The following is a 111,164-nucleotide window of genomic DNA, read 5'->3' as shown; positions in this document are numbered from 1 at the left end:
ACCAACTCGTGGCTACATGCACAGACCCGCAACGGCCCGTACCGGTATGAGAAAGATAAGGGTTATGTCTGCACCCTGAGCGCCCTGGTCGTGAAGGCCTCCACCGCGTATCTGTTTCACGTCGGTGACACCCGGATTTACCGGCTGCGGGAAAACGCCCTGGAACAGCTCACCAATGATCACCGGCTGTGGGTCTCCCAGCAAGAAAACTACCTGAGCCGGGCATTGGGGGTGGATTCACTGCTGGAAATTGATCACCAGTCATTGCCGCTGCAGGAAGAGGATATTTTTATCCTCGCCACCGATGGCGTTTACGAACACACCAGTGCGCAGCAGTTTATAAACATCATCACCCGATACTCATCAGACCTGGACACTGCCGCCAAAGCGGTGGTCGAAGGTGCCTATGACAGCGGAAGTGACGACAACCTCAGCGTGCAGATTATTCGCGTGGACCAACTGCCGGATCGGAAAACCGCAGAAATTTCCCGGCAGGTGGAATCCTTACCCTTTCCACCCATACTGGAAGCACGGCAAGCCTTTGACGGCTACACCATACTTCGGGAACTACACGCTACCAGCCGCAGCCATGTGTATCTGGCGCTGGATACTGAAACGGACACACAGATAATCCTGAAAACCCCGTCCATCGACCTGAGAGGCGACCCGGGATACCTTGAGCGGTTCCTGATGGAAGAGTGGATCGCACGGCGGGTGAACAGCGCCCACGTTCTCAAAGCTGGCATGCAGGACCGACAGCGCAATTACCTTTACACGGTGACCGAATACATCGAGGGCCAGACCCTCAAACAATGGCTGATCGACAACCCCAAACCAGACCTGGAAACCGTGCGAGGTATCGTGGCGCAGGTAGCCCGCGGGCTCTATGCGCTGCACCGCATGGAGATCCTGCATCAGGATATCCGGCCCGATAACATCATGATCGACACCAACGGCACGGTAAAAATCATCGATTTCGGGTCCGCCCGGGTGGCCGGTATCGTGGAAGCCACCACTCTGGAGCCCAACGAGATACCTGGCACCGCAATCTACATGGCACCGGAATACTTCATGGGTGAAACCGGCACCACCCGCTCAGATCTCTACTCACTGGGCGTACTCTGCTATCACATGCTGTCTGGTCGGTTCCCCTACGGCACCCAGGTGGCCAAATCCCGCACCGCCTCTGCCATGCGCAGGCTCAACTACACCTCCGTTCTTGACGATGACCGGGAAATTCCCGCCTGGATCGATGAGACCATCAAAAGGGCCGTGCACCCGACCCCGGACAAACGGTACCAGGAACTCTCGGAGTTCACATTCGACCTGAGACACCCCAACCAGACTTACCTCAACAAAAGCCGACCGCCACTGCTGGAACGCAATCCCGTAGCGTTCTGGCAATGCGTCTCGGCCCTGCTTGCCGGTGCTGTGATCTACTTGCTCAGTCGTTGAGACACAACGTGTTGCCAACACTGGCAGAACTCTAATACTGTTCAGATATGGACAAGAACACATCAACTCCCCACATCGCCTTTCTTTACCCTGGATACGCTGCCGAGGATGACTACCCTCGTCTGGCCGGAATGATCTCGACACCGGCAGAGGTGAGCGTCATACATACGGCGTTCGATGAAGATGCACATACCATTAAAGCACTGACCGAAATGGGAAGCCCGGAGCGGCTTCAAGAAGGGGCCGAGCAACTGAAAGATGCGAGTATGGAAGCCGTTCTATGGACGTCCACCAGTGCCAGTTTCGTTCGTGGCATCGACGGTATAGGGGAACAGATCGAGACGCTCGAAAGCCTGCTTCACATCCCGGCCTCCACCACGGCCATGGCGTTCGCCAGGGCCGTTACCGCCATCAACGCCAGGCGGGTCGCCATCGCGGCTACCTACCCGCGTGACATAGCCCTGCTGTTCAAAACGTTTCTGGAGCACTTTGATATCGAGGTAGTGCACATAACCTGTCGTGACATTATTACGGCGGCTGAGGTCGGCACGCTGGAGAAAGAGGCCGTGCTACAGTTCGCGACGGACAATGATCACCCGGACGCAGATGCGGTATTGATTCCCGATACCGCATTGCATTCCGCAGCCTGGCTGGAAGACCTGGAGGCAGCGGCGGGCAAACCGGTACTGACCGCCAACCAGGTCAGCTTCTGGGAGGGCCTGAGGCTGTGTGGCAAACTCACCCCGCAATCCGGCTTGGGCACCCTGTTCCGGGTGAACCCCTGGAACTAGGCCGTCTGTTTTCGCTGCTGCGTTACCACCAGCGCAACCCCGGTGATGGAGATAACACCCCCAATCATCGCAAGTACGCCCAGCCTTTCATCAAAGAGCCAGTATGCTTCCAGCGCTGTTACGGGCGGTACCAGATAGAAAAGACTGGCCACCTGCGAGGCCGCGCCGCGTCGAATCAGCCACATCAGTAGCAGTATCGCCCCGATGGAAACACCGAACACCAGCCAGACCATCGACCAGATCAACGGCTGAGCCCACACCACCTCGCGGGTTTCAAACGCAAAAGCACCAACGGCAAAAAACGTTGCCGCAGCACTGTACTGAATGAACGTACCTGCGACGAGATCCGACTGAGTGCCGTTACGTTTCTGGTACACAGTGCCCAGAGATATCCCGCCCAGGGACAGTGCAGCCCAGAGCAGGGTCCAAAGCGGGAAATCAGAGGCGGAAGCCCCACCGCCGAACTTTTCCAGCAACACCAGTGTTACACCGACCAGGCCCAGCGCCAGGCCCAGCCATTGCCGACTCGAGACACTTTCCTTCAGCACCAGAATAGCCACGGCCGACGTTACCAGCGGCTGCAGGCCGACAATAAGCGACACGATTCCCGATGGCATGCCCCCCTGGATCGCGTAGTAAACCCCGCCCAGATAACAGCCATGCACCAGCAGACCAGTGACCGCCAGGTGACCGGCACCACGCCAACCGGGCCAGCGGGTTTTCATTATCCAGGCGAGTACGCTGAGTAGTACCAGCGTAAACAGCATGCGTATCAGCAGGAGGGTAAACGGCTCAGCAAAGGGTAAGCCATACTTGGCGCCAATGAAGCCCGTGCTCCACAGCCAAACAAAGAGCGCCGGCACAAAAAATGAGTAGAAAATCGGGGGCATACGGTTAACCGAGAGGCAGACGAATGTGAGTCTGCCCACTGTAACCCGTGACAGGCAAACAAAACAGATACAGTAAATGAAATTAACAACCGGTACAGATGATCAGAGTGACCCTGTATGACCGGTGCAATTCCTGAAAGCCGGCTAAATGCTGTCTTTCTTCTTGTCCGAGTCGTCCGTCAGTTTTCGCTCGGTTTCATTCCACTGTTCCGACAGTGCCTCATAGGCATTGGAGAAACCCTGCTTGGCGCGTTCCCAGGCGGAGGATGAACTGGCCTGTAGCTCGTCATACCATTGCTGGACGCGTTGCCGCTGCTCCTGCAAGGACTCAAGACTTTTCCTGGACCGTTCCCGGGCCTTGTCACTCATGTCGTCCCAGTTCTGATCCAGTTCACGCTGTAGCGTTTCTATGCGCTTGTCGAGAGCCGAGAGCGTGTTTTCAATGGCGGTTTCCGCCTCTGCTTTCTGGTCCGCACCGAACTCTTTCAGCGCCTGGCCAAGCTCGCGGGTTTCTTTTTTCAACGACTCAACCGATGAATCCCCGGACGATTCCGCCTGCAGGGAACCCGACACGCCAAATGCTAGAACGAAGGCCAGAGAATAGCCAAGTTGTTTGAAGAGCATTGAAATTCTCCCGATATCATTTGGTAGACAGTAACAATCTGTGGTGCCATACCGCACCTTAGCAAAGCTTAATCAACCGACAACAAAGGTATTTAGACCTCCAAAACAATCGTTTGCAGCACAAATCATTCTATTGCGAAGCATTTTCGGACTTCCACTATTTGTGGCTTTCACGTCCATGTGCCACTTTGAAGGTGACGCTACACAACAGGAGAAATACTATGCTGTATTGGGCTATTGTATGCCTGATCGTCGCGGTTATCGCCGGTGTACTTGGTTTTGGTGGTATCGCGGGGACAGCCGCAGGGTTTGCGAAAATTTTGTTCTTTATCTTTCTGGTTCTGCTGGTCATTTCATTGGTGGCCAACGCGCTTCGAGGCAAGGGGCCAAAACCTTAGTAACCTTCACGTCAGTTCCGGCGGCACACTTATCTATCGTGTCGTCGGCGACTGCATTATCATCATCGATATGTCGTCGCAAATGTCTTCCTGACTCTTGCCAGTACAATTTACCGCCACGTCTGCAGCCCACGAGTAAAGCTCAAAACGTTCCCAAAACAGCTGCTCCAGCGACTGATCTGGTCGCCGGGAGATGCCCCGGGCACTGTAGTCCCCTATCCGCGCAACGACCGTCTCTAGCGGAATATCAAGAAACACCACGAGACCATCAGCCTTCAGGTGATTCATCGCAGGTTCGCTGTAGACAGCACTGCCGCCCGTGGATATCACCTGACGCTGCACATCCAGCCTCAGCAATACCTGCTCCTCGATTCGCCTTAGCGCCTGATAGCCATCGCCGTCGACTATGTCCTGCAAGGTACGGCCGGCTTCCTCCTGAATCAGCAGGTCCGTATCGATAAACCCTAAGCCAAGCTGTTTTGCCAGCAGCACCCCAACCGTGCTTTTACCGCTGCCGGGCATTCCGATGAGTACAACGTTGCTGCGGGACGTATTTAAGGGCACAGGGTCTCCGGGATTTCGCTAACAATGAGAATTGACCGGCTATATTGAGAAAAGTAACACTTTTCCGACAAACATTGCGGTTTCTTCAGCCAATTAACGCCGTATAATCCGCCGTATGATTGTTGTTCACGAACGCAGGCGGCGTTTCCGATCATGCACTCCAAGAGTAGACGATGATAAGCGGCAAAACCCTTTTCACTTCCTCGCTGGCATTTCTTCTACTGGCCTTCGCTGCGCCTGTATTGGCGGACAGTATCAAACGCATTGTGCACGCCGACGGTACGGTGGAGTACACCAACGTCAAGGGCAGTGGCGACAAGCGTGCTTCGACAAAAGACGAGGTGGTTTACCGTTATACTGACGACAATGGCGTGGTCGCCTATAGCGGTATTCAACCTGCCAGCTCGAATTTCGATGTCATCCGGTTCCACTGCTACGCCTGCGATCCGGATTCCAACGTGAATTGGCGCACCACCCCGCTGTTCCTGTCGCCCTACCGGGATGAAATCAAGACGGCCGCCAGGGAGTTCAACGTTGACCCCGCTCTGGTTCGGGCAGTCATCCATGCGGAATCGGCGTTTAATGACAAGGCTCTGTCGCCCAAGGGAGCCCAGGGGCTGATGCAGTTAATGCCTGCCACCGCAGAGGAGCTGGGTGTTCGCAATGCCATGGTTGCCCCGGAGAACATTCGCGGTGGAGTCAATTACCTGGCCCGCATGCTCAAGCGCTTCGACGGTGACATCAAGCTGGCAACGGCCGCCTACAATGCCGGCCCGGGGGCCGTAGGGCGTCATGGCGGCATACCGCCCTACGCAGAAACCCGCGCCTATGTGGAACGGGTTGGAATCCTTCACCAGCGCTACGCCAGCAACTGACCGGCCTAACCGAACGCCAACCAGGCGCCCACCAGAACCATCAGACTGCCCGCCACACGGTTAACCGTGCGAACACCACCACCTTGCTTTAGCGCTTTGCGCAAAGTCTTTCCGCCATGGGCATAGAGCTGAAGGCAGAGGAATTCCAAGGCCAGTATGATCAGGATGAGGGCCGTGAGTTGTGGCGCCAACGGCAGTTTACTGTCGATAAACGGCGGCAATAGCGCGATGAAAAACGCCCAGCCCTTGGGGTTGGCAATAGCGGTCACAAACCCCTGGAGCGCCAGTTGCAATCTTGAGCTCTCCACCGGTTGAGAATCCTTTTCCGGCATGGCCATTTTGCCCCGGGACCGCCACATCTGGATACCTAACCAGGCAAGATAGGCGCCGCCTGCATACTTGAATACAGCGAACGCCGTTGGGTATTTCAACATGAAGGTAGCCACACCCACCGCCGCCGCAGTCGCCACTACAGCCACACCAACCAATTCCCCGGCCATCATCCACAGTGCCCGCTTCACGCCAATAGTGATGCCAAGGGACAGCGCCAGGGTCATACACATGCCCGGCGTAATGGACACCACAAAGAACGTTGGAATAAACGCGGACAGCAGGGCCAGGTTCAGTGACATCACAGACAGACTCTTACGTTGAGGGAAACCAAACTCTTAATTATACAGTCCACGCAGATAATGCAACCCGGACAGCTGAGCCATCTGCCCACGGATCCAGGCCACCCTTTCCCATACGTAGGACGAGGGGCTGGCGGCACTGAGCACTTTCGGATTGGGAAGAACCGCGGCAAGCCGTGCTGCCTGGGTTTGCGACAGCTGGCTGGCGGGAATGCCGAAAAAGGCCCGACTGGCAGCCTCAACACCGTAAATCCCATGACCAAATTCGGCGATATTCAGATACACCTCCATGATCCGCCGCTTCGGCCAGATGGCGTCGATACCCAGTGCCAGCCCGGCCTCCAACGCCTTACGCACGAAACTGCGTCCGTTCCACAGGAACAGGTTCTTCGCCGTCTGCTGCGTAATGGTGCTGGCACCCCGCAACCCCTGGCCTGCACGATACTCCGCAAGCGCCTTGCGAATGGCGCTGAAGTCCACTCCCTGATGGTACGGAAAGCGTTGATCTTCACTGGCCACCACTGCCAACGGTACCCAGGGTGAAATCTCGTCCAGGCTAACCCACTCCTGCCTGAGCTCGTAGCTGGAACCGGAAAACAGGTGCCCCAGCATGAAGGTCGACGTCGGCGGATTCACGAACCTTAGCAGGCCAATCAATGCGATTATCAGCAGCAAAAGGCCCACCAGCGACCAGGCAAGCGCACGCAGGAATTTTCGGGTCACGGATCGTTGAGCCACGGTGTTATCATCACCCAGGTTTGGGAACTACGGAGAAAGTCGGAAAAGACTATAACATTGCCACCATGAAGCTTTCCCGAATTCTCAGTAATCAAAACGGTGTCAGCCGCAAGCAGGCGAACGCCCTGATCGCCGCCGGAACCGTTACAGTGGGCGGTTGTATCTGCAGGGAGACAGCCTGGGAAGTCGACCGTTTCAGCACTGTAGCCTGCAACGGCAGGGTTATCCAGCACGGGGACCAGGCCCGCTACCTGATGCTGCACAAACCGGCCGGATATCTCAGCGCCACGGCGGACAAGGTTCACAAAACCGTAATGGAGCTGATTGACCCTGGACTGCGAAAAAGCCTCCACATTGCCGGCAGGCTCGACCGCGCCAGTACCGGTTTGTTGATACTGACCAATGACGGCACCTGGTCACGAAGGCTTACGGAGCCCAGGATAAAGCTCCCCAAGGTCTATCGGGTCACCACCGTCGAACCGGTTTCAACGAATGCCATTGAGCGCTTCGCACAGGGAATCTGGTTCGAATACGAACAGCTGACCACCTCTCCTGCGCAGCTGGAGCCACTGTCTGCCAACGAATCCAGGGTGACGATCTACGAGGGTCGCTATCACCAGATCAAACGCATGTTCCACGCAACGGGCAACCGTGTGACCAGCCTGCATCGGGAACAAATGGGCACAATCACGCTGGACCCAATGCTGGAACCCGGCGAATTCCGGCCACTGACCGCTTGCGAGATTATTCTGGAATAACAACGAAACAGGGGGCGGTTTCCCGCCCCCTGTTATAACCTGCCTTTGATGGTGATCAGTTACACTGGCCGGCTTCGAAGATGCCGCTGTCGGTCTCCTTCACCCAACTGTAGGTGCCAGACACCGCGCCCAGATAGTCGTTACCACCGGTGGTGTAGTAACCACCCGAATAGTAAGCCCGACCAGCCGTGTCATGATTCAGGTGGGTGTCGTTCCAGTCCTGGCAGGTGCCGTCACCGCCAGAGCCGCCATCATCACCTCCACCTGTTCCGCTGCAGGCGCTTGGTTCAGATGTGTACCAGAGGCCTGGATCCCCCTCATAGAGGGTGACATTGCTCCAGGTGTCGAAGGAACCTCCGATATCGATATCGTCGCCACTGGCGTAGGCTCGCAGGTTGGAGTTGCCCCCCGCATAGGCGCGGTTTGCCGAAATGTGGGCACTGGGCGACGCTGTAGCCTGCTCGCAAGTCTCGGTAGGCGCGTTGGGATCATACACCTCGACCTGACGGCTTTTCGTCGTGGTATTGCTGTCGCTGTCGGTCGCACTGTAGTCGCAGGTGTAGGCTCCAACCATTGACGTATCCACCCCACTGCAGTCAGCCGTCACTGTCAGAGAACCGTCCTCGGCATCCTGCCCGGTGGCCCCCGGATCGGTAAACGTGGTGTTAATCGCCACTGTCATCGGGTTATCGCCGATCAACGTGATAACTGGAAAACCCTCGGGCTCGGTTCCATCGCGGCTGTGGCGATTAAAGAAATCCCAGATGATATCCGGATAACTGGGCCCCACCCTCACGGACCATTTGCCATTATTGCCATTCTCTCCGCCAACCCAGTAATGACCATGATTGGTGTCCTGGGTATTGGGGGTCGACAAGGGGCCGTCCAGGTAGACGGTTTCAACCACCGAACGAGCTCCATTGGTGCCATCCTGGGTATAACGGATGTGCTCACAGCTGTGGTTGTTCTGGTAGTACGGTGAACAGGCGACTGACGAGGCGTAGGCCTGGCCCGTGGTCTGGAACCCGGACTCGCCGAATACCTGCAGGTGCGCATCCCGGGTGTTATCAGCCGCCTCTTTCACAACGGTACAGTCGTTCTCGTTCTGCAACACCATGAGCGGGATCGGATACTGGTCGTCCACCTCCGACTGCATGTCGGATGATACCTGCGATACGCTGTGGAACGTCGCGCTGCCGGGGCATTGTCCGGACAACGAGACAGAGGCCGAATCCTCACCGTAGGGCAGGCCCGAGGCAGGCGCAGCCGCCGCCCAGTATTCGTTATGGGTCACCGAGGCTACGGTTGCCATGGCACCGCCGGAAGACAGGCCGGTGATATAGCGGCGATTGGCATCAATGGTGTAATTGGACTCAACGGCCAGTGCAATCTGGTGCAGGTCCTCCACTTCGCCTGCGCCTTCGTGGCGGTGGTGCTCAAACCAGAAACCCCAGCAGTTTTCATTACGCAGCCCGTCGTAGCTGGTAATGAAGGGGGCCACCAGAATAAATCCATACTCATCGGCGGCTGCTTTCAGCCCCCAATCATTGAGCACGTCGTTGTTGGTCTGTTTGCAACCATGCAAAGCCATCACCATGGGCGCTGGCGATTGCACGTTCGATGGCACGTACACCTTGTAGTTACGGGCTCTGGACTGGTTGTAGGATTGCTGTGGCAAGGTATAGGAGTCTGTCTGCCCTGCGAATGCAGGAAGAGCAGGAATCATCAGGGCGACGGAGGCCAGCAATGCCGATAGCGTGCCACCGCGCGCATGACGTGCGATAAGTTGGAACATCTTGAGCTCCTTTTATTGGATTTATTGTTCGGCAGTGTTGGAACTGAAAGATACGTGCCAGGATTGCAGGTTGCTGATTTCCCTCATTTCAGGGGCGGGGCACAGTAAAGATATGCCCGGAACCCAGGACACGGTGTCCTTCATACCGGACGACCAACAACCCGAACGGGCAGTCATTCGCTCAACTTTCAGGTACCCTGCCCTTATCCGCCCTTACAGACAGGAGCCACCATGACCCAAATAGCCATCGACATTGTCTCCGATATTGCCTGCCCCTGGTGCGCCATCGGTTATGCACGCCTGGAAAAGGCCATGGACGCCCTGAAAGACGACATGGACTTCACCGTTGCATGGCATGCCTTTGAGTTGAACCCGGACCCATCTGGCGACGGTGAACCCATCCTGCCCGCACTGAGCCGGAAATATGGCCGCAGTGAGGACGAGATGAGAGCCAATCAGGCGCAGATGATGGATATTGCCAAGGGGCTGGGACTGAACTTCGAGAAGCTTCAGGAACGCTACACTCGCAACACCTTTGATGCCCACCGTCTGGTGAAGTGGGCCGGTGAACAGGGCAAGCAGACCGATATGAAGCTGGCGTTTTTCGAGGCCTATTTCGGACGCGGTGAGAATATCTCCAATCCGGATACGCTGATCCACTGCGTGGAAACGATTGGCCTGGACGGCTCGCAAGCGCGCGAGGTACTGGCGTCTGACCAGTATGCAGAAGCTGTGCGGGAGGAAGAGGCGCAGTATCAGCAGGCGGGAGTGTCGGCAGTTCCTGCGTACATCATTAACCAGAAATACCTGATATCCGGTGCGCAGGAACCAGAAACCCTGGTCAACGCGTTCCGGGAAATCGCGGAGTCTGCCTGAACAACCCCCTTGCAATGCCCTTCCCTGGGCGTTGCAAGGCGGCGGATCGTTACTCGGAGGCCGCGATCAGGCTGGCGTTACCACCTGCGGCCGTGGTGTCCACACACAGGTGACGCTCAATCACAAACCGCTGGTCGAGCTTGTGCTCAGTAATCAGCGGTAGCAGTGCTCCTTCACGCGTCGCCAGAGCCTGTCGGTACTCCTTCAACAACGACGGTTCCGCACAGCTTACGGCTGCCTGAAAGCCACGCGCCTGGGCCAAAGCATCTGGCTCCAACAGGCCATCGACACCCACGATCGGCAGACCTGCCTTGGCGGCACGCTCAACCACGTCCTGGGTGCCCGGCGCAACCACGACCACCTTGTTGCCCTGGGACAGTGCCGTTGCGGCCTGCTCCAATGCGGTCTCCTTGTCCGGGCCGAGGCAGAGCACCACACCTCGAGCATGATTGCTCAAGCGGTTCAGCTCACCCGTTGGCCCGGGTAGTTCTTCAGCATGAGCGTCCAGCGGGACAGGCACATCACCGAAAATAGGCTTCATGGCTTCAATTCTTGGCTCCGGCGCGGGCGCTTTCACATCCGCCACCTTGCCAATCAGCCCTTCAAGCTTCTTGATATCCACCATTTTGGCACTGGCATCCGCCGGGCGTTCAACCGTTTCGCTTTTCAGGAAACGACGCACGTACTGCGGGCCGCCGGCCTTGGGGCCAGTACCGGAAAGCCCTTCACCACCGAACGGCTGGGAGCCGACAATGGCGCCGATCTGATTGCGGTTAACATAGGTGTTCCCCACTTTGATACGGCTGGCAATGCGATCCACGCGACGATCCACGCGACTGTGAACTCCGAAGGTGAGCCCGTAGCCCTTGGCGTTAACATCATCAACCACCTTGTCCAGATCCTTCGCCGCAAACGTGGCCACATGCAGCACCGGGCCGAATATCTCCTCTTCCAGCTCTTCAATGCCACTGACACTGATCACGGCAGGGGAGACAAAGTTGCCTTTCTCCGGCACGGCCATTTTCTTCGTCAGCCGACCCTTGGCTTCATACTTGTCACAATGGTCGACGATCTTCTTTCTCGCCGTTTCATCAATGACGGGGCCAACATCGGTGGACAACAACCAGGGATCACCAATGCCCAGCTCGTCCATCGCGCCGTACAACATTTCCAGCAGATGGTCGGCAATGTCTTTCTGCACATACAGCATGCGCAGTGCCGAGCAGCGCTGGCCCGCACTCTGGAAAGACGACGCGAGAACATCGCGCACCACCTGTTCGGGCAGTGCAGTGGAATCCACGATCATGGCGTTCAGACCGCCGGTTTCCGCCACCAGGGTGGCATCGGGGGCCATGTTTTCGCTCATTTTCTTGTCGATGCGCTGGGCCGTTGCGGTGGAGCCGGTGAAGCAAACGCCGGCGACCCGAGGATCGGACGTCAACGCTCCACCCACAGTGGCACCGGTGCCCGGCAGCAACTGAATCGCGTCTTCCGGAATTCCAGCCTGGTGCATCAGTTCCACGGCCCGCACGGCCAGCAATGAGGTCTGCTCGGCCGGTTTGGCCAAAACGGCGTTACCCGCGACCAGGTTGGCAAGAATCTGACCGGTGAAGATCGCCAGCGGGAAGTTCCAGGGCGAAATACACACCACGACTCCGCGCGACTCACCGCTGTCCTTGTAGCGAATACCTTCATTGGCATAGAACTGGGCGAAGTCCACCGCCTCCCGAATCTCAGCGACGCCATCCAGCAGTGACTTACCGGCTTCCCGGGTGGCCAGCGCAAACAGTTCGTAAGCATTTTCCTCGTACAGGTCCGCGACTTTTCGAAGACACTCGGCCCGCTCTTCCGCCGACCGGGCCGACCAGCCCTTGAAACCTTCCTGGGCTGCCGTAATCGCAGTGTTCACGTCCTCTTCGGACGCCTGGGTAATATGGCCGACAGTATCTTCCGGATCAGCCGGGTTACGGACCATCTGCACTTCCGCACCAGATACCTCGCCAGCAATGATCGGCCCGCCTTTCCAGCGATGGTCACGATAGGCGTCCCGGCCTTCGTTGATTTCCGCAACCGTCACCGGATCGGTGATGTCCCAACCCTTGGAATTTCTGCGCTGTTCGCCGAAGAGCTTGAATGGGTGAACAATGGCCTTGCTTGAGATATTGCTGCCCATCTCTTTAACGGAGTCTATCGGGTCTTTGGCGATTTCTTCCGGCGTAATGCTCTTGTCCACGATCTGGTTCACGAAGGAACTGTTGGCGCCATTTTCCAACAGGCGACGTACCAGATACGCCAGCAGGTCTTTGTGGGGGCCAACCGGGGCATAAATCCGGCAAGGCACACCACTGGTTTTCAGCACTTCGTTATGGAGTGATTCACCCATACCGTGCAGTCGCTGAAACTCATAGTTATCCACGCCTTTGGCTTTGGCCAGTTCGAGCACCGCCGATACCGAATGGGCATTGTGGGTGGCGAACTGCGGATAGATCCGGTCGGTCATGTTCAGCAGCTGGGTTGCGCAGGAGAGGAACGAGACGTCACTGCAGGCCTTGCGGGTGAACACCGGGAAACCGCTCAGCCCCATTACCTGGGCGCGTTTGATCTCCGCGTCCCAGTAAGCGCCTTTAACCAGGCGCACCATAAAGCGACGGTCGTACTTCTCTGCCAGCCCGTACAGCCAATCCAGTGCGAAGGCCGAACGCTTGCCATAAGCCTGAACCACAACACCAAAACCGTCCCAACCGGCCAGTTCCGGGTCTGCGACCAGGGCTTCAATGACGTCAAGGGACAGATCAAGCCGATCCTGTTCCTCGGCATCAATGTTGAACCCCATATTGGCCGCTGCGGCCTTCTTTACCAGCTCCTTGGCACGGGGTAGCAGTTCGTTCATCACCCGCTCTTTATTGCCATATTCGTATCGGGCCAGTAGTGCGGACAGTTTGACGGAAATACCCGGATTTTTGCGCACATCACCTTTGCAGGCCTTGGCAATGCTATCAATGGCATTGGAGTAGGAATCGAAATAGCGCTTGGCGTCCTCATCGGTGCGGGCAGCCTCACCGAGCATGTCATAGGAGTAGGTATACCCCTTTTCCATATAGTCTTTTGCTTCGTCCTGGGCTTCGTCGATATCACGGCCCAACACGAACTGACGGCCCATTTCCTTCATGGCCTGACCGGCAACCGTGCGAATGACCGGCTCGCCGAAACGCTTCAACAGCTTACGCAACGTGTCACCCACGCTGTGTCGCTCAGAATCCTTCAATAGATTGCTGGTCATCAACAGCGCCACGGTCGCCGTGTTGATCAGTGCTGAGGACGCCTTGCCAACGTGAGTGCCCCAGGCCCCCGAGGTGATCTTGTCTTCGATCAGCTCATGGATTGTCATATTGTCCGGCACACGCAGCAACGCCTCTGCCAGACACATCAGGGCAACGCCTTCCTTGGTAGTGAGGCCGTACTCCGCCAGGAATTTTTCCATGATGGTGGACTTGGCGTTCTTACGGACACTGCGTACCAGTTCGGCGGCGCGCTCCGAGATTCCATCGCGCTCGGCCCGGGTCAACTGGGCGCCAGCAATCATCTCACTAATCACCTTGTGTTCGTCCGCGAGGTAATAATTGCGGATGGCCTGCCGGCTATCGACAAGTGTGGGAGTCTCTGATTGCTGCGGTCTCATGGTTGAACCCTCTCAGTTGTTTGTCTTTCCCGCATTCTACCGGGAACGACAAAGACTATTTGACTGTAAAAACCAGACAAGCGCGACGTTCAGGCTTTTTTGGTTAATTAAAATTTACATTTTTCCTTTGAAATGGTTAATTTTCAGACGAAAACACCCTGACCAATGGCTAAGCTGCCTTTACCGCCAGCTCCCGAAGCACGCCGTGGGCCACCGAGAACACCGCGCAATCCACGTCACTCGCGGCCTGCATATCACCCAGCATCTTTTGCCAGCGGCCCAGTAAAGCCTGTTTGTCGTCTCGCCAATGTTCAAGCAACTGCTCGGGGGACATCGATCCGCCTCCATCGGAAGCGAAGGACAGTACACTCGCGGTCAGGTTCCGCAACTGATGGTCCAGCTCGTCCCTGTAATGAAGCGTCGCCAGTACCTGCCAGTGTCCCCGGGCCTTGAAGGCGCGCATCTGTCGGTCAAGCCAGGTCAGTTTGAGACCTTCACCCAAGCTGAAGTACACCCAGGCCACCGACTCAAGACTCCGATCCAACTGACGGCCGATTTCGATGATATCCATCAGCCAATAGCGGCTTTCTGCAGAGGCGGCGTAGGCTGCCAGTTTTTCCGGAACACTGTGTTTACAGTATTTATCATAGCGTTCCTGCCACCGACTTGCAGGAATTACCGCCTCCAGACTCTCTTTGGACGCCAGCACCTCCGCCAGCGGCTGCTGATAGTGGGCAACACAGGCTTCCGGGTCCAGGTCGGCCCGGCGGTTGTGTAACAACCAGCTGGTGCTGCGGGTAACCAGGCGAATCACATCACTGAACAACTCCGCCTGCACACTGGCACTGATTTTCCCATCAAGCGCTTCAATCGCTTTCCATTGGGTCTCTACGTCATGGATCTGGAGCGAGATCAGGTATCCGGCAGCAATCCGGCCACAGTCGGCACCGGTGGCATTGCGCAGCTTGTCCGCCCAGCTGATGCCCATGCGATTCACCATGTCGTTGGCTATCTGCGTCGCCGCTATTTCCCCGCGCAGGGGATGGGCATCAATCGCAGCTGGAAAACGCTTGAGCAACGAGCTCGGAAAGGCGGAGTAAAGGGCTGCGGAGAAACGATCGTCGTGAACAATGGGAGCAGCCAGCAACGCCTGCTTCAGTTCAATCTTGGCGTAGGAAATCAGCACCGAAAGCTCAGGGCGAGTCAGCCCCGAAGCGCGCTCGCGCCGCGAACGGAGCTCCTCGTCATCGGGCAGGAATTCGAGTGGCCGGTCAAGTTTGCCTTCTGCTTCCAACCGCCGCATCAGGCGCTCGTACTCGTCCGTGGTGGCAACCGCACCCGTGGCGGCCAGGCTCAGAGCCATAGCCTGACGGTAATTGTTCCGCAGCACCAGCTTCGACACTTCCGGGGTCATCGCCCGGAGCATCTGGTTGCGTTGCCTGAGCGTCATTTGTCCGCTTCGCACCTGCTCGTTGAGCAGGATCTTGATGTTCACCTCATGGTCCGAACAGTCCACCCCGCCGGCGTTGTCTATAAAATCGGTATTGGCGGCACCACCGGTTCTGGCAAAACCGATGCGAGCAAGCTGGGTAAAACCGAGGTTTCCACCCTCACCAAGAACCCCGCACCGTAGCTGGTGGCTGTCGATCCTTACGGTATCGTTGGCCTTATCGCCGACGTCGTCATGGGTTTCGCCAGCCGCTTTTACATAGGTGCCAATCCCACCGTTCCAGAGCATGTCCACCGGGGCCTGCAACAGCGCGCTGATCAACTCATTGGGCGGCAGACGGGTGTCACGGATGCCCAGGCGTGCCTGCATTTGCGGCGACACGGGAATCCACTTGGCAGCCCGTGAGAACACGCCACCACCTTCACTGATCAGTTGTGCGTTGTAGTCCTCCCAGCTCGATCCCGGCGTTTCAAACAAGCGCCTGCGTTCGGCAAACGACGCCGCTGCATCCGGCTCCGGATCCACGAAGATGTGCAGGTGATTGAACGCTGCCACAAGGCGAATGCGATCCGACAACAGCATGCCATTGCCAAACACATCCCCGCCCATGTCACCAATACCCACAACGGTGAATTCGTCCGTTTGGGTATCGATGCCTTTCTCAAGGAAATGGCGTTTGACCGACTCCCAGGCGCCCTTCGCGGTAATACCCATTTTTTTATGGTCATACCCCTCACTGCCTCCGGAGGCAAAAGCGTCTCCAAGCCAGAAGCCGTATTCCCCGGCAAGCCGGTTCGCAATGTCAGAGAAGGTCGCAGTGCCTTTGTCGGCGGCCACCACTAGGTAGGTGTCGTCACCGTCGTGACGGACCACGTCAACCGGGGGCACGACGCTGCCTTCATCCAGGTTGTCAGTCAGGTCCAGCAAACCACGGATGAATGTCTGGTAGCAGGCAATACCCTCTTCTCTCAGCGCCTGGCGTGAGGCACCTTCCGAAGGCTGTTTGACGATAAAGCCCCCTTTGGCACCCACGGGTACAATGACCGAATTCTTGACCTGCTGGGCCTTCACCAGCCCGAGTATCTCGGTGCGATAGTCTTCGCTACGATCGGACCAGCGCAAACCGCCACGGGCCACGGCGCCGCCCCTGAGATGAACGCCTTCCACCCGGGGCGAACACACGAACACCTCGAAACGCGGGCATGGCTTGGGAATGTCCGGGATGCCGGAAGGATCGAGTTTAAGCGAGATATACCCTTTGAACTCGCCGGTGTCCTGGCGTTGGAAATAGTTGGTTCTGAGGGTGGCCTTGATCAGCACATAAAACCGCCGGAGGATACGGTCGTCATCAAGGCTTGTTACGGCTTCGAGAGCCTCAAGAATCCGGTTCTCGATCTGCTCGGATTCTGACTCCCGATGGTCCCGGGCCGGATCGAAACGAGCACTGAAGAAGGCGACCAGCAACGCCGTGATCTCCAGGTGCCGGGCCAGAGTGTCAGCAATAAAGGGCTGGCTGAATCCGAAGCGCAGCTGTTTGATGTAACGAGAGTAAGCACGAAGCAGGCTGACTTCACGCCAGTTCAGGCCTGCCGCCATCATCAACTGATTGAAGTCGTCGTTTTCCGCGAAACCGTTCCAGATTTCGCGGAATCCTTCCTGAAGCCTCGGTTTGGCCGCTTCGACATCGGCGCCACGACAACGGGAATGACATTCCACGGTAAAATCACTGACCCCGAACTGCTCGCCATCACGCCGCCGAATACGGTACGGATGTTCCCCCAACACCCGCATACCAAGGTTTTCAAGGATTGGGATCACGTCTGACAGGATCACCGGTTTACCCTGACTGTAGAGCTTGAAATTCAGCTCCTGCTCTCCTTGCTCCGATGAGGTGTAGAACCTCATCGGCACATCAGAACTCAGGGCAATGGACTGGATTTGCTGAATATCGCCAGCAGCCTCCGCGACGGAGAATCTCGATCGGTAACTCGAAGGGAACCCGCCACTGAACATCGCTGCCCAACGCTTTCCTTCCGCCCGGCCCAACACCTCGGTCAAACGGCGGTACAGTGCGTCGTCCCAGGACTGGGACTCCTCCAGCATCGTCGCCACAACGTCCCGTAGATGGCCGGAATCGTCCGGATCGTAGTCCTCACCCTCCAACGCCTCGGAAAGCTGCTCCAGGAGGGTTTGTTTCTGGGGGGAATCGGAATGGGTCATCGGAGATCTCCGGGGATATCAACTGGGGCATGTATGACGGAACACCCTCAGTATAGACAACTCACGGAAGACTCTTTGCCCATATAGTTTTAATATGCAGTCAATTTGATTATATTCTTGGCTTTATATAGCCGTATATCTGTATCGGGAAATGAATTATGGTCGAATTGGACAGGATCGATCACTCCATCATCCGCGAACTGCAAAAACACGCACGGGTGACCGTCACCGAACTGGCGTCACGGGTTGGCTTGTCAAAAACCCCTTGCCAGGTCCGCATGAGGCGCCTCGAAGAACAGGGCTATATCACAGGCTACACCGCCCTGATTAATCAAACCAAACTCGGGCAGAGTCATATTGCCTTCGCTCAGGTCACCCTGAACGACACCAGCAGCAATGCCCTTGCGGCCTTTAACCATTCGGTGAAGCAGATTTCAGCGGTAGAGCAATGCCACATGATTGCCGGCAACTTCGACTACCTGCTGAAAGTACGCACGCGGAACATGGCGGAATACCGGCAAGTGCTGGGGGAGCAGATATCGGCGCTGCCCCATGTGTTGCAGACCAGCACGTTTGTGGTCATGGAGAATGTGAAAGACGCGGGGCTATGAGCCACAACGGCACCGAAAGCCCCGCTATCGGATAAGCCGAAGATCAAACCCGCCCCAGAAACCGCCGCTCATCGACATTGACCTTAATGCGGTCGCCGGTGGAAATATGCTCGGGCACCTGCACCACCAGGCCGGTGGTGAGTCTGGCCGGCTTGGTGCGGGCAGTGGCCGAGCCACCCTTTACCGACGGGTCGGTTTCTTCGATCAACAGGTCCACCGTTGGGGGCAAATCCAGCGCCACTGGCGCATCGCTCACCAGAACCACCATCAAGCCCTGAGTCTCTTCGTTGATGAACAGCAACTCATCGGCAATGGCCTCGCCATTCAGGCTGTACTGCGTATAGTCCTCGCTATCCATGAAGACGTACTCCTCGCCATCCGAATAGGAGAACGTTGCTGGCCGACGGACCAGATCCGCCAGGTTCAGCATATCGGAGTCCTTGAAGGTCTGGTCGATCTTGTAGCCGGTTACCACGTCGTAAAGGCGCATGCGATACAGGCTGCCACCGGCACGCCCCTGCGGGACTGAACGCTCAATATCTTTTACGAAGTAGACACCACCTTCGTACTCGATCGCCGAATTCTTTTTGATTTCACCTGCTTTTGGCATTGCTACGGATTCCGAAATTTGAAGTGGGACAAACAGGGTGCTGATATATCATGAAGCGACGACGCTGGCGAGAGGCCCGGCACCAAAATCAGGACACCAGCGCCCGCAAGTCCGCCAGAAAGCGATCAACCTGCTCCTCGGTGGTCGACCAGGAGCACATCAGACGGGCACTTCCGCCGATAAAATTGTAGAACTTCCACCCTTTGTCGCGCAGCGCCGCCTGCACCGCGTCAGGCATTTCTACAAATACGCCGTTCACTTGCCTGGGGTAACGGAGCCTGATACCCGGCAAGCCTTCCAGGCCCCTCGCCAGCCGCTCTGCGCAGGCATTCGCGTGCCGGGCATTCTCCAGCCAAACATTGCCTTCAAGCAGCCCGCACCAGGGCGCGGAAATGTAGCGCATCTTTGACGCCAATTGCCCCGCCTGCTTGCAGCGCCATTCGAAATCCTCTGCCAACGCACGATTGAAGAACACAACGGCCTCACCAAGAGCCAGACCGTTCTTGGTGCCCGAGAAACACAATACGTCCACACCAGCTTTCCAGGTAATCTCGGACGGATGCACATCCAGAGCCGCTACGGCATTGGCGAAACGAGCTCCGTCCATATGGATATTCAGTTTGAAACGATCAGCCGTTTGCCGGATAGCGCGTAGCTCGTCCGGGGAATAGACGGTACCCACCTCGGTCGCCTGGGTCAGGCTCAGGGCCTTGGGTTTGGGATAGTGGATATCAGTGCGTTTGGTGACCAGGTGCTCAATGCTCTCTGGCGTCAACTTGCCGTTCGGCCCCTGCCCCAAAAGCAGTTTTGCACCGTTAGAAGCGTACTCCGGCCCGCCACACTCGTCGGTCTCGATATGCGCCAGTTCGTGGCAGATCACACTGTGAAACGATTGACCCATAGAGGCCAGCGCCAGTGAGTTTGCGGCAGTGCCATTGAACACGAAAAAGACATCGCAGTCGGTATCGAACAGAGCACGAAGCCCATCCGCCGCCCTCTGTGTCCAGCGGTCTTCGCCGTAGGCCGGCTCATCGGAGCCATTTGCCTCAGCCATTGCTTTCCAGGCTTGTGGGCAAATGCCGCTGTAGTTATCGCTGGCGAACTGTTCTGACTCGGACACGGGAATACTCCTGGAAGGCTGTACCGAAAATGCTGATAAGACCTTAACTCTATTTGCAAATATTCGAATTTGCTACTCAAAAAGCGCTTTCTTCAGCTCGACACGCCATGACGCCGGACACAGAGCTACGAGCAGTTACGCCATCTGAAATCTATAATCTTAATGAGATTGATTTGCATTAGTTAATGCGACTGGTATGATTAGCGCCATCCTACATGAACATTCGTTCATTTCTATCCCCGTGTTTTCCGGAGGTTTTCGATGGCCCTGTCTCCCACCCCGCACCAGCTCGCACTGGCGATCAGGCGCACACTAACTCTTTTGGCAACCTGCTCGGCAATCTGTGTTCCAGCTATCGCGGCTGCAAAGGACGATACCAGTGAACCAACAAGCCTGGAAGCGCTGGTTGTGTCCGCAACCGCTTTGAAAGTAGAAGCCCCTTTGATGGAAACCCCCCGGCCCGGCTCGGTGGTGGAGCAGGAAGAACTGGAAGAGCGCAACGTACAGGCTCTTGATGAAACCTTCCGCTATCGCGCCGGAGTCCTCTCGGGACAGTATGGTGAGGACAACGATACCGACTGGTTGAAGATACGTGGTTTCGACCAGTCCACTTATCAGGACGGCCTGCGAATCTATCGACAAGGATTCTATCAATGGCTGCCGGAGCCCTTTGGCCTGGATCGCATAGAACTGCTCAAAGGCCCTGCTTCCATTCTGTACGGCGAAGCCCCTCCGGGTGGTGTCATCAATGCAATCAGCAAGCGACCTACCGATATTGTTCAGGGCCAGATCAATCTGCAGGCAGGAACCGATGAGCATCGCCAGCTTGGGGTCGATACGGCCGGGCCTGTCGGCGATAGAAGCGATCTCAGCTACCGCCTGGTTGGCTTGTACCGCTATAACGAAGGCGATCTGGATTTCACTGAAAACGAGCGCTATTACCTGGCACCAAGCCTGACCTGGGATATGTCTGACAGCACGGAACTCACCTTATTGGCGAGTATCCAGAAGGATGATGCCATTCCGACCAATCCGTTCAAACTGCCATTTGGCACCATAGACGACACTCCTTTTGGCAAAGTGGACCCTTCCACCAACTACAGCGAGCCAGGCTACGATACCAACGAGCGCACCCAGTCAGCCATCGGCTATTCACTGAGTCATCGCCTCAACGACACCTGGACCTTTGAACAGGACTTCCGCTACAGCCAGGTAGACCTGCTGTTGCGCAGTAGCTTTATCTTCTTCCAGACTGGTCCGCGGGAAGGTCAGCGCTATCTCGTCTACCGCGACGGCGAGATCAACAGCTGGACAGTCGACAACCGCCTGGTGGGCAAGTGGTTTACCGACCGCACCGAGCACACATTGCTGTTCGGGGTGGACTATCAGGATCTCGAAAACGAGGGCAAACAGAACAGCGCCGGGGGCTCTACTCCGTTTGGCGGTCCTATCGACCTGTTCGACCCGCAGTACGGAAACTTCACGCCAATTACTGCCGCGGATCTGATCGTACAGGACATCAACAAGCAGCAGACAGGCTACTACCTGCAACATCAACTGCGCCTGGATGATCGCTGGGTGTTCCTGGCTGGTGGTCGCTTTGACCAAGCCGAAGTCGACAGTATCAATCGTACAGCTGGCACGCGCCAGGAAGCCGATGCTGATGAATTCTCCCTCTCCGGCGGGGTTATGTACCTGGCCGAGAACGGGTTTTCCCCCTACCTGTCTTATTCCGAGTCCTTCCAGCCTATTGCTGGCACCGACGGCACCGGCGATCTCTATGACCCCAGAAAGGGCAGGCAACTGGAAGCTGGCGTGAAGATCGCACCGGACAATCTGGACGGCTATGTCACCGCAGCAGTGTTCCGGATCGAAGAGGAAAATTCACTCGGCACCAGCCAAAGCGGTTTCCAGATCCAGGACCGGGAGCGCACTACCGCTGGCTTCGAACTTGAGAGTGTCAGCTACCTGACTGAACAGCTGGAACTTACCGCTGCGTACACATACAGCGATGCCACGATCAAGGAAACCGAAACCGACAACAGCGAACGCGCGGCCCCGCTGATACCCAGGCACATGGCGTCAGCCTGGCTGGACTACAGCTTCGTTGACCATGTGCCAGGCCTGAAGATCGGCGGTGGCGCCCGCTACGTGGGCTCAACCCGAGACGGTACGACCAACGTTCCCTCCTACACGGTTCTGGACCTGATGGCCCAATACGATGTAACCCGCAACTGGCAGGCACAGGTTAACATCACCAACGTAGCGGACAGGGAATACGTCGCGAGTTGCGATTACTGGTGCTACTACGGCGAAGCCCGTAGCGTGGTTGCCAGCGTTAGCTACCGTTGGTAAGGGGGGCAGTCGCGCAAACTTGCTTGACGTAATAAACCCGAACACGGCAATCTGCGTATAACGAAGCACCTTCTCACACACCCGTTGGCGACTCCTGCATGTCTGAACCGTTCAGTTCATCCACCACTGGCCGCGCCCCATCAGGCTCGGAGTCGCCATCCCAGCCAGTGTCCCCCGATCAAATCAGCGAGCTGCTTAAGGGCGTTGCCGCAAAAGACCGCTCCGCGTTTGCGACACTGTATGAAGCAACGGCGCCGAAACTTCTTGGCACCATCATCCGTATCTTGAATAACCGGGGTTGGGCCGAGGAAGTCGTGCACGATACGTATATCAAGATCTGGCGAAAAGCGGATCAATTCGACGCAACCAAGGCCTCTGCGATTACCTGGATGGTCACCATTGCCCGCAACGGTGCTATCGACGAACTGCGAAAGCAGCCGGCAAGTCGCAAGGCACCGGAAGATGAGCTGAATCAGCTCGCCAGCAAAGAACCCAATGCCCAATCACAAGTGGAAAATCAGCAGACCGTTAACCGACTGAACCTTTGCCTGGAGGAACTGGAAAAAGACCGCCGCGACATGGTGCGGCTGGCCTATCTGAACGGCTGGTCCAGAGCAGACCTGGCCACGCATTTCGATCAGCCGGTGAATACCGTCAAAACCTGGCTGCATCGGGCGCTGAAACAACTGAAGGGGTGTCTCACACCATGACCGACCGCGACGATCTGGACATGCTCGCAGCAGAGTTCGTCCTGGGCACACTGGATGCCCGGGAGCGGGCCGCTGTGGCCGTGCGTCGGCAAAGTGAACCGGATCTCGACGAGATGATCACTGCCTGGGAGCGGCGCTTGTCTGCACTGGCTGATGAAGTAACGCCGGTCACGCCAGACCCCGAGTTGTATCAACAGATTGAACAACACATCGATGCCCTTGAGACGCGCCTAGCAGGTGCTGATACTGACAGCCACGATAAATCCAACGTGGTTTCCCTGCACAAGCGCCTTCGGCGTTGGCAGTGGAGTACGGCCCTGGCGTCAGCCGCTGCCATGGTGCTGGTTGCCGTTCTTATATTCCAGCCTGCGCCAGAGCAGCGCCCACAGTCGTTTGTGGCCGTGTTCCAGCAGAATGACCAGCAGCCGGCCTTCATGCTCTCGGTAGACCTCAACAACCGTCAAATGCAGATTCGTCCGGTAACGGCCGAACCTATGCAGGGAAAATCCTACCAGATGTGGATAAAAGCCGATTCACTCGGGCCGAATCCGCGTTCCCTGGGCGTACTCAGCGACAACTTTGAGCTGGAACGCGCAGCCCTTCATGACTACGATCCTGAACTACTGAAGGAAGCCACCTTCGGTATCAGTGTAGAGCCCGAAGGCGGTTCACCCACTGGCCAGCCCACCGGGCCCGCCATACATGGCTACCTTTATCCCGTTGCTGATGAGGCTCCTGGCCCCTCTCACTGATTCTTTTTCTTACTTGCTGAAACTTTTGGGAACCACCCCCGTAACTGCGGTTACACCCATCGAACACGATATCAAGATGGGATTAACCCGAAAGCAAGGAGAACACAATGAAGAAGCATTTGATGACAAGCGCATTTCTAGCCGCAGCTCTGGCTTCTGGTTCCGCATTGGCAATGGACAACATGAAAGTCGGGGTCTGGGGAGACAATCAGTCAGTTGCGGACGGCACCGTGACTGCCAAAAAAGTGGTTGCCGAGAAAAATGGCTGGCTCGTGGTGCATCGCACGGATGAGAGTGGCAAGCCCGGCCCGGTCGTGGCACATGCCCCCCTTCGCAAGGGTGAAAATACAGACGTGGCCGCTATTCTGACCGAAGACGTCAAATCGGGCGACATGCTGATGTTGATGCTTCATAGCGAAGACGGCGGCATGAAAACCGGCATGTTCGAATACACCCTGGGCGCCAAGGAAGATGGCCCCATCAAGAAAGACGGCAAGCTTGTGATGAAAACCATCACAGCGAAGTAATTGACCGGCCATCAACAGGGTGGGGCCGCTCACGGCCCCACCTAATCAGACGGTGGGGCCACAATGCCCTGCGCTTTCCGATACATCCACGCCAATCCCAATAACGCCAGCCCAAGCCCCATAAAGGCCGCCACTCGCCAAAGCCCCTGCAACCCAGCCATATCGACGAGAAAGATCTTGGCAATCACCAGGCCCAACAGAGCCATGCCTGCCTTGTAGAGCACCGCATTGTCACGCTTGGCAGAATAGGCAATAGCGCCGATGGCGTACAAAAGGCTGACAACCGAATAGCTGTAAAGCTCACCCTCTGACATACCAAACGACAACCCCATATCACTTCCCTGCCAGAGTTGCCGGATCTCCAACGCGGTAAACAGCAGAAAACCGGCAGACGCCACGCACAACGACCAGAACCGGGGCGCAAGCGATGGAAACCGACTGACTGCAAGCGCCAGCAGAATGGGACCACCGTAGGCGGGCAGCAGCATGTTGATGATCGGTGTGTCACCTATATTCCCGCCGCCCCACCAGGGATTGTGGAGCGTCACCAGAGCAAGGTAACTCAACATCGACAGCGCGAGCAGTATCCGCGAGAACAACCGGTACAGCCAGGCCAGTGACTCGCTCGCCCCGGCACGCACCGTATAGGTCACGCCCAGTGCACCCCAGAGTAGTGTGTTGATTGCTGCCTCAGTAAAGCTGTACTGCTGGGAAAAAATATCGCCATCGTAAAGCCAGTAGCGCATCTCAGCACCCAGGAACAGCACCAGTAGATGCAGGGTCGCCCCCTCCAGCCAGGCGCGAATGGCACGATCCTTCCCCGCCAGCCAGGTGGCAATGCCGGCAAACAGCGTAGCCCCACCATAGCTCCAGAGTGACCAATGGAGATCGGTAGCGTAATCCTGCAACCACGGATTGAACGTCAGCCGCGTCACCACCAGGGCCAGGGCCACCTTCAACAACACGTGAAGCTCGGGCATCTGATAACGTCGTGCCAGCCAGGTTAGACTGACAAACTGAGCAGACAGGGCCAGGGTGAGTGACGCCTCGCGGGCAATCATCACCGCCGCCAGGGAATAGCTGACGTGTGCCGCCAGCACCGCCCAGACAACACCCATCCGATAGCGCTGCACGCTTTCCAGCTTCCACGCGAGCACGCCGTAAGCGCCGCCAACCAGCAACATCGCAACTGACCAGACGGGTGATGTTTGATGGCCGTGTATCAACAGCCAACCCAAGACCGCCCAAACCAGTGGCGACAACAGGGTGAAGGAGGCCCACCGGCGACGATCATTCTGGCGAACCCAGTGCCACAATCCGAGCCCGATGGACAGCATGGCGCCCCCTATCAGGTAGGACAGCAAACCACCCTGATGCTCCAGCGCTATCTGAGTAACATAGGTGACCTCAGTGCCATTGCGCCCGACGTATCCGAGCCACCCCAACGCACTGGCCACCACCGCGCCCCAGGGCAGGAACCAGAGCGCTCCACGACTCTGCGGCACCAGCGCTGCGGCCGGCAGTATGAGAAGCCAGCTCCAGAAAAACGGGCGGTCGCCCTGCCCGACCATCGATAGCGCCCAGAGAACCAGCAGCGATACCAAGACTTCCCGCAAATACGGCAACGCCTGATTTGAGCGAACCGGAACCAAGGCAAACACCACAAACAGAGCGGCGATGTACCAGGCTGTTGATGCGCCAATGGCGGCTCCGCTGGATGTGGCCAACCACCACAGCAACGCGCCGGATAACGTGGCATACCAGAGCCAGTCCCGATAGACATAACGCATCAACATCAACGAACTGACGGTGATCACGAAACTGTATGACAACACAAAAGCCACGCTGCCATCATCGCCACCGATCAATAACGGCACCAGATAGGCGCCACTCAACCCCATGACGGCGAGCAACGGACCATGAACCAGAGCCAGTACCATGGTGCCCAGAGACACAATGGCCAGCCCGAAAAGGCCCACGGTTGGGCCGACCAGACCGTAATGGTGAACGCCCGCCAGCAGCGCCGCATAGAGAGTGATACTGCCTCCACCCTCCAGCGCCGCGAATACTTCGTTCGCACCCCGGTTGCGGCGACGCAGATATTCCGCTCCCCCATGCAATGCAAGGCCGCTGAGTAGCGCCAACATCAATTGCTGCGACGGACCTATCATTCCCGCTTTGATGGAGTGACTGACCATAAAGATACCGGCCAACCCAACGCTCAGGCCGCCAAGCCAGACCATCCAGTTTTCTTCAGGGCCTGGACAAAGCGGGATTTATCGCGTGACGTTGCATCTGCACTCGGGGAGCTTGAGTCGGGCAAGGGGGTTAAATCAGAAGGGGCTGACGTGTCCTCGACAACGGTTTCGTCGAGTTCAAGCTCCAGCTCCGGGGCTGGTTGGTCTTGGCCGTTTCCGCCCAAATGTTGCCTTAGATAGGTCACTTCTTCGCGCAAACGGGACACTTCCCGGTTCAGGGACTCAAGGCGTTCCGACTGCTCACGACGTCGGGAAAACGCAAGAATACCCAGCACGGAACCCACCGGCAGGAGTATGGCAATACCAATTGCCAGAATAATCAATAGTGCTTCCATGCAGCCCCTCGTGTGTCAGGCGCCCGACATAAGGGCCCGCCTATCCAAAATAATCCAGCATCCAGTCCACCAACGTTTGGGCACTGACCTCCGACAACGCCATGCCCTGAAACTCATCACCCACCTCATCGTCGATGGTCACGAACTGGTACAACAGCACGCCTGGCTGGTTGTCGTGCAGGATCAAAGTAATGCGGCGACGGGTGCGCAGACAGTCAATGGTCATGACATCCGCGGGAATACCCGAATCACGCATGCCCCGGCGCACTTCCAATACCGGGTTGATGTGCTTATGGGCAGCCTGGATGCGGGTGTGGGCATCACTGGCAATATCGGACAAGGCTTTCAGTGGATCAACATCGGACATGCATTGCTGCCTGCATTATCTGGCAAGTAAGTGAAACGATTGTGAACACAGTTTACCTTGAATGCCCCCCGATCATAACCTGCCAAGTAACGATTGGGGCATCAACGCCCAGACCCACTTAGGCTGGCAGCACACCGTGCCACACTGGCAGCGCCATATCCTCCGGCTCCTCTCCAGGGCCACCAGTCCGGCTCTTGAACGCGCCTTCCTCGATTGGAACCCTAAACAATGCCGTCGCCTTCCGCTCCTTCGTATTAGGAGCACGCACCTGCTCCCAACGGCCCGGTTCAATCTGGTCGATGATGGCCTGGAACGCGGCGTCGAATTCGCTCTCCTCCGTCACTGGCTCTGCCCTGCCGAACAGTACCAGGGATTCATAGTTGGCACTGTGATGGAAAGCCGATTTTGTCATCACCCATTGGTTGGTCACGGCGAATGAAATGCACAACAGTTGTCCCGATGCCAGAGTCTGCGCCAACCTGCCACCGCTGAGTGTATGCAGGTAAAGGTCGTCAGCAAGACGCCAGGCTGTAATCGGGATAATGCGTGGCTCGCCATCTTCAACAAAGCCCACATGCGCTGTTTTTAACCGATCGATCAGGGCGTAAGCCGGCGCCCGGTCGTAGCTGGCTCTCCTGGCCGCGCGCTTCACCCGGCTGCGAGGACAGCAAGACAGCGGTGATGACGGCGGTGATAACGGTAGTGATAAAGGGGTATTCGTGATTTCCTTCCGGGACATCGTATGCTCCTTTTGCAAAGTACGCCTCTATAAAAAGTGCGCCTCTATTAGAAGAAACATCTGATACCATGGAAAGATCCAGATTATAGATTTTAATAGGACCAGTTAAGGTGATTGACGATATACGGTTCGAGCACACTACACCGCTGCAAACACAGCTTTATCAACACCTGTCCCAACGCATTATCCATCGACGTTACCTGCCGGGAAGCCAATTGCCCTCCAGCCGTCAGCTGGCGGCAGACCTGGGTATCAGCCGCAACACCGTCAACGCTGTTTACGACCAATTGAAAGCCGAAGGTTTTCTGCAAAGCCGGGCTGGTCGAGGCGTATTCGTGCACCAAGACCTCAACCTGGCGATCAACCACCCCACCGGCGGAGCCATCCAAACCACACAGGCCATGACCTTGCCGCCATTGCCGCCGACTCCCGCCAGTCGTTTGAGGCTAGGGGAAGACGCCAACCTGCCCTTCCAGCCCGGGCTGCCCGATATCGACGCCTTTCCCATTCGCAGTTGGAACCGAATACTGCACCATCAGGAGAGCCGAAGAAGCCTTCGCGGCTATGACACTACCCAGGGTTACCAGCCATTGCGCCGAGCCATTGCAGACTATCTGCGAGCCTCCCGCGGGGTGCGTTGCCTTGAACAGCAAGTGATCGTAACCAATGGAGCGCAACAGGCGCTGTCGTTGATTGCAGACGTGTTGTTAAAACCCGGTGACCGGGTCTTTGTTGAGAATCCGGGCTACCGGGGCGCCCGATACGCCCTTGGCCGTCACGGCAACCCGCTGCTGCCCGTGCCACTCAAACAACAGGTTCTGGATGTTGGCATCCTGAACAGCCTTGGCGCCGCCAAACTGCTGTTCTGCACACCAACCCATCAATACCCCATGGGGGGCATTCTCGATGTTTCACAGCGCATGGCATTGCTACAGTGGGCACGCCAAAACCAGACGTGGATCGTGGAAGACGATTACGACAGCGAATTCCATTTCTATAACAAACCGTTTGCAGCCATTCAGGGCATGTTCGATACCGCCCCCGTTCTCTATGTGGGCAGCTTCAGTAAGACATTGCTGCCAGCCCTGCGAGTCGGCTACCTGATCGTACCGGAGCCACTTGTCGACCATTTCCTCTGGGCCAAGCGTGTCAGCGGCGGAGAGACACCGTTACTGACACAGGCAACCATCGCCGAATTCATCGACAGCGGCCAGTTCACACGGCATCTGCGCCGTATGCGCCAACTCTATCGTGATAAATGGCATCATTTTCAGGCGCGGGTTACCGAAAGGCTTGGCGGCAAGCTGGCTCCTATAGCGGAAAGTGCCGGGATGCATTTGGTTCTGAAAGGAAACGTGGATGACCTTGCCCTGAGCCGGCAACTAGGCAACCTCGGATTCGGCAGCACAGCCCTCAGCGAACACTATATTGGAGGGGCCGCGAAGACCGGGCTGGTGATGGGATTCGCGAGTGCGAGCGAGTCACAGATCGAAGAGTGCGTGGATGCACTGTGCAGACTTACAGACTACGATGAAAGATAGAAAAAACACACCCCAACCTACTCGACAGGGATATTGTTCTTATGACACTTCACCTTGAACTGGCACCATTAATCAGCCTGGGCGCGGGCATTGGCATACTCGTATTTCCGAAGCTGCTTAACTACATCGTCGCGGGTTATCTTATCATTCTCGGAGTCCTGGGGTTGTTGGGGCATACATTGTAAGCTGACGCCCCAGCGAGACAAAGCCATCTGTTGGCGCGATTTGTGGAGAGCACCGGCAGCCATGCGAAGCAAAGGACAGCAACCCAATCTTCAGCGGAAACTGACCGCGCTGGTAGCAGGGCTATGCCTCACGATCATCCTGACCGTGTGTTTCATGGTCGCCGTGGTGCAAGTGCAGTCGGCAATCACCGCCTATACATGGGGTGAAAGTGTCTGGTCAAACGCTCAAATAGAAACTGTCCAACACCTTGACCATTTTGCCGAAACGGGCAACTTTTCAGAGCTGGCACAGGCCCGGGACTCGCTGGGCATCCCTATTGGCGATCTGCATGCGCGCATAGCCATAACGTCTGAGAACCTCGACTGGCAATGCGCCAGAAATGGCCTTCTGCAGGGTGGCAACCATGCCGAGGACCTGACCCGCATGATACTGCTGATCCGCCTTTTCTCATGGCTCGACCAGTTGGAACGTGCCATTGCCGCCTGGGCGGAAACCGATGAACAGCTACTTGAGCTGGACCAGATCGGCAACGCGATGGAACGTGAATGGCTGGAGACCTCTCCGAGTCGCGACAAACTCGAAGCCCTGCGGGAAAGGCTTGCCGTTCTGAACGTGAGCTTGCAAAAAAGCGCCCGCAAATTCCGTCTGGCCATGGGCGATGCATCCCGCTGGTCTGCCAGTTTCCTCTCCGTCGTCAGCGCCGGATTTCTGATTCTCGTGGCATTGTTATCCTGGTACCTGGGCTTCCGGCTGGTGAGACTGCTCAAACGCACCGAACAGAATTTTCGTTCCATTTTCGAGCAGTCCGCCATCGGCATTATCCGAATTGATACCGAAGGCCGGATTGTCAACGCCAACCGGGCCACCTATGACATTCTCGGTTACCAGCCCGATGAACTCGTACCCAGGCCCTACCGGGAACTGGTTCATCCGGAAGACTGGGACGTTGCCCGGGAAGAACGGCGGGCCATCAATTCGGGGGCCATCGACAGTTACACCACCGAACATCGGCTCGTTCGCAAAGACAACACGTTGCTATGGGCCAGACTCACCGCGTCCCGTGTGTGGGATGCTCCCAGTGCTTCAGCCTATTTCACAACGGTGCTGGAAGACATTTCCGAATCCCATCGACTGTCGACTGAACTCAGCTACATGGCAACCCATGACAGCCTGACAGGCCTGATCAATCGACGGGAATTCGAACACCAGCTTGCCAGTCATCTCGGGCGTGCCCGCAATGAGAATACGCAGCATGCACTTTGTTATGTCGACCTTGATCAATTCAAAGTGGCGAACGACACGTCCGGCCACGATGCAGGCGACCAGCTCCTGCGCCAGGTAGCGAACATCATCTCCAACAATCTGCGTGAAGCCGACACCCTGGCGCGGCTGGGCGGCGATGAGTTTGGCATCATTCTGCAGAACTGCGATCTCAAGACGGCCGGTCAGGTGGCTGAAAAGGTACGCGCCGCACTCGATCATCTGGTGTTTACCTGGCAGGAAACCAGCCACACCATCAGCTGCAGCATTGGTGTCGTGCCGATTAACAATGAGAGTTCGGGCATCAGCGCCCTTATGAAGGCGGCAGACATCGCCTGTTATACCGCCAAAGACAGTGGCCGGAACCGTGTATCCGTCATGTCGCTGGACGATGAACATATGGCATCCCAGCAAGGACAGATGGAGTGGCACAACCGTATCCAGACGGCTCTTCAGGAAAACCTGCTCTTCCTGGAGTGCCAGTTGATCACTCCCACCAACCGGCAAAGCAACGGATTGCGATATGAGGTTCTGGTCCGCATGCGATCAGCCGGCGGCTCGGTGGTGCCACCCAGCGCCTTTCTGCCTCCGGCAGAGCGGTATGGCATGGCTGCCAGAATCGACCGTTGGGTTATCGAGAATGTCCTCGAGAACCTGTCTCAGGTACCGGAACACCTGGCGGCACTGGAGGCATGCCATATCAACCTGTCGGGACGGTCGTTTGACCAGGCGGATTTTGCAGACTTCGTAGTGGACCTATTCGACCACTACCAGGTTCCGCCGAACAAGATCTGTTTTGAAATCACCGAAACGGCCGCAGTTCATAACCTATTGGAAATACAGTCCTTCATGAAACGACTGAGCCTGATGGGCTGCAGCTTTGCGCTGGATGATTTCGGTTCGGGCCTGTCATCCTTTGGCTACCTGCGTCGGTTACCAGTGAACTGCCTGAAAATCGATGGCATGTTCGTGCGCGACATCGAGACCGATAAAACGGACTTTGCAATGGTCAGAGCGATTCACGATATCGGCCGCACCATGAATATGATCACTGTGGCGGAATACGTGGAGTCAGAGCAGGCAAGGGTGCTGCTCGGCCAGATCGGCGTCGATCTTGTCCAAGGCTTTGGGATACACAAACCCTGCCCGCTACAGGACATCCTGGCCATGGACCCCAGCCGGCTCTCGAAACAGGTCGCGCGCCCTAAGGGGCATACAGAATAAGCGCTTCCGATACCACCCGAGAGATCAACTGGCTCGACGAAACAGCACGTAATTTCCCAGGATGGCGAGTAACGCACCCAGTACGGCCGTTGTTGTCCATTCGAAGCCTTCCAACCAGGTCGAAACGCTCAGAGCAACCACCGGAAACAGCACCGTTGCATAGCCGGCCCGGTCGGCACCGAGAGTCTGAATCACCGTGATGTAGCAGTAGAAAGCGATAATGGACCCAGGTACCGCCAGGAACACCGTTGCCCCCCAGAAGCTCGCAGATGTGGGCACCACCCACTCCACCCCCTGCACCAGGCACCAGATGCCCAGAATTACCGCGCCATAAACCATGGCCCACGCATTCGCCACCAACAACGGAATTTGCGCCAGCCGAACTTTGATGCTTACCAGATTACCCATGGAGAACCAGAAGGTGCCGGCGGCGGCAAACAGGATGCTGGTACTGGTGGCATTGCCCAGCTGCAAATCATGCCAGAACAACAATGCTACACCGGTAACACCTAGCGCCACTGCAGGATACAGCCGGGCGGTGGGTTTCAGCCGCAACCATAGCCAACCGTTCAGGGCATTGAACAGCGCCGCCAGCGAAAACACCACCGCCAGCAAACCACTGGTCATCGACTCGGCTGCGCGGTATATAAGCAGGAAGTTTACGCTGTACAGTGTCAGCCCCTGCAGAACCAGCCACCCATGCTGTTTCAGCGTCAACTTTTGCAGGCGTCGAAGCAATGCAAGCACCACAAGGGCCACAACAGAGGCCATCAAAAAGCGATAGAACACTGAAACATCCACCGGTGCCGACTCAACCTGCAGGCGAATGGCCGTCCAGGTAAGCCCCCAGATCAACACTGTCAGTCCATAGTGCACAGAAATCGGCATAGCAATGTTTCCCTTTAATAAATGACGCAGTGGTCGATCAAGTGGCCAACCTTATGGCAGTGCGAGGAAGAAAGCCTGTCAGATACTGACCACCTTACCTGCGACTTTCACTACATTGCCAAAATGTAAAGAAGAGGATTCCAGCATGCCATGCTGGCTCCCCAATCAATACCATGCCGCACTCGATAAATACCGTAACCATCAACGTGGAGTGTGTTCATGAAGGGAAAATTCGGGCTGTTAATGGCCCTGCTCGTGACGGCAGGTTGTGCGACCGCCACTGAAGAACTGCGGATCTACACAGAACAATATCCTCCGTACAACATGACCACCAATGGTCAACCATTTGCTCATTCGAAGGCAGATATTACCGGCCTTTGTACCGACGTTGTGAAAGCACTGCTCGGAAAGACTGAGCTGGAATACAGCATCAAGCTTCGGGACCTCAGTTATGGACTCAACCGTGCCGAACGACATCCTGACCATGGCATCTACTGCGTCTCCAAAACAGACGATCGCGAGCCATTTTTTGACTGGGTGGGGCCGCTGTCCTCCATCAAGTGGACCTTATTCGCCAAGCCTGGCTCGTCCATTGAACTGGAGCGCCTGGAAGACGCCCGCCAGTATCGGATCGGCGGCTACAAAGGTGATGTGATGACGAACTACCTGGCGAACAAAGGCTTTGAAGTTTCAGCCATCAGCAACAATGGCCTGAACGCCCGGCGCCTGGTAGAAGATCAAATAGATCTATGGGTGGCTGACGGCCTTGCCGGCCCCTACCTGGCCGCTGATGCTTCCGATATAACGGGGCTTGAGCCTGTTCTGTCCTTCCGTGAAACCCCGATGTATCTCGCCGTTCACAAAGAAACCTCCGCCGAGATTCTCCAGGCACTCAACAGAGGCTACCAGGAGCTGGTTGAGTCCGGCGAAAAAGCGACCATCTCCCGTTCTTACGGATTCTGACTGCAGATGCAAAGTTGGTAATCCGCCTCCCGACCCGGTCATCAGCGCGGTAAGAAATCACGCTGATGACCGCCTCAAAAATCCTAACGTTTTGTAATGTTTTTGGCATGGATGGACCGATATTCCACGACTAGTCTTGCGATAAGCATCGAAGGAAGTAGTGATGCCCGGGCCCCTGTTTCCCATCCTTTCAGGTGGCCCTCGCTGAAAATCCGCCACAAGCGGATCTAACAACAAACTCCCAGGATTGGAGAAAAAAATGCATATCAAAACCGTAAGCCGCACCATGGCTTTAGGATCGCTTTTCTTTGCAATAACCGCACACGCCGCTCCAGGCAAACAATCCACCGGCGATTTACTCAACGACTTCTGGAGCCCGGACCGCATCAGTCCATTCGAGTGCCGGTTTGGCATTCTCAACAGCACGCCCTTCGGCCTTCCCCGATGTATGCAGGCGAGCAACATCCAATACCATCTGGACAGATTTTACGGCATTGCCGAGGCCAACGATGGTAATCGCGCAGCCGGCTTGTCCGGTTACCAGGCGTCAGTGGATTACGTTAAAACCACACTTGAAAGTGCAGGCTATGACGTCACCGTCCAGCAGTTTCCCTTCAATGCTTTCTACCCGACCGGGGATGGTATTTTGCAAGCAACTGCGCCAACCCCTACAGACTATGTATGGGAGGAGGACTTTACCTACCTCTCGCAGACTGAACCTGGAGACGTGTCAGGCACAGCCGTCGCAGTAGATGTTCAGTTGGGCCCGGACAATACCTCCACCAGTGGCTGCGAACCTGAAGACTTTACCGGCTTCCCCGCTGGTTCTGTCGCCGTAATCCAGCGAGGCGCCTGCGCCTTCGGACAGAAAGCAACCAATGCTGCCAATGCCGGCGCCACAGGTGTGGTCATTTTCAATCAGGGCAATACGGAAGACCGTAAAGGCCTGACCAATGCCACACTGGGCGATGACTATGCTGGCGGTATCCCTGTTGTGTTCACCACCTACGACATTGGCGCTGGCTGGGTAGACCAACCAGACCTTCAACTGCGGGTCGTGACCAACGTAGTGAGAGAGCAAACTGAAACCTCCAATGTGATTGCCCAAACGAACCGGGGCAATCCTGACAACGTGGTGATGACGGGCGCTCACCTGGATTCAGTGTTTGAAGGGGCTGGTATCAACGACAATGGCTCCGGCAGCGCTGCGCTACTTGAACTGGCCCTGCAAATGAAACGGGCCCATCCCCGTAATCAGGTCCGCTTTGCCTGGTGGAGTGCGGAAGAGGCCGGCCTGGTTGGCTCAACGTTCTACGTCAACAGCCTTTCCCAGGAAGAGAAGGACAAGATCAAGGTCTACCTGAACTACGACATGATTGGTTCGCCCAACTTCGGCAACTTTATCTACGATGGCGATGGTTCCGACTTCGATCTGGCAGGTCCTCCCGGATCAGCCGCCACGGAGGCGCTGTTCGAGAAGTACTTCAATCTGCGTGAGATTGCCTCAGAGGGCACGCAAATCAGCTTCCGCTCGGACTACGCGCAGTTCTTCGAGGACGGCATTGCGTTTGGCGGGCTGTTTACCGGCGCGGAAGTGCTGAAAACCGAAGAGCAGGCGGCCAAGTTTGGTGGCGAGGCTGGTGTTGCTTTCGACCCCTGCTATCACTCGGCCTGTGACGACATCACCAATGTTGACGAGCTCGCGCTTGAAATCAATGGCGATGCCGCAGCCTTCGTGACCAGCTGGCTGTCACTCTCAACCCGAGTGATTGACGAGGAAATTGCCGCAGCGGAAGAAGCGGAACCCGCGGCCGGTGCTCGCTTACTGCAGGCAGAGCAGAAACGCGACATTACCCATTGGGGTGACAAGTGGATCAAGTAACGCTTCTCGTTACATCATCCACCTAACGATGAGGGCCACTTTCAGAAGTGGCCCTTTTTTGTGGCCCGGGCGTCACTGCCCACGAATGGCATGAACCAGCCGGGCCAACTGTTCCGCACAGTGTTCCAGGTTTTTCTGTCCGTCCCGCATGGCCTCATCAAGGGTCATCGGTTCTGGCACAATGGAAAAGGCTGCAGTCAGCCCCAGTTCATGAAGCGCCGTCAATTCACTGCCCACTTTTCCACCCAGGCCAAGAACCGGCACGCCGTGCTTACCGGCCAAAGCCGAAACACCTGCTGGTGTCTTCCCTGACGCACTCTGGCCATCAATCGCCCCTTCCGCCGTGATAACAAGATCCGCCGAACGCATCTGTGTCTCAAGCCCCACGGTCTCCATCACCAGCTCGATTCCGGACTTCAGGCTGGCGCCCAGAATACCCGCAACCATACCCCCAATCCCGCCTGCGGCACCGCTGCCCGGAAACGAACGTATGTCGTACCCGGACTTGTCCGCAATGTCCGCAAACCGGCTCAGATTACGGTCCAGCTCGGCCACCTGTGCAGAAGTGGCCCCTTTCTGGGGGCCAAACACGGCTGCGGCGCCATCGGCGCCGTTCAGCGGGTTGCTGACGTCACAGGCGACAACCAGACGAGTGTTCTCCAGTGCTTTAACGGCGGGGGACACGTCGAGATTCGACAACAAAGCCAAACCGGCGCCGCCTGCCGGAATCTCCTGACCGCCGGAGTCCAGCAACCGGGCGCCAAGAGCCTGAAGAATACCAGCTCCACCATCGGTTGTTGCGCTGCCACCCAGACACATCACCAGGGCGGTCGGTCTGTGCTCCATGGCGGCCTTGATGAGCTCTCCCGTCCCCCGGCTGGTTGCCTTCATGGCATCCCTTCGGCTGGCAGGCACATGGTGCAACCCACTGCCTTCCGCCACTTCAACAACAGCAGTGCGGCCATCGGAGACCAGACCATACTGCGCCGTTACCGGATCACCCAGCGGCCCTGTTACGTCAGCGGAATGCAGCGTACCGTTCTGCGACTCAACCAGGGCCACCGTGGTTCCCTCACCGCCATCGGCGAGCGGAACCTGCACCACCTCATCCGTCGGGGCACCCCGATTCCAACCGCGCGCAATCGCAGCCGCCACCTCCTTGGCAGGCAGACACTCCTTGAATGAGTCGGGTGCAATGAGGATCCGCATATTACAGTGCTACCAGTGAGGTCAGCCAAACCATCGAAATCGTGACCAGCCCCATAATCAGTGTTGCCGTGGTATGGGACTTATAAGCCGTAGCCACATCCATCTTGCTGAACTGGGAAACCACCCAGAAATAACTGTCGTTGGCGTGGGAAACCGTCATGGCGCCAGCACCGATGGCCATCACCGTCAACACGCGACCGAATTCCGAGTCCAGCCCCAGTTGCGTCATCAAGGGCGCCACGAGCGCCGACGTAGTGACCAGCGCAACAGTTGAAGAGCCCTGCGCGGATTTCAGCGCGGCGGCGACGAGGAACGGCATGATGACCCCCAAACCAAGTGTCGAGAGCGTATCTCCAAGATAATCCCCCAATGCCGTTTCAGCCAGCACACTGCCAAAGGCCCCGCCAGCACCGGTGATCAGGATAATGGGTGCAGACACCTCCAGGCCTTTTTGAGTGTGGCGGGCGAATTCATCAAGTTTCTGCTTGCCCTGAATCAGCAGCAGTGCGAAGCCAAGGCCGATCATCAATGCGTTCAGAGGCTTACCAAGGAAATTCAGCGTCTCGTACAGAGCTCCCTCTCCAAGTGGAGCCGTCGGATAGCTCGCAACCGACCCCATACAAATCAATAGAATCGGGACAAAGATCGGCGCAAATGCAGCCCAGGGAGTCGGCAGTTCACCATAATGTTCCCTGGCCTCCTCAAACGCCTCTTCTGCCAGCTCAAGCTCCGTGCTGCCAAGATTCCGGCTCCTGCTCGCCCAGAACAGGCCTGCCAGCGCGGCAATCAACGCAAACGCGAAACCAACAGCAATAACCAGCCCCAAGTTGTCTTCCAGCCCCAGATTGCCGGCTGCCGCGATGGGCCCCGGTGTGGGGGGAACCAGGGTGTGGGTTGCAAACAGCCCAGTGGACAGTGCCACCGTCATGGCTACCGGTGACACACTGAGCTTCCTCGCCATGGATCGCTTAAGGCTGTTCAGGATCACGAAACCCGAGTCGCAAAACACCGGGATGGACACGATAAAACCAACCAGAGACATCGTCAGCGTCGGAAAACGCTGGCCCAGCAGTTTGACGATACTCTCCGCCATGACAATGGCTGCACCGGTGCGCTCAAGTATGACACCGATGATGGTGCCTAGAACGATCACCAAACCGATGTATCCCAGAATGCCGCCGAATCCCGACCTGATGGTACTCTCGATGGTGTCGATTGGCAGGCCAAAAGCAAATGCGGCCAGGAAAGAGGCCAGTAACAGGGTAATGAAGGGGTTCAGCTTGAGCTTGCTGGTGGCAAATACGATAAAGACGACCAATACCAGCAGAATCAGGACCAGATGCATTCACACTCTCCGTTCAGTATTGTTTTCTATGCGTAGGGGGCGGCATTCCTCAGCAGCTAGTTTAAAAGTTGACAGCACCCTGGTCGTTAGCGAAGAGCACAATTTTTTTGCTAATTTAATAGGCCAAATTGTGGACTTGAACAATTTTTCTAACGTGTTTCCAGGGCGAACTGGAGCACCAGCAAGTCCCGGAGCACAAACGGAGACAGCCTGGTGAGCGCTTCGATTTTCTGCAGCCGATAACGCACCGTATTGGGGTGGATGTTTAGCTGGTCAGCACATCGCTTTATTTCGCCGTCACAATCAATATAACGTGACAACGTCTTTAGATAGAGTTCTCCCTGCCGATGCTCAACAAGGTGTTCGATCAGCGCCTGCAATTCAGCTTGCTGCCAGTGTGGCGCAAGACTCTGCCAGAGCGCCGGAATTCGAACCTCTTCGTAGCGGAGAAGGCTTGCTCCCGGGTTTCTCCTGCGCCCTACTTCCAGCGTTGCGGTTGCGGACTGATAACCGGCTACAAAGTTCCTGGTGAATGATTTTCCTGCCGCGAGAATGACGTCGTCTTTACCACGGGCAGCCAAGGTTGCCAGCAGGTTATTGAACTCTGACCGACTTGGCCCGGTTTCCGCGAAAATCAGGAGCTGCCTTGGTGATAGGCGAATGGCAAGCGCTGCCCGGTGATGTTGCTCGAGATAAGGTGTCAACGGAACAAGCACCTGCTCCACCGCAACCTGGGTTGTTGCTTCGAGTATCACTCCTATCCTCGGACAATCAGCTTCAATACCCAACTGCTCGAACCAGATTTCCGGCACGGTTTTGCCTTCACACGCCGCCAGCAGCACGTCTTCAATCTGTCGGCGCCGATGCTGCCCTGCTTCCAACAGTGCTGCCTGCTCGAGCATTAGCTCAGCGGTAATACGAACCAGATCCGCGTACTGGGAGACCTCTTCAGGCGCACCGGATATACCAACAACCGCCGCCAACTCCCCGCCAACGGTGACGGGCAGATTTACGCCCGGGCGGGTTCCCGAGTACGCGCCGGAGCGAGAGTCATCGATGATCAATGGATGCCCACTGCTGGCAACAAGCTTCGCAGCTTCATGGTGATCACCAACCCGGCGAGGCTCGCCGGATGCGATAATAATACCGTCCGGCGTCATCACGTTGACGGACCAACCAATCGCCTGCATTGTGCGATCGACAATTCGTTGCGCAGTTTGTTCATCCAGAGTCAGCACGTGTTTTCGGGGCCCATGGCAGGTTCAGAGAAGCGTTCCGAAGGTATTGTGCCGTAGAGCCCCCTTCCGCTCCTAATAGTGAGCGGCCAAGTAGCGCACGCTATCGAAAATGGTGACTAAACGGTGACTCTTTTGTGATGAACGCCCCCGCCAGCTTTGACGACACTGGATAGGCACGTCCAACCCTTTCAGAGGAGTCCAACAATGAAACGTGTCATCCTTACACTAACGCTGGCGGCTGCACCCTTAATAGTGCAGGCAGCTGAATTCGACGTAGAAATTCACAACCCGACTCGGGGGCTCTACTACACACCCCTGCTCGTCACGGCCCACCCTCCAAACATGAAGCTTTTCGAAGCTGGCGAAGCGGCTTCCAGCGAATTACAGGCCATGGCAGAAGGCGGTGACATTATGCCGCTGGTTACCGCCCTGGACTCAGCGGGTGCCACCACGGTTGCCAATCCCGCTGCGGGACTGTTAGCGCCGGGAGAAACCACGACGGCAATCGTCAATACTAACAACGCCACAGCCAACACCCAGCTTTCCATCGTGGCCATGCTGCTGCCCACCAACGATGGCTTTCTGGCCCTCAACAGCCTGACAGTGCCCACTCAACCTGGCACTTACACCTACAACCTGAACGCCTACGACGCCGGCACCGAAGCCAATGATGAGTTGCGTGGAAGCGGCGCTCCCGGACAGGCTGGAATGCCCGTTCCACCGCCGCTTGATCCTGTTCTTGGAACTAACGGCACAGGGGCCGCCAGTAATGCGGAAGGCTACGTTCACATTCATCGCGGAAACCTGGGCGATACCGACACTACCGGCGGCAAAAGTGACATTGTCAGCACGCTGCATCGGTGGTTAAACCCCGTGACCCGCGTCACCGTAACGGTGAAATAGCCCGGAGGTGCCCCATGGTTGTTCATAAACACATGCTTGTACTGGTGCCACTGGCGGTGTTGTTGGCAGGCTGCCATTCCGACAGCGACGACGACACACTGACCAGTTCCCGGGAGTTCCGCTTCCAGGTAACCATCACCAATCTAACTGCCGGGCAGCCGCTGTCACCGGCCGCCGTTGTCATTCACACCACTGGCTGGCAAGCCTTTACTCTCGGGGAAAGCGCCTCAGTGGGGCTGGAAACCCTGGCAGAGGCCGGCGACAACAGTGATTTCATCGTAGCCGCTGATACCGACAGCAACGTGCTTGCTGCCGTATCCGGTCAGGGCGCCATCGTTCCAGGAGCCACTGCGCAAGTCACGGCCACGGCCGCCGCCGATTCGCAAAGCGGACTTCTGCTGACCTGGGCGTCAATGCCCGTCAATACCAATGATGCCTTTGCAATTGTTAATGCCATTGACATAAGCGGGCTGGCCGTTGGCCAGAGTGAGACGCATCTCGCGATCAGCTACGACGCCGGCACTGAAGCCAATACCGAATCCGCTGACACAGTTCCCGGTCCTGCTGCCAGTGGACTGGCCGAGGGTTTCAACGCCGATAGGGACGATGTTAGAAATGCCGTTTACGTTCACCCCGGAGTCGTTACCCAGGACGATGGGCTAACGACTTCCACGCTGAGCGGCAGCCAACGCTGGGACAATCCGATGGCGAGAGTGGATATCGAGCGACTGCAGTAGGGTTCAGCAAGTCTAGAACCTTGATCGCCCGCGCAATAGCACCTGCATCTGGTCAACGCTGTCGTCTCCTGCCAGCGGGAAGGCAAAGTCCAGGTGCAGCATTCTCTGCACTTCGATCCGGCTTGAGGCCAGCCTCAGGCCGAATCCCACATCCGTCAGTACGCCGTCGTCGGGTCCGTTGTTGCGACCATCATCAAACCAGGCCCTGCCTACATCGGTGAACAGCACACCTCCCACGCGAAACAACTCGAAGGGATACCAGTCCGGAAAATAACGGCGCTCCAGTGTCCACAACGCTCTCCGGTTGCCCTGCTGATAGTTGCTCGGATAACCACGAAGGCCGTTATCGCCGCCGATAAGAAGGTGCTGATCCACGGTCAAGTTGTGCGCCACAGTGAATGACAGATTGGTGTACCAACTGTTCCAGTCCACCGACCCGCCGTGAAAGTACTCCAGATTAAGAGTTCCGATCAGGTTCTCGAAACGGGCCTGATCGAATCGCCAGGTACCGCTATGACTGAGCCCGTAACTGGCATAGTCGGAGTCGCTGACCAGAAGCGCATCCCGGAAGTCGATATTCAGTACGGCACGGTCTTCCGTCGCCCCTATTCCCGGTGAGGAGTACCCCAGCTCGGTACGCCACTCGAACCCGTCCCTTACGTCCTCGACGCGCTGCAAGCGGGTCAGATTGGTCATCTCCCGAAAGCGGTTCTCACGGTAGTCAAATCCGATCCATGGGTAGCTCAGGGTACGATCTTCGGGCAGCAGGTCCAGATTGGGTTCGTCCGGTAAGCGCTCGAACTCGCGGGCATCGTATCGAAAGCCGGCGAGCAGTCTTAACTGGCGTCCATTACGTTCCGCCAGTCGCCAGCCGACATCAACACTGGCAAACTCGCGGTCTTGCCGATAGTCCGCAATTGCCTCCGCCCCCACATAGCGGGATTGTTCGCGAACGTCGTCCTCGCCACTCAGGCCAAATCGCCACTCCGCCAGCTCACTGTAGAATGGTCGCTCAAGGTATGCACTGCGACCGCGTCCATCGCTGCGTTTATCGTAGGAAAGCCCTGCCTGCCAATGGGAGCCAAGCACGTTAGGATCATCAAAATCGACACTGGTCTCACTGCGGTCGGCATCTTTTTTGTGGGAAATCCCCACGCTCTTGCCGGAACCCAGGAAATTTGGATCAGAAAGGCCGGTGTTGGTTTTGTTCTCACCCCCCGTCCTGGAAGCACCAACGCTCGGCAGTAGCGTCCAGGTGTCTCGCGCAAGGACAGTGACCTCCAGCTCATTCCCGCAAACGCGGGTAACACCGATCCACGCGGCCGTCAGGTACTCACTCTGCCGCAGTATACGTTCGGATTCGTCCAACGTACCCGGTTGGTAAACGTCACCTTCGTCGAACACCAGTTGGGCACGCAGGGCGGATTCCCAGGTCGGCGTGTTAAGTGCATTCAGGGACCGGTACAAAAAGTTGTCCTGTTCAGGATCGCTGGTGTCAAAGATCGGGCGCCGAACGATACGTATCCATCCAATATGTGCGCCCTGTGGAATCATTAGATCTGACTGGCGGGCTACTTGGTCACGAGGCTGATCAAGGTCAATCGACTCCGGTTGGACGGCACTGACAATACAACCGCCGATGTACTGCTGGGCCCTCACAGGCTGACAGAAGAGCGTTACACTCAATACGAGAAGAATACATCCAAGGCCCGTTGCTCTTGGGGGAATGTCTCGCTGTGGTGCTACGGTGGACCAAGTCCTATCGATAATCACAATACGGGTCATGGTCAAGCTCTAGGATGCGGACAGTTCTCACTAATCTACCCAGGTAACCAACTGCTGCGAACGTTCAGGTGCTCTCGGTAACGCAGGCGGACGTGTAAAGGAGTTTTTTCCGATAACTGTGATGCCACTGTTCCAGATCCGCAACACTCAGGGGCCTAGCGTAGTAATAGCCCTGCCCGACGTCACACCCCAAAGACTTCAGATAAATCTCATCCTGTTCCGTTTCAATGCCTTCTGCAACCACCTTCATTCCCAACTCATGAGCCATCTTGATGGTCGACCGAACGATCGCCTGATTATCCCGATTCGTCTCGATATCGGTGACAAAGGAACGGTCAATCTTCAGTACGGAGGCATTCAGGTCCTTCAGATAGGCGAATGGCGCGATCACGGGAATTCATCAGGGCCGTTTCCGTGATTTTGAATTCAAACTCAAAAATCAGTGCGTGTATGGCCGGCACCAGCTTCAGTCGCTGGCCCGCCGCCTGACGGTCAGCTCCCGTTACAAGGACGACGAAGCGCGAATGAATGGTCGTTTGACAATCTATTTCTGAGCGGGTGACATGGCTTCGTATGGATCTTGCTCTGAAACAGGTGAGGTCTGAACATGCTCAACGCCTCTTTCCGGAGAAGTTCATCTCCTGATGCGCCAGTTTTTCCTCTGCCCCCGTCCAGGCATAAGCCAGTAACGTAGGCTCAAAGTCCCCCGTCGTCATTCGATGGGCTTTCTCCGGAGGGTTAAAGAACAGGGCCCCGGGTGTAAATACACTGTAGTTGCTGTCTGAAACCGATCCACTCAGACAGATATAGGATTCGCTGATGCCATCATGGCTGTGCTCAGGATAGGTGCAGCGAGGCCCAAACAATACCAGCCCCAAAATGACATTTCTGCTGATTGCCGGACCATTGGGGCCCATCAGTTCCGCGTACGCGTACTTGCGGGCCAGGCTTTTATGCATTCGCTCATAACCATAGCGCCAGGTCAGTTGATCGGAAACCCGCATCAACGCCCTCACCACGGGCGCGGTGCGCTCACTTAGCCCCTGATCCAGCGCACGCCCCAGCCAGGCGCAAACAGGTAGCTCGACCGGCTGATCGAATTCCATGGACGGGTTGGTTTCAAGTTCCGCGTTCAGCCTGTTGCGAACGTCTTTGAGGTGTGAGCGGATGATCGGATTTCCGCCTGCGGAGCCAAAACGGTAGAGATGCCAGTACTCACGAAACAGATATTGCCAGTCAACGTGATCAGAAAGTCTGTGCATCCGTCGTCTCCTGTCGGGCTCAGTCAAAATAATCGCGCATCCCGATACCGAGGATGGACTGTTTGACAACTGCAGCCAATGTTAGCCCAACCCGGAGCAGGTTTAAAAAAACCGATTCCCTAATCTACGAGTCCGGATCGGGGAGCCAGACAGCTCATCGCGGTGATGAACAGGTCCCGGAACACCTCTTCCGAGGCTATCACACTGGGAAACCGATCATAGATCCCACGGCGGCAGGTTGATGTACGAGCCTCGCTTTTGCTGACGCAGGTTGAGTGGGCCTCTGAACGCCGGCTTTGGCCGATAGTATCGTCACATAACGCCGGGATCTGCTTAACAACCCAGTCCATGGCAACGCTACGCTCAACCGGATTCGCGGTCAGATTTGTAAAGCGGCTGGCATCCACTGACGGTGGGCGTTCCCGGGTTTGCTCCCACAACACAAACAACAGAGCTGCGGATACCAATACAACGGTGACTTTCGGAAACTTCATGGGCGCCTTGTCAATCCAGTGAAACAGGCTTTAGATGATAAACGCTTGAGAATGTGCTGTCCCGGTTTGCGCAACTATACTGTCGGGAATTTCTGGATAACGAGCCGTTCAGGCGCGACCGCGCCTGATCAAACAACAAGGAACTACAACAAATGGCAACAATGGTCGTTGGGCTGATTCTATTTCTTGGCGTGCACTCTCTGTCCATCGTCAACGAACCGCTGCGCAATCGCCTGCATAACTTCCTGGGCGAAGGTGCGTTCAAGGGGCTTTACTCGCTGGTTGCACTGGTCGGCCTAGTACTGATTGTTTGGGGTTACGGTGCTGCCCGTCTCGACCCGACCGTCATTTACACATCTCCAGGCTGGCTCCGGCACCTGGCCATGCTCCTTCTGATTCCGGTCTTTCCCCTACTGTTTGCCACCTATTTTCCGGGCAAGATCAAGGCAAAATTCGGCCACCCAATGCTCGTCGCGGTCAAGCTCTGGGCTTTGGCTCATTTACTCGCGAATGGGATGCTGCACGACCTGTTGTTGTTCGGCTCTTTCCTGGCCTGGGCTGTGGTGGATCGGATCTCCATGAAACGCAGAACCCAGCGGCCGATTGCGACCCTGCCGGCCAGCAAAGCGAACGATGCCATAGCGGTTGTTGGCGGCCTTGTGGTTTACACGGTGCTGTTACTATGGGCTCACCAGTGGCTCTTTGGGGTGGCGCCGGTGTGACATCCAGTGTCGTGATTTGGGGCAGCCCTGATGTTTGTGGCATGCGGAGATTGTTTTTAGGCAGGCCCCTGATCAACGGAGGTAAAACGGGACCATGGCACAACCCTACTTTCTCGGCTGCCCGCAGTGGCAGCATCCCGACTGGACCAGCCGACTCCCTCCCGGTCAAAGCCCGCTCGCACGTTACAGCAGCGCCCTCAATTGCGTGGAGGGCAACACCACTTTCTACGCCACGCCCAGCCAGGAACAATGCAGACAGTGGCGTTCACGGGTGCCCGACAACTTTCGCTTCCTGTTCAAGTTTCCACGCCTGATCACCCACGATCGGCTACTGAGCGGAGCTGGCCGTGAAGTATCGGACTTTCTTGAAATAGTTGCGCCACTCAACGATGTGCTTGGCCCAATCCTTCTGCAGCTTCCCGCGAGTTTCGGACCGGAGCGTCTGCAGAACCTGTGGAGCTTTGTTGATGCCCTGCCCGCGCCCCTGACCTGCGCCGTTGAGGTCCGCCACAGCGCCTTCTTTGACAAGGGGGAAGCCGAGAAAGCCCTGAATCGTGGCCTGAGAGAGCGCCGCATTGCGCGCGTATGCATGGACAGCCGGGCACTCTTTGCCGCTGCCCCGGTTAGCGAGGAAACTCGTGACGCCCAACGCAAAAAGCCCCGGGTTCCGGTGCACCTTCTTCCCGTGGATGCGGCGCCGGTGGTTCGCTTTGTCGGCCACCCCGACCTGGAGGCCAACCGCCCCTTCCTGATGCCCTGGGTTGAGCGGGCAGGCATCTGGATTGAGGAAGGGAAACATCCGTTCATTTTCATGCACATGCCGAACAAGGGCGATGCCCTTTCCCTGGCCGCGCTTTGGAATGAGCTACTGCGAGAACGCGTGTCAACGGTAGACGCCTTGCACCTCGACACCACACAACCACAGATGGGCCTGTTCTGAAAGATACTGCGCCGTTCACCGTTTAAATTTGTAATCGCCAATAAACGCACCGAGCCCAATCAACAGGTCCCGCAACCCAAGCGTTTGTATAAACGACCTAAATAACAACAAATTAAGAGGTCAAAACCGCCTCGAGACGATGTAACGCTCAGTCTCGCCATGTATCGCTCTGTAAGCGCCAACTTCCTGACGGTATCCGCACGAAAAACCCTGAACCAGGCCGCATATCACCAAAAACTGCCGCTGTAAGATTCGCCCGAACTCGTCAATAAATGGGTGCGAAAAATGTCAAATTGCGGCAAGAATTTATCGAAGCATGGACTGCTGACTCTATCTGTAGTGGTTCTGCTTTCGGGCTGCGGTCTCGACATGACCTCCCCAGACAATGCTACGACACCACAGTCCCAAGCCTCCGCCGACCGCGCCGTTGAAACGGTTGAGATTGCCGGCGCAGCCATGAAAGGTGTCATTCAACAGGGCCTGGTGACCGCCAACCGCCTAGTTTCTGACCAAGATGGCTACTACGCTTCACAACAACAAGTCGCAAAGCCGGTTTTGACGGCGGACGATGGCAGTTATGTGTGGCAATTGCGGGGAGAGGCCGACGGCTGGGCTTTGGTAGAACTCACAGCTGACAGCAATACCCGCATGATTTGCGATGTCGTTCCCCACTGCGAGCGCAGCGGCGCCGAGCCGGTTGCCTTTGGCGACGCGATGGCGCTGGATGATAATTTCAATCTGCGCGGAGCCGGTGATCTTCGTATGGAAACCGTCAATCTCACGCCGCTGACCCACCTGGCCGTGGCGCTGGCTGAGCGCAACAAAAACGGGCTATCCCCCGAAGCACTCTCTGGCGCCTACGAAAAAGTCGAAAACTGGTTTAGCCTGGCCGCGGGTTCCCTCCACCTCAATCCGCCAGACCTGACCCGCCTTGACGAGCTCAAGGGCGTGTCTGCCGATGCCCTGCAAGTTGCAGTTGCCAATGCGGCCTTCCTCGCTCTGGTCAACAACAACGCCCAATGGAACAACATTTCCGATGTCGTGAACAACGTGGCAACCCAGATCGCCAAGACCGGCCAGATCAGCCTGATGGGTGACGGCGAAAACGTTGCTCTGGCCGACCTCGTGTCTGCCGCTGCAGTGCAGGCTTCCGAGCTTCAGACCAAGGTGGATTCAAGCGTCATCAGCCAGAGACTCGTGGTGACCGAGTACCGCAACGTGCAACGCTTCAAAACCATCGCGGACGTATACAGCGAAGACGACACCGGCGTTGCCGACACAGAAGAGCCCGATACGAGTGACGACAACAGCACCGGAGACATCGTCGCCGACAACGGAACAGACAATGAAACCAGCGAGCGGCCGGCCACCAAACCTGGCCCCAAAGACACCGTTCCAGTCAATGCAGCTCTGTTGAGCTGGACCGCGCCGCTCACCAGAGAAAACGGTGATAGCCTGACGATGGGCGACATTGCCGGCTTTGAGGTGGTTTACGGCACCAGCGAAGAAAACCTGGATCAGAGCCTGGCGATTGGCGACGCCTCTATCGACGAGTTGCTGGTGGACGAGCTTACCGAAGGCACCTGGTACTTCGCTATCCGCACTCTGGATACTGACGGCAACCGCAGCCGGCTATCAGAGGTGGTCTACAAGCAAATTTAAAGAGATGGGCTCTCCCTCATCGCCAGGGGGGAGCCTGTTCGCTCAACATCAATAACGATAAACGGTACTCAAGTACCATTGCCCAACGCTGCTCCTTGACGAAGACTGCAAAGACTCCCATCCCGAGGGCTTCGTCATGTTCAGTTTCACGCGCATCCGATCCGCTGTACGCTTTACCTGCCTGTTCAGTTTATTTGCTGCTTTCCTGATCGCCACATCGGTCCAGGCAACCCTCGTATTACAGACCATTGACCAATAGAGGCTAAATAATGAAGCTTGCAACGATATCCCAACCATTCGGGCTGGACCAACTCAGGATTATTGAGGGCGCCGAGCCCGGAGAGCCGGGCCCTGGCGAACTCCGGGTGCGAATTCACGCCAACTCGCTGAACTTTCACGACTACGCGGTGGTTGTTGGCGCTATCCCAACCGAAAATAACCGCATCCCAATGGCTGATGGTGCAGGCGTTGTAGAAGCGATTGGAGCAGGCGTGAGCGAGTTTTCGGTGGGTGACCACGTAGTCTCCACCTTCTTTCCCCACTGGCTTAACGGGCCAGCACCCATTGATAACTTCAGCACCACGCCGGGCGACGGCGTCGACGGCTATGCCCGGGAACGGATGATCGGCCCGGCCCAGGGTTTCACTCGTGCTCCGAAGGGCTACAGCCACGCAGAAGCGGCCACCCTCACCACCGCAGGGCTCACTGCATGGAGGGCACTGGTAGTAAACGGTAACCTGAAGGCGGGCGATACGGTTCTCACACTGGGCACCGGCGGCGTCTCCATTTTCGCGCTGCAGTTCGCCAAGATGATGGGCGCCCGGGTAATTGCCACCTCATCGTCCGACGCAAAACTGGAACGACTGAAGACGTTGGGCGCAGACGACACGATCAACTACAAAACGACACCCGCCTGGGGCGAACGGGTGCTCGAGCTGACCGGCGGCCAGGGCGCCGATCATATCATTGAAGTGGGCGGCCCCGGCACCTTGCCCGAATCTATTGACGCCGTGCGTATTGGCGGCCACATCTCGCTGATTGGTATTCTTACCGGTCAATCAGGCGATGTCCCCACCCGCAAACTGATGGCCAAACAGGCGCGCCTGGAAGGCCTGATCGTTGGCAGCAGAGCGCATCAGCAGGAAATGATTCGCGCCATTGAAGCCAACGACATGCACCCGGTGATTGACCGCTCGTTCAGCCTTGAGGAAATTGCGGATGCCTTCCGCTACGAAGAGTCAGGGGCGCACTTCGGCAAGATCTGCCTGGAATTCTGAGAGTTTGCTGGTTCTGCGACCACGTTCCCAAGAAACCTGGGCGGCTCAATCGCCTGCTGCTGCATCCAGCGATAGATAGTCGGGCGTGACACGCCATAACGACGTGCGACCTCAGAGACGTTCCAGCGGTATTTCTTTAGTGCCGCCAATAACGGATCGCTCTCGTCGGGAGCGACATCCCGCTCAAGGCTCGTTGCTGCGATCGCATGATCTCTCAGACACTCGTCTGGCAGGTCATTGGCGGTGATCTGTCCGCGATCACAGGTTGCCTCGGCAAACGTCAGTGCATTTACAAGCTGACGAATGTTACCCGGCCAGTCGTAGGCAAGCAGCGCACTCATGGCATCTGCCCGGATTCGAACATCGGGCAATTGTCCCTGGTCGATCAGGTGTGTGAGTACCCGGTTAATCACATGCTGGCGGTCAGCCCTCTCTCCCAGAGAGGGCAAGCGCAGCGTGGCCCCATTCAGCCGGTAATAGAGGTCAGCACGGAACGCACCACGTTCAATCAGTTGGCCTAGGTCCTGGTGCGTGGCGGCTATCACGCGACAGTTCACTTTCACGGGGCTGTCTGCGCCCACTGGCAGAATTTCGCCTTCCGCCAGCACCCGCAGCAAGCGGGTCTGGAGCTGCAAGGGCATATCCCCGATTTCGTCCAGGAATAACGTCCCACCATCCGCCTGCTGGATCATTCCCCGCATTCCCCTGGCCCGCGCACCGGTAAACGCACCCGCCACATACCCGAAAAGCTCGCTCTCGATCAGTGACTCGGGAATGGCTGCGCAGTTTACGGCAACAAACGCCCGTCGGGAGCGGTGGCTGGACTGGTGTACAGCTCTGGCAAGCACTTCCTTGCCGGTGCCGGTCTCACCCAGAACCAGCAGCCCGACATCTCTGTTCCTCAGTCGTTTGGCAAGGCCAAGAGTTCGCCTCATGACGGGGTCATCGGCTGCCAGCGCATCCAGTTCAGGCACAGACTCATCAGTGGGCAGCGCTTCAGAAAGGGCGGAAGCCGTCGACGTGATCCTCGGCTGGATCAATGCTGCAAAAAAGGTATTGCCACTGATGCAGTGCCTGAACGCCCTGACCTGATCATCCTGATCGTAAGGAATGCTCCAGATGTCCCTTAACTCGCATTCAAACAGGCTGGTCAGCTTGGTATCGCTGCCGCTTCCATAGCTCGACATGAGTGAACGACCGGCTGTATTGGCGGCCTCCACACACCCATCATCGTCAATGGCGAACAGATACTGGCCATTTACCTGCACAAACTCCCGCGAGGCATCACACCGGAAGACCGTCTGATTGCGATAACGGCGGAGGAAATAGGCGTCCTCAATCATGCGGGCGTAGAGTTGGGTAAGGTGCAGTGCAAACGTCTGGCTGCTGTGAGGATCAGGCGAATCCAGGGCCGAAATATCGAGTACCGCAAGCAGGTTGCCCAGCGGATCAAGAATGGGCGCCGAAGTGCAGGTCAGGCTTATATGGGTTGCATCGAAATGGTCGACCCGGTGACATGTCAGGGCCTGACCCTCTTCAATACACGTACCCACAGCACAGGTGCCCGCGTACTTCTCACTCCAATCGGCCCCCAGGTACAAACCGGCTTTACGCAAACGTTGGTCAAAACGCCGATCCCCCAGAAACTGCACGGTAATGCCCCGGTGATCCGTCAACAACAGCACATAACCCAGCTTTGCGATATTCGTATACAGTTGCTCAACGCCGGCCCGAGCCACGTTTAGAAACTCGTCGACCGAATCCTGATGCTCCCTCAGGGTTTGCTGAGTCACGATCCGGGCACGACGTGGCTGGCTCGGGTCCAGTCCGTACTCGTCAATACATCGCTTCCATGAGCGACCAATCAGTTCGGACTCCGGAGATAAAGGCGCACACACACCTTCATCCGTATAACTCAGAATCGTATCTATGTGGCGCCGCTGTGCCTGTTGCATCGTCATGCCAAGCTCCTGCATCGCTCTGATATTGTTGTTGTCATCTACGATGAGATACTGCTTCGTCGTCCTGACAGCCTATACCCGATTACCCGGCATCAATATCCTCCTTTAGTGCCTGAGTGATTGTTACACCTGTAACGCATTTACAGGCAATCGCATTACAGCCGTAATGCCAGGGCCTTCCACCACAAGGCCTCGCTACCCCCCACCTCCTTTCACAAAAACCCCTGAAACCCTTTTATTTCAGATGCCTGGAAAATAAAAAGCGCCTGGAGACCGATGTGGCACGTCATCTGCTCCGTTCCTATTAGCGTGTTCAACAACGCACTGGGGATCAAAGACTCCCCGCCAACAAAAACAATGTAAATCTGGAGAACCCTGATGACCGAAACCCAAATCACCCCCACCCAACGAGTTCAGCAATGGCTTGATGGGTTCAGCGAAATACTGCAGTCGAGCGATCCTGGACGGGCGGCGCAACTGTTTGAAGCAAACGGCTTCTGGCGTGATCTTGTTGCCATGACCTGGAACATAAAAACCCTGGAAGGCCGGGACCATATCCGCGACATGCTGGAACAGACCTCGAAACATGTCCGCCCCAGCCATTGGAAGGTTGCCGAAGACGCGACAGAACAGGACGGTGTGACCGAAGCCTGGATTACCTTCGAAACCAGAGATGCCCTGGGTAAAGGGCACATCCGGCTTCGCGATGGCGCTGCCTGGACCCTGTTGACCACCATGCAGGAATTAAAGGAGTTTCCCGAGAAGAAAAACTTTCTTCGACCCAAAGGCGCTCAGCATGGAGCGACCAAGTCACGGAAAACCTGGCTTGAGGCAAAGCAGGACGAAGAACAGGAGCTGGGATACAGCCGCCAGCCCTACTGCGTGATCATCGGCGGTGGACAAGGGGGCATTGGCCTGGCCGCCCGTCTGCGGCAACTGGACGTGCCAACGATTGTGATCGAGCGAAACCCGAATCCAGGCGATTCCTGGCGCAACCGCTACAAGTCTCTTTGCCTGCATGACCCGGTCTGGTACGACCACATGCCTTACCTGCCGTTCCCGGACCACTGGCCTGTTTTCGCGCCGAAAGACAAAATCGGCGACTGGCTCGAAATGTACACCAAGATTATGGAGCTCAACTACTGGAGCTCAACGGAGTGCACGGGTGCGCGCTACGATGAGGCCAGTCAGGAATGGGTCGTGGAGGTGGTTCGGGACGGCGAGCAAGTCACCCTTCGTCCCAAGCAGCTCGTGCTGGCTACCGGCATGTCGGGCATCCCCAACATACCCGATATCCCCGGAATGGACAGTTTTGAAGGCGAGCAACACCACTCCAGTAAACACCCCGGTGGCGCTGCCTATAAAGGCAAGAAGTGCGTGGTGCTGGGTGGCAATAACTCCGCACACGATATCTGCGCTGCGTTATGGGAGAACGACGCCGACGTCACCATGGTTCAGCGTTCATCAACCCACATCATCAAGTCCGACACCCTGATGGAGCTGGTGCTAGGCCCACTCTATTCCGAAGAGGCGGTACAGAATGGCATGACCACCGAAAAGGCCGATCTCACGTTTGCCTCGGTGCCCTTCAAAATCATGCCCGATATGCACATCCCGGTATACGAGCAGGTCGCCGAACAGGATGCGGACTTTTACAGTCGACTGGAGCGAGCAGGGTTCCTCCTGGACTTCGGCGATGATGGCTCAGGGCTGTTCATGAAATACCTTCGCCGGGGTTCTGGCTACTATATTGATGTCGGTGCTTCCGAGTTAGTTGCCCAAGGCGAAATCAAGCTTAAAAGCGGCGCCAGCATTGAACGCGTCAACCCTCGCTCCGTGACCCTGACCGATGGCACGGAACTACCGGCGGACCTGATCGTCTACGCCACCGGCTTTGGCTCCATGAATGGCTGGGCGGCACGAATCATATCCCAGGAGGTCGCCGATAAAGTCGGTAAGTGCTGGGGTATGGGGTCAGACACCACCAAAGACCCTGGTCCATGGGAAGGCGAGCTGCGCAATATGTGGAAGCCAACGCAACAGGAAGCGCTCTGGTTCCATGGAGGCAACCTGCACCAGTCACGCCACTACTCGCTGTATCTCGCACTTCAACTGAAAGCCCGAAAGGAGGGCATCGACACGCCGGTGTACGGTATGGAAAACGTTCACCACCTTTCCTGAGCCCGGGATGGCTGGCCTCGGCCAGCCATCAATCGCGATCAGCAACAATTCAGGCCAGTTCACAACTGATCTGGCCGCGGTGGACTACCCACCCTCACTTCGCTAAGGTCCTCCTGGGCCAGGCCGCGAAACAGGGCGAACATCATGGCGAACACGAGAATGAACATCGGCAAGCCAACCACAGTGATGACTTCCTGCAATGCGGTCAGCCCGGCGTCACCGGCAAGTACGATCAGCATCGCTGCCAGCATGCCTTCAGACACACCCCAGAAAACCCGTTGATGCCATGGGCCCGGATCCGGCGAGCCAGTGCACAACATATCGACCACCAGGGAAGCGGAGTCCGATGAAGTCGCGAAGAAAATGGCGACAATCACAACCGCCAGGCCCTGAATCAACGTAGCCCCCGGGAAGTTTTCGAAGAATGCGAACATGGCCAGAGGAACACTTTCCCCCACGGCTTGGGACAACATCCCCGCCTGGTCACCCAGTGCCTCCCTGGCCTCCGGCCCAATGCCATCAATCTGCATTGCGGACCAGCCAAAGATGGCGAACCAGATCAGGGTAAAGATCGATGGCGCGAACAGCACGCCGAGCACGAATTCCCGGATGGTCCGCCCTCGGGAAATCCGCGCCACGAAGATCCCGATAAAGGGCGACCAGGTCACCGTCCAGGCCCAGTAAAATACCGTCCAGCTGCCCTGCCATCCCCAGCCACCACCGTCGCCGGTGTAGCTTGCAAGCGTGTCGTTCCAGAAGGCCATCGGCAGCAAGTTCGATATGTAGAGGCCAAACGTCTCGACCACGGCGCGCAGAAGGAAAACTGTCGAACCAGTGAAGAGCACGAATACCATCAGGCCAACAGCCATACCGATATTGATGTTGGACAACCGCTTCACACCCGAGTCCAGCCCGGCGACGATCGACCCCACAGCGACGGCCGTCAGGATGGCAATAATGAATACTTTGGTGATCACCGCATCCGGAATGCCAAACAACTCGGTCAGCCCTGCGTTGATCTGCTGGGTGCCCAGACCGATTGACACTGCCACGCCGAAAAGCGTGCCGAGAATTGCAAACACGTCGAGAGTCTTTCCGAGAGGGCCATATATGCGGTCGCCGATCAACGGATAGAATACAGAACTGAAACGCATGGGCAGGTCGTAACGATAGATAAAATACGCAAAGGCAAGCCCCGGCATGGTAAAGATCGCCCAGGTATGCAGCCCCAGGTGATAGATGGCGAAGCTCATGGCATCGTCGGCGGCTTCGACCGAATAGGGCTCGACATTCGGCCTCGGCGGTGAGGAAAAGTGCGAAATCGGCTCGGCCACGCCCCAGAACATCAGCACAGTGCCGATGCCGCCAGCAAACAGCATGGTGAACCAGGAAATATTGCTGTAGGCCGGTTTCGCGTTGTTGCCGCCCAGTCGGATGGCGCCGAATCGGCTGAGCGCGACCCACAAGAGGAATGCCACCCAACTCGTCACCCCGAAAATGAAAAACCAACCCAGGTTGGTAACGATCCATTCACGCCCTGCTCCGAAGGCTTCTCCGATTGGGCCTGGCGCAATCAGTAGCACGACCAGGAACAGGATCATGATCCCTGCAGACGTGAAAAAGATGGTCGGATTGGTCCTGAGACCCAACGCTCTTGCGAGAGCTTCCATGGCGATTCCTCCCCGATTCCTTCCGACAACATAGGAGTAAATCGAACTGCACGCCAAATTCTGAGCAAGATTTCATGTCCCCAGAGACAGATGCCTCCGTCTTCAGCTACCGGAAGACTGATTGATCAATGCGAGGGCTTGCTTGAATAGAAGCTTAAGGCGGTGACCGTAACCAGAATGAGGCCCATGCCAAGGAACTGAACGCCACCCAAACTCTCATTGAGCAGCAAAATACCGAAGAGCGCGGCGGTAACAGGTTCGACCATCGCCACAATGGAAGCGACGGTTGGTACGGTGTGCTTCAGACCCACAATATAAGCAATAAAAGACATCCCGCCGCCGAGCACGCCCAGTGCCATAAACATCGGCCATTCCGGTGTATCCAGAACAGCAACGACCTGTACAACGCTGGCCGGCCAGATCAGAACGATACCGAGAACGGAAAATGCGATTACCAGAGCGGCCTGTGGGCTACCGTTCCTGGCCGCAAACTTGAAGCCGAAAATAAACACCGCGTAGCACAATCCCGAAAGCAGGCCAGACACCACCCCAACCCACGTAACCTCGTTACCGCCGACGTCATAGATGCCCGTAAGCAGGGCAATACCGACAATAACGATGACAATGGCCACGCACTTTAACGGCGTCGGCTGCTCTAGTCCGATGGCAAAGGAAACCAGAAACACGAACACCGGGGCGCAATACATGAGGGTCGCCGCAACGGCAACGCTGCCCTCGGAGATACTGAGGAAATAGAAGGAGAAGTTGCCCGCCACCCCAAGGCCAGCCACCGTCGCCCAAAACCAGAGCCGCGGATTGGCCAACCCGCTGTTCCCTGGACGTAGAATCAGCCAGACAAGCACAAACAGCAGGCCGATAATCCCCCGATAGAATGAAAGGACGTACGCCCCCCACCCTTCAGCGATGAGGATCCCGCCGATACCCCCCGAAAGGCCCCAGAAAAATGCCGCAAGCGCTACAAGCATTGCACTTTTTAGCGCGCGGTCGCTGGACTGTTCTGGCGTTTGATCAGTCAGAATATTCTCCGGCCCGGCCAAACCATTGCTAGCAGATCAGATTTACCGAGGGTGACTGCGGAAGTCGCCTACCGTCAATACGGTGGCGGGTTATAGAAAAAGCCCCAACGGGCAGGTTAACCTGTAACTTATTGAATCTATTCTTTACTACGTTTGCTCTGATTCCAACATGAGCATGCTCTCGCTGAGAGTGAGATGGGGTCGGATTTGCTTCCTGCCTTGGGGCAGGGTTTGTTGGATACGCCCTCTGGCAATGGGCTGATTAACATTGGAATTCACCTTCCTGGGCACATCTGCCGGAACGCCAAAACGGTCACGAGATGTGAGCGGCTTGGCCCAAACACATTCAATCTGACGAAGGAGGTTCACAATGCCTTACCAGTTCGAAGATCTACGAAAATCCTGTCAAACCGAATGGCGCGACTACATTGAGCACAGTTTTGTAAAACAGTTGGGTGACGCATCGCTTGCTCCCGAAGCGTTTCAGCACTACCTCAAGCAGGATTACCTGTTCCTGATCCAGTTTGCCCGTGCCTTTGCCCTGGCAGCCTACAAAAGCCCAACCTTGCTGGATCTCCGACAGGCAAAGGAAGGCTTGCAGGCCATCGTGGATGTAGAACTGGACTTACACATCAGCTACTGCAAGGAATGGGGCATTTCAGAAGCAGAACTTGCCAACCTGCCGGAAGCACGCGCCACCCTTGCCTACACACGCTATGTGCTCGACACCGGCAATCGCGGCGACTTGCTGGACCTGCACGTTGCACTCTCACCCTGCATGGTGGGTTACGGGGAAATCGCCAATTGGCTCAACAACCGGACAGAAACCATTCGGGGAGACAAAAATCCCTATGATGCCTGGATCGCCATGTACGAAAGCGACGAGTTCCAGGACGCCATGCACGCGGAAATCCGCTGGCTGGATGAACGGCTGGCCGATGTATCGCCATCCAGGTTCGACCAGCTTACCCGGATATTCAGCGACGCCACACGGCTGGAAATCGATTTCTGGGAAATGGGTCTGAAACAGAGCGATTGAGAAACGCGTGGTCAACCACAGCACTTCTTGAACTTGGCACCACTCCCGCAATGGCAAGGATCATTGCGGGAAGGCAGTTTCGCCGTGGTCACCGTCGCCCCTTTGTTCAGGAGTACCGTCAGTTCGGTGATGGATTCAACCGCACCCTCGCGGGTATCCATTGTAATGTTGGCATGCAGATTGGCTTCCACCACCTGAGCTTCGACCTCCTGCCTGCGCGCCTCACTGGTAACCACCAGCGTTAGCGGAAACTTCTTGCTGCCACTCTTCTGACTGGCCTTGGTCTGGAAGCCGCCATACGCGGTGTGATGCTGGCGCGCGTCCTGCCGGCCTTTGTAGAAGAACTTGTCTGACATGCTGAAATCTCGATGAATGGAAGAGTACCCGGCGCGCGAAAAAAGCGAGCGAACACCGGGCGAGACGTTTTAGCATGCTTAGGGAATTGGATATATAGGCATAAGTGGAAATTCGATGCTCCACCCGCCCGGCTCTTACCACATCACTCTGGCAAAGTGTCGCCTGACCCGCCCATTTCGGCCGGAACATCCTTCATCTTCGGCAGCCCGTCGCGAATCGGCAGCACGGATTCCTGATAATGCACGTGGACTGCAGGCTCAAACGTCAGGCCGGGAAGATTGGCAACATAGACATCCATGAGGCTCAACGCCGGATGATCGGTAAACACGTGACCGCCGCACTTTTTACACCACTTGCGATAGCTTTGTTCCGTGAGATGGAATTCGCCAATCTGGTCGGCACCCGCTAACACCTCGAAGCTGTCGTATGGCCACAGAGAAAACGCATTCACCGGCCCGGCTGACCAGCGACGACAGGAATCACAGTGGCAATATCCCATCGCTTCGGGTGCGCCAGACACCTGAAATTTAACAGCGCCACAAAAACAACTGCCCTGGTATTGAGTCATAACGATCTCCCCCGTTCGTTGGTTAAACACCACCTTCCCAGAGCCACCCATTTGCTGTACATGATACGAAATCATGAAACTGCCAGGACTTTGGTAGCAGGAAAGTCACGATTCGGAGCGACGGTTGACGGCTACCCGACAAACCGCACAAACTAATGGTTCAACCCTCCAAGATAGAACGCACACTCAATGCCCGCAAACGTAAAAACCCGGATTTTGTTCCGCTCTAAACATCTAAATCTGTATCTCGTCCGTTACCCGGAAGGTCACAAGGTGGGCCCTCATCTGGACATGATTTCCGAGGGCCGGCTGTACAAGCTCAATTGCGTTCTGGTTAAGCCCAAAGCAGGCGGTGAATTCAGCTGCGAAAAGAACATCTTCAACCTGTTTGGCCGGGTATATCTGTTTCGACCAGATCTATACCAGCATCGCGTTTCAAAGATTGAGCGTGGCAGCCGATGGTTGCTCAGCTTCTCACTGAACACCCCGGGAGCAGGCGAACCGGCCTGATTCGCACAACACAGTCGGTTACCTGTGTCTGGCGACACCAACCAATATTGTACGATCCTGTCATCCGTTTGCTCCATCTCCTGGATCAGCCGCAGGACCGCGAAGTACTGGAGCCGCTCGTACGCCGGGAATATCTGTTGGCGTCTGTTGCGCCCCCGGGGAAGGACAGGGCCATGATGCGATCGAGCGTGGCGATTGAAACATGGCCTAACAAGCCTGAAGCCTTCAGCCCAACAAACACTCCTTGGCCTCATTGATACGGGCTGCCAGATAGTTACTCCCGCCGCGGTCGGGGTGCACTTTCTGCATCATCCGGCGGTGAGCCTGGATGATCTCTTCCTGTGTTGCACCGGGCTCTAGTCCGAGGATGTCCAGGGCTTCGCTCTCGGTAAGGGGGCCGTCAGCATTGGCGCGCTCACCTGACTCTTCACCGTCCGTGCTGGCCTCATCGTCAGCACGCCAGGAGTCACCGAACCGGCGGTCAAGGTAGCTTTCCAGCAGCCGGGCGGAGTCCTCGTCGTGCGCCCGGCAGTATCGCAACAGATCGAGAAATTCGCTTTCGCTCAAGTCCGCTAGTGCCCTGCCCGCCATGGGGCCTTTCAGGACCTTGCCACTCATGGTGCCGGAGTCATGATCCAGGCTCATTTCCAGGATGTCGCCGGACACATGGGATTGGTTGCCTTCACTTGCGTTTGAACCTCCCGTTCCGGCTCCCGCCATGCGTCCCGTCAATAGTGATGGCAGCATCCGGCGTAACAGCGGGTAGAGAAACGCCAGCAACGCGAACAGAGCGTGTAAACGGCCGGTAACGGCCATCAGAACCACTATCCCGATAGCGGCCATCAAGGCCAGCTTGATCATCGCTGGCTTACGTTGGCTGGCCGGCTGGTTGCGCAGCCACACCCACGCGACAACCGACAGTGCTATGACCAGAAGCGTTAGTGGCACTCAGATACCCCGGAACTCATCGGTCCATTGATGGCTTGAACATGGATTGAAACAAGCGCTATTTGATTTGCCGGGTCAAGCGCTTGACCTCTGGAGAGCCACGGCTGGAAAAGTCCTGCAGGGCCTTGGCTCCCCCGGAAGCATAGACCGCAACGGCAGCCATAAGATCCTTGAGCACCTGCGGGCTGTTGCGATCAAAGGGGGCATAGGCGCCACCGGACAGCTTGCTTACCTGCTGGAACACCGCCCTGGCATGGACATCGGCGCCCTCGTGGAACATGAATACCGGTGTTCGCAGCATCCCCAGTTCCCCCGCGGTATGGCACAGCTCGTCCACTGGCTCCTCGCAACAGTCCCCGATAAATACCACGGCGCTGACCGCCTTTGCGCGGGTTTCTTTCAATGCATGAGCCAACACCCGGCTTATCTGGGTGCGGCCACCCAGGCAGGAAACGCCGTTCATCAGGTTCAACAACTGACCGGTCTCAGTCACAAACCCCGTGGCCTTGAACTCGCCAAAGCCGCGGTAGTAACACAGCTGAATGCACAGGCCGCCCAGATCACGGGTCGCGATGAACAGCTCACTCTGCAAGTGGCAAGCCTCATCCCACGTCGCCTCCCTGCTGGCTGTGGCGTCCAGGGCAAAAATCAGCCTGCCCTGTTCACTACCTTGTTTGGGAAGAGTGCGAACCTCATTGATAAACCGGTCAATAGACTGTTTATCGGATTTGGCACGAAGCTCTTTGTCGGACATCGTGGAGGTTACAATCCTGCCAGTGCGTCAGGCACCGGCGTTTCGCCAGACACCACGTCAAACACGCGGTTAGTGGTGGCATCCGAATCCAGCACCGCCAGCAATACGCGAGCAACGTCCTGCCGTGGAATCTTGCCGAAATCCTCCAGCCTCGCACTCACCGCAACCTTGCCCGTGCCCTCATCGTTGGTCAGTTGCCCTGGGCGAACAATGGTATAATTCAGGCCGCTGTGCTTCAGGTGCTCATCAGCGTTGCGCTTGGCCTGAAGGTAATGGCGCAGCTTTTCCGGCCCCTTCTCCGGCTCCTCAGCCCGCATACTGCTCACGATGATAAACCGCTTTATACCCATGGCCTTGGCCCTATCCATCAGCCGGATGGCACCGTCCTGATCAACATCAACGGTTTTATCGGGCCCGGTATGGGGGCCGGAACCTGCGGTAAAAATGACCGCATCGCAGCCTCTCATGGCTTCGCTACAGTCGTGCTCCAGATCACCTTGCACGGTTTCCGTAGCGCCCAGCTTCTGCAACTCCGGGCCCTGGTCCGGGTGCCGGATGAGGGCCCGTGCCTCATGATCGCTGTCTGCCAATTCCCGTAACAGATATTGCCCGATTTGCCCGTTGGCTCCTGCAATGAACACATGCATGGCAGATCTCCTGATTGCTGGTTGCTGATTGCTGATTGCTGATTGCTGATTGGCGTACATATTATGTTTAGCTGAGTGCGCTGAAGATACAATTCAAGGCACCGGAGATACCGTTTACGAGAATGCGCGACACACGACGGAAGATAGCTTTCGGATAACGCTAAACGTTGGTCACGGAAGGCGCCTGAGTCCAGCGATACTCTGAACCTTGAGCGCAACGTGCTTGCCCTTGAAGATCCCAGGTAAACCGGGCGGGTACATTAGCCAGTTACTCATGACCAGAGACCTGGCAATGGCAGGATTTACCATTGCCAGGCACTTGATTGCTATGACTTAGCGTCAAGTTTTTTCATTGCTTTTCTAAGTACCTTAACGGACTCGGCGTGCTTCCCTTCGCTGTGCAGTGATTGGCCCTGATCACGGAGCGCTCTGATACTGGCTTCAGCCTCACTATCGAGTTGGGCTGACTGCAGTTGTTGATCAATCTGGCTAACCAGAGACGGGCATTGGCCGGCCAGCGCAGTGCCCGAAAAAAATACAGTGATTAATAGTGCAGTAAGATAGCGCATGAGAATTCCTCCTTTGGCGCACACCAGATAGCGTTGCTAATCTGGTCGCTATTCGACCAATTTGGGGCGGTTTAGTTCCGAAATCCGGGACAGATCTTCCGCCAGCAAATGGAATCGACTGGATCAGGGCAAATGAGCGGCAGCTCTGGATTTTAGTCCGCCAGCGCGGCCCGCACCTTCGTGCTCAGATGGCCCATATCAACCCGGCCCAGAACCTGAGGACGCAGGTCGTTCATTACACGCCCCATGTCCTTCATGCCCTGGGCGTCGGTAGCGCTGATAGCCATACGGATCAGGCTGTCCAGATCATCCTCGCTAAGGGCGGCGGGCATGAATTCCTCGATAATCACCATTTCTGCCCGTTCCTTGTCGCCCAACTCCTCGCGGCCGGCCTCATCGTACTGACTGGCGGCATCACGGCGTTGTTTGAGCATCTTGTCCAGCACCTTCAGCACATCGTCATCGCTCAACTCACGGCGCTCATCAATTTCGATCTGCTTGACCGCAGCCTGTGCCATACGCAGGGTAACGAGCCGCGTTTTGTCCTTGTTCCGCATTGCATTTTTCACTGCGGTGTTAAGTTGTTCCTTGAGTGATGGTTCCGACATTGCCGACCTCCTGATTGATGGATTAAGTGAACCAAAAAGCCACTTGCAGACTACACTACTACCCTGCCCATTCTTTCGATAGACGTGGAGTTTTTGCATGATTACCGTTCACCACCTCAACAATTCCCGCTCACAACGCGTTCTCTGGATGCTGGAAGAGTTGGGTGTGCCCTACGACATTCAACGTTATGAGCGTGACCCTAAAACCATGCTGGCGCCTGCCAGCCTAAAAAAAGTACACCCGCTGGGTAAATCACCGGTCATCACTGATGGCGATCTGGTGGTAGCGGAGTCAGGCGCTATTATCGAATACCTGACCCACACCTACGGCAAGGACACCCTGTTGCCTGAAGCTGGCGGCCAGGCGTGGCTGGATTATACCTACTGGCTGCATTACGCCGAAGGCTCCCTGATGCCACCGCTGGTAATGCGCCTGGTGTTCCAGAAGGTAAAAAACAGCCCGATGCCGTTTTTTATCAAGCCGGTGGCCAAAGGCATCGCCGATAAAACCACTGCCACCTTCATCGGCCCGATGATCAAAACACACCTGGATTTTGTCGAGGCCCATCTGGCACAAAACACCTGGTTTCTGGGGGACGACCTCAGCGCAGCGGACATTCAGATGAGCTTTCCGCTGGAAGCCTCGGTGGCACGGGGTATCGTTGGCAAAGACAGGCCCCACATTAATGCGTGGGTTGAGAGAGCGCACGCCAGGCCGGCTTATCAAAAGGCGCTTGAGAAGGGCGGCGAGTACGATTTTGCCTGAACGCTCGGTGGAGGGTTCATTGCCCTCCCTTTTAGAAGCGACAAGACAACACCAAACCAACCTGCAGATATGTCTCGGTTTCCCACACTTTTATTGAACATCGCTCGCCACCATATATAGGAAACATCCTTCGACCATACATTCTTCAGGATCACTCCATGAACGCTACCATCAAGCAATTCCTTCTGGTTTCAAGCATCTACCTGCTCGCCCCAACCGTTAACGCCTTCGACCTTAACGACGCGCTTTCCAGCGGAACAGAAGCAATGGCCTCGGCATCAGAAGTCAGCGGTGAAGCCCAGCAGCTGGTCGGCCAACTTCAAAGCCAGCTCGGGGTCACGCAGGCCCAGGCAACAGGTGGCACCGGCGCCCTGTTACAGCTCGCGAAAAACCAGCTGGGCAACGACTCCATGAGCACCCTCACCAGCAAAGCCTCTGGCCTGTCCAGCCTGCTGGGCGGTGGTAGCAGCCTCAGTGGCAGCCTGCTTTCCGGCATCTCGTCGCTGGACGGCGTGCAATCAGCCTTTACAGCACTGGGTATGGACAGCGGCATGATCCAGCAGTTTGTCCCGGTCATCATGAGCTTCCTGGAGAATCAGGGGATTGGGTCTTCGTTGCTGGGGCAACTGCAGGGTATCTGGACGCCGGACTCTTAAAGCGGTCGCCCGCTCTCAAGGACGGCCTTTACACCGTAATTCGCTCCAGGGCCTTCCGAATCCCTGGAGGAATCGATGTGGATGACTGGGTGGCGCGATCCACGAATACGTGGACAAGCTCGCCGTGTGCGGCTGCCTGGGTGTCGTTCTCCATGAAAATCCCCACTTCGTAGGTCACTGAACGGGTGCCAACTCTGGCGACCCGAACACCGGCCTCGAGGGCATCAGGGTAGGCAACCGGCTTCTTGAACTGGCAGCTGGAACTCACCATAAAACCCACTACCAGTGCGTTGTGTATATCAAGACCGCCTTCTTCAATGAGATAGCGGTTTATGACCGAATCGAAGTAGGAATAGTAGGTCACGTTGTTGACGTGACCGTAAATGTCGTTATCCATCCATCGGGTGATGATGGGGTAAAACACGGGGAAGTCAGATCGTTCCATGGAGGCAGCCTGGCGTCAGTGGTCGTCGAAAAGAATGACCTGGCGAATGGCCTTGCCGTTTGCCAATCGCTCAAAGCCTTCGTTGATCTCATCAAGGGTCAGGGTGTCGCTCAATAGCTTGTCGACCGGCAACCGCCCCTGGCGAAACAGGCTGACGTAGCGGGCCACGTCTCGCACCGGCACACAGCTTCCCACATAGCTACCCTTGAGGGTTCGTTCCTCTGCCACCAGGCTCACCTGTTGAATGGACACCTTCCTGTCAGGATGTGCCAGCCCACCCGTTACGGTTGTTCCGCCACGACGGGTCACTTGGTAAGCCAGCTCCAACGCCTTCTCAGACCCCGCCATCTCGATCGCGCAATCAACGCCGCCGTTGGTTAAGGCTTTCACCTGGCTCACACAGTCTTCGTCCGCCGCATTGATGCCAGCGCTGGCGCCCAGGCTCTTGGCCATTGCAAGCTTGTCCTCATCCAGGTCAATGGCAATGACCTGTCCGGCCCCGGCCACCAGCGCACCCAACACACTGTTCAGGCCTACGCCGCCAAGCCCGATAACAGCGACCGTCTGGCCAGCTTTGATATCCGCCGAATTGATGGCAGCACCCACGCCCGTCAGCACGGCACAGCCAAAAAGGGCGGCATGGTGAAACGGCAGGTCCGGATCAATCCTTACCAACGAGTGCCGGGATACCACCGCGTGATCAGCGAATGCAGACACGCCCAGGTGGTGATTCACCGGCGTACCATCCGCCCGATGCAGCCGGTGTTCGCCACCGACAAGCGTACCGGCATTGTTCGCGATGGCCGCCGGTTCGCACAGGGCCGGGCGGCCTTCGGCACAGGGGCTGCAGTGGCCACAACTGGGAACAAAGACGGTGACCACATGATCACCCGGGCTGAGATCCGTCACCCCTGCCCCAACCGCTTTGACCACGCCTGCCGCCTCGTGGCCCAGGGCCATGGGCACGGGCCTTGGCCGGTTGCCGTCGATCACGGACAGGTCTGAATGGCACAACCCCGCAGCCCGAATCTGAACCAACACCTCATGATCGCCCGGTGGGTCCAGTTCCAGTTCTTCGATCGTCAGCGGTCGGGTTTTGTCGAACGGTTGCGGCGCACCAATCGTCTCCAATACAGCGGCACGGATTTTCATAATGGTGGTCCTGTCGGTGTTTTTGTTCGGGATTTCCGCAAGGTACTAAGTTTCTCTGACTTAGGGAAGTTCTGAGGTTTCTCTACTGGATGATCAAAGCGTTATCGGGAAACCGTGAAGATTCCTGATAAAGTGAGCGCCAGGAAAAGAATCCACCCCACTTACTGGTATTTGCACCTGTCACTTATGCCTATTGCCATACCATCCGAGCAGACCATCTCCGAAGCAGAGATTGAGCAAGCCATAGGCTCAGGCATTGAGCGTTATTTTGCCGACTGCCGGGCGCGGGTGCCGGCGTTTATCGACCGACATTTTCATTACCCCGGGGCTGTCGCGACCAACCGGATGGCTTTGGGCTGGGACATGTTGCGGGCGCCGATCAACCTGCTTTGGGCGCCGATTTACGCCCTGGCCTGTCTGGTAAAAATTCCGACGCGCAAACGAGCCGGCCTGAGGTGGCTGTACCGAGTGGCCGATCGCGTGCCTGCGGGTTTCACCACCCGCGTACAACTACACATCTCGAATCTGATTCAGGCCGACCTGCTGAACAATGGTCAGCCAACGGGCCACCTGCTGGAGGACTATCTTTTGGAAGCGCTGGAGGAGGTTTATGAGCGCCACAGCTCTGAGCCGGTCGACCACCAGCGCTTTATCAAGCTGATAGAGCCCGTGATTGCCGACGCCCTTCGTCAGTACCGCGTAACCCGGACGGCCTCTGCCGATATCACCAACAGCATTTCATGCACGGTGCTCGGCGCGTTTGCGTTCCAGAAGTTTACGCCTGGGGGCATAGGGCTCGGAGTGGTGCTGGCGTCCATGCTCGCAAAGACTCTGGCTGCCAGGGATTTTATCCTCGGCGAAACCATCGGCGGGTGGTACTACAGCGTATTTCCACCGGAGCCGTCGTTGGCGACGACCGCCAGCGTCATGCTCGCGGTCATGGCCGCCCTGGCAGCGTTTGCAGCGCTGTCCGGCGTCATTTCCGACCCTGTGCAGGCGGCAATCGGCCTACATCGCCGGCGCCTGCATAAGCTGCTGGATCACCTGAAGCGGGACGTCTCGCTCAGCACCCAAAGCAGCTTTCGCCCGAAAGACCAGTATGTTGCGCGCATTCTGGACACGTTCGATATGATCAGGGCAGGGCTAATCTAACCCGATTTCCGAGACCTCTCTTATTCAATGGGCGGCGTGGGCCGGACAAGTATCTCATTCACATCTACGTGGGCTGGCTGTGACAGGGCGTAGACCACCGCATTGGCGATGTCGTCCGGCTTCAGCGCCCTCTCTGGGGGCTCGTCAAAGAAAGGCGTGTCGACCATTCCAGGCTCTATCAGCGTTACCCGAACGCCGGTTCCCCGTAACTCTTCCCGGACACCGTAGCCGATGGCCGACACCGCCCATTTCGTGGCGCTGTACATAGAGCCAGGAATGGTCGTCCTGCCGGCGGCGGAACCGGTGAGCAGCAAGTGGCCACGGCTTTCTTTCAGGGCTGGCAGACAGTGTTGCAGAGTGAGGCCAACCCCATAAACATTGGTAAGAATCATATCCCGCCACGCGTCGGTGTCTGCGCCACTGAAGCCGCCCGGCGAACCACCGCGACCGGCGTTGGCAAACACCGCATCAATTTGCCCAAAAGCTTCCAGAGCCCGTTCAACCATCGCCTTCTGGTCTTCACTGCTTTGAACATCACACTGAACACTGATTGCCCGGTCGCCGCCAAGCTCCTCCTTCAGGCTTTGAAGACTGTCTTCCGAACGCGCTGCCAGTATAACACGATAACCATTTTCCGCAGCAGCGCGCGCCGTGGCGGCACCAATGCCCGAAGATGCGCCGGTGATCAAAAGAACTGGGTCTGCCATGACAACCTCCTTTTCGATTGGGTTCTGGATTGTGTACGAAGTGGTATTCAGATTAGCTTCATTTGGTCTTTTGCGCTGTTTTTACGCTTCGGCAGAAGCGCGGCGCCCCATAAAAGGGCACAAGCCATTCCGCTCAGGGCTCCAAACCCGGACGGAACGGTCATCCAGATACGGTATGCATCTTGCTTTGCGTCGAAGAGCACCCTTTAGATCGTGAGGAAGGATCATGAATCCACTGCTGTACCCTGCGGCCCTGTTTGCCAGCCGACTCAGGCTCCGACCTGTTATTACTGGCACCAGTATGGCCCTGATAGCCGGTGTGGTGTTGACTATTTTGGGGCATCTCGCGGCTGGACTGGTACTGATGGTATTGGCGGGCTACCTCACCAACAGCCTCATACTTCTTGCTCAAAGAGAAACGGAAGCTTTAATTGCCGAGTGTCGAAATCAGCTCGACAAAAGAGATTACCGCCTTCTTGATACGCGACTCCGGGTATTTGGGCCCGTCGCCCAAGCCTTCGCCGACACACTGCGCGACAGCGAACGCCGGGAGCAAAGGCTTGAGGACCGCCTTGCGGAAATCGCCCATGCGACTGGCGAGCTGTCTCAGAGCAGCCAACATATCGCCAACAGCGCCGGCGAGCAGCGACAGGCATCCGCTGCAACCTCCGCAGCTGTCGAGGAGATGAGCCAGAGCATTGCCGAAGTTGCACGCAACGCCCGGTTTTCAGAACAGGCCAGCGAACAGGTTCGCGATCTGGTCAAGGAAGGCGGCAGTCGCCTGGCGACGGCCAGCGACACCATTGTCGAGATGGCGGCCGATGCAGAGCGGACCACCAGACTGATGACACAACTCCTCGATCAGTTTCAGTCTGTCACTAGCATGACTGCCACCATCAGCCACATCGCGGAACAAACCAACCTGCTCGCCCTGAACGCCGCGATTGAGGCTGCGCGTGCCGGCGACGGCGGCCGTGGTTTTGCCGTTGTTGCCAGTGAAGTCCGCCAACTTGCCAACAGCAGCCATCAATCCGCCGCTGACATTGGCGCTAACATTTCCAGTGTCAGAGAAAAAATTGAAGCGACCCATAACCAGATGGACAAGCTTCTGGGGCAGGCTCAAGACGGCGTGGCTCACACACGGGCCGTTCAGGAATGCCTGGAACAGATTCAGTCCCACTCCCTGCAAATGAACGAGCAGGTCGCGTCAGTGGCGCAGAACGCACGCGAGCAGGATCTCGCTGTCAGCGAAATCGCCACCCAGGTGGATACCACACACCAGCGGATTGACGCCAATGGAAGGGCAACCGAAGAAACCGACCGGATTGTTCAACACATCCAGAGCCTGACAGCCACGCTCACAGAACCGGCCATGGCAGGAGGTGCTCGCTGATGGAACTCCTTATTGCAGCCTCGTTAAGCGCTCTCGCAGTCATCGTTGTGGCGATCAGTAAACCCTGGCGGAACCCGGCCCGGCGCGCGGAAGGATTACACTTGCTCAAAGGCCTGCGGCAGCTCCTCGAACACCTGCAACAACACCGTGGCCTGAGCACGGGTTATCTCGGCGGTGATCGCTCCCTCAAGCCCAAGGTGGATCAGACCCGGGCATCAATTCGGGCGGACCTTCACAACCTTGATGCCTCCAGCCTGTCTTGCCATGAACGCTGGGTGTCGTTTACCGACCACTGGTCCCGGCTGGAGGGCTCAGCCCTTACGCTTCCGGTCAGTGACAACATAAAACAGCACAACCAGCTCATCGCCAACATGCTGCAACTGATCGAAGACATCGCAGCCCACCACAACCTGCTGTTTGTGACGCATCCGGGTGACGGGGTGAGCACCCTATGGCGCGAGCTACTGTATACCACCGAATGGCTGGGACAGGCACGTGCTCTGGGCACCGGCATTGCGGCAGCAGGACAAAGCACTGGCGTGGAGCGAATCAGGCTGGGCTTTCTGTGTGAGCGAATTGAAGCATTGTCGTCCATCGCACACGCCGATCTGAATGGGCACAACCAGAACGGGCTGCGGTCACTGAGGGACGCCGGCCGGACCGTCAGCGTACTATTGTCCGTTATCGAAACCGAGTTCCTCTCTGCCGCCGCACCGAAACTGCCGGCAACAGCCTATTTCGACCAGGCCACCAAGGCCATCAGCGCCCAGTTCGCGGTGGTCGATGAGATGCTGTTGGCACTGCAACAAAAGGTCTGACTTCACGCCGGAAGCCCGGACTCCCCCAGAAGGGCATTGTGATGAAGCTCGGGCCTCATCACAATGCGTCGTCACAATAGCTCTGCGTAACAAACGGCTATCACCGGTGTCTTAGTGTCTGTAGCCTTTATCAATAAGGAGAGCGACATGAACAGATTCCTAATGTTCGTCACCATTGCCCTACTCTACACAACCAGTGCATTAGCTTCGGAGTCGCCCGTTTACACCGGCCTCTTGAGCAACACGGGCGCCGGCGGGTACGACACAGTCAGTTACTTCGAATCAGGACAGCCCACCAAAGGCTCCAGTGAGTACACTACCCAGTACCAGGGGGCCACCTGGCGATTTGCCAATGCTGAGAACCTTGCCCGCTTCAAGGAAAACCCTGAACGGTTCGCTCCGGTCTACGGCGGCTATTGTGCCTGGGCGGTCAGCCAGGGCGATCTCGCCAAAGGGGATCCAAAGCACTGGAACATCCGGGACGGTCGACTGTACCTGAACTACAATCAGTCCGTGCAGGACCAATGGCTGAAAGACCCCGATGGGTTTATTCGCCAGGCGGATGCGAATTGGCCGACGGTTCTGGAGTAACCACGCCCAATACAACCGTGCAGCCCCAGGCTGGATTGAAACTCACATGAGGCATCCATGGCGCAACAGACCCCGCTTCAAACCCTTTTCGACACCCTCCCTCAGCGCGGTCGGGTTGAATGGATTGGCATCCGCCCTGCCCGCGGTGAGTCCATGAAAACGCACGATAACGTGATGATCACGCCGGGCAAGGGCCTGGAAGGCGATCGATTCAATGGCCGCGAGACCAGCAAACGGCAAGTCACCCTGATCCAGAAAGAACACCTGCATGCCATTGCCTCCTGCCTCGGGCGGGATGCTCTTGACCCGGAAATTTTCCGGCGCAACATCGTGGTCTCTGGCCTGAATCTCCTTGCACTGAAAGGCAAAACGTTCCGAATTGGCGGTGCGGTGCTGGAATACACCGGCCTGTGCCACCCCTGCAGCAAAATGGAGACCGCCCTTGGGCCCGGCGGTTATAACGCCATGCGTGGGCATGGCGGTATAACGACGCGAGTGATTGAAGGGGGCAAGGTGGCGATTGGCGACAGCGTTCTGGCCTGCCTCTGAACCACCCTGCGCTATTACTCCACCGTGATGGTGATCTTCTCGGACATGACAGGCTGCTGATGGGGTACGTGCAGGTGATCCCCCACCAATAACTGCAAGGTGTGTTCGCCCGGTGACAATTCCAGGGACGTCTGGGTTTGTCCGCCACCAAAATGAATATGGCGTTCATCAGACGGAACCGGTTGGTCCATCGACGGCAGATCGTCTACATCCACAAGCAGGTGATGGTGGCCAGTGCCCTTGCGCTCCACACCCGCAGGCGCCACTCCCAGCCCTTCCAGGCCAAACCTCACTGTGACCGGCGAACTCACGGTCTGCCCATCAACGGGCGTAATAAAATACACCGACGCACCTTCCGGAGCAGGTGTCGCTCCATGGACCCCGGCAACCATTGAGATGGCAAGAACCGAACCAAGCAATAAACGTTGTGTGCTGCTGATCATGCTCATGACTCATTCCTTGAACGCGGGATTTACTGTTCAATGGTAGGACAGAATTCCGCATCCTGCCGAATATCGATACGGCCTTGCACAAGCCGCATCTACGGAGCTAACCGAGCGTCCATACTGTTCTGCGCCAACCGGCGGGCCTGCTCTTCGGTCATCCCCAGGCCATCACGCAGGGCCACGAAGTTCTCCAGCACATAACCGTCGAAATAGGACGGGTCGTCCGAGTTTACGGTAACCTTCAAACCCTGCTCCAACAGATCCAGAATGTTGTGGTGGGCCATGTCCGGGAACACGCGCAGCTTGATGTTCGACAGCGGGCAAACTGTTAACGGAATCTGCTCATCCGCCAGCCGCTCCAGCAACTTCGGGTCTTCGGCTGCACGGACCCCATGATCGATACGATTCACCTTGAGCAGGTCCAGGGCCTGCCAGATGTACTCAGGCGGCCCCTCTTCACCAGCATGGGCAACCGCCAGGAAACCCTCAGCCCTCGCTTTGGCAAACACTCGCTCAAACTTGCTGGGTGGATGGCCCTGTTCGGCACTGTCCAGCCCCACCGCAAAAAACTGATCACGAAACGGCATCGCCTGCTCAAGTGTCCGGAAAGCGTCGTCTTCAGACAGGTGCCGCAGGAAACTGAGAATCAGCCCACCGGTAATACCCAACTGCTCGCGCCCATCCCGCATGGCGCTACTGATGCCGTTGATGGCCGCTTCAAAGGGAATGCCGCGCTCGGTATGGGTTTGCGGATCGTAAAAAGGTTCAATGTGGACAACGCCCTGTGCCTGACACTTCTTCAGATACGCCCAGGTGAGGTCGTAGAAATCCTGCTCCGTGCGCAGCACATTGGCACCCTGGTAATACAGATCCAGGAATTCCTGCAGGTTATTGAAGGAATAGGCCTGCCGAAGCACGTCGACATCGCTCCACGGCAATTCAATGCCATTGCGCCGAGCCAGTGCAAACATCAGTTCAGGCTCAAGCGCCCCTTCCAGGTGTAGGTGCAACTCCGCTTTGGGTAGGGCTTTCAGCCAGGCTTCGTTCATCACAGTCTCCGGGATCGATTTATCGTGGATCAACAAATCATCCCGGAAAGCCATGAGCTCTTGCAAATCCCTGTTGGGTTCGCAAAGAAAAAACGGCAGGGCGTCAGCACGAGGCGTTATCAGCTAGGAGATCGGCCTACAGATACCGACCACCAGCACCGATCACCACTGTGATTAGCCCAAGAATCAGGTTGATGCCTACCAGTTTGCGGATCTGCCCCACCCGGCGTCCACCTTCCTGTGGGTCCTGATCGGCAACAGCCTGCTTCAACCGCCGGAAGGGGGCAAAATAGACGTGAAAAAAGAGCAGCATCATCACAATCCCCAGCGCCTGCATCACATGGACATGCCAGCCGGCACCCGCCATGCCACCGAATACGCTGAAGACCATCCAGTAACCGGTCACCAGCAACAGAATGATCGACACCCAAACCCACCGGAAGAACCGGGACAGGGTGTGACACCAAAGCGCACCGCGCTGCGATGCTTCAACAACCTCCACCACTGCGGGCCGCATGGCCATATAGGCGAAAAACATACCGCCAACCCAAATCACGGCAGAAAGAACATGTAATGCGATAGCCAGACCCATAAAACGACTCCCGGACAAGAAATGTGTGTGACGAGCATAAGCCTCACTCGCCACAAAACCAACTCTTCTGACCGGATTGCCGGATAAACCCGCCGGGGCGGGTCGCTGTTACGGCAGTGGCGAGCAACTGGCACTTGGCAACTGGTCAATCCAACTGCGGATCAGTTGAGCACCTTCCTGATGCGTCGTGCTGCGGCCCAGCTCGGGCATCTTGTGCCGGCTGTCAGTCGTCTCAATACGGAACAACAGGTAAGACTCATCCGCGTTGCCTGGAATCACGTCGTACGGATACCCCTCTTTGCCGCCGGCCACCGGGTCCTTGCAGACTCCGAATTTACCCGGCGAGTCAGCGTAGTTGCGGTTGTACTCCAACTGCACGCCACTACTGCCTGCGGGCCCGGCATAGTCGGCCGGCAGCGTCAGGTCTGCCCGGTGACAATGGGCGCAGTTTATGTCCAGGTAGGCCCTGGCCTTGTCGTTCAGTTCTGTGTCGCTCAGTGACGGAATGTGGGTTTCGTCATTGAACACCGGCGCCTGTTCCACACTGTTGAAATCCGCCGGCAATCCAGTGAGCAGTTCGCCGTCCGCCCAGTATTGAAGCTGGTTGTAGACCGTGCCGTCCGGGTAGTTGAAATCCTTGTTCAGATAGCGGGCCTTGGGGCCAATGGGCAGAAAAATCTGCTCACGCTGGTCATCCGGCCCGGCCAGATCCGGCACGATGGAGTGGCAGGAGTTGCAGTCCGCAGCTTTAGGCACCGCATAATCAAAGGTCAGTGTCTGCCCCTGGTTGTTTATGGTGGTCAGGTCGGTCAGGCGTTTCCCTGCAATGGCCAGTGTCGCCTCGGACTCTGACGACCAGTAATAGGGCAATGCCATCCAGCCGTCAGCTCTGTTGATCAACAGGCGGGTTTCGATCACCAGCTCCGCACCGTCACGCATCGCCGTATTTTCCGGCAATGCGAAAGTCTTGGTAATGACCGTCCCAACCGGGAAATCCAAAGCTTCTGATGGGTTGTAACCCACGGTCTTGCCTTCTGGCACAAACACAAAACGGTACTTGCTGGTGTAATCGGAGAACAACGCCGTGGAGAGATCATAAGGCACCCCGCCCCGGGTCGGTCCGGCCGTTGGATCACTGGCATCGGTAAACAGATTGTAGTCGGAGAGCTTCGGGCATACCTCCGTCATCAAGGCGTCCCAGTTCACCCCATTCGTGGTTGCACTGCAGCTGCCCTCTGCTCCCGTCGGCGCGCCCGCACCGGCATTCAGTGCGCTGCCCGTAGGGCCGGCTCCGTCATCGCCTGATGAATCGCCACTTCCACCGCCACCACACGCAGCCAGAAGAAAAGACGTCACCACACCCACCGCGATCGTTTTATGGTTATGTTTCATTGGAGGTTCTCCCTTACAGCGCGCAGGCCGTTTCCGCCAGATCATCCCCGGTGCAGCCGTAGATATTGTTGCGGAAGTTCACTACCGCTGGCGCCAGTCGCGGCTGGACGCAATTCAGGTAGGTGTTGTTAACCATCTGATCGATCAGCAGGTGTGGCAGAGGGTTGCCGTCGCCGTCGACCATGGTCACGTCGGCAGGATCATCCGGATAGACCAGCCCGGTATTCACTTCGTCATAGTCTGGCGCCGGGTTGCCATTGATGTTGCTGTTGGCACAGATCTGGTCGCCTGCGCCGTACGGGTCGTAGTTCACCCCATCGGCCTGCGCCTCGGCGCCAACCAGAGCATTGAAGCCAGCCAGCTCTCCGGCGTTCGACAGCAGCTCACCGATTCCGTCATACAGAATCGCCGGAAAGGTTTGTGGAGTCCCCTTGCTGTTCATGTTCGAGGAGTAACCATCAATAACCGGCTGAAGTAGCGCACCTCGCGGGTTGTCGCCGTTCCGGGCAATGGTGTTGTTATGCAGGTAGACATTCTTCAGTGTCGGGCTCCAGCCATTGCCCATGGTGGCGCCGTAGTTGGCCGGGTAACTGGCAAGGTCATCATCAACCAGCAGATAGCTGGTGATCGCGACCGCCGCGGTGTCGTTATCAGTGATCTGGTTGTTGTACATCTCCACATCACTGGTGGCCAGCACCAGGACGCCGGTTCCCGGTGGCACCGTACCAACCACGCCAGCGCCTACGTTATCGGCGTTATTGTTGTAGGCCTGGTTGTTAAAGACTCGAACATTGCCACCGTAGGCCTTGTCCAGCCCTGGCAAGTCGAACACCAGAATGCCGCCGGAGTTTCCGAGCGCGATGTTGTTGTACACGTCGGCCATGGTGGAATTTTCGATCTCAATCCCAGCCACGTTCTGTTTGGCGGTATTGTTCCGAACCACAATGTTTTCAGACTGCCCCACGTAGATACCCGCATCCGCAGACCCGAAGGCGTAGTTGTTCTCCAGCAGCACGTTCTGGCTTTTCAGCGGGTACAGTCCGTAGGCGCCGTTAGCCGCCTCCAGCTCGCCCTCCCAGACCGTGGCGGTATAGGTCATATGGATGCCGTTGACGTTGGTGGCCTTGATGCCGTTCTTTGGTGCCTCGTACACTCCGAAGTCCCGCACCGTAATGCCGTTCCCGCCCTGGAAGCGGAACGCGTCGTCACCATTGGACGTGCTGAAATCCAGCGCAGTTTCATTGATGCCGTAGCCGGTGAGGGTCAGCCCACTGGCACTGTTGACGACAATACTCTCCGTCACCATAAACCGCCCTTTTGGCAAAACTACCAGGGCATCCTCCGGCAGATCGAACAACGCTACAGAGAGCGCCTCGGTAATATCGTCACCGTCTGCGGCATCCGGCGCTACCAGAATGGCGTCTTCAGGAATGGGAAATCCAGACGTGGTCACCGCAAGTTGGGCAACAACGTCTGCGGACTGCCCATCGGCTCCGGCCTTACCGTCGTCTCCATCGTCCCCATCACAACCGGTGAGTAGGAACCCACTTGAAATGGCAGTCACCAACAATAGTTTCTTGAACGTTCTGGCCTGGCGCATCGTAACCTCTGCTTGATCGTGTTGTTGTTATTCAGGCGTTCCGGAGAAGAACCCTGTGTCCCGAACGACACTAAGCAGGATGCGACACATTGGCGAGAACAACCGATGTGCAGAAAACCACATGCCCTGTGCAAATTCTGCAACGGCCTGTGCACCAAGGGTTTCAGAGGATAAAGGGTGGGCACTGTGCAAAACCTGCAATCCCTGAAATTGCAGGTTTTGATCAGCTGATGTCAGCCCCAAGGCATTGCTGACGGAACTCCGTTGGGGTGGTGTTCTGGATATCCCGAAATGCCCGATTGAACGAACTCAGGGTACGGTAGCCAACGTCCAGAGAAATGTTCAGCACGGGTGTGTCCGGCTCGTTCCGCAAACGCTCGGCGGCGTCGGCTACCCGGAGCTGGTTGATGTAGTCATTGAAGTTTCGATAGCCCAGTGCCTGGTTGATCACCTTGCGCAAACGGTATTCAGGAATCTCTGTGGTTTCCGACAATTTTTTGAGCGTCAGCTTTTCCGTTCGATAGAAGCCCGCCGCCATGGTTCGGCCAAGCATTGCGGCGTCCTGCTCCTGTTGTGCAAAATGTGCCGCGTGGGCCTCTTGCGGCTCTGTCTCTGGAGTTGGTCTGGACTGCGGCGGTGGCGAACCGGCAGGCCGATCGCTGCCCACCAGATCCATGATTCCCTCCCGCGCCGTGACCAGGCAGATCAGGGTTGCGAAAGCCGCCAGCCCCGTGATGATCCCCCGAATGTACTCATGGTATAGCCCGAAATTCAGGCTGACCGTCGCCACGCCCACGGCGCTGCCGACAATCAACAGAAACGCCAGGCGGGCCTTCCTCCGGGCTTCCACCAGATCGTTTCGCCAGTACCGAATCACAAAACTGAGGCCATGCAACAGCACCAAGTACTCGAAGAATTGGCCCAGCCGCCATCCAAAGAACACCGCCGGTGTCCACGCACTGCTGGGCTCCACGAAAGGCCGCGCCAACGCAGGCGCCAGAAAGCTGTAAAGCGCCATCGCGCCCCAAACCGACTTCAACCGCGGCCGCGGCGCAAAAATCAGCTGACACAGTAGCCAGAACAGGGCGGGCAATACGGTTTGCAGGTCGGAAGTGATCCAGCGCCATTCGATTGGAATCAGAGGATCCACCAGGAACGCCGCGGACCCAATAATCACCAGCAGGAACAGCTGGCCAACCAGCAAATGCCGGAAGTCTCGCAACGTAATCACAAACAGGGGCAACAGACAGCCAAGCCCGAAGCCGGTTAGCAACATCACTGTTTTTACCTTCTTGTTGTTGTCTCAATCCTTGAAAACGGATGTTAGCCGAAGTGTTGAACGTTTTGATAGCAACTCACGATACGTTATATGAGATTGTTGAGCGGATTTTTCTGACCTTGTCTAATGGACATTTGCTGTTAAGCCGAATGTTCAATTGAACATCCTAAAAAAACAAGCTTAGCGAGCTGGTCCTTCCCGGATGTTCAATGCGAGGCCGAGAACCCTCAGGCATGGACCGCTCCAAAGGGAGAAAAGAATGAACCTTTCCAGGAAAGTGTTTCCCGGCATCCTGCCGTCGGTCACCCTGACAGCGTCCGCGCTGTTGGCAGGTTTCAGCGCTCAGGCATTTGGAAATTGCGAGCGAGGCTCACTAGACGCCAAATACTGCGACGAAAACGGCGACATGGTTGCAGACCTGCCGGCGGACGAATCCGAGTGGGTTAATCCCGACACTCTGATCTTTGCCTATACGCCGGTTGAAGACCCCGCCATCTATTCCGACATCTGGCAGCCCTTCATCGATCATCTGTCTGAAGTGACGGGCAAAGACGTCCGTTTCTTTGCCGTGCAATCCAATGCGGCACAAGTGGAAGCCATGCGCAGCGGCCGTTTGCATGTGGCGGGCTTCTCCACCGGCCCAACGCCTTTCGCGGTTAACCTCGCCGGTGCGGTGCCGTTCGCGCTAATGGGCTCAGACTCCGGGCAGTTTGGTTACTCGCTTCAGGTCTACACCCATGTCGATTCAGACATCCACAAAATAACCGACCTGAAAGGCAAGCGCATTGCACACACCTCCCCCACCTCGAACTCCGGTAACCAGGCCCCCCGTGCCCTGTTCCCGGAAATGGGCGTGGTGCCCGGTGACGACTATGAAATCACCTTTTCCGGCAGCCATGACCAGTCCATGCTCGGCGTCGTTGCCAAGGATTACGACGCGGCCCCTGTGGCCTCGGAAGTGGTTGAGCGTATGGCCGCACGCGGGCTCTACGACGAAGAAGATGTGCGTCTGGTGTGGGAATCCGAACGATTCCCGACAACCTCCTACAACTACGCCCATAACCTCCATCCCGAGCTGGTCGAAAAAATTCGTGAAGCCTTCTACAGCTTCAAGTTTTCCGGCACCGAGCTGGGGGAAGAGTTCGAGGGCGTCGAAACCTTCATTCCCATCAACTACAAATACAACTGGCGCGTCATTCGCACCATCCAGGCGTCCAACGGCGTTCAGTACACGCCCGACAATCTGAAATAAGAGCAACAGGCGCTTCCGGCCATTGGCCGGAAGCGCTGGCCGGAGTGAATTCATGTTAGAAATTACCAACCTGGTAAAGCGATACGGGCACAATGAGCCTGTGCTAAAAGGCCTGGATCTCGAGGTTGACGGCAGCAGTGTCGTTTCCATCGTCGGCGCTTCGGGAGCGGGAAAGAGCACACTGTTGCGTTGCATCAACCGGCTGGTTGAACCCACATCCGGTTCGATCAAATTGAATGGCCACCAGCTGGTCAATCTCCGCGGCAGCGAATTGCGACATTCCCGCCGGCGCATCGGCATGGTTTTTCAGGGGTTTAACCTGATTGATCGCCTGACGGTAATGGAGAACGTGCTGTCCGGGCGTCTGGGCTATGTGTCACTGTTCCAGGCCCTGACCCGCCGCTTCCCACAATCGGACATCGACCGCGCCTTCCACCTGATGGAGCGAGTGGGTATCGCCCACTACGCCAATAATCGAGCCGACCAGTTGTCCGGGGGTGAACGGCAACGGGTAGCCGTAGTGCGGGCACTGATGCAGGAGCCGGAAATTTTGCTGGCGGATGAGCCAACCGCATCTCTGGACCCCAAAACGTCTCAGCAGATCATGAGTCTGCTCCAGACCCTGGCCAGCGAAATGTCGCTGCCGGTGCTGATCAACATCCACAACGTCACTCAGGCCCGGATGTACACGGATCGCATTGTGGGCATGCGTCACGGTCAGATGATTTTTGACGGGTCGCCCAAGGACTTCAACCAGGATGCGCTGGATGCCATTTATGGCGGCATTGAGTCCCCGGACGAAGATGCGGCTGAGGCCGGCGCCCAAACCCAGGAGGCGACCGTATGACCACTGGCAGAACTGCAACCGACATAACGTCGGGCAGGGTCTGGAAAAAGCCCCCGTTTATAGCCAACCCCTGGCTCCGCTATGGCTTGGCCGCCGTTACCCTGACCTATCTCTATTGGGCATTCTCAACACTGCCGTTTGATTGGGCACGTATTTCCGAGGGCCTGCCCCGGGCCGCCAAGATTTTCGGTGGCGCCTTTCCTCCCAGCTTTGAGCGTGCCGGGCTCTTGTGGACCGGCTTCAAGGAAAGCTTCCAGATTGCATTCCTGGCAACCCTGCTTGGGGTATTTCTGTCGATACCGATCGCGGTGATGGCTGCCAAAAACGTGGCCCCGAAGCCGGTTTATCTGGTAGGTCGCGCTATCATCATCATCGCCCGCAGCTTCCACCCGGTCATCGTGGCTATCCTGTTTGTGGCGGCCGTCGGGTTTGGCCCCATGGCCGGCATTCTGACCCTGACCCTGTACTCCATCGGGTTCGTCGCCAAACTGTTGGCGGAAGAAATCGAAGAAATCGACTGGGGCCAGGTAGAAGCCGTGCGCTCCGTCGGCGCCGGATATCTGAAGATGCTGATCTACGGCGTATTTCCACAGATCATGCCGCGCCAGATTGGGCTATCCATGTACCAGCTCGACAGCAACCTGCGCGCGTCCGCGGTGGTTGGCATTGTCGGCGCGGGCGGTATTGGCGGCACACTGATGAATGCGTTCGGACGTTACGATTACGACTTCGCCTTTGCCATTCTGCTGATGATCATTGGCATCATTCTGGTCAGCGAGGGCATAAGCGGATGGGTGAGGAAGAAAGTATGGTAGATCACGCTGCGAAACTGACTGACCGTGTTTGGTCCCGCTACGACCGGAAAGAACAGTGGACCCGCTATGGGATCTACCTGGTAACCCTGATTGCGATTGTCTGGGCGGTGCGTGACATCGACATCTTCTGGCCCTGGGTATGGGATGCCCCCAACCAGATCCAGAACCTGGGCGCACGCATGTGGCCACCGGAGTTCAGCACCTGGAATGCCATTTTCGCAGCCATGCTGGAAACCGTACACATTGCCACACTGTCTACCATGCTCACGATCTTCATCGCCCTGCCGGTGTCCTATATCGCAGCGCAGAACACCACCCCGAACAAGGCCACCCTGTGGCTGGGCCGGTTTATCCTTGTGTCCAGCCGCTCAGTGAACACCATCATCTGGGCCCTGCTGTTCGTCGCCATTTTTGGCCCCGGGGTACTGGCGGGCATTCTGGCGGTTATGTTCCGGTCGATCGGCTTCATTGGTAAACTGATGGGCGAGGCTATCGAGGAGATCGATCGCCGCCCCGTCGAAGCTATGCAGGCAACCGGCGCCAGCAAAATGAAAGTAGTGCTGTACGCGATCGTGCCGCAGGTAATGCCAGCCTTTTTTGCCATCATCATCCTGCGCTGGGATATCAACATCCGTGAATCCACCGTACTTGGTTTGGTGGGCGCCGGTGGCATCGGAGTGCTGCTGCAAGGGTCTATCGACCTGTTTGCCTGGCAGACGGTGGCCACGATTCTGCTCGCTATTGTGGTGTTGGTGATTCTGGGCGAAGCGCTAACCAGCGCCTTGCGCAAGAAAGTCATCTGACGCGGAAAACCCATGCCATGACAAACAGCTTTAACTTTGGCCAAGCGGACGTGTTGTTCACCGACGTGGACGATACCCTGACCACCGATGGTCAACTGCTGCCAGACACCTATCTGGCCCTTTGCCGGCTGGCGGCGGCTGGCATTCGCGTGATTCCGGTTACCGGCGGCTGCGCCGGCTGGTGTGACCAGATCATCAGGACCTGGCCGGTCACTGCCGTTATTGGTGAAGGCGGCGCCTTCTACGCCGATCGGACAGCCCCCCAGACGGTACGCTGGCATTACTGGAACGACGCAGCCTCCCACAAGCGCGACCAAGAGGCCATACTGGCTGCCGTCGCCGCGCTGGAGCTGGATTTCGAACCACAACTCGCCAGCGACCAAGCGTTCCGTTATGTCGATGTGGCGGTCGATTACAACCAGCAGCAGTCTTTAGGCCCAGAGCAAGTAGCAGCTCTTCATAACGCTCTGGCTGGCCAGGGCTTCAATGTTCGGCAAAGCTCGATCCACCTCAACGTCTGGCTCGGCGATTTCGACAAGTCCACGATGGCTGTGCGTGTCGGGCAGGACGTGTTGGGGCTGGATCTGCAGGCGTTGCAGCAGCGCGCAGTTTTCATCGGCGACGCACCCAATGATGAAAGCATGTTTCGATGTTTTCCATTAAGTGTTGGCGTGGCCAACATTCGCAAGCACCTGCCCGGGATGACCCATCGGCCGGCATCCATTGTCAGCCAGCGTTCCGGGCTGGGCTTTGCGGAAATGGCCGAAAACTGGCTGAGGCAACGGGCTGAATCCGACCTGCCGCAGGCCGAAACACATCCTGTGTGATCAAGCCAGGGGCAAAGGACCGAGTATCTAATCTGATGGGCGCCAAAGATCGGCAGAATAGCATTCTGGATTGGGTGAACGAGCAGAAGCATGTTGAGGTTGAAGACATTGCCCAACGCTTTGGAGTCACCACCCAAACCATTCGCCGAGACATCAACAAGCTGTGCGAACAGGGCGTGCTACGTCGCCGTTATGGCGGCGTCAGCCTACCGGCCAGTGCCACGGCTTCTCCGGTTGAAAACACGCAGATACGCCATCTTGCCACCAAGCAGCAGATGGCTCAGCGGGTTGCAATGGATATTCCTGAAGGCGCCACCGTCAGCCTGGGGGTCGGCAGCACCATCGAACTGGTGGCGAAAGCGCTGATTCATCATCAGTCACTGCGCATCCTGACCAACAACCTCAGTGTGGCCGCGGCGCTTTCCGGCAATCCCGACATCGAAGTCATCGTTTCCGGTGGGCAATACCGGCACAACCACCATGATGTGGTCGGGCCGGAAGTAACCGGGTTTTTCAACTCCTTCATCACCGACTTCGGCATCATCAGCACCGGCAGCATGGACCCACAGCATGGCCTGATGGATTTTGATATCCGCGAGGCCGAAGTCAGCCGCGCCATCATTTCCAACACCCGATCCCGCTTGCTGGTGGCCAACCAGAGCAAATGGACCCAAAGCTCTCATTGCAAAGTCGCCTCATTCAAGTATGTGGATCGCTTCTACACCGACTTCATCAATGACGGGAAACGGACAAGCCTGCCGGCGTCTCTGGATATCATCGAATGCGCTGGCGCTTAACGCGTCGGGGGCGCCATGAATTCAGGCCCTACCGGGTCATCAATGCATCTGGCCAGAATGTCATCGATTGCAGCCATCGCGTCCTTATCCAGTGACCAGCCTTCGATCTCACCAACAGGATCGAGCTGTTCCGGCCGCCTTGCTCCCCAAAGCGCAGTCGTCACCCCGGGCTGATCCACCAGCCAACGAAGCGCCAACGCCAATACGTTTTTCTGGTACCGCTCACGGGCAAACGCATCCAGTTCGGCGACGGCATTCAGGTATTGGCGATACCGTTCACCCTGGAACTTCGGATCGTTCTTGCGTAAATCGTCACCGGTGAACTGCGTATCCTCCTGCATCTTACCGGTCAACAGACCCCGACAGAGCCCGCCATAGGTGATGGTGGCAATGCCGTTTTCGCGGCAGTACGGAAGTATCTCCTGCTCAATCTCCCGCTCGAACAGGTTATAGGGAGGCTGCAAACTGTGCAGGGGAACCGTCTTCTGCAATTCGTCCATCTGTGACGGGGTGAAGTTGCTGACACCAATAGCGCGGATCTTTCCCGCCTGATATAGATTCTCCAGTGCGCGGGCAGTCTCCTCCATGGGCGTCCTGGAATCCGGCCAATGCACCTGGTAAATGTCGATCCTGTCGGTCTGAAGGCGTTTCAGGGAGTCCTCAACCTCCCGCTCTATGCGCGAAGCAGTTGCGTCCCGCCAGACTTTGTCCTGATCGTCGTTCCAGTTCAGAGCCACCTTCGTGGCCAACGCAACCTGGTCCCGACGACCATCAGCAAGGGCCTTGCCCACAATCTCTTCAGAACGACCGAAGCCATAGACCGGAGCCGTATCGATCAGGCCAATCCCCTTGTCGATGGCCCGATGAATCGTATCAATGGATTGGGCTTCATCCGTTCCGCCCCACATCCAGCCACCAATGGCCCAGGTGCCCAGCCCGACAGGTGTCACCTGAATGTTTGTGTTTCCGAACGTACGCGTTTCCATGAGTCCTCCCATTGCCCTGCAAAACCGTTTGGAGAAGTGCGGTGTTGTGAATGTCTCCTACACTAGACATGCGAGGAGGGTTGCGTAAATTCAACCCCGATCGCGGGCAGTATCGGCAGCAGTCCGTTTCAGCGTTGCCAAAAAGCCTTGCTACGCTCATCCATTGGGAAAAAATGTTCGATCCGCAAATTCTGTGCGGTGACATCCAGAGGCGTGCCTATCGTTGCGATGGTCGAGAAGATTCTAAGCTGCTGATCCCCCAGGTTCAGGGTAAAAGGAATCGCCGGGTAGTCGAGATGTTCCACCAGGTGGCTTTTCCAACCCTGTGGAACACCGTGCAAGGTCAAGGCATGCTCCAGCAACCGGTTGGGCTGGTCCCGGAAGGGGCCGGCAAGGTGTTCATGGTAGACGCGTTGCAGCATGTGACATGCGATGTTTTCCCAATCGCCCACGAAGGGCTTCATGCCCTCGTTATCCAGCAGTGACAGTAGAAAGTTTGGCCTGTAGGGGAATCGAGCGCCCAACTCCACCATTCTTACCATCATCTCCTGCATGGCCGTGTTAGCCATCACCAAATAGTATTCGTGATCGAACACTACTGCCGGATATGGGAGGTGCGCCTGCAGTAGGTGATCAAGCGCCTCTTTGATCATAGCCATACCGGGCGCGCTCAAATCCTGATCGCTGTATACCTGGCTGTAACCCGCCGCAGACAGCAGGCGGTTGGTCGCTGCCAGATCCGTCTGAAGCATCTGCGCCAAATGCAGAACCATGCCCTTACTGGGTTTGCTGCGGCCTGTTTCCAGAAAGCTGATGTGTTTTGCCGACACTTCGCATTCAAGGGCGAAATCCATCTGGCTCAACCGTTTACCCTGCCGCATTTCTCTAAAAAGCGTACCGAAGGCGCTCATCGTCGTTCCTGTGAATGTCCGAGTGTTCAGCGATTATCTTCATCAAGGGTGGGCTGCACCATTACCTCACAGGTAATTGTACCCATCACCGCCCGGGTAGAAGCTTTGTAGTGTAGTCAAACACATTGCGAAACCCGATTGAGGTGATCCTATGAAAAACTTCGTGCGTCAATTCAGCGTAAAACAGATCGTCCTGAGCGATGTCTTTCTTTCCACGCCGTTGGCGTTGGCACTGATCCTGGCATCAGGACCAATTGCCCAGTTGGCTGGCGGGCCCGGCGCAACGTTCTATCAGGTGGTGGGCATAGTGATGCTGCTCTGGTGCGTGGATATGGCCGCTATGGCCATGAACGCACGATGGCTGGAGAAATACTTCAACCTGATGATGGTTGTGGACGTCAGCTGGGCCTTACTGTCTTTCGCCCTGATGCTGTGGTTTGCGGACAGCCTGCAGGCGTTGGGCTGGGTGCTGTTCGCACTGAACGTTCTTGTTCCACTGGACATGGCGTGGATGAAACGGGTTGCTGGAAGTAAGCCTTTTGAGCCCGAGTTCAGCTAATCACCAAAGCACCGGCGGGTGGTGGTCCCTGTCGCCACCCGCCTGGTCAGAAGTACCCTAATAGCCTGCCAAGGACCAGCGCACTGCCCCAGGTCACCAGAGATATCAAGGCCCCTGCTCTCACGGATAAAGGCATGGCTGCATCCATTGGGAGGCTCCGTATATCCCGGTGCTCTAACACCCGAGCGAGTATCAACGCGTTCGACACTCCCAACAGGACAACCACCATCTTCACCCGGAACAACATCGATCCGGCGTAATCGGCAGCCGCCGTGGCGAATAAAAGAGCACCACAAACGATCGCCAACCCCAAGCCAAGCGCCGATGTCATACGAAGCACATCAACAAACACCATCACGGGGTAGCGACGCCAGAGCCCCAGCAAGCGCAAATCCAGTGGCACAATTCCGCCGACCAGCAGGGCAACCCCAAGAATATGCCCGGCGTTGACCAACGGATATGCCAACGTGGAATTGCGTAGGGCTGAGACAACGGCCAGGTTTTCGACGAAGACCAGTGCCTGCTCAATCATTCCCAGGTTCAGGAATCACGACCGGGGTACAAGTCGTAGCTCTCCCCGTCGATCACAATCCGCTCAGCCTTGACCAACCGTTCGCCTTCTTTGGCGGACCGATGACCGTGCACGGTCATTTCCCGGCCGACACTCAAAACCTCTTTACTCAGCCCGACGCGGTCGTTACGCCAGGGCTGACCAACTTCCACAACCCATGCCTCGCCATCAACGTCGATCGTGACCTCGCCATGGGGATTACCAAGGCGCATCGACTGGATGGTACCGGTAATTTCAAATTCCTCGTCCGTTGCCCAAGCCCAACCGTGATGGGCCTGAGCGGTAGAGGCCGCTAAAATCGCAACAAGAACAGCAAAACAGAGCAGCTGGGTAAAACGCACGTGAGGCATATCGAATCCTCTTTTCGCGAGTTTGTCAGGGTAATTGCGCGAGCACTTTTCCATGCCCATTTAAATCTACGCGATTTCCATTTCACCAGACTAGGCCAGACTATGACAGGTACGCCAAAGATGCATGTTCCGGAAAACTGATTAACCCGGTTTACTATTTCAGGGTAATTTGCTTCGGGTTCTGAGACGTTTCTTGTCCACTCTTGCCCTTACCCACATACTCGACAGCCCCGCCTGACTTCAAAAAAGCAGCGGTCTGTTCCTCAATCGTGGCAGACGTTAAGGTGACTTTCTCGGGCTTCTTGCTCATGGTGTTCTCCAGGTTAACTGTTGGCCTACCCAACAAATAAACATCCATGATATCTGAAATAGGAAAAAAGTGTTTGGAGACACTTTAGCGCCGGTAGCGTGCCGCGATGATGTGATCTATTGAACACCAACTCTGTTCAAAGGAAAGTGCGAACAGCACAGTTGCGAGTGCCGATTTGGACCGAGACCGAGAGCGATGGCACGCGGAACAACATCCGGGCCAACCGGTTTGAATGATGAATTTGGGTAGAAGTTATCCGTTTGTTCCCCGCATGCTGTAGAGGGGCTCCAGTATTGGCTTCAGCCCTTTTGCATCATCAATAAACAGTTGCAAATGAGGGAAAGGAATCTCTATGCCGGCAGCGTCCAGCGCCTCTTTCATCTGCTCCAGAACATCCGCCATGATTCTGGGTTGTACATCCAGATTATCGGGTGTAATCCACACCTTGGCTTCCAGATTCACCGAAGAATCACCCAGGCTTTTGAGCAAAACTCGGGGCTCCATACCAGCACCCTGTAGAACTTCAGGATGCGTCAGCAAAACCGGCATCAGCACGTCCCTCGCAGCCTTTGCCGACTCTTTGTATGCAATGCCAACCGGAATATTCAGGCGCGTGACACCTTCTGCGCTGTAATTGATGATATCGGAAGACGCCACACTGTCGTTTGGAATCATCGCGAAGATGTTATCCCGGGTGCGTAGCCAGGTGGTTCGCAAGGCAATCTTGACCACTTTGCCGTCTTGCCCGTTGATGGTGACCCAATCACCAATGCGGAACGGTCTTTCAATCAACAGGGTGATACCGGCAATGAAATTGGAGAGGGTTGATTGCGCGGCAAAGCCTACTGCGATACCGACTATCCCCAAACCGGCAACAATCGAAACCACATCGAAACCGAACTGGGCGAGTACCGTCACCACCGCCAGCGCTGAGACGACAACAGAAAACAGGTTCTCGACCAACTGACGAATCGAAGGGTCCATTTTGTAGCGCACCATGCTGTCCTTGATCAGGCGCGCCAGAATCAGCCAGGCCACATAGAAACCGAGGGCCATAAAACCCGCCCTCGCCATCGCCTTGAGAACCTCATGAGACGTTCCAAACTGCGCAAGAATGAAGATCAGCGCTCCTAACCCGGCCAGATAACGCAAGGTGCTACGTACCTGGATGAACAGATGCGTTTTGGCCCGCCGCTTCCCCAATACCAGCCGGATGGCACCTGTCAGGACCAAATAAATTCCGAAGAAAACCCCAAGGTAGATAAAAGAAACCAGCAACTGGCCAAGCACCTGAGCGATTAGCTCGCCCCATTCCAAATCCTCGCCAGACACGGCCCGGAAGGCATCGCCAATATTTCGCTGGAGCTGTTCAACCAGCTCGGTACTGAATGATTCAGCCATCAGGTGTCTGCTCTTTCATTGTTGTAGGTGTCGGCATCACTTTATCGGATCTCTTGCTCATTATGATAGCTGGGTTAGCGTCGGCCGGCAGGTTCCTGGTTTCACCCGGCCGCTGGGAGCAGATGTTTTCCAGGGGCCAGGTTGACACAGTCCCAGGTTGGCTTAAGGATGGTTGTATGACCAGACAAAAAAAAGCAACCGAAAACCAGAATAGCCACGCGCCGACGGAACTTGTAAAAGCATTTGACGGCGCCGTCAGCCGCCTTGCTGAAGTCAACGCAGTTGAGGGTGTGTCGCCCGTATTCGAGGTGATTGATGCGGCAAAGCCCCTGATACTCAGCCCCGAAGGCCTGCAAGCGCTATACGAGCGCGTCCCGGCCATAGAATCCGCCGGGTTCTTTGGAGGCAGCGATTGGGACTATCCCCAGACACTGGTGCCCTCTCTGGCTGCACGTACGGTTCGGCACGGTGACCCAACGGCAACACTGGTCGAATGCCTGAGCCAGATTCGCCTGTTGGCGGTCACCAGAGGCGACTTCATCCACGCTTCCATCTCGGCGGAACACGCCCATAACTTCCTCGCCCAGGTGATGGCGATGAACCTTGATCTGGTGGTTAGTGATGACCTGCAAGAGAGCGACAGGCTGCGGCCCGACCAGCTCGGCCACGCCGTTCAGAACCTGTACCACTACCTGCTTCACCATCTGGGATACGAAAACCTTCTGGAGCACCTGGTGGCCGAAGTCTGGCGTATTCTGGAGCAGCGCCCGGTTCAGGTTGAGGGCGTCAAACACATGGTGACCCAAATAGCGGTTTGCCTGGAAAAACCGGACGCCCTGGGCGGCGAAGTCGGCGACGACGCCCTGCAACTGATCAACGCCGTATTCAGCCCCACCGAAGGTTGCCGTGAAGACCCCGGCTTTGAGGTCTATTCCGAACGACTGGCGGAGATGGACGACGCCGCCCTGATGCGCGAAGCCATCGCCTTTGCCCAGGCCATGCACAGCACCGGCCTGGTGTCAGCCTACATGCCCGTCTTCATACGCTTCCTGCGCGGGCGCTGGAACGCCCTGATCCCCACGGCCCTCGGGCTGAGTTACACCGGTGCCGATGCGTTTCACTGTTACCCCGCGCTGATTCACCGCCTGATCGACGACGCCCTGTTTCCGGAAACCAGCCAGTGTGCCTACGGCCTGGCCATGATGCTGGAGCGGGGCATTCTCTACTCGCCCCCGGTAGCCCCATCCCTGTGGCGCCAGATACGCATGTCGCTCTGCGACGCCGCGGCCGAGAAGATCGAGACAGTCTTTGGCACTAGCCGCTCCCCTGAATGTTTTCTGCTCGCCGACGTACTAAACGTGCTGGGGCGGCCACTGGGCGTGGGCCAGGGCAATTACCCGACCTGCCAGTCCACCCGTGCCCTGTCGATGTGGGCTTACAACATGCCGGCAGAGCTGCTGCGCATCCTTGCCTGGGCAGCACGGGACGATGAAATCATTATGCGCTTCGAAGGCAACAGCATTTCTTCACGGGAACTCGGCACCGGACTGGCCACCGAGCCGCCCGTGGATGTCGATGCCGTATCCCTGCTGACCGTGCCGCATCTGGACCGCATCTATTTTGAAATGGGGCGTCGCAGTATTGGCCGCGGAGAGGACCCCCACAAATGGGTCAACGCCGAATTTCATGGCGACCACGTTGGCCACGGATTTCGCATCGCCGTGGACGTTTTTACCGGCAGCCTGAAAGATTTCGAAGGGTTTGTGCGGGATTTCTACGCCGCCTATCACCCGTTCTATAACGGCAACATTCCCGTCATCAATCCACAGCCGGCTGGCATCGCGGTGACCGACAGCGCCACTCGTTTTCTGGGCTGGCACGCAATCACCATCCAACGGCTCGCGATGGATGCAGACAAGACCATGCGCGTCTACTTTTTCAACCCCAACAACGACAGCGGGCAGAACTGGGGCCAGGGCGTCGTCACCTCAACCCACGGCCACGGGGAGCTTTTTGGCGAAGCCTCCTTACCGGTAGCCGAATTCGTTTCCCGGCTGTACGTGTTTCACTATGATCCGATAGAAAAAGGCGAGCCGGGCGATATCCCTGCCGATGAAGTCAACCGGGCCATGGACCTGGCCCGGGGCAGTTGGGCTTCGGGGCGGTAGCCAGCGCCGCTCAACGACGGACTCCCTGCACAATCAGGTAGTCGCGCGGTACCGTGATACCGAGCTCGTCTTGAAATTCTTCATGAAAAGCCACGAAATCAGACTCAAACCGATTTCGGCGCTCGGCATCAAGCTTGCCCGCAAGCGTTTGTACAGGACCATAACCCTCCACAAAAGTGCGCCATGCGGCCTTGGCATCAGGCTCGCGATAGTAGGAAGTGCCCCGCTCAAAGCGCAACTCAAAGGCGTCGCCCAGCAACTCCATTAGCCGTTCGGTATTCCCCCACGCGAAGGGAGACGCTGGCGGTTGGCCTTCGGGCTTTGGCATGTACTGCTTGATCACCTTGAACATTCCGAAAACGTTGCCATCCGGTGTCCAGACCGCCAATACCAGTCGCCCCCCTGGACGCACGACACGAGCCATTTCAGTGGCGGCATCCTCGGGCCGATCTGGATTGGTAAGCGGGCACTGGCGCCAGCAATCGAGCGGGGCGACATTCGCCTGCACGGTCGCGTGGACTTAGCACGCTCGATCAACCATTGGCTTATGTTGTCGGCGCTTGCAAAAGAGCCTCCTCTTACCAACGAATAAGACCGAAAGCAGGCGTCAGCCTGATTGCCGAAAGAAACGCGTGACAAAATCGCGACAGGTCTATTTCTCCAAACTGATCAAACCGGCAGCTCAATGATTTCACCAGACACACCGCCTTCATTCACCTCCAACCGCCCCACCGTGATCGGCAAGGTAAAGCGCCGAGGCCCGGCGCCGCCGGGATTGAAGTAAAGCACGTCGCCGATCCATTCATTACGGGGCTTGTGGGAATGGCCGGCGATCACCACGCGGTAACGGCCTTGCGGATCAATGTCGAGGGTTTTGACATCGTGGAGCATGTAGATTGCGTGGCCGAGGAACTCCAGATCCTGAACATCGGGAAACGTCGAAGCCCGGCCCGTTTTGTCGATATTGCCGCGAATGGCAACCACCGGCGCGATCGCCTCCAGCGCGCCCAGAACCTCATCCCGGCCAACGTCACCGGCATGAAGGATCAGGTCAGAACCTCTCAAGACCTCCAACGCTTCGGGGCGCATTTTGCTGTGGGTATCTGCGATCACTCCGATGTGCATATACTCCCCCTTTTAATCCTTCAACCCCTCAGTGATGCCCACCCGGCCCATGTGCGTGGCCGTGCGCGATCTCTTCCGCATCGGCGGCGCGTACTTCGATGACTTCGATATCGAAGGTCAGGGTTTTACCGGCCATCGGGTGGTTGGTGTCGACATCGGCAAATTTGAGGCCGACCTTGGCGATGACCACATGGCGCGGGCCCTGCTCGGTTTGCACCTGGGCGATCATGCCCCGCTTCCAGCGTTTGGCACCCATCAAATGCTTGACCGGCACGCGCTGCACGGCATCGGCCTTGCGCGGGCCGTAGGCTTTTTCCGGAGTGACGGTAACGCTGAACGTATCGCCGGCCTCGCGACCTTCCAAAGCTTCTTCCAGGCCCTGGATAACGCCGCCATGGCCATGCAGATACGCGTTCGGCTCACCGCCACGGGAATTTTCGACTTCGTTGCCCTGTTCATCACGGACACTGTAGTGAAACAGGACCACCTGATTCTTTTCGATTGGCATAGGGTTCTCTACAAAGATAAATGGTCGTCCATTATAGCCGGCAGAGGCGTTTCGATAGTCCCCAACCAAACATACATAAAATCGATTACCAAAACACAAAACAACCATTTAGTAGATATATAAAAACTCATTAGAATAAGCATATTCCATAAAGTTAGGAGTATCGCAAATGTTCAGGGGATTAGGGTTGTGCGCGTTTCTGACGTTGACCGGCTACGGCCTCGCGGCTTTGCCCCCGGTTCGTGAAACAGGCTTGGGGCCTTTAGTGTTTACGTTGATACTGGGCCTCGTAGTTGGAAATCTCCGTGTAGGAAAACAACTGGATGGCGTGGCAGCCGGACTTGGCTTTGCTTCCCGATGGTTATTGAGGGCCGGGATCGTCCTGTTCGGATTTTCCCTCACGGTGCAGCAGTTGTTGGGCCTGGGGCCAAAAATTCTGGTGCTGGACACACTGGTCGTTCTGACAATTACAACCGCAGGCTATTGGCTAGGCACACGGTGGCTCAAGCTGGATCGCGATACAGCCATCCTTACCAGTGCAGGAAGCGCAATTTGTGGTGCGGCTGCGGTGCTTGCCACCGAAGGGGCCATTCGCGCGCGGCCGGCGGCAACCTCTATGGCGGTAGCCACAGTGGTCCTGTTCGGCACCCTCGCCATGTTCATCTACCCAGTGATGTATCCGCTGCTGGGCTGGGACCAGGGGCTGTACGGTATTTACATTGGCTCCACAGTGCACGAGGTGGCACAGGTCGTGGCCGCTGGAAATGCCGTTGGTCCGGACGCTATGACCAATGCAGTCATTGTGAAACTGGTTCGGGTGATGTTGCTGGTCCCATTCCTTCTGGTTATCGGCCAGATCTGGTCACGGTATCGAAATGAAGGTGACGACGCTGACGAAACAACAGGCAAGCTCACGATTCCCTGGTTCGCGTTTGGCTTTGTCGCCGTTGTCGTACTGAATAGTCTGTTGCATCTACCCCAGACAGCCCAAGGTACATTGGTCCTTGCGGGGCAGATAGCCATGACGATGGCGATGGCAGCTCTCGGATATCAGACCCGGATTGAAGCTCTTCGGCACCTGGGGCTGAAGCCGTTTATCCTGGCGTCGTGTCTTTTCGTCGGCCTGCTCGTCGGAGGCGCACTGGTCACACCGGCGATTATCGGTTAACAGCGACCAGGCTCTACGCCTCATTCGCCTTACGATAGCTACCCTGATAATCAAAAATCCGCTCCTGCACCTGCCAGTAGTGCTTTTGCTTGCGAGCAATTACAAAATCCGGTGCAGGCAACAAAGCCTTCAACTCAAGCACCTCCCCCACCCTACTGAACTGCTTCGGGGCCTGGCTGTTTGCAAAACGACGCCCGAACAGCCGGTTAAAAACAGTGCGCTGCGCCGGCCTGCTGAAATCAAACGACTCGCTGAGTTCTTCCCCTTGCTCGCCGTGATAGGTGATCTTCAGTTTGCTCCCGTTAAAGTTTAATGTAATCCCAGCGCAACGGATCACCATCGCATCCTTGAGCTTCAGGGCATCTCTCAGTTGATCATCCGGGTCGATAATGGCTTTCTGGCATTGGTGACAGTTGCGGGCGGCAGTATCATTCTCGCCACCGCAGTGCGGGCATTCCTTGAAACGAAAACGGTAATCGCACTGCTGAGGGCGCCCGTTCTGCGCGGCGGGTTCATCCCCGTCCGCAGTCTCCAGAAGCCCCTGACAACGGCGCCCGTAGTGCTCGGTCACACGGCCGTCACTATCGGTTTTGCCCCAGAAGATATTGGCAAAGCCACAGCCTGGGCAGAATACCTGCACCGGCTCACTGTCCGGGTTCGGTTTCGGCTCGCCCACCTCCGGGTGATGCAGATTCACGTGGTTGCCCGCGTAATCAATCACCAGGCAATCCTGCTTACCGTCGCCCAGGCGAAGGCCACGGCCCACAATCTGCTGATACAGGCTCACCGACTGGGTAGGCCGAAGAATGGCGATAACGTCCACATGGGGCGCATCAAAGCCCGTGGTGAGCACAGACACATTCACCAGATACTTCAACTGCCGCTGTTTGAAGCGCTGAATCAGCATGTCCCGATCTTTCTGATCGGTCGCGCCGGTCACCAGGGCGGTCTGGTGTTCCGGCAGATAGCCGGTGATCTCCCGCGCATGGTCCACCGTGGCCGCAAAGATCATTACCCCCTGGCGCTCAGCGGCCAGTTCCATCACCTGCTCAATGATCGCACGGGTCACACGCTTGTGTTTGCTCAGCAGCTGGTTGACGTCCTTCTCGGCATACTCGCCAAAGCGGTCCTGCGCCAGCGCGGAGAAATCGTATTGCGCCACCGCCGCGTTCACCAACTCAGGCCGGGTCAAATACCCCCGGTTGATCATATAGCTCAATGGCAGTTCGTAAATGCAGTGCTGAAAGGGCTTGTCCTGCTCTTCACCAGAGCCGCGAACAAAGCCCCGGTAGTGATAGCGATAGATCCAGCCCATGGCCAGACGATAAGGCGTGGCGGTCAGCCCCAGCACTTTGAGGGCATCATTCTGTTGCCGTAGTAACTCGATGATCCGTTGGTACTGGCTGGTTTCATTACCGCTGACCCGATGGCACTCATCGATGATGACCAACGAGTATTCATCCTGGAACTGTTCCAGATTCGCCGATACCGACTGCACACTGGCAAAAGTCACCTGGTGGTGGCTTTCTTTGCGCTTCAGCCCGGCAGAGAAAATACCCCCTTCCAACCCATAACTCTGGTATTTGGCGTGATTCTGCTCCACCAGTTCTTTGACGTGGGTCAGTACCAGGATTTTACGCTTGGCAAGACGGGCCAGCTCGGCGATGACCAGGCTTTTGCCGGCGCCGGTTGGCAGCACGATGACCGCTGACTTGTCGGATCTACGAAAATGATTCAGCGTGGCGTCGACGGCTTCCCGCTGGTAAGGTCGGAGCTTGAACGGGGTTCCTGAATACGTAGGCATCCTAGAAAAACAGTACCGGAGACACCCCAAACCGCTTGCCGAGAGCCTCCATGTGTTTGCGAGTCAACTTCTTTCCTTCAGCGCCATTGAGAATTTTGCTCACATTACCCTTTGAACCCAACTCCGGCAGATCAGCAACCCCAAGGCCGTGTTGAGCCATCAGAGTTTTCAGCACAGCAATCCCCCGGTCCGTTTCAGCAACAGCGGCATTAAAGTCGGAAAACTCTGCAGCCTGGTCCTCCCAGCGCTCAATGCTGACAGCCAGAACCTCAATGAGAAGCCTATTGGCGTCGTAGTCGTCCACCAACTGGTCCATCAGCTCCAACGCACGCTCATAATCGTTCTGAGTCTCAATATGAGCCACAAAAGGCACCTGAGCCAGCGCTTCTCTAATCTCAACAAAAGCAGGCGATAACATAAGCCTCACTCCCTATTGCGACGGTATTTGTCGGTCAGCCGGTCGTATTCGGCGTGGCTACAAATGTGTTTTACGTACATACGATTATCACGGAACTCAATGAAGGCAATCAGCCGAAGATTGTTGCCGCCAATGTCGATAACCCACCATTTGTCCCGGTATTTGAAATTGTCCAGAGACGGGAACACCTGACGCAACTGCCCAGGTGTTTCAAACCGTCCATTTCGCAAAGTGGTGTAGGTATTCACCAGAGCTTCCCGATCATTGGGAAACTGCTTGGCAGCATCATTGAACGGTTTTCTTGAAATAATGTGCACAAACGTTCCTTGTTTCTTTTTTTGAAACCATATCACGAGGTTTCAAAAATGGAAACTATTGACTGGCGCCGCTATCTATTCGTACACCGGTGAACTAACTTTATTCCATAAGGATTCCAGTCAGGGCGGAGTTGCTTATGCGAATCGAGCGAATGGCGGTCTACACGGCGAATCTGGAATACACCGGGAAAGCCTATGCCTTTGCTGGCGGCCGCTCCCATCAGGTCTTCGAAACAACGGTTGTTGCCCTCTCAACAGACACGGGACTGGAGGGCTATGGTGAGGTGTGCCCCTGCGGCCCCAACTACATGGCGGCTTTTGCCGAGGGCCTTCCTTCCTGCCTGTCAGTGTTGGCACCTGAGGTACTCGGCCAGGACCCACGGCAAGTGTCGGTAATTCAGGAACGAATGAATCAGGCGCTCACCGGCCAGGCTGTCGCCAAGGCGGCCATCGACATTGCCTGCTGGGATCTCCTGGGCAAAGCGTGTGGACTACCCGTTTACACCCTGCTTGGCGGGCTTCAATCGCCGTCCATGCCCCTGCATCGGATTGTTCCACTGGCCGAGCCAAAGGAAATGGAAGAGTTGCTTGGCCGTTATCGTGCCGAGGGTTTTCGGCACATCCAGATCAAACTGGGCCATGAGGTGGACGAAGACATCGACCTGATTCGCAGGCTCAGCAAACTCAAACAACCGGATGAACTCTGGGTTGGCGATATCAATGGCGCCTGGCGGCGCGATCAGGCACTGCGATTTTCAAAGGCCATTGATGACGTGGATATCTACCTTGAACAACCCTGCCGCAGTTACGACGAGTGCCTGTCAGTCAGGCGGCGTGCCAGGCATGTGGTCAAACTGGATGAAGCGTTCAACACCGTGGATGAGGTGCAGCGTGGACTCAGAGACGATGCCATGGACGCAATTGCTTTGAAGGTCAGCAAGTTCGGTGGGCTGACGCCCTCCCGGATCATTCGGGATGTGTGTGCCGACGCCGGCATTCCCATGACCATTGAAGACGCATGGGGCAGTGGCATCGCGACGGCGGCCTATGCGCACCTCGCCGCCAGCACGTCCCCCAGAGCCTTATTGAACACCACCGATTTGCACAACTACAACACAGCGCAGCTTGCCACGGGTGCCCCGGAAGTGGCGGACGGCCGAATGTGGCTCAGTGACCGACCCGGCCTCGGCGTTGTACCAGACTTTGCCTTACTGTCCTTGCGGGATGTCTACGAATAGGCTCGAGCCGTCATGCCTCGCCCATCGAAAGCCATAACGACAAGCAGGCAATCACGACAAAAAGCATGGCCACATGAACAGCCAAATTCTTCCGGGTGGTTGGAGCGGGCTTTCTGGCAAAACGGAAGTAGTCCTCACCAAACAGCCCAACGCCGCAGCTCTCACAATAGTTCTTTGAGTAAGAAAGCCTCAGCTCGGATGGCTCAAATTTTTTCCGACAGCTGTAGCAACTGGGCTTGATCATTTCGGGCTCCAGACGAGCGGCCGCAGAGACTTCGACAAATCAAAGCCCAATTGTTGACGCCAACTCATCGCCTCCGGAGCCAGCAGCAGCCACCCCACAGCACCCAGATTGGCCAGCACCGCCAGCCAGAAAACAAACTGATAGTTGCCCTTCCGCGTCTTATGCCGAAAAATCTGCTGGGCTAAAACCGCGCCGGGCCAACCACAGCAAAGCTCGAACAAGTGCAGCGTTTTTTCCGCGATGCGTTGGCCACCCCGCTGCGCCGCCCGCTTATCGATCCAGTACATCACAAACAACACCAGGCTCACCCCACCGTAGGCAGCCAGGATCGAGACCGGAAGATAACCGCGATGAAACAGGCCAGCCAGCGCGGCAAACAATGCCAGCACAACAGCCGCGGCCGCCCAGACTCCCGGCGCAATGCTGGCACCAACCTTTGCTGCTCTGGCGTACTGGAACCGCCCTGCCCTCAGCCGGCCCTGACCATCCTTCGTGAGGCTGTAAGTCACCTTGCGATTGGAAGCCGGCCGGCCACGGCCTGCGTAACTGCTGATATGAGCAAACACCCGTTCACCGCCGCCCTCCGGCGTAATGAAGCCGAATCCCTTGGCGTCATTCCATACGGTGAGTAATCCTTTCTGATTCAATACACGTCCTCCTCGTGTCACACCCTTCGCTTGATATGGTGATAGGGTACTTCTTGTCACGCATCTGAAGGTAGGTTTTCGAAGAGTGTATTATCGAGTAGGCGAGCGCCACTTGGATTGAAATATCGTTGCTATAGTGAAACCAGATCACCTGATTCGGTAGGATTTCCTCATGCCAACTTACACTGTCACAGTCGCAAATCTTTCCCTGTCGCTACAGCAGAAATCACAGATAGCGGAGGCTATAACAACGGCCCATAGCGAGCAAACCGGTGCTCCCCGTTTTTTCGCCCAGGTTTTGTTTTTCTCCACCAATGAGGGCGATCACTTTATAGGTGGCAGCGCGAACAAGGCGCCCCAGGTATATGTGCACGGCCTGGTACGGCAGGGCCGCAGTCCCGAGGTGAAGCAGGCCCTGATGAGCCAGATGCTTGAAGAGATACCCCAAATTGCGGGCATAACTGCTGAGGATGTCTGGATCTACCTGCAGGACATTCCAGCCACTCAGATGATCGAGTTTGGCCGGTTTCTGCCAGCGCCGGGAGATGAAGCTGAGTGGGAGCGGGAAATGACCCCAGAAAAGAGGTCCAGGTTACCCAAATAACCGGATCTACTCTGGCAACGATTCACCAAACAGATCCGCGAGAGAGCTGGCCCAGGGGCTACGACCGGCCAATGACCAGGCTTTTGCCGGCGGGAGGACTGTTTCAGGAGCATCGATTCCAAGGCCAGACTGGTTCGACAGTCTGGCCGTTTCCAGAGCGGGATGGGAGTTATGGCGTTTGCGGGACCAACAGTTGTTTAAACTGCTGCTTCTCTGTAATCAGAGTGATGACCAACCCCGCCACCAATGCCCAGAATGGCGCAGTGATGTTCAGAAAACTAACGCCACTCAAGGCAACAACAAAAGCGGTGAAAGCACCGAGTTGGAAGGACGCTTTTTTCTCGGTTGTGAACGCCAGTTGCAGTGACTGAAGCAAGACGTTGATCATCGCCAGCCCTGCAACAGTGGCGATGAGAGCCAGGGGCACAAGTTTGATAAAGCTGATGGCATAGCTGGAAAGGATCCCGAAAGTCAGGCAAATCAGCCCACAGATTATCGAAGCTACATAGCGTTTTTCTTTCTCGCTCCCTGCTACCTCGGACGAACAGATGGCAGTCATTGGCCCGGCGATGTTGGCATTATGAGCGCCAAAAAAGCACGCGATCATGCCTCCAATTCCCGACAGCGTGGTCATGGTATTCACCGGCGGCTTGTACCCCTCGCTCATGAGCACCCCTGTCGCCTGAGCATTTTCTGCACCAACCACCAGAATGGCAACAGGCAACGAGATGGCGATGAATGCCTCGAATGAGAACGCAGGCATATAGAAACCAGGCAGCTGAAACTGGGCGGCTGTTGCGACCGGTGCGGCTTCACCAAAGACGAAGAACAGCGACAACCCAACCGCGAGCGCCGGGATAATGGGTGTCACCCTGGGAAGAAGAGCCAGAGAGCAGAAATAAGTAGCCACTGTCGCCCCTGCGATCAGGGGCAGGTCCGACACCCCTCCCATTATGCCCGTCGCAAACCGCATAAGGGCACCTGCAATCATCGCCATGATAATAGGCATAGGGATCAGGCGAATGATGCGATTCACCAACCCCGTTATCCCCAGCACAAATACCATAGCGCCAGCCATGAAATAGGCACCCACGGCTTCCTCAAACGGGAAATGTCCGAGAGTTCCGCCAAGCATCACTGCCGCCGGAATCGACCAGGCGCCACTGATCGGCTGGCCCGTTTTCCAGGCCAGATACACACCAATACACCCGCCAAAGAACCAGCACGAAAACAGCCAGCTCACGATCTGGCCATCCGTCAGCCCTGCCTGCGCTCCCGAGTTAATGATAATGAGAGATGTGGCAACACACCCGAAGATAGCGGCCAGCAAACCCGCAGAGATGTTTTCCTGCGTCAGGTCCCGAAGGGGATTACGAAGATTTTGTTTTGTTTTCATTATGTTGTCCTCAGAGAGCGCTGCCGTTGTCACGCATCATTGCGCGAATAGTTGTACCCTCAATACTGCGCATAGGAACGCTTGCGTTGAGAGAGTAAACCGCCGCTGTAGCCGCAGCATGGCCATATTCAAAGCACTGTGCAGTGACACGGGCAGAAGCCAGTGCCTCATGTTCAGCACTCAGGCATCGCCCCGCAACAATAATGTTCTCTCCGATTTCCGGAAGCAGCGCGCCATAGGGCACTTCGTAGTAATCATCCAGCAACCAGTGCAACTTCGGCTTTTCGCCATTGTGAAGCTCAATGGGCCAAGGTACCCGACAAATCCCGTCGCCTCTCTTCCGGCAATTGACGACGTCTTCATTGGTAAGCATCTCAACGCCGACTATAGAACGCGTCTGGCGAATCCCCACTTCGACCCCCGTATCCACCACGTAGGCACCCTCACAACCAGGCACGAAGTTGTTGAGGAATTTTGTGTAGTCCCTGACCTGTAATCGTCCTCCGATCTCTGCTTCAGTGAAATCTGCAGGATCAATGACGTTCAGAACCCGACCATCCTGACCAGCCAGACGGGTCGCATTCACCATGAGTTCACCTGGTCGAGTCGTCGGGAACATCCAGATTTTATTTCTCGGAAGGTTGTATTCACCGGTTTCCCTGGCCTCATCAATGGCCGCCGTGACCTTCGGCGGACAAATGGTATTGTCACCGTAATAGTCCAGATAGGTATCGATATCGACGCCCCCCACGCGGAAGAACATCGTTGGATTCTGGATTCGCCCTTGGTCCCCGTAAAAATAGCGATGCCCCGCCCGTGCGATGACCGCCGCATCCCCTGATGCATCAATGATCCGCTTCGCAAGAACCACAGAGCGCCCGGCATTGGATTCGATCACAACACCCTGGAAATGATCGCCCTCCATGATCACGCCGGTTACCGCCGTATGCAGGTAGAGCTTGACGCCGGCCTCCAGCAGGAACTGATCTGCTGCCTCTCTCCACATCAGAGGGTCGTGGGTTGCTGTGAACGTTTTGCCGTAGGCCTGCGGCTCAGTCAGGCCGCCCCGACGGCGCAGTTCCGTGCGAAATCTCTCCGTAAACCCGAAAACCACCTGCTCCGGGCCATCCGGGTGCTGCTCCCTCGCCAGGTACATGCCACAAATGGTGCCTGACATTCCAGCCACAGCCGCGCCACCACAGAAACCATACTTCTCGATCAGCAGCACTGATTTCCCGGCTTCTCCAGCCACTGTTGCGGCTGCAACCCCGGCGGCACCGCCGCCAACCACCAGAACATCTACCTCATCCAGAACCGGAAGATCCGGCTGCTGCTCATAGCGGCACACTGTTTTCCACGATTTGAATTCCATAATACTCACCTCTTGTTGTTGTGATATATCAGTTGAACATCAATCGTATTCAGAAGATATAGTCAGTGTCAAATCATTTTGCTATGCTGGCGATCAATCCTTTTCCAACATTCACCCATAAGCAGCCCCTGACGGATGAAGAACAAAAGCGACGTTGCCTACAATTTGCTGGAGCAGTTGATTACCTTCCGGGAACTGGAGCCAGGAACCATGGTTTCGGAGAGTCAGCTGATGAAGCAGACAGAGCTGGGCAGAACCCCTATTCGAGAAGCGCTTCAGAAACTCGCAGCAGAAAAGATGGTCGAGATACATCCGCGCAAAGGGATTCTGATTCCGTTAATGTCGGTCGAAGTACAGTTAAAACTGCTTGAAGTCAGGAGAACCCTAGAAGAACAGGCGGTACGATTTGCGGCTCATCGCTCAACCGTCGCGCAGAAAGAAGCGATGCTGCAGCTCGCAGAACAGCTGCTGGACGAGACCCTTTATGGAAACCCTAAACGGTATGGAGAGACGTTGAAGAAGGTGCACCGTGCCGTTGCGGATTCCACTCAGAACGAATACCTCACCATGGCCATTCTTCCCCTACAGGGGCTCTCAAGGCGGTTCTGGTTCGCTCACATTCAGTCATTCAACCGTGAGTTCGGAATTGCCGGCAAACTACATGCAGCAACCTTGAAGGCCATCTGCCATGGGGACGAGAGCAAAGCGGCGGAAGCCTCGCTGGCGGTCAACGATTACCTCACGGAGTTCGCTTACCACACAATCAGACGGTTCCCGGGTACGGCTCGGTAGTATTTGCAAAACTGTGCATCCATGCCGGCAGACGGTCGAATGGGGCTCAGTGACCAATCCAAGCTCGGCGTTGTACCGGACTTTGCTGTACTTTTCTTGCGGGATGTCTACGAACAGGCTGAAGCCGTCAAGCCCTACCCACCAGAAGCCATAACGACAAGCCGGCAACCACAGAAAGAAGCACGGCCACATGAACAGCCAGGTTCTTCCGAGTCGTTGGAGCGGGCTTTCTGGCGAAACTAAAGTATTCGTCACCAAACAGCCCAACGCCGCAGCCCTCACAGTAGTTTTTTGAGTAAGAAAGCCTCAGCTCGGATGGGTCAAATTTTTTCCGACAGCTGTAGCAACTCGGCCTGATCATTCCGGGCCCCGGGCAGAGCGGTGTTCGGTCAACAATCGGCAACTCCCCAACGCCTGCGCCTGCAGGTACTCACAAAACGCCGTCACATCGGAATTCGTGAACTCACTGGAAACAAACTCACCCGGAATCAGCCCTTCATCCCATCGAGACGTCACCAAAGTATGGGGATACGCCACCTCGTCGCCGGGATAAATCTGCACCACCGCTTGGGTCTGGTGAATATAAAGATCGCGAAGTTCTTTGGCACACCGAAGCGTACTCGGGTCAGGCGTGGCATCGCACAAATAGCCCTCCCCGATGAAAAACTCACTGGCAACGGAAAACAGCGTGTTTTCGTCCAGAGCAGACGACGGCGCCGGATGAATGGCCCTGGCGACATCGCCGGCCACGTTGGTACAGCCGGAGATTAACGACAGCAATGGAATTACCAACACCGGAAGCTTATTCAAAACAGCGCCTGACCACTTAATCTTTTCGATTGGCATAACGTTTTCTGCAACGGTTGGAAGTAGGGCCATTATAGCCAGCAGCGGCGCTGACTCCAGAAGCCGGCGATCGGAACACCTCAGCGCAATCTGGTGAACAGGAAAGTAAGCCGCCCTCTCCAGAGAGAGCTAGGTCTATCCCGGTCACCCACCTTATGCAATAATGATATAACAATATTCTATTTAGATAACATTGTAAGGAAACAGAACGATGAAAAGGATTTTAGCGTGCACCTTTATTTCGGCATTAATGGTCGGCTGCGGAGGCGGCGGTAGTGGGAGCGACCTGGAGAAAGCCAACGAGAATACCACTCCCGGTTCAGGTGCGTCTGACGGGAACGACGATAGCAACCCCGTGACGCCACCCGATCAAGTCACGGTACTCGAGGGCACCTGGAAGAAGCCATGCGGGCACGTGGCGGGCGAGTCGCACTACGATATCGTAACGGTCTCTTTCACCCGCAGCGCATTCTCCACAAGTATCGAGAATTACATCGATAGCGCTTGCACGACCCCGTTACCGGAGGCTCCAAATCCTACTTCATCAGGCCACTTCACACTGGGTGAAGATGTTTTGCTGAGTTCCGGCCTCACCGCTACCGAACTCTCGTCGCATGTGACTCAGTTCAATGGCGCCGACTTCCAGATCGACGAGTACAATGTCGTTTACATCAACAACAATATTCTCTACACAGGAGAAGGCACAACCAGTTCGCCAGACCAGCGGCCAACCAGTCTCGATTATGATCGTCCATTCTATCGACTGAACTAGGTTACTTGCCCAGGGGCGCTCCCCTTTCTGATTCAATGCTCTTCCCCTCGCAAAACCTTATACCGAGCACACGCCTTGTCCCTGTCTCTTAGAAGGCGCGGATCCGAGCTACCAATAGCAGCCGCAATCAGGGAGTTACATTCCTGCCGCGCCAAAAGAAACTCGGAGGAAGATTGATGAACACGCTGAATAACAGCACTTGACGAAGGCTCAGGCTCCACCGTCCGTGAATCGGTTTTGGGCTCGCTTTCAGGTCTATGACGAGTGGGCTGCGGTGCGCTTTCAACCCTGTGCTCAGGCACCCTTTTTGTGTCTATTGCCATCGCCTGCGAAGCAAAATTCCAATAGGCGTTCATTCCGATCGCGCCGACGCCCAACATCAAGGCTGGAAAAACCAAGAACTTGAGGCGCCCCCTACTCGGCCGACGAGGCGCTTCACCGTAGCGCACGGCGACCAAATTTCTCACATGGTGAGCATGGGCCCGGTCGGTGGCGAAAGATGCCTTGAGGCGGCCAGCTGCCACCTTCTCCCGAACCTCCGCCACCTGCTCCAGGCTAAGCAAAGGATCAATCTTCGACTTGATATAACGAACATACCCCAGCCCCTGAGTCACGTTTTCCGGCATGGGTGTTTTGAACGTGCTGTCCCCCACAAACACCACCACCGAGTGCACCTGATGGTCGTTTAACCCGAGCAATGTCTGGAGCGTTTTTACGTGCTTATAGTTCTGGTGCAGCGGGTTCTGGAACTTGTGATTGGAGCGGAAAATCTTCTGGGTCCAGAAGCGCTGATGAGGGCCACCGAAGATCCAGCCCTTCATGTTTTTTGTCTCGACAATGAAGCCCCCGAATTCCGATACCAGAACATGGTCAATCTGCGTGGTGCCGTCCTCTGTGGGGAGGGTAACGTTCTTGATGAGATGGTAGCGGGATTTATCCAGTAACCACCGTGCGGAGAGGTTGACCAGAAACTCGCCAAACTTACCTTTGAACCAGGGCGACTTGATTACACCCAGCATGATGGCAAGAGGTAACAGATACCAGAATTCAGCAATAAGGGTATAGGCTAGGCTCAAATCCATTTGTCAGACACCCTTGTGCTACTTCCTTCATTCGATCAGATGTGCAACATAAATCAGTCTTTGATTTGGCGCCTTAGGATTTTTGTAACTATTCGCCAAGGAAACATCGGCCACTGTGGCCGAGCAACAAAAACGTGCTTTGGGAATTCGGAGTTGAAAAGGCCGACAGAAACTGTCGGCCGAGAGAATTCCAGGTACTTAGCGTGCAAGAATCTGAACTATGCGTTTGCGCTGCAACCGTCGATCTCTTCGTCGATAATCAGATTACCCTCCACACGGAACCCTATCCGGCCAACCAGGAACGCCTGCTGCAGACTGGTTATGACAAGGTCAGTCAGACCAACTGCGCAACGATCCTTTTCAATCGCGTCATCTACCGCTGTCTTGACATTGGGAATACCGAGCGGGAACAGAACAACGGGAACGATATCCTCGCCGGTTACCCGATCACCCTTCAGAAAACTCGCTGAATTGATGTTGTAGTTCTTGGTACTGCCGACCGTCAGATCAGCGACGCGGTGGGCACAGCCAGAAACCAAAACCGTAGTGGCGATTACTCCAACAATTGCTGCCTTTTTCATTATCTACCTCTTATTTAGGTTACTTTTTATTGCGGCGCAAGTTTATGTTTTTATTGAAAAGAAATGAAAGAGCGAAATGTAGTCAATTGTAAAAGTTTGCCAAGAACCACATCGGACGAGTGCATGCTGGTAAAGTCATTCGTGGCTGACCACAACCGGAGCACAGAGGACAATGGCTATGATTGTATGCGGAGTTGAACTGACGGGCAGCGATGCGGTGGTGTGTTTGCTGAATATGGACAGGGGGCAGTTCTACCTGCCGGAGTGCAAGGTTCGCAAACTGTCACTGCCGAAAGACCATAGCCGTGAAGACCTGAAGCGATTCCAGGCGGCTTTTGCGGAGCTTATGACCGAGTACGGGGTCACCCGTGTTGCGATCAAGGAGCGGATGCCGAAAGGCAAGTTTGCCGGCGGCGCCATCAGCTTCAAAATGGAAGCGGCCATTCAACTGATCACCGATACTGAGTTAACTGTGACCCTGCTACCACCGGCACTGATCAAATCCACCCTGGCATCCAACCCGCTGCCGATTGCGTTTGCCGATACGGGTTTGAAGGTCTTTCAGGAAGCGGCCTTTATCACTGCTTATGTAGGACAGTTGCATCGTCATTGCACCTGACAGTGTGCATCTGGCTGCGGGCTCCAAATGCACATCGCAAGCGTCCAGATAGTCCACCACAGACTAACTCCGTTGCAAAGTTGCCAACCACCTACAACGCAGCGTCCAGTTCATCGATCGCCTGCCAAAGTATCAACGATTTATTTCACCAGACTCCGGAATACGTCATGGTGGCAAAGCCGTTGAGGCCGAAATACGTTTAGACAGCCAGTTTCAGCCATCAGGGTCAACTATCTTTCAGACAACACGCATAGAAAAAGCCGGACCTGACCCGCTATTCTTCTAGCTCTGCCCCCATTTCCTGATCAATAGGAGCCCAGACACATGACACAGCAATCCCCGGTCATACTCATAACCGGCGGCGCCCAGGGCGTCGGCAAGGGTATTGCCGCCCACTTCCTGGACAAGGCCTGGCAAGTGGTGGTCCTGGACCAGAATGCAGAAGCCATCAGCGCATGCAGGCAGGATTTCGGCGATCCGGACAACTTGCTAATGATCACCACGGATGTATCCCGCGAGGCCGACGTCGCCTCGGCCGTAGAGGAGGCCGCGAGATGGGGCCAGGGGCTGGACGCTCTGGTCAATAATGCGGGGCTGGCTGATCCAGACACTGGCCCCATAGAAATGCTTGAACTGGATCAGTGGCAACGACGAATCGACGTCAACCTGACCGGCGCCTTTTTATTGGTCAAGCACACGGTACCGCACCTGCGCCAACGCCGGGGTAGCATCGTCAACATAGCCTCTACCCGAGCATTGCAGTCAGAGCCCAATAGCGAGGCGTATGCGGCAAGCAAGGGCGGCCTGCTCGCCCTGACCCACGCTCTGGCAATGAGCCTGGGGCCCGATGTGCGAGCCAACAGCATCAGCCCTGGCTGGATAGATGTCAGTGCCTGGCAGGCTCATGCGCCCTCTGAACCACAGCCTCTGCCTGCTACTGATCATGAGCAACACCCCAGTGGGCGTGTCGGCAAACCCGAGGACGTGGCTGCTATGGTGGCCTACCTGGTTTCGCCGGAGGCCCGCTTTGTGACCGGCCAGAACTTCGTAATCGACGGCGGTATGACCCGCAAAATGATTTACGAGGGCTAGGCCCTTGGGCTTCCTCCAGCAGGTCGGCCTGACCGACAGACGGATCGCAGGCCTCGCGGCCCTAGGACAACTGTTCCTCTGGCACCGCCTGGCTTGAGCTTGCCTCTACCGCCTCATATTTATCCTCGGAACGGGCAATCACCGACGTACACACCAGATCCCCGGTCACATTCATGGCCGTGGCCCCCATACCCACAAGGGCATCGATGGACACCAGCAGTGCTACGGTTTCAATGGGCAGGCCCACCTGAGCAAACACCGTAGCAATCATCACGATACCCGCGCCCGGCACACCGGCCGTACCGATGGAGGCCAGGGTGCCGATCAGAACGATTTCCAGCATGGTGACAAAGTCCAGGGGCACCCCTATCACATTGGCGGCAAAGGCGGCAGAAATGGCAATGCGGATGCCGGCCCCGTCCATATTGATGGTGGCGCCCAGCGGCAGGCTGAAGCCATAGATACTCTGGGGAACCCCCAAACGCCGCGCCGCGTTCAGGGTCAGGGGCAGCGTTCCGGAGCTGCTCTGGGTGGCAAAGGCCGTGGCGACCGGGGCCCGTGCCTCACGAACAAAGTCCATAAGATTAACGCCGTTAAGGCGCATAAGAACCCCGTAGACCACCAGCTGTACCGCCAGGGCGATGTACAACACCATCACCATATCCCCGAGGGCCAGTATCGTGTTCATACCCTGGTCACCTGCCGTGCTGGCCACAATCGCAAACACACCAATCGGAACATACTGGAGCACCCCGGCCATCACCTTCATGGTGACCTCATTCAGGCCAGAAACCACGCCATACACCCGCTCTGCGACTTCGCTGTGAGCCTTTGACTCACGCAGCTTCAGCAGAGCAATGCCAAAAACAATCGCGGTGAAGATAATCCCCAGCAGGTTCGGCTCAGCAAAGGCCTCAACCATGTTGGTGGGAACAATATTCAGAAGTACCTGGACGAAGCCTGGATTCTCCGGCACTTCGACACTCTCCGAAGACGTCAATTCCAAGCCACTGCCAGGTGCAAAAGCAGACGCTACACCCAGCCCCACCGTGATCGCCAACGCCGAAGTGAGCACGTAGAAGCCCAGCATTTTCCGGCCCACACGCCCCATACTGCCAAGATTGGCCTGATTGATTCCCACCATCAGGGTTAACAGGACAATCGGCACAACCAGGAACTTCAGCAACCGAAGCAGCAGTTCCCCCAAAGGGTCCAGCCATTCAGCCACCGTGGGCCCGCCCACCAATCCAACAACCAGACCAAGAACAAGCGCAATACCAATGCGCAGCACCAGCGACGTATTCAGATAGGCATCAAGTACAGCTTTCATGGAGGCTCCCGTTAAACCCTGGCCCGTCAGTGAGCAGGCGTTCAAAAACGTAAGGCAAGGGATTCTGGTCAGTACCGGCTCATGGGTAAACCGGTATTGCCACGTACGTTACTCACAAAATCTGTGGATAAGTTTGTTAGGAACCTAGGGTTAAACACCCACAGGCCTTGTGCCACAAGGCCTCGGGAAACCTGGTGCAATTATGGGCTATACGCGAGTGCTATATGGATATGAAGGATCCGTCTCAGCAGGGATAGGAAAAAATAGAGGGGGAAGCCGAGAAAATAGTTCTGTCCCGGTTTTCTTCGTCCCGGTTTTCTTCTGTCCGGAGGCTCCTTCCCTGGAGCGATTGCCTTCAGGCGTTGCGGCGCCGCATTATTCCTAACCCCAAAAGCGCAACACTCAACAGGCCAAGGGAGCCGGGCTCAGGAACCGCTGAGACTTTCTCTATAACATTGAAAGTGATGGTGTAATCGTTAACTATGCCATCTGGCAGAACATTCAGACCTACAGAGCGTAATTCCGGTAATTCACGATTTACTTCCCAAAAATAGCTGCCTCCGGTCAGTCCGCTTGCAGCAACGACAGGACCAGAAAAGTACACAGCAAACCAACTCGCGAATTCCCCATTTCCTCCGTCGCCTGAAGCGTAATCAAGCGAGACACTTTGGAGAATGGCGTTGGCCGGCATAAGTACGTTAAATAAGTCAAAGTCAGAATCGTAGCCATCGTTATCGGAAACGAACGTAGAGGATACAGTGCCAGAAATCATATTGGCGCCAAAACCCAAAGGCTGACTAATATAGACATCACTTCTATAACTAAGATCACCATCCACAGCCTCATCGTAGATCAGAGGCACTGCGCTGGCGTGCAATCCCCAGAAACTCAGAAGCACAGCCAGAAGCGTTCGCATGTAACTGTTGTTAAACATGATGACAATTTCCTTTTTTGGATTTAAATGCCGACCACGCTATAAAGCACTCTGTGTGCCACAGTATTTTTGTATTTCAGAATCAAACGCCTGCACATAGCGGGTTTGTCATGCCAGATAGGTATGTAAAGGATGTCGACACAAAATCACGTTAGCTAAGAGTTCGTCCAGCTTTCTGGCTCCAGGATTGGCAATGGCGCTCTCCTGTTTGCTGGGGGGGGGGCGTGGGCGTGGTTACTGGCCTTAGACTAAGCCATTATTTTGATGCACTCATTGCACTAGAACACTTCAAGGTTGCTGCAGTTGTTCGTGGAAATACCACCAACTCATTGCCTTCCTGCCACGGCTGGCATTTAACCATTACCTGCAGGAACACTGGATGTTCCAGCCACCCCCTCAGCCATCGCTGTAAATTCGGATAGGGCAGACTGTAGAACACCTCCCGATCCACATGGGCGAACTGGCGCACAAAGGGCATGACGCCAATATCAGCGATGCTGATATTGCTCCCCAGGAGATACCGGTTCTTGGCCAATAGGCTTTCCAACGCCTGCAAAAACACCTCAGCCTTTTGCCGGTAATCCAACTGGGAGAGTTCTGGGTGGCGATCCGCGTATTTATAGCGATCCAGCCAGTGTTTAAATTCGTTATCGTTGCGGTCGATCAGGGCATTAGCGCTTACTAAATCAGTGTTCAACAAACCCTTCGGATCACTCTGCCGCAACGCCCATTCGACGATTTCCCTGCTTTCCTCAATAACGAGCCTCTCGGAACGGTCACCTCCTGCCAGCTCCAGAACAGGAACCGTGCCTTTGGGACTGACCGCCAGCATCTGCGCCGGCTTGTTTTTTAGCACGACCTCCCGCAGCTCCACCGTCAGCCCGGCAAACAAGATCCCGAGCCGAGCGCGCATAGCGTAAGGGCAACGACGGAAAGAATATAAACGAGGCAGTGGCACGGTAATGGCGTGGCTCCTGGCTGAATAAACGACGCCGATCTTAACCGTTATAATAGCCCATTGACCAACAACCCGAGCCGAGCGTAGCAAGGTCCAGCGCACATAGTGCGCGATGCTGCTTGGCCTTGTTAGGCGACTATATACGCCCCTTCTTTTTCCCCTTTCGATTTTCTGGGGATCCCGATACTAATAGCGAGTCTGCGTCAATCTCTTTTGCTTTCGCAATGTAATAGTCTATTTCCTCTTTTGAAGTGCCTTCCGGGACCTCAATGGATGCGCCGTTCTTACCAGTAATCGTAATATGACCTCCTTTACGATTCGCCAAATATGCGAATGCTCCAGTGATTGCTGCGGAGATTACACCGGCGCCAGCCGCTATTAGCGTTGTGGATGTCAGAAATACATCCGCAGGACCAACGTCTTCGATTTGATACGTATGTGAATCGTATTTAATCTCGAACTTCGTATCAGATAGCCCAAACTTGTCTGCATCAGGTCTCCTTTCGTATCCACCCTCGTAAAGCTTTACAGACACTTTCTCTGTTTTTTTCATAGCCAATTCTCCTCGAATGAATTGTTCACTCAGCAAAATCGAGTTGGTCTAAAATCGACATCGTAACGCCTAACGCTTTGGCTTTTCGGCGCACCAGAGCGCCAGCGTAGGTGCGTCCGTCAACAGCCACTTGTTATACCCAATAAGGTAGTTCAAACCCGGTATCCACATTTCGCAGATTGCACCTGACAACCCTCGCAGGCCGCTGAAAATTGCCCGCTACTGATTCATTACCGAAAACCGGGACGACCGAAAACCGGGACAGATCTATTTTTTAGATGCAGGCCTCCCCGGCTTACGAGTTTCAACTCTGATACCGATACGGTTTTCAATTTCATCCACGAACTTGTTGCCGCCGGTCAGCTTATTGCTGTTGATTGCCGCGCGGATCAATTCATCTGACGGCGAAGCATCTTCCTGGTCAACAAGCTGCTGATAGGCTTCAACCCTCATCTGGCGGCTCCCAGCCAGTGCCGTAAATGTGTCGGGCTCATCCAGCCAATGACATTGTGACAACCCTATCCGCGCAGAATAACTCGACCATTCATACAACTCAGGTTTATCCACCATCCCTGCTTTAACTGGGTTGAGCTCCACATAGCGACAACAAGCCAACAGATAGGCATCTGTATCAATCGGACTAATCTTGTAGCGCCCTTCCCAGAGCGAACCACTGCGTTATTCGAGGGCATTTACAAAGCGTGTCTGACGACCAGCCAGGCGCTTCATCAATTGAGGAATTGCGGTTACATTGTCGTTTGCCTGAACGACCAGATGAACATGGTTCGTCATCAGGCAGTAGCTGAACACCTCCAGCTCATAGACCTGCTTCCACTCCTGAAGGTTTGCCAGGTAGTACTCAAAATCACGGCGTTCGACGAACACGGGTTGGCGGTCATGGCCGCGTTGGACAATATGATGGGGAAAACCGGGCACAATCACCCTAGTGTTCCGTCTGGTTAATTCCTAAGCGGAAATGTGCTACAATTCGAGCTATTGTTCACGAGCTCGGAGACTCTGTTTTGGCCCGGAAACCAGCACCCTTTAATCTTACGGTAAACGATCAACTGGAGCTGGAAAGCTG

Annotated in this window: 115 protein-coding genes (1 of these 115 running past the window's edge); 49 read left to right on the top strand and 66 right to left on the bottom strand. The window is 56.3% G+C overall.

Annotated features, from left to right (window positions below; genetic code table 11):
- Positions 1-1,455 carry the 3' portion of a bifunctional protein-serine/threonine kinase/phosphatase gene (locus tag AC13D2_RS15800; RefSeq protein WP_278367803.1) on the top strand. It extends 264 nt beyond the left edge of the window, so only the last 1,455 of its 1,719 coding nucleotides appear in the window; the start codon falls outside the window, past its left edge; the stop codon is at positions 1,453-1,455.
- Positions 1,456-1,502: 47 nt separating this feature from the next.
- Complete coding sequence (locus tag AC13D2_RS15795) at positions 1,503-2,246, top strand: maleate cis-trans isomerase family protein (RefSeq protein ID WP_278367804.1); 744 nt, start codon at positions 1,503-1,505, stop codon at positions 2,244-2,246.
- On the opposite strand, the gene AC13D2_RS15790 is transcribed toward AC13D2_RS15795, so the two are convergent.
- Positions 2,243-3,136 carry a DMT family transporter gene (locus AC13D2_RS15790; protein WP_292049849.1) on the bottom strand — a complete coding sequence of 298 codons (894 nt, stop codon included), beginning with the start codon at positions 3,134-3,136 and terminating at the stop codon, positions 2,243-2,245. The two genes, AC13D2_RS15795 and AC13D2_RS15790, sit on opposite strands and share 4 nt — an antisense overlap.
- Before the next feature lie 144 nt (positions 3,137-3,280).
- Complete coding sequence (locus AC13D2_RS15785; protein ID WP_278367807.1) at positions 3,281-3,760, bottom strand: hypothetical protein; 480 nt, start codon at positions 3,758-3,760, stop codon at positions 3,281-3,283.
- A 221-nt stretch (positions 3,761-3,981) separates the two neighbouring features.
- Here AC13D2_RS15785 and AC13D2_RS15780 point away from each other — a divergent pair, with 221 nt between their 5' ends.
- Positions 3,982-4,158, top strand: coding sequence for a DUF1328 domain-containing protein (locus tag AC13D2_RS15780; protein WP_007152648.1), 177 nt, complete (start codon positions 3,982-3,984; stop codon positions 4,156-4,158).
- 33 nt (positions 4,159-4,191) lie between these two features.
- Here AC13D2_RS15780 and AC13D2_RS15775 read toward each other — a convergent pair whose 3' ends face one another.
- Positions 4,192-4,680, bottom strand: coding sequence for a shikimate kinase (locus tag AC13D2_RS15775; RefSeq protein ID WP_292049010.1), 489 nt, complete (start codon positions 4,678-4,680; stop codon positions 4,192-4,194).
- A 215-nt stretch (positions 4,681-4,895) separates the two neighbouring features.
- Here AC13D2_RS15775 and AC13D2_RS15770 point away from each other — a divergent pair, with 215 nt between their 5' ends.
- Positions 4,896-5,597 (top strand): lytic transglycosylase domain-containing protein, encoded by a 702-nt coding sequence (locus tag AC13D2_RS15770; protein ID WP_292049003.1) that lies wholly within the window; start codon positions 4,896-4,898, stop codon positions 5,595-5,597.
- A gap of 5 nt (positions 5,598-5,602) precedes the next feature.
- Here AC13D2_RS15770 and AC13D2_RS15765 read toward each other — a convergent pair whose 3' ends face one another.
- Entirely contained in the window at positions 5,603-6,229 is a 627-nt protein-coding gene (locus tag AC13D2_RS15765) for a LysE family translocator (protein ID WP_292049002.1), read from the bottom strand.
- 36 nt (positions 6,230-6,265) lie between these two features.
- Positions 6,266-6,967, bottom strand: coding sequence for a monofunctional biosynthetic peptidoglycan transglycosylase (mtgA, locus tag AC13D2_RS15760; protein WP_292049001.1), 702 nt, complete (start codon positions 6,965-6,967; stop codon positions 6,266-6,268).
- 65 nt (positions 6,968-7,032) lie between these two features.
- On the opposite strand from mtgA, the gene AC13D2_RS15755 reads away from it, so the two are divergent.
- Positions 7,033-7,725 carry a pseudouridine synthase gene (locus AC13D2_RS15755; protein WP_292049000.1) on the top strand — a complete coding sequence of 231 codons (693 nt, stop codon included), beginning with the start codon at positions 7,033-7,035 and terminating at the stop codon, positions 7,723-7,725.
- A 55-nt stretch (positions 7,726-7,780) separates the two neighbouring features.
- Here AC13D2_RS15755 and AC13D2_RS15750 read toward each other — a convergent pair whose 3' ends face one another.
- Positions 7,781-9,520: an extracellular catalytic domain type 1 short-chain-length polyhydroxyalkanoate depolymerase gene (locus AC13D2_RS15750; RefSeq protein ID WP_292048999.1), complete on the bottom strand. Its 1,740-nt coding sequence runs from the start codon at positions 9,518-9,520 to the stop codon at positions 7,781-7,783.
- A 231-nt stretch (positions 9,521-9,751) separates the two neighbouring features.
- Between AC13D2_RS15750 and AC13D2_RS15745 the strand changes: the two genes are divergently transcribed.
- A complete protein-coding gene (locus AC13D2_RS15745; RefSeq protein ID WP_292048997.1) occupies positions 9,752-10,396 on the top strand; it encodes a DsbA family oxidoreductase in 645 nt (214 codons plus the stop codon).
- Between the two features lie 49 nt (positions 10,397-10,445).
- Here the strand turns inward: AC13D2_RS15745 and putA are convergent, their stop codons facing one another.
- Both putA and AC13D2_RS15735 read right to left on the bottom strand, forming a co-directional pair.
- The gene (gene putA / locus AC13D2_RS15740; protein ID WP_482938898.1) at positions 10,446-14,075 is read right to left on the bottom strand and encodes a bifunctional proline dehydrogenase/L-glutamate gamma-semialdehyde dehydrogenase PutA; all 3,630 of its coding nucleotides are present in this window, start codon (positions 14,073-14,075) and stop codon (positions 10,446-10,448) included.
- 169 nt (positions 14,076-14,244) lie between these two features.
- Complete coding sequence (locus AC13D2_RS15735) at positions 14,245-17,745, bottom strand: NAD-glutamate dehydrogenase (RefSeq protein ID WP_482938897.1); 3,501 nt, start codon at positions 17,743-17,745, stop codon at positions 14,245-14,247.
- A 158-nt stretch (positions 17,746-17,903) separates the two neighbouring features.
- Between AC13D2_RS15735 and AC13D2_RS15730 the strand changes: the two genes are divergently transcribed.
- Positions 17,904-18,356, top strand: a complete 453-nt coding sequence (locus AC13D2_RS15730) for an Lrp/AsnC ligand binding domain-containing protein (RefSeq protein ID WP_007152658.1) — start codon at positions 17,904-17,906, stop codon at positions 18,354-18,356.
- A gap of 43 nt (positions 18,357-18,399) precedes the next feature.
- On the opposite strand, the gene efpL is transcribed toward AC13D2_RS15730, so the two are convergent.
- A complete protein-coding gene (gene efpL, locus AC13D2_RS15725) occupies positions 18,400-18,966 on the bottom strand; it encodes an elongation factor P-like protein EfpL (protein ID WP_036209377.1) in 567 nt (188 codons plus the stop codon).
- Between the two features lie 88 nt (positions 18,967-19,054).
- Positions 19,055-20,086 (bottom strand): threonine aldolase family protein, encoded by a 1,032-nt coding sequence (locus AC13D2_RS15720; protein ID WP_482938896.1) that lies wholly within the window; start codon positions 20,084-20,086, stop codon positions 19,055-19,057.
- Between the two features lie 261 nt (positions 20,087-20,347).
- On the opposite strand from AC13D2_RS15720, the gene AC13D2_RS15715 reads away from it, so the two are divergent.
- From AC13D2_RS15715 to AC13D2_RS15700, 4 genes are all read left to right on the top strand, one after another.
- Positions 20,348-22,441, top strand: a complete 2,094-nt coding sequence (locus AC13D2_RS15715; RefSeq protein WP_482938895.1) for a TonB-dependent siderophore receptor — start codon at positions 20,348-20,350, stop codon at positions 22,439-22,441.
- A gap of 98 nt (positions 22,442-22,539) precedes the next feature.
- Entirely contained in the window at positions 22,540-23,151 is a 612-nt protein-coding gene (locus tag AC13D2_RS15710) for a sigma-70 family RNA polymerase sigma factor (protein WP_420389283.1), read from the top strand.
- On the top strand, positions 23,148-23,903 hold the full coding sequence (locus AC13D2_RS15705; protein WP_300492836.1) for an anti-sigma factor: 756 nt from the start codon (positions 23,148-23,150) through the stop codon (positions 23,901-23,903). Before AC13D2_RS15710 ends, AC13D2_RS15705 begins: the two co-directional genes overlap by 4 nt.
- Before the next feature lie 107 nt (positions 23,904-24,010).
- Entirely contained in the window at positions 24,011-24,430 is a 420-nt protein-coding gene (locus AC13D2_RS15700) for a DUF7282 domain-containing protein (protein ID WP_292048990.1), read from the top strand.
- Between the two features lie 41 nt (positions 24,431-24,471).
- Here the strand turns inward: AC13D2_RS15700 and AC13D2_RS15695 are convergent, their stop codons facing one another.
- The 4 genes from AC13D2_RS15695 to AC13D2_RS15680 all read right to left on the bottom strand — a co-directional run bounded on the left by AC13D2_RS15695 (position 24,472) and on the right by AC13D2_RS15680 (position 28,129).
- Positions 24,472-26,673: a DUF2339 domain-containing protein gene (locus AC13D2_RS15695; RefSeq protein WP_292048989.1), complete on the bottom strand. Its 2,202-nt coding sequence runs from the start codon at positions 26,671-26,673 to the stop codon at positions 24,472-24,474.
- Complete coding sequence (locus tag AC13D2_RS15690; RefSeq protein WP_292048988.1) at positions 26,652-27,023, bottom strand: hypothetical protein; 372 nt, start codon at positions 27,021-27,023, stop codon at positions 26,652-26,654. The genes AC13D2_RS15695 and AC13D2_RS15690 overlap by 22 nt, the downstream gene beginning before the upstream one ends.
- A gap of 40 nt (positions 27,024-27,063) precedes the next feature.
- Positions 27,064-27,390 (bottom strand): hypothetical protein, encoded by a 327-nt coding sequence (locus AC13D2_RS15685; RefSeq protein ID WP_300492841.1) that lies wholly within the window; start codon positions 27,388-27,390, stop codon positions 27,064-27,066.
- Between the two features lie 118 nt (positions 27,391-27,508).
- Positions 27,509-28,129, bottom strand: coding sequence for a pyridoxamine 5'-phosphate oxidase family protein (locus AC13D2_RS15680; protein ID WP_300492844.1), 621 nt, complete (start codon positions 28,127-28,129; stop codon positions 27,509-27,511).
- 110 nt (positions 28,130-28,239) lie between these two features.
- Between AC13D2_RS15680 and pdxR the strand changes: the two genes are divergently transcribed.
- The 3 genes from pdxR to AC13D2_RS15665 all read left to right on the top strand — a co-directional run bounded on the left by pdxR (position 28,240) and on the right by AC13D2_RS15665 (position 32,340).
- Positions 28,240-29,670: a MocR-like pyridoxine biosynthesis transcription factor PdxR gene (gene pdxR, locus AC13D2_RS15675; RefSeq protein ID WP_300492846.1), complete on the top strand. Its 1,431-nt coding sequence runs from the start codon at positions 28,240-28,242 to the stop codon at positions 29,668-29,670.
- A 41-nt stretch (positions 29,671-29,711) separates the two neighbouring features.
- Positions 29,712-29,855, top strand: a complete 144-nt coding sequence (locus AC13D2_RS15670) for a DUF3096 domain-containing protein (RefSeq protein WP_007152669.1) — start codon at positions 29,712-29,714, stop codon at positions 29,853-29,855.
- Positions 29,856-29,916: 61 nt separating this feature from the next.
- Entirely contained in the window at positions 29,917-32,340 is a 2,424-nt protein-coding gene (locus AC13D2_RS15665; protein WP_482938894.1) for a putative bifunctional diguanylate cyclase/phosphodiesterase, read from the top strand.
- A gap of 24 nt (positions 32,341-32,364) precedes the next feature.
- Here AC13D2_RS15665 and AC13D2_RS15660 read toward each other — a convergent pair whose 3' ends face one another.
- Positions 32,365-33,228 carry a DMT family transporter gene (locus tag AC13D2_RS15660; RefSeq protein ID WP_292048983.1) on the bottom strand — a complete coding sequence of 288 codons (864 nt, stop codon included), beginning with the start codon at positions 33,226-33,228 and terminating at the stop codon, positions 32,365-32,367.
- 219 nt (positions 33,229-33,447) lie between these two features.
- Here AC13D2_RS15660 and AC13D2_RS15655 point away from each other — a divergent pair, with 219 nt between their 5' ends.
- Both AC13D2_RS15655 and AC13D2_RS15650 read left to right on the top strand, forming a co-directional pair.
- A complete protein-coding gene (locus tag AC13D2_RS15655) occupies positions 33,448-34,191 on the top strand; it encodes a substrate-binding periplasmic protein (protein WP_292048982.1) in 744 nt (247 codons plus the stop codon).
- A 259-nt stretch (positions 34,192-34,450) separates the two neighbouring features.
- Positions 34,451-36,073, top strand: coding sequence for a M28 family metallopeptidase (locus tag AC13D2_RS15650; RefSeq protein WP_482938893.1), 1,623 nt, complete (start codon positions 34,451-34,453; stop codon positions 36,071-36,073).
- Positions 36,074-36,145: 72 nt separating this feature from the next.
- Here AC13D2_RS15650 and AC13D2_RS15645 read toward each other — a convergent pair whose 3' ends face one another.
- The 3 genes from AC13D2_RS15645 to AC13D2_RS15635 form a co-directional block, all read right to left on the bottom strand.
- The gene (locus AC13D2_RS15645) at positions 36,146-37,282 is read right to left on the bottom strand and encodes a glycerate kinase (RefSeq protein WP_482938892.1); all 1,137 of its coding nucleotides are present in this window, start codon (positions 37,280-37,282) and stop codon (positions 36,146-36,148) included.
- A gap of 1 nt (position 37,283) precedes the next feature.
- Complete coding sequence (locus AC13D2_RS15640; protein WP_300492858.1) at positions 37,284-38,627, bottom strand: GntP family permease; 1,344 nt, start codon at positions 38,625-38,627, stop codon at positions 37,284-37,286.
- Between the two features lie 149 nt (positions 38,628-38,776).
- A complete protein-coding gene (locus tag AC13D2_RS15635; protein ID WP_300492860.1) occupies positions 38,777-39,865 on the bottom strand; it encodes a CdaR family transcriptional regulator in 1,089 nt (362 codons plus the stop codon).
- Between the two features lie 204 nt (positions 39,866-40,069).
- Between AC13D2_RS15635 and AC13D2_RS15630 the strand changes: the two genes are divergently transcribed.
- Both AC13D2_RS15630 and AC13D2_RS15625 read left to right on the top strand, forming a co-directional pair.
- A complete protein-coding gene (locus AC13D2_RS15630) occupies positions 40,070-40,768 on the top strand; it encodes a spondin domain-containing protein (protein ID WP_292048978.1) in 699 nt (232 codons plus the stop codon).
- Positions 40,769-40,782: 14 nt separating this feature from the next.
- Positions 40,783-41,505, top strand: coding sequence for a spondin domain-containing protein (locus AC13D2_RS15625; protein ID WP_292048977.1), 723 nt, complete (start codon positions 40,783-40,785; stop codon positions 41,503-41,505).
- Between the two features lie 12 nt (positions 41,506-41,517).
- Here the strand turns inward: AC13D2_RS15625 and AC13D2_RS15620 are convergent, their stop codons facing one another.
- From AC13D2_RS15620 to AC13D2_RS15605, 4 genes are all read right to left on the bottom strand, one after another.
- Entirely contained in the window at positions 41,518-43,290 is a 1,773-nt protein-coding gene (locus tag AC13D2_RS15620) for a BamA/TamA family outer membrane protein (RefSeq protein ID WP_482938891.1), read from the bottom strand.
- 64 nt (positions 43,291-43,354) lie between these two features.
- Positions 43,355-43,681 carry an EAL domain-containing protein gene (locus AC13D2_RS15615; protein ID WP_292048975.1) on the bottom strand — a complete coding sequence of 109 codons (327 nt, stop codon included), beginning with the start codon at positions 43,679-43,681 and terminating at the stop codon, positions 43,355-43,357.
- A gap of 220 nt (positions 43,682-43,901) precedes the next feature.
- The gene (locus AC13D2_RS15610; RefSeq protein WP_292048974.1) at positions 43,902-44,552 is read right to left on the bottom strand and encodes a dimethylsulfonioproprionate lyase family protein; all 651 of its coding nucleotides are present in this window, start codon (positions 44,550-44,552) and stop codon (positions 43,902-43,904) included.
- A gap of 119 nt (positions 44,553-44,671) precedes the next feature.
- Entirely contained in the window at positions 44,672-45,046 is a 375-nt protein-coding gene (locus tag AC13D2_RS15605) for a hypothetical protein (protein WP_292048973.1), read from the bottom strand.
- A gap of 152 nt (positions 45,047-45,198) precedes the next feature.
- Between AC13D2_RS15605 and AC13D2_RS15600 the strand changes: the two genes are divergently transcribed.
- The 4 genes from AC13D2_RS15600 to AC13D2_RS15585 all read left to right on the top strand — a co-directional run bounded on the left by AC13D2_RS15600 (position 45,199) and on the right by AC13D2_RS15585 (position 49,647).
- Complete coding sequence (locus tag AC13D2_RS15600; RefSeq protein ID WP_300492869.1) at positions 45,199-45,768, top strand: NnrU family protein; 570 nt, start codon at positions 45,199-45,201, stop codon at positions 45,766-45,768.
- Positions 45,769-45,862: 94 nt separating this feature from the next.
- Complete coding sequence (locus tag AC13D2_RS15595; protein ID WP_482938890.1) at positions 45,863-46,708, top strand: DUF72 domain-containing protein; 846 nt, start codon at positions 45,863-45,865, stop codon at positions 46,706-46,708.
- Between the two features lie 369 nt (positions 46,709-47,077).
- Positions 47,078-48,370 carry a hypothetical protein gene (locus AC13D2_RS15590; protein ID WP_482938889.1) on the top strand — a complete coding sequence of 431 codons (1,293 nt, stop codon included), beginning with the start codon at positions 47,078-47,080 and terminating at the stop codon, positions 48,368-48,370.
- Positions 48,371-48,639: 269 nt separating this feature from the next.
- A complete protein-coding gene (locus AC13D2_RS15585) occupies positions 48,640-49,647 on the top strand; it encodes a zinc-dependent alcohol dehydrogenase family protein (RefSeq protein ID WP_292048967.1) in 1,008 nt (335 codons plus the stop codon).
- Here AC13D2_RS15585 and AC13D2_RS15580 read toward each other — a convergent pair.
- The gene (locus AC13D2_RS15580) at positions 49,599-51,608 is read right to left on the bottom strand and encodes a sigma-54-dependent Fis family transcriptional regulator (protein WP_300492872.1); all 2,010 of its coding nucleotides are present in this window, start codon (positions 51,606-51,608) and stop codon (positions 49,599-49,601) included. The two genes, AC13D2_RS15585 and AC13D2_RS15580, sit on opposite strands and share 49 nt — an antisense overlap.
- Positions 51,609-51,986: 378 nt before the next feature.
- Here AC13D2_RS15580 and AC13D2_RS15575 point away from each other — a divergent pair, with 378 nt between their 5' ends.
- Entirely contained in the window at positions 51,987-53,789 is a 1,803-nt protein-coding gene (locus tag AC13D2_RS15575) for a flavin-containing monooxygenase (RefSeq protein WP_482938888.1), read from the top strand.
- A 59-nt stretch (positions 53,790-53,848) separates the two neighbouring features.
- Here the strand turns inward: AC13D2_RS15575 and AC13D2_RS15570 are convergent, their stop codons facing one another.
- Both AC13D2_RS15570 and AC13D2_RS15565 read right to left on the bottom strand, forming a co-directional pair.
- Positions 53,849-55,459, bottom strand: coding sequence for a BCCT family transporter (locus tag AC13D2_RS15570; protein WP_292048964.1), 1,611 nt, complete (start codon positions 55,457-55,459; stop codon positions 53,849-53,851).
- A 125-nt stretch (positions 55,460-55,584) separates the two neighbouring features.
- Positions 55,585-56,517 (bottom strand): DMT family transporter, encoded by a 933-nt coding sequence (locus tag AC13D2_RS15565; protein WP_300492879.1) that lies wholly within the window; start codon positions 56,515-56,517, stop codon positions 55,585-55,587.
- A gap of 349 nt (positions 56,518-56,866) precedes the next feature.
- Between AC13D2_RS15565 and tenA the strand changes: the two genes are divergently transcribed.
- Complete coding sequence (gene tenA, locus AC13D2_RS15560; RefSeq protein ID WP_292048961.1) at positions 56,867-57,535, top strand: thiaminase II; 669 nt, start codon at positions 56,867-56,869, stop codon at positions 57,533-57,535.
- 11 nt (positions 57,536-57,546) lie between these two features.
- Here the strand turns inward: tenA and AC13D2_RS15555 are convergent, their stop codons facing one another.
- Both AC13D2_RS15555 and AC13D2_RS15550 read right to left on the bottom strand, forming a co-directional pair.
- A complete protein-coding gene (locus AC13D2_RS15555) occupies positions 57,547-57,891 on the bottom strand; it encodes a PBPRA1643 family SWIM/SEC-C metal-binding motif protein (RefSeq protein WP_292048960.1) in 345 nt (114 codons plus the stop codon).
- A gap of 143 nt (positions 57,892-58,034) precedes the next feature.
- Positions 58,035-58,460: a GFA family protein gene (locus AC13D2_RS15550; protein ID WP_292048959.1), complete on the bottom strand. Its 426-nt coding sequence runs from the start codon at positions 58,458-58,460 to the stop codon at positions 58,035-58,037.
- Positions 58,461-58,649: 189 nt separating this feature from the next.
- Between AC13D2_RS15550 and AC13D2_RS15545 the strand changes: the two genes are divergently transcribed.
- Positions 58,650-58,970, top strand: coding sequence for a 2OG-Fe(II) oxygenase (locus AC13D2_RS15545; protein ID WP_292048958.1), 321 nt, complete (start codon positions 58,650-58,652; stop codon positions 58,968-58,970).
- Positions 58,919-59,227, top strand: a complete 309-nt coding sequence (locus tag AC13D2_RS15540; RefSeq protein ID WP_292048957.1) for an AraC family transcriptional regulator N-terminal domain-containing protein — start codon at positions 58,919-58,921, stop codon at positions 59,225-59,227. Before AC13D2_RS15545 ends, AC13D2_RS15540 begins: the two co-directional genes overlap by 52 nt.
- Here the strand turns inward: AC13D2_RS15540 and AC13D2_RS15535 are convergent.
- The 5 genes from AC13D2_RS15535 to AC13D2_RS15515 form a co-directional block, all read right to left on the bottom strand.
- Positions 59,196-59,918 carry a DnaJ domain-containing protein gene (locus tag AC13D2_RS15535; protein ID WP_482938887.1) on the bottom strand — a complete coding sequence of 241 codons (723 nt, stop codon included), beginning with the start codon at positions 59,916-59,918 and terminating at the stop codon, positions 59,196-59,198. The two genes, AC13D2_RS15540 and AC13D2_RS15535, sit on opposite strands and share 32 nt — an antisense overlap.
- Before the next feature lie 58 nt (positions 59,919-59,976).
- Positions 59,977-60,672: a VWA domain-containing protein gene (locus AC13D2_RS15530; RefSeq protein WP_292048955.1), complete on the bottom strand. Its 696-nt coding sequence runs from the start codon at positions 60,670-60,672 to the stop codon at positions 59,977-59,979.
- Between the two features lie 8 nt (positions 60,673-60,680).
- Positions 60,681-61,319 carry an SDR family oxidoreductase gene (locus tag AC13D2_RS15525; protein ID WP_292048954.1) on the bottom strand — a complete coding sequence of 213 codons (639 nt, stop codon included), beginning with the start codon at positions 61,317-61,319 and terminating at the stop codon, positions 60,681-60,683.
- A gap of 326 nt (positions 61,320-61,645) precedes the next feature.
- On the bottom strand, positions 61,646-61,888 hold the full coding sequence (locus AC13D2_RS15520) for a hypothetical protein (protein ID WP_292048953.1): 243 nt from the start codon (positions 61,886-61,888) through the stop codon (positions 61,646-61,648).
- 152 nt (positions 61,889-62,040) lie between these two features.
- Entirely contained in the window at positions 62,041-62,496 is a 456-nt protein-coding gene (locus tag AC13D2_RS15515) for a GatB/YqeY domain-containing protein (RefSeq protein ID WP_292048952.1), read from the bottom strand.
- Between the two features lie 97 nt (positions 62,497-62,593).
- Between AC13D2_RS15515 and AC13D2_RS15510 the strand changes: the two genes are divergently transcribed.
- Positions 62,594-63,262: a glutathione S-transferase family protein gene (locus tag AC13D2_RS15510; RefSeq protein WP_300492896.1), complete on the top strand. Its 669-nt coding sequence runs from the start codon at positions 62,594-62,596 to the stop codon at positions 63,260-63,262.
- Positions 63,263-63,420: 158 nt separating this feature from the next.
- A complete protein-coding gene (locus tag AC13D2_RS15505; protein WP_300492899.1) occupies positions 63,421-63,918 on the top strand; it encodes a DUF2780 domain-containing protein in 498 nt (165 codons plus the stop codon).
- A gap of 28 nt (positions 63,919-63,946) precedes the next feature.
- On the opposite strand, the gene AC13D2_RS15500 is transcribed toward AC13D2_RS15505, so the two are convergent.
- Complete coding sequence (locus tag AC13D2_RS15500) at positions 63,947-64,363, bottom strand: acyl-CoA thioesterase (protein ID WP_300492901.1); 417 nt, start codon at positions 64,361-64,363, stop codon at positions 63,947-63,949.
- A gap of 15 nt (positions 64,364-64,378) precedes the next feature.
- The gene (locus AC13D2_RS15495; protein WP_300492904.1) at positions 64,379-65,515 is read right to left on the bottom strand and encodes a zinc-dependent alcohol dehydrogenase family protein; all 1,137 of its coding nucleotides are present in this window, start codon (positions 65,513-65,515) and stop codon (positions 64,379-64,381) included.
- A 114-nt stretch (positions 65,516-65,629) separates the two neighbouring features.
- Here AC13D2_RS15495 and AC13D2_RS15490 point away from each other — a divergent pair, with 114 nt between their 5' ends.
- Positions 65,630-66,667: a DUF6635 family protein gene (locus AC13D2_RS15490; RefSeq protein ID WP_292048946.1), complete on the top strand. Its 1,038-nt coding sequence runs from the start codon at positions 65,630-65,632 to the stop codon at positions 66,665-66,667.
- 20 nt (positions 66,668-66,687) lie between these two features.
- Here the strand turns inward: AC13D2_RS15490 and AC13D2_RS15485 are convergent, their stop codons facing one another.
- Positions 66,688-67,374, bottom strand: a complete 687-nt coding sequence (locus AC13D2_RS15485; protein ID WP_482938886.1) for an SDR family oxidoreductase — start codon at positions 67,372-67,374, stop codon at positions 66,688-66,690.
- 226 nt (positions 67,375-67,600) lie between these two features.
- Between AC13D2_RS15485 and AC13D2_RS15480 the strand changes: the two genes are divergently transcribed.
- The 4 genes from AC13D2_RS15480 to AC13D2_RS15465 all read left to right on the top strand — a co-directional run bounded on the left by AC13D2_RS15480 (position 67,601) and on the right by AC13D2_RS15465 (position 70,725).
- Positions 67,601-68,767, top strand: coding sequence for a methyl-accepting chemotaxis protein (locus AC13D2_RS15480; protein WP_300492908.1), 1,167 nt, complete (start codon positions 67,601-67,603; stop codon positions 68,765-68,767).
- Positions 68,767-69,585, top strand: coding sequence for a nitrate- and nitrite sensing domain-containing protein (locus AC13D2_RS15475; RefSeq protein ID WP_300492911.1), 819 nt, complete (start codon positions 68,767-68,769; stop codon positions 69,583-69,585). Before AC13D2_RS15480 ends, AC13D2_RS15475 begins: the two co-directional genes overlap by 1 nt.
- Positions 69,586-69,732: 147 nt before the next feature.
- Entirely contained in the window at positions 69,733-70,176 is a 444-nt protein-coding gene (locus AC13D2_RS15470) for a YHS domain-containing (seleno)protein (protein WP_482938885.1), read from the top strand.
- 57 nt (positions 70,177-70,233) lie between these two features.
- Positions 70,234-70,725, top strand: a complete 492-nt coding sequence (locus AC13D2_RS15465) for an MOSC domain-containing protein (protein ID WP_300492913.1) — start codon at positions 70,234-70,236, stop codon at positions 70,723-70,725.
- 14 nt (positions 70,726-70,739) lie between these two features.
- On the opposite strand, the gene AC13D2_RS15460 is transcribed toward AC13D2_RS15465, so the two are convergent.
- From AC13D2_RS15460 to AC13D2_RS15435, 6 genes are all read right to left on the bottom strand, one after another.
- Positions 70,740-71,174, bottom strand: a complete 435-nt coding sequence (locus tag AC13D2_RS15460) for a DUF4399 domain-containing protein (protein ID WP_420389320.1) — start codon at positions 71,172-71,174, stop codon at positions 70,740-70,742.
- 92 nt (positions 71,175-71,266) lie between these two features.
- Positions 71,267-72,220: an adenosine deaminase gene (locus AC13D2_RS15455; RefSeq protein WP_482938884.1), complete on the bottom strand. Its 954-nt coding sequence runs from the start codon at positions 72,218-72,220 to the stop codon at positions 71,267-71,269.
- Between the two features lie 136 nt (positions 72,221-72,356).
- Positions 72,357-72,812 (bottom strand): CopD family protein, encoded by a 456-nt coding sequence (locus AC13D2_RS15450; RefSeq protein ID WP_421844018.1) that lies wholly within the window; start codon positions 72,810-72,812, stop codon positions 72,357-72,359.
- Positions 72,813-72,920: 108 nt separating this feature from the next.
- Positions 72,921-74,204: an SO2930 family diheme c-type cytochrome gene (locus AC13D2_RS15445; RefSeq protein WP_482938883.1), complete on the bottom strand. Its 1,284-nt coding sequence runs from the start codon at positions 74,202-74,204 to the stop codon at positions 72,921-72,923.
- 13 nt (positions 74,205-74,217) lie between these two features.
- Positions 74,218-75,804 (bottom strand): parallel beta-helix domain-containing protein, encoded by a 1,587-nt coding sequence (locus AC13D2_RS15440; RefSeq protein WP_482938882.1) that lies wholly within the window; start codon positions 75,802-75,804, stop codon positions 74,218-74,220.
- Between the two features lie 223 nt (positions 75,805-76,027).
- Positions 76,028-77,080, bottom strand: coding sequence for a helix-turn-helix domain-containing protein (locus tag AC13D2_RS15435; protein WP_482938914.1), 1,053 nt, complete (start codon positions 77,078-77,080; stop codon positions 76,028-76,030).
- A 262-nt stretch (positions 77,081-77,342) separates the two neighbouring features.
- On the opposite strand from AC13D2_RS15435, the gene phnD reads away from it, so the two are divergent.
- Genes phnD through AC13D2_RS15405 form a run of 6 tightly spaced genes read left to right on the top strand, consistent with a single transcriptional unit; the run spans position 77,343 to position 82,424 of the window.
- Positions 77,343-78,335, top strand: coding sequence for a phosphate/phosphite/phosphonate ABC transporter substrate-binding protein (gene phnD / locus AC13D2_RS15430; protein WP_482938881.1), 993 nt, complete (start codon positions 77,343-77,345; stop codon positions 78,333-78,335).
- Positions 78,336-78,387: 52 nt separating this feature from the next.
- A complete protein-coding gene (phnC, locus tag AC13D2_RS15425; protein WP_040474321.1) occupies positions 78,388-79,182 on the top strand; it encodes a phosphonate ABC transporter ATP-binding protein in 795 nt (264 codons plus the stop codon).
- Positions 79,179-79,997, top strand: a complete 819-nt coding sequence (gene phnE / locus AC13D2_RS15420) for a phosphonate ABC transporter, permease protein PhnE (RefSeq protein ID WP_213480121.1) — start codon at positions 79,179-79,181, stop codon at positions 79,995-79,997. The genes phnC and phnE (AC13D2_RS15420) overlap by 4 nt, the downstream gene beginning before the upstream one ends.
- A complete protein-coding gene (gene phnE, locus AC13D2_RS15415) occupies positions 79,991-80,800 on the top strand; it encodes a phosphonate ABC transporter, permease protein PhnE (protein ID WP_007152720.1) in 810 nt (269 codons plus the stop codon). The genes phnE (AC13D2_RS15420) and phnE (AC13D2_RS15415) overlap by 7 nt, the downstream gene beginning before the upstream one ends.
- A 17-nt stretch (positions 80,801-80,817) precedes the next feature.
- Positions 80,818-81,627 carry an HAD-IIB family hydrolase gene (locus tag AC13D2_RS15410; protein ID WP_273066055.1) on the top strand — a complete coding sequence of 270 codons (810 nt, stop codon included), beginning with the start codon at positions 80,818-80,820 and terminating at the stop codon, positions 81,625-81,627.
- A gap of 35 nt (positions 81,628-81,662) precedes the next feature.
- A complete protein-coding gene (locus AC13D2_RS15405; RefSeq protein WP_273066052.1) occupies positions 81,663-82,424 on the top strand; it encodes a DeoR/GlpR family DNA-binding transcription regulator in 762 nt (253 codons plus the stop codon).
- Here the strand turns inward: AC13D2_RS15405 and AC13D2_RS15400 are convergent.
- Together AC13D2_RS15400 and AC13D2_RS15395 are read right to left on the bottom strand one after the other, a co-directional pair.
- Positions 82,421-83,410, bottom strand: a complete 990-nt coding sequence (locus tag AC13D2_RS15400) for an aldo/keto reductase (RefSeq protein ID WP_482938880.1) — start codon at positions 83,408-83,410, stop codon at positions 82,421-82,423. The two genes, AC13D2_RS15405 and AC13D2_RS15400, sit on opposite strands and share 4 nt — an antisense overlap.
- Positions 83,411-83,538: 128 nt before the next feature.
- Positions 83,539-84,321, bottom strand: coding sequence for a helix-turn-helix domain-containing protein (locus AC13D2_RS15395; RefSeq protein ID WP_482938879.1), 783 nt, complete (start codon positions 84,319-84,321; stop codon positions 83,539-83,541).
- A 151-nt stretch (positions 84,322-84,472) separates the two neighbouring features.
- Here AC13D2_RS15395 and AC13D2_RS15390 point away from each other — a divergent pair, with 151 nt between their 5' ends.
- The gene (locus AC13D2_RS15390; RefSeq protein WP_273066043.1) at positions 84,473-84,880 is read left to right on the top strand and encodes a hypothetical protein; all 408 of its coding nucleotides are present in this window, start codon (positions 84,473-84,475) and stop codon (positions 84,878-84,880) included.
- A gap of 46 nt (positions 84,881-84,926) precedes the next feature.
- Here the strand turns inward: AC13D2_RS15390 and AC13D2_RS15385 are convergent, their stop codons facing one another.
- The 4 genes from AC13D2_RS15385 to AC13D2_RS15370 all read right to left on the bottom strand — a co-directional run bounded on the left by AC13D2_RS15385 (position 84,927) and on the right by AC13D2_RS15370 (position 87,512).
- The gene (locus tag AC13D2_RS15385; RefSeq protein WP_273066041.1) at positions 84,927-85,412 is read right to left on the bottom strand and encodes a hypothetical protein; all 486 of its coding nucleotides are present in this window, start codon (positions 85,410-85,412) and stop codon (positions 84,927-84,929) included.
- An 8-nt stretch (positions 85,413-85,420) separates the two neighbouring features.
- Entirely contained in the window at positions 85,421-85,801 is a 381-nt protein-coding gene (locus AC13D2_RS15380) for a DUF6152 family protein (RefSeq protein ID WP_300492943.1), read from the bottom strand.
- A gap of 154 nt (positions 85,802-85,955) precedes the next feature.
- Entirely contained in the window at positions 85,956-86,111 is a 156-nt protein-coding gene (locus AC13D2_RS15375; RefSeq protein ID WP_273066037.1) for a hypothetical protein, read from the bottom strand.
- Between the two features lie 252 nt (positions 86,112-86,363).
- The gene (locus AC13D2_RS15370; RefSeq protein ID WP_273066036.1) at positions 86,364-87,512 is read right to left on the bottom strand and encodes a mechanosensitive ion channel family protein; all 1,149 of its coding nucleotides are present in this window, start codon (positions 87,510-87,512) and stop codon (positions 86,364-86,366) included.
- Positions 87,513-87,688: 176 nt separating this feature from the next.
- Between AC13D2_RS15370 and AC13D2_RS15365 the strand changes: the two genes are divergently transcribed.
- Positions 87,689-89,680 carry a hypothetical protein gene (locus tag AC13D2_RS15365; RefSeq protein ID WP_273066033.1) on the top strand — a complete coding sequence of 664 codons (1,992 nt, stop codon included), beginning with the start codon at positions 87,689-87,691 and terminating at the stop codon, positions 89,678-89,680.
- Between the two features lie 10 nt (positions 89,681-89,690).
- Here the strand turns inward: AC13D2_RS15365 and AC13D2_RS15360 are convergent, their stop codons facing one another.
- From AC13D2_RS15360 to AC13D2_RS15350, 3 genes are all read right to left on the bottom strand, one after another.
- Complete coding sequence (locus AC13D2_RS15360; protein ID WP_273066031.1) at positions 89,691-90,104, bottom strand: hypothetical protein; 414 nt, start codon at positions 90,102-90,104, stop codon at positions 89,691-89,693.
- A gap of 245 nt (positions 90,105-90,349) precedes the next feature.
- Positions 90,350-90,805 (bottom strand): metallophosphoesterase family protein, encoded by a 456-nt coding sequence (locus tag AC13D2_RS15355; RefSeq protein ID WP_273066029.1) that lies wholly within the window; start codon positions 90,803-90,805, stop codon positions 90,350-90,352.
- Positions 90,806-90,833: 28 nt separating this feature from the next.
- Positions 90,834-91,313 (bottom strand): FKBP-type peptidyl-prolyl cis-trans isomerase, encoded by a 480-nt coding sequence (locus tag AC13D2_RS15350; RefSeq protein WP_273066027.1) that lies wholly within the window; start codon positions 91,311-91,313, stop codon positions 90,834-90,836.
- Positions 91,314-91,482: 169 nt separating this feature from the next.
- On the opposite strand from AC13D2_RS15350, the gene AC13D2_RS15345 reads away from it, so the two are divergent.
- The gene (locus AC13D2_RS15345; protein WP_273066025.1) at positions 91,483-92,481 is read left to right on the top strand and encodes a YeiH family protein; all 999 of its coding nucleotides are present in this window, start codon (positions 91,483-91,485) and stop codon (positions 92,479-92,481) included.
- Between the two features lie 13 nt (positions 92,482-92,494).
- Here the strand turns inward: AC13D2_RS15345 and radD are convergent, their stop codons facing one another.
- Genes radD through AC13D2_RS15330 form a run of 3 tightly spaced genes read right to left on the bottom strand, consistent with a single transcriptional unit; the run spans position 92,495 to position 95,020 of the window.
- Positions 92,495-94,285, bottom strand: coding sequence for a DNA repair helicase RadD (gene radD / locus AC13D2_RS15340; RefSeq protein ID WP_273066022.1), 1,791 nt, complete (start codon positions 94,283-94,285; stop codon positions 92,495-92,497).
- A gap of 1 nt (position 94,286) precedes the next feature.
- Entirely contained in the window at positions 94,287-94,703 is a 417-nt protein-coding gene (locus AC13D2_RS15335; RefSeq protein WP_273066020.1) for a helix-turn-helix domain-containing protein, read from the bottom strand.
- A gap of 5 nt (positions 94,704-94,708) precedes the next feature.
- Positions 94,709-95,020 (bottom strand): type II toxin-antitoxin system HigB family toxin, encoded by a 312-nt coding sequence (locus AC13D2_RS15330; protein ID WP_273066017.1) that lies wholly within the window; start codon positions 95,018-95,020, stop codon positions 94,709-94,711.
- A gap of 137 nt (positions 95,021-95,157) precedes the next feature.
- Here AC13D2_RS15330 and AC13D2_RS15325 point away from each other — a divergent pair, with 137 nt between their 5' ends.
- Positions 95,158-96,258 (top strand): mandelate racemase/muconate lactonizing enzyme family protein, encoded by a 1,101-nt coding sequence (locus AC13D2_RS15325; protein WP_273066015.1) that lies wholly within the window; start codon positions 95,158-95,160, stop codon positions 96,256-96,258.
- Positions 96,259-96,268: 10 nt separating this feature from the next.
- Here AC13D2_RS15325 and AC13D2_RS15320 read toward each other — a convergent pair whose 3' ends face one another.
- Together AC13D2_RS15320 and AC13D2_RS15315 are read right to left on the bottom strand one after the other, a co-directional pair.
- Positions 96,269-96,502 carry a hypothetical protein gene (locus tag AC13D2_RS15320; RefSeq protein WP_273066014.1) on the bottom strand — a complete coding sequence of 78 codons (234 nt, stop codon included), beginning with the start codon at positions 96,500-96,502 and terminating at the stop codon, positions 96,269-96,271.
- A complete protein-coding gene (locus tag AC13D2_RS15315; protein WP_273066013.1) occupies positions 96,499-97,149 on the bottom strand; it encodes a cold shock and DUF1294 domain-containing protein in 651 nt (216 codons plus the stop codon). The genes AC13D2_RS15320 and AC13D2_RS15315 overlap by 4 nt, the downstream gene beginning before the upstream one ends.
- A gap of 172 nt (positions 97,150-97,321) precedes the next feature.
- Between AC13D2_RS15315 and AC13D2_RS15310 the strand changes: the two genes are divergently transcribed.
- Complete coding sequence (locus tag AC13D2_RS15310) at positions 97,322-97,753, top strand: tautomerase family protein (protein WP_273066011.1); 432 nt, start codon at positions 97,322-97,324, stop codon at positions 97,751-97,753.
- Positions 97,754-97,922: 169 nt separating this feature from the next.
- Here the strand turns inward: AC13D2_RS15310 and AC13D2_RS15305 are convergent, their stop codons facing one another.
- Both AC13D2_RS15305 and AC13D2_RS15300 read right to left on the bottom strand, forming a co-directional pair.
- On the bottom strand, positions 97,923-99,149 hold the full coding sequence (locus tag AC13D2_RS15305) for a benzoate/H(+) symporter BenE family transporter (RefSeq protein WP_292048933.1): 1,227 nt from the start codon (positions 99,147-99,149) through the stop codon (positions 97,923-97,925).
- 10 nt (positions 99,150-99,159) lie between these two features.
- Entirely contained in the window at positions 99,160-100,521 is a 1,362-nt protein-coding gene (locus AC13D2_RS15300; protein ID WP_273066006.1) for an FAD-dependent oxidoreductase, read from the bottom strand.
- A gap of 135 nt (positions 100,522-100,656) precedes the next feature.
- Between AC13D2_RS15300 and AC13D2_RS15295 the strand changes: the two genes are divergently transcribed.
- The gene (locus tag AC13D2_RS15295; protein WP_273066004.1) at positions 100,657-101,313 is read left to right on the top strand and encodes a GntR family transcriptional regulator; all 657 of its coding nucleotides are present in this window, start codon (positions 100,657-100,659) and stop codon (positions 101,311-101,313) included.
- Positions 101,314-101,334: 21 nt separating this feature from the next.
- A complete protein-coding gene (locus AC13D2_RS15290; protein WP_482938878.1) occupies positions 101,335-101,556 on the top strand; it encodes a hypothetical protein in 222 nt (73 codons plus the stop codon).
- Between the two features lie 114 nt (positions 101,557-101,670).
- Here AC13D2_RS15290 and AC13D2_RS15285 read toward each other — a convergent pair whose 3' ends face one another.
- The gene (locus AC13D2_RS15285) at positions 101,671-102,123 is read right to left on the bottom strand and encodes a hypothetical protein (protein WP_273066002.1); all 453 of its coding nucleotides are present in this window, start codon (positions 102,121-102,123) and stop codon (positions 101,671-101,673) included.
- Positions 102,124-102,370: 247 nt separating this feature from the next.
- Here AC13D2_RS15285 and AC13D2_RS15280 point away from each other — a divergent pair, with 247 nt between their 5' ends.
- Positions 102,371-102,931, top strand: a complete 561-nt coding sequence (locus tag AC13D2_RS15280; protein WP_273065999.1) for a hypothetical protein — start codon at positions 102,371-102,373, stop codon at positions 102,929-102,931.
- A gap of 32 nt (positions 102,932-102,963) precedes the next feature.
- Here the strand turns inward: AC13D2_RS15280 and AC13D2_RS15275 are convergent, their stop codons facing one another.
- Together AC13D2_RS15275 and AC13D2_RS15270 are read right to left on the bottom strand one after the other, a co-directional pair.
- Positions 102,964-104,013, bottom strand: a complete 1,050-nt coding sequence (locus AC13D2_RS15275) for a nuclease-related domain-containing protein (RefSeq protein WP_482938877.1) — start codon at positions 104,011-104,013, stop codon at positions 102,964-102,966.
- Between the two features lie 218 nt (positions 104,014-104,231).
- Positions 104,232-104,594 (bottom strand): hypothetical protein, encoded by a 363-nt coding sequence (locus AC13D2_RS15270; RefSeq protein WP_273065994.1) that lies wholly within the window; start codon positions 104,592-104,594, stop codon positions 104,232-104,234.
- 178 nt (positions 104,595-104,772) lie between these two features.
- Here AC13D2_RS15270 and AC13D2_RS15265 point away from each other — a divergent pair, with 178 nt between their 5' ends.
- Positions 104,773-105,213: a DUF3010 family protein gene (locus tag AC13D2_RS15265; protein ID WP_273066057.1), complete on the top strand. Its 441-nt coding sequence runs from the start codon at positions 104,773-104,775 to the stop codon at positions 105,211-105,213.
- 324 nt (positions 105,214-105,537) lie between these two features.
- Complete coding sequence (locus tag AC13D2_RS15260) at positions 105,538-106,305, top strand: SDR family oxidoreductase (RefSeq protein ID WP_273065991.1); 768 nt, start codon at positions 105,538-105,540, stop codon at positions 106,303-106,305.
- A 61-nt stretch (positions 106,306-106,366) separates the two neighbouring features.
- Here the strand turns inward: AC13D2_RS15260 and AC13D2_RS15255 are convergent, their stop codons facing one another.
- The 6 genes from AC13D2_RS15255 to AC13D2_RS15230 form a co-directional block, all read right to left on the bottom strand.
- Positions 106,367-107,635 (bottom strand): dicarboxylate/amino acid:cation symporter, encoded by a 1,269-nt coding sequence (locus tag AC13D2_RS15255; protein WP_292048931.1) that lies wholly within the window; start codon positions 107,633-107,635, stop codon positions 106,367-106,369.
- 355 nt (positions 107,636-107,990) lie between these two features.
- The gene (locus AC13D2_RS15250; RefSeq protein ID WP_292048930.1) at positions 107,991-108,569 is read right to left on the bottom strand and encodes a PEP-CTERM sorting domain-containing protein; all 579 of its coding nucleotides are present in this window, start codon (positions 108,567-108,569) and stop codon (positions 107,991-107,993) included.
- Positions 108,570-108,825: 256 nt separating this feature from the next.
- Positions 108,826-109,527 (bottom strand): glutathione S-transferase, encoded by a 702-nt coding sequence (locus tag AC13D2_RS15245; RefSeq protein ID WP_292048929.1) that lies wholly within the window; start codon positions 109,525-109,527, stop codon positions 108,826-108,828.
- Positions 109,528-109,663: 136 nt separating this feature from the next.
- The gene (locus AC13D2_RS15240; RefSeq protein WP_292048928.1) at positions 109,664-110,080 is read right to left on the bottom strand and encodes a hypothetical protein; all 417 of its coding nucleotides are present in this window, start codon (positions 110,078-110,080) and stop codon (positions 109,664-109,666) included.
- A 267-nt stretch (positions 110,081-110,347) separates the two neighbouring features.
- The gene (locus AC13D2_RS15235; protein ID WP_482938876.1) at positions 110,348-110,533 is read right to left on the bottom strand and encodes a hypothetical protein; all 186 of its coding nucleotides are present in this window, start codon (positions 110,531-110,533) and stop codon (positions 110,348-110,350) included.
- Positions 110,534-110,758: 225 nt separating this feature from the next.
- A complete protein-coding gene (locus AC13D2_RS15230) occupies positions 110,759-111,022 on the bottom strand; it encodes a transposase (RefSeq protein WP_482938875.1) in 264 nt (87 codons plus the stop codon).
- Positions 111,023-111,164 lie beyond the last annotated feature (142 nt).

This window comes from Marinobacter sp. B-12, from assembly GCF_056857915.1.
This window is presented reverse-complemented; position numbering and strand designations above follow the sequence as displayed.

Excerpts from the sequence above, each read along its gene's own strand:
- AC13D2_RS15365 (WP_273066033.1), top strand. The coding sequence starts at position 87,689 with ATGACCAGACAAAAAAAAGCAACCGAAAACCAGAATAGCCACGCGCCG.
- AC13D2_RS15475 (WP_300492911.1), top strand. The coding sequence starts at position 68,767 with ATGGAACTCCTTATTGCAGCCTCGTTAAGCGCTCTCGCAGTCATCGTT.
- AC13D2_RS15570 (WP_292048964.1), bottom strand. The coding sequence starts at position 55,459 with ATGGAAGCTCTCGCAAGAGCGTTGGGTCTCAGGACCAATCCGACCATC.
- AC13D2_RS15765 (WP_292049002.1), bottom strand. The coding sequence starts at position 6,229 with ATGTCACTGAACCTGGCCCTGCTGTCCGCGTTTATTCCAACGTTCTTT.
- AC13D2_RS15375 (WP_273066037.1), bottom strand. The coding sequence starts at position 86,111 with ATGAGCAAGAAGCCCGAGAAAGTCACCTTAACGTCTGCCACGATTGAG.
- efpL (WP_036209377.1), bottom strand. The coding sequence starts at position 18,966 with ATGCCAAAAGCAGGTGAAATCAAAAAGAATTCGGCGATCGAGTACGAA.
- AC13D2_RS15295 (WP_273066004.1), top strand. The coding sequence starts at position 100,657 with ATGAAGAACAAAAGCGACGTTGCCTACAATTTGCTGGAGCAGTTGATT.
- AC13D2_RS15250 (WP_292048930.1), bottom strand. The coding sequence starts at position 108,569 with ATGTTTAACAACAGTTACATGCGAACGCTTCTGGCTGTGCTTCTGAGT.
- AC13D2_RS15335 (WP_273066020.1), bottom strand. The coding sequence starts at position 94,703 with ATGTTATCGCCTGCTTTTGTTGAGATTAGAGAAGCGCTGGCTCAGGTG.
- AC13D2_RS15695 (WP_292048989.1), bottom strand. The coding sequence starts at position 26,673 with ATGGTCTGGCTTGGCGGCCTGAGCGTTGGGTTGGCCGGTATCTTTATG.
- AC13D2_RS15595 (WP_482938890.1), top strand. The coding sequence starts at position 45,863 with ATGGCACAACCCTACTTTCTCGGCTGCCCGCAGTGGCAGCATCCCGAC.
- AC13D2_RS15770 (WP_292049003.1), top strand. The coding sequence starts at position 4,896 with ATGATAAGCGGCAAAACCCTTTTCACTTCCTCGCTGGCATTTCTTCTA.
- AC13D2_RS15585 (WP_292048967.1), top strand. The coding sequence starts at position 48,640 with ATGAAGCTTGCAACGATATCCCAACCATTCGGGCTGGACCAACTCAGG.
- AC13D2_RS15645 (WP_482938892.1), bottom strand. The coding sequence starts at position 37,282 with ATGCGGATCCTCATTGCACCCGACTCATTCAAGGAGTGTCTGCCTGCC.
- AC13D2_RS15240 (WP_292048928.1), bottom strand. The coding sequence starts at position 110,080 with ATGAAAAAAACAGAGAAAGTGTCTGTAAAGCTTTACGAGGGTGGATAC.
- AC13D2_RS15665 (WP_482938894.1), top strand. The coding sequence starts at position 29,917 with ATGCGAAGCAAAGGACAGCAACCCAATCTTCAGCGGAAACTGACCGCG.
- AC13D2_RS15620 (WP_482938891.1), bottom strand. The coding sequence starts at position 43,290 with ATGACCCGTATTGTGATTATCGATAGGACTTGGTCCACCGTAGCACCA.
- AC13D2_RS15670 (WP_007152669.1), top strand. The coding sequence starts at position 29,712 with ATGACACTTCACCTTGAACTGGCACCATTAATCAGCCTGGGCGCGGGC.
- AC13D2_RS15660 (WP_292048983.1), bottom strand. The coding sequence starts at position 33,228 with ATGCCGATTTCTGTGCACTATGGACTGACAGTGTTGATCTGGGGGCTT.
- AC13D2_RS15590 (WP_482938889.1), top strand. The coding sequence starts at position 47,078 with ATGACCTCCCCAGACAATGCTACGACACCACAGTCCCAAGCCTCCGCC.
- AC13D2_RS15795 (WP_278367804.1), top strand. The coding sequence starts at position 1,503 with ATGGACAAGAACACATCAACTCCCCACATCGCCTTTCTTTACCCTGGA.
- AC13D2_RS15445 (WP_482938883.1), bottom strand. The coding sequence starts at position 74,204 with ATGAAACATAACCATAAAACGATCGCGGTGGGTGTGGTGACGTCTTTT.
- AC13D2_RS15435 (WP_482938914.1), bottom strand. The coding sequence starts at position 77,080 with ATGTTGCTAACCGGCTTCGGGCTTGGCTGTCTGTTGCCCCTGTTTGTG.
- AC13D2_RS15485 (WP_482938886.1), bottom strand. The coding sequence starts at position 67,374 with ATGGCAGACCCAGTTCTTTTGATCACCGGCGCATCTTCGGGCATTGGT.
- AC13D2_RS15655 (WP_292048982.1), top strand. The coding sequence starts at position 33,448 with ATGAAGGGAAAATTCGGGCTGTTAATGGCCCTGCTCGTGACGGCAGGT.
- AC13D2_RS15370 (WP_273066036.1), bottom strand. The coding sequence starts at position 87,512 with ATGGCTGAATCATTCAGTACCGAGCTGGTTGAACAGCTCCAGCGAAAT.
- AC13D2_RS15350 (WP_273066027.1), bottom strand. The coding sequence starts at position 91,313 with ATGCCAATCGAAAAGAATCAGGTGGTCCTGTTTCACTACAGTGTCCGT.
- AC13D2_RS15405 (WP_273066052.1), top strand. The coding sequence starts at position 81,663 with ATGGGCGCCAAAGATCGGCAGAATAGCATTCTGGATTGGGTGAACGAG.
- AC13D2_RS15705 (WP_300492836.1), top strand. The coding sequence starts at position 23,148 with ATGACCGACCGCGACGATCTGGACATGCTCGCAGCAGAGTTCGTCCTG.
- AC13D2_RS15505 (WP_300492899.1), top strand. The coding sequence starts at position 63,421 with ATGAACGCTACCATCAAGCAATTCCTTCTGGTTTCAAGCATCTACCTG.
- AC13D2_RS15680 (WP_300492844.1), bottom strand. The coding sequence starts at position 28,129 with ATGTCCCGGAAGGAAATCACGAATACCCCTTTATCACTACCGTTATCA.
- AC13D2_RS15520 (WP_292048953.1), bottom strand. The coding sequence starts at position 61,888 with ATGCGCTATCTTACTGCACTATTAATCACTGTATTTTTTTCGGGCACT.
- AC13D2_RS15440 (WP_482938882.1), bottom strand. The coding sequence starts at position 75,804 with ATGCGCCAGGCCAGAACGTTCAAGAAACTATTGTTGGTGACTGCCATT.
- AC13D2_RS15500 (WP_300492901.1), bottom strand. The coding sequence starts at position 64,363 with ATGGAACGATCTGACTTCCCCGTGTTTTACCCCATCATCACCCGATGG.
- AC13D2_RS15410 (WP_273066055.1), top strand. The coding sequence starts at position 80,818 with ATGACAAACAGCTTTAACTTTGGCCAAGCGGACGTGTTGTTCACCGAC.
- AC13D2_RS15465 (WP_300492913.1), top strand. The coding sequence starts at position 70,234 with ATGGCGCAACAGACCCCGCTTCAAACCCTTTTCGACACCCTCCCTCAG.
- AC13D2_RS15380 (WP_300492943.1), bottom strand. The coding sequence starts at position 85,801 with ATGCCTCACGTGCGTTTTACCCAGCTGCTCTGTTTTGCTGTTCTTGTT.
- AC13D2_RS15750 (WP_292048999.1), bottom strand. The coding sequence starts at position 9,520 with ATGTTCCAACTTATCGCACGTCATGCGCGCGGTGGCACGCTATCGGCA.
- AC13D2_RS15255 (WP_292048931.1), bottom strand. The coding sequence starts at position 107,635 with ATGAAAGCTGTACTTGATGCCTATCTGAATACGTCGCTGGTGCTGCGC.
- AC13D2_RS15450 (WP_421844018.1), bottom strand. The coding sequence starts at position 72,812 with ATGGGTCTGGCTATCGCATTACATGTTCTTTCTGCCGTGATTTGGGTT.
- AC13D2_RS15640 (WP_300492858.1), bottom strand. The coding sequence starts at position 38,627 with ATGCATCTGGTCCTGATTCTGCTGGTATTGGTCGTCTTTATCGTATTT.
- AC13D2_RS15600 (WP_300492869.1), top strand. The coding sequence starts at position 45,199 with ATGGCAACAATGGTCGTTGGGCTGATTCTATTTCTTGGCGTGCACTCT.
- AC13D2_RS15700 (WP_292048990.1), top strand. The coding sequence starts at position 24,011 with ATGAAGAAGCATTTGATGACAAGCGCATTTCTAGCCGCAGCTCTGGCT.
- AC13D2_RS15545 (WP_292048958.1), top strand. The coding sequence starts at position 58,650 with ATGCCCGCAAACGTAAAAACCCGGATTTTGTTCCGCTCTAAACATCTA.
- AC13D2_RS15530 (WP_292048955.1), bottom strand. The coding sequence starts at position 60,672 with ATGTCCGACAAAGAGCTTCGTGCCAAATCCGATAAACAGTCTATTGAC.
- tenA (WP_292048961.1), top strand. The coding sequence starts at position 56,867 with ATGCCTTACCAGTTCGAAGATCTACGAAAATCCTGTCAAACCGAATGG.
- AC13D2_RS15715 (WP_482938895.1), top strand. The coding sequence starts at position 20,348 with ATGGCCCTGTCTCCCACCCCGCACCAGCTCGCACTGGCGATCAGGCGC.
- AC13D2_RS15360 (WP_273066031.1), bottom strand. The coding sequence starts at position 90,104 with ATGGCTCGTGTCGTGCGTCCAGGGGGGCGACTGGTATTGGCGGTCTGG.
- AC13D2_RS15390 (WP_273066043.1), top strand. The coding sequence starts at position 84,473 with ATGAAAAACTTCGTGCGTCAATTCAGCGTAAAACAGATCGTCCTGAGC.
- AC13D2_RS15575 (WP_482938888.1), top strand. The coding sequence starts at position 51,987 with ATGACCGAAACCCAAATCACCCCCACCCAACGAGTTCAGCAATGGCTT.
- AC13D2_RS15540 (WP_292048957.1), top strand. The coding sequence starts at position 58,919 with ATGGTTGCTCAGCTTCTCACTGAACACCCCGGGAGCAGGCGAACCGGC.
- AC13D2_RS15260 (WP_273065991.1), top strand. The coding sequence starts at position 105,538 with ATGACACAGCAATCCCCGGTCATACTCATAACCGGCGGCGCCCAGGGC.
- AC13D2_RS15235 (WP_482938876.1), bottom strand. The coding sequence starts at position 110,533 with ATGAGGGTTGAAGCCTATCAGCAGCTTGTTGACCAGGAAGATGCTTCG.
- AC13D2_RS15685 (WP_300492841.1), bottom strand. The coding sequence starts at position 27,390 with ATGTCCGATGTTGATCCACTGAAAGCCTTGTCCGATATTGCCAGTGAT.
- AC13D2_RS15275 (WP_482938877.1), bottom strand. The coding sequence starts at position 104,013 with ATGGATTTGAGCCTAGCCTATACCCTTATTGCTGAATTCTGGTATCTG.
- AC13D2_RS15755 (WP_292049000.1), top strand. The coding sequence starts at position 7,033 with ATGAAGCTTTCCCGAATTCTCAGTAATCAAAACGGTGTCAGCCGCAAG.
- radD (WP_273066022.1), bottom strand. The coding sequence starts at position 94,285 with ATGCCTACGTATTCAGGAACCCCGTTCAAGCTCCGACCTTACCAGCGG.
- phnD (WP_482938881.1), top strand. The coding sequence starts at position 77,343 with ATGAACCTTTCCAGGAAAGTGTTTCCCGGCATCCTGCCGTCGGTCACC.
- AC13D2_RS15385 (WP_273066041.1), bottom strand. The coding sequence starts at position 85,412 with ATGATTGAGCAGGCACTGGTCTTCGTCGAAAACCTGGCCGTTGTCTCA.
- AC13D2_RS15775 (WP_292049010.1), bottom strand. The coding sequence starts at position 4,680 with ATGCCCGGCAGCGGTAAAAGCACGGTTGGGGTGCTGCTGGCAAAACAG.
- AC13D2_RS15525 (WP_292048954.1), bottom strand. The coding sequence starts at position 61,319 with ATGCATGTGTTCATTGCAGGAGCCAACGGGCAAATCGGGCAATATCTG.
- AC13D2_RS15470 (WP_482938885.1), top strand. The coding sequence starts at position 69,733 with ATGAACAGATTCCTAATGTTCGTCACCATTGCCCTACTCTACACAACC.
- AC13D2_RS15270 (WP_273065994.1), bottom strand. The coding sequence starts at position 104,594 with ATGAAAAAGGCAGCAATTGTTGGAGTAATCGCCACTACGGTTTTGGTT.
- AC13D2_RS15745 (WP_292048997.1), top strand. The coding sequence starts at position 9,752 with ATGACCCAAATAGCCATCGACATTGTCTCCGATATTGCCTGCCCCTGG.
- AC13D2_RS15650 (WP_482938893.1), top strand. The coding sequence starts at position 34,451 with ATGCATATCAAAACCGTAAGCCGCACCATGGCTTTAGGATCGCTTTTC.
- AC13D2_RS15625 (WP_292048977.1), top strand. The coding sequence starts at position 40,783 with ATGGTTGTTCATAAACACATGCTTGTACTGGTGCCACTGGCGGTGTTG.
- AC13D2_RS15395 (WP_482938879.1), bottom strand. The coding sequence starts at position 84,321 with ATGAGCGCCTTCGGTACGCTTTTTAGAGAAATGCGGCAGGGTAAACGG.
- AC13D2_RS15310 (WP_273066011.1), top strand. The coding sequence starts at position 97,322 with ATGCCAACTTACACTGTCACAGTCGCAAATCTTTCCCTGTCGCTACAG.
- phnC (WP_040474321.1), top strand. The coding sequence starts at position 78,388 with ATGTTAGAAATTACCAACCTGGTAAAGCGATACGGGCACAATGAGCCT.
- AC13D2_RS15480 (WP_300492908.1), top strand. The coding sequence starts at position 67,601 with ATGAATCCACTGCTGTACCCTGCGGCCCTGTTTGCCAGCCGACTCAGG.
- AC13D2_RS15300 (WP_273066006.1), bottom strand. The coding sequence starts at position 100,521 with ATGGAATTCAAATCGTGGAAAACAGTGTGCCGCTATGAGCAGCAGCCG.
- AC13D2_RS15355 (WP_273066029.1), bottom strand. The coding sequence starts at position 90,805 with ATGCACATCGGAGTGATCGCAGATACCCACAGCAAAATGCGCCCCGAA.
- AC13D2_RS15345 (WP_273066025.1), top strand. The coding sequence starts at position 91,483 with ATGTTCAGGGGATTAGGGTTGTGCGCGTTTCTGACGTTGACCGGCTAC.
- AC13D2_RS15510 (WP_300492896.1), top strand. The coding sequence starts at position 62,594 with ATGATTACCGTTCACCACCTCAACAATTCCCGCTCACAACGCGTTCTC.
- AC13D2_RS15730 (WP_007152658.1), top strand. The coding sequence starts at position 17,904 with ATGGTCGAATTGGACAGGATCGATCACTCCATCATCCGCGAACTGCAA.
- AC13D2_RS15495 (WP_300492904.1), bottom strand. The coding sequence starts at position 65,515 with ATGAAAATCCGTGCCGCTGTATTGGAGACGATTGGTGCGCCGCAACCG.
- AC13D2_RS15325 (WP_273066015.1), top strand. The coding sequence starts at position 95,158 with ATGCGAATCGAGCGAATGGCGGTCTACACGGCGAATCTGGAATACACC.
- AC13D2_RS15550 (WP_292048959.1), bottom strand. The coding sequence starts at position 58,460 with ATGACTCAATACCAGGGCAGTTGTTTTTGTGGCGCTGTTAAATTTCAG.
- AC13D2_RS15320 (WP_273066014.1), bottom strand. The coding sequence starts at position 96,502 with ATGATCAAGCCCAGTTGCTACAGCTGTCGGAAAAAATTTGAGCCATCC.
- AC13D2_RS15710 (WP_420389283.1), top strand. The coding sequence starts at position 22,540 with ATGTCTGAACCGTTCAGTTCATCCACCACTGGCCGCGCCCCATCAGGC.
- AC13D2_RS15785 (WP_278367807.1), bottom strand. The coding sequence starts at position 3,760 with ATGCTCTTCAAACAACTTGGCTATTCTCTGGCCTTCGTTCTAGCATTT.
- AC13D2_RS15455 (WP_482938884.1), bottom strand. The coding sequence starts at position 72,220 with ATGAACGAAGCCTGGCTGAAAGCCCTACCCAAAGCGGAGTTGCACCTA.
- AC13D2_RS15460 (WP_420389320.1), bottom strand. The coding sequence starts at position 71,174 with ATGAGCATGATCAGCAGCACACAACGTTTATTGCTTGGTTCGGTTCTT.
- AC13D2_RS15515 (WP_292048952.1), bottom strand. The coding sequence starts at position 62,496 with ATGTCGGAACCATCACTCAAGGAACAACTTAACACCGCAGTGAAAAAT.
- AC13D2_RS15690 (WP_292048988.1), bottom strand. The coding sequence starts at position 27,023 with ATGGAAGCACTATTGATTATTCTGGCAATTGGTATTGCCATACTCCTG.
- putA (WP_482938898.1), bottom strand. The coding sequence starts at position 14,075 with ATGAGACCGCAGCAATCAGAGACTCCCACACTTGTCGATAGCCGGCAG.
- AC13D2_RS15780 (WP_007152648.1), top strand. The coding sequence starts at position 3,982 with ATGCTGTATTGGGCTATTGTATGCCTGATCGTCGCGGTTATCGCCGGT.
- AC13D2_RS15630 (WP_292048978.1), top strand. The coding sequence starts at position 40,070 with ATGAAACGTGTCATCCTTACACTAACGCTGGCGGCTGCACCCTTAATA.
- AC13D2_RS15555 (WP_292048960.1), bottom strand. The coding sequence starts at position 57,891 with ATGTCAGACAAGTTCTTCTACAAAGGCCGGCAGGACGCGCGCCAGCAT.
- AC13D2_RS15290 (WP_482938878.1), top strand. The coding sequence starts at position 101,335 with ATGCCGGCAGACGGTCGAATGGGGCTCAGTGACCAATCCAAGCTCGGC.
- AC13D2_RS15735 (WP_482938897.1), bottom strand. The coding sequence starts at position 17,745 with ATGACCCATTCCGATTCCCCCCAGAAACAAACCCTCCTGGAGCAGCTT.
- AC13D2_RS15610 (WP_292048974.1), bottom strand. The coding sequence starts at position 44,552 with ATGCACAGACTTTCTGATCACGTTGACTGGCAATATCTGTTTCGTGAG.
- AC13D2_RS15305 (WP_292048933.1), bottom strand. The coding sequence starts at position 99,149 with ATGAAAACAAAACAAAATCTTCGTAATCCCCTTCGGGACCTGACGCAG.
- AC13D2_RS15280 (WP_273065999.1), top strand. The coding sequence starts at position 102,371 with ATGAAAAGGATTTTAGCGTGCACCTTTATTTCGGCATTAATGGTCGGC.
- AC13D2_RS15400 (WP_482938880.1), bottom strand. The coding sequence starts at position 83,410 with ATGGAAACGCGTACGTTCGGAAACACAAACATTCAGGTGACACCTGTC.
- phnE (WP_007152720.1), top strand. The coding sequence starts at position 79,991 with ATGGTAGATCACGCTGCGAAACTGACTGACCGTGTTTGGTCCCGCTAC.
- AC13D2_RS15790 (WP_292049849.1), bottom strand. The coding sequence starts at position 3,136 with ATGCCCCCGATTTTCTACTCATTTTTTGTGCCGGCGCTCTTTGTTTGG.
- phnE (WP_213480121.1), top strand. The coding sequence starts at position 79,179 with ATGACCACTGGCAGAACTGCAACCGACATAACGTCGGGCAGGGTCTGG.
- AC13D2_RS15605 (WP_292048973.1), bottom strand. The coding sequence starts at position 45,046 with ATGAAGTTTCCGAAAGTCACCGTTGTATTGGTATCCGCAGCTCTGTTG.
- AC13D2_RS15265 (WP_273066057.1), top strand. The coding sequence starts at position 104,773 with ATGATTGTATGCGGAGTTGAACTGACGGGCAGCGATGCGGTGGTGTGT.
- AC13D2_RS15580 (WP_300492872.1), bottom strand. The coding sequence starts at position 51,608 with ATGACGATGCAACAGGCACAGCGGCGCCACATAGATACGATTCTGAGT.